The organism is Legionella micdadei (assembly GCF_000953635.1).
Lineage (GTDB): Bacteria > Pseudomonadota > Gammaproteobacteria > Legionellales > Legionellaceae > Tatlockia > Tatlockia micdadei.
In genome coordinates this window covers 1-115,343 of the sequence record NZ_LN614830.1, presented here as the reverse complement: position 1 = coordinate 115,343, position 115,343 = coordinate 1, and the positions used below count along the sequence as shown (strand labels likewise).

The window sequence follows — 115,343 nt, the reverse complement described above, 5'->3', positions numbered from 1 at the left end:
ATCGGTGCAGGAACCATCACTTGTAATTATGACGGGGCAAACAAGCATCAAACAATTATCGAAGACGGTGTTTTTATCGGCTCTGATACGCAATTGGTAGCACCCGTGCGCATCGGTGCCAATGCAACGATTGGTGCAGGAAGCACTATCCGCAAAGATGTTCCGGAAGGGGAACTCACTTTGACGGTGAGTAAGCAAAAAACAATTCTTGGCTGGAAAAGACCCGTCAAAAAATAAAATTCAAATCCTTGCGGAAAAGGAATGTTATCAAGATGATTAGCAGCAACTTCTTGAGCCACTCGGGACAGTTGCTAGCTTACTTATGAGTCGAATAGACTGCTATTTTTAGCTATTGTTGCCGAATGCAAAGCCGTTTGGGTTTGTTTGCAGCATCGATTACACAGCCATACCACGAAAGGTAAACTCACTAAAGTCGCTATTATTTTGTAAGCCCAAGAGCTTACGGCCAAACTAAAAATTTGATCGTAGGAGTAAACCCCACCATACAAGAGGCTATAATTGACCAAGCAAAGCAAGGAAGAGGAAATCACGTTAGCAATTAAAATCCGCATGCTTCGGCTAAGGTTAAGGCCAGCATACTTCAAGTTTTCAAGCAACATGGCATTGCCAACAAAAGTAACGAATAAGGCTAAAGTCCCAGCCGGGATTCGGCGCGGAAGTATATAAGAATAAAAAGGGTTCAAATTAAAAAATTCCGGCGCAGGTAAGGCCACAGCACCCATCAATAATAAATCAAACGTTAATTCAACTAAAATAAGCACGACAGCTAACCGTAAATTAGCCCTATAGCCAAACAATTCACCAATGAGATTGCTTACTACAATGGTTAGGGGGAACAACAGGCCGCTTGCCCCTAAAGTAAATCCTTCAGGCAATGAAACTAAGCGATACTCGCAAGCCAAGCAAATCAATAAAATAGTCACTGAAAAGCTGACGAGGTAATGATACAAAGGCATAGATAAATATGCAGGCAAAGTGTTTCTTTCCAGAGCGGTCTTAACTGGCTTCAGCATAAAAAGAGAAGTTGAGTGAACAACACCAACCAATAACAAGATCCCTCCGCTCACAATCAAAGAATCAGTATAAATTTGCTGGAAATTTTGGATCAGAGGATGGGAGAATAACAACAGAAAATTGAAACTAAAAAAAGCGTATCCTCCTAGTAAAGCGAGCAGAAGACGCCCTTTTGGGGAAATCAATATAACTGTTTTTCGTGCACAACAAAATAAATGGGGTAAATAAAAACTAATAGCGAAGGCAATCGTCGATGCAAAGAATTTTTTAGGGATAGCTTCGAAAACAATCTGATAAGTAGGGTTATCATGCATGTTTTCAGCGGCCGGTAAATTTACCAACAGATAAATGCCTATTGAAAATAAGTATAAAGCAAGTAAGCATTGGTTAAGAATATGCCTCTGCTGCACGATGCTGCATTCTCGTAAAACAATTAAATAGATAATGGCAACTAAAGGGCAGAGGACACTACTTGCTGTAAAAATTAGTCCGTGCAGCTCAATAATTTTAAAGGAGACATTAATCAATAAGATAAGGCATGTCATCATACTCACTGTAAGCGACATGTAGCTTCGTTTCGATAATCCAATTGAGAAGGCAGCCATTTTAAGTTGTTCTCGTCTTGCAACCCAAAGATTAACCCCTTGGCAAAATTGAAAATGACCAGGAATATAGCATTTTTATTTTTAATTTGGCAAATTTTCATCACCATATTGGAGGATTGCTAGCTTATTTAATGATCTAGGGATTATAATTGTATAAAAATAATACGTAACCGAGCTCAAGGACTGGCTATGGCTCACTACAAAAGAAAATCCTCGGCCAAGGCAGGAATGTTGCCTGGGACTGCCGTTTATGTTGGCAAAAATCCTCCTGCAACAACCCACGTTTCAGTTCATATCTATGATGTCAAAAGTTATAAGAAACTGAAAACCTTTCAACCCGAGCTCATTCGTCAAGCATTAGCGAAAAAACAGCACGTCTGGGTCGACGTTTGCGGGCTTGCTGATGCACAGCAAATTACCCGCATCTGTGCCGAATTTTCCGTCCACCCCTTAATCATTGAAGACATCTTAAATACTGATCAACGATCTAAATTAGACGATCTTGAAGATTGCCTCTTTATTATTTTTAAACTACTTGATACCCCCACCCACAATCTCGTCTATAACGTCGAACAGCTTAGTATGGTCTTAAAAGAAACTCTTTTACTCAGCTTTCGCGAAACAGATAGATACGATTTCGCACCTATTGATAGGAGGCTAAAAGCCAAGGAACCCATCATCAGAGAACAAGACAGCGAGTACCTCTGTTACATGATTATGGATTGCATCATTGACGATTATTTTAATTTTGTCGAAGAGTGTGAGCAGATTCTTGAAAAAATGGAAAATTTGTTAATAAAAAACCCTTCGGCTATTAATCTGTCAGAATTGTACGCAATAAAAAGACGGACAATGACCTTACGAAAAATCATCGCCCCCCTACACGATATTATTCATATCCTTGTCATTGATCAAAAGCATTTACTTAATGGAAAATACCTTCTCTATTATCGCGACTTATTTGACCATACCGCCCGTCTACTTGAATCCATTGATTTGCAGCGGGAAACAATCAACGGCATTTTAGAAATGTATCTATCCACACTGAACACCCGTATGAATGAAACAATGAAAATTCTAACTGTCTTTGCCAGCCTTTTTATCCCCTTAACGTTCATTGCCGGGATTTATGGGATGAATTTTGTCTACATGCCAGAATTAAAATGGCACTATGCTTATCCGGCTGTGCTACTCATTATGTTAATCTTGGCTATTCTTATGTTTTGTTACTTTAAGCGTAAGCGATTGCTTTAATTAACAAAAAAACATAAAAGCAATTCGTTGGGCCTTGGCCCACCTGATTAAACACTAACAGAAGTATTGCGTTTGGGGAGTATGCGTGTCTTCCAATTTTACAAACCCATAGTCATCCTCTTTAGCCTCCTCTTGGTTTTCAACTCGATGAGTGGTAGTGCTAACAACACTGCTGGACCTTTTTACCTCCTCAAAAAAAGAAGGACGACTCATCATTTTCGCTTGTATTTTGTTCTCCTCTACGGGCCTCATCCCGAGCAATTTGCGCTCTACTTTTCTCTCAGTAGGTATTTTGGGTTGGGATGGTTTAGCGGTGGGCAACCCTTGTTGTTCCGTTTCGTCTGGTTTAAGCGCTTCACCCGTTTCCATCACTTGCGGATGGGGAATGATTTTAGGCACATCCACTTGCCCCCGCATGGGAGGGACAGTCGGGTCGACTTGTGCTCGCGGCTTAGGCCCACTATGAATGCCTTGTAACAGGCGGCGCTTATCTGCCAGAAAGTCCATTAATGCTTCGTTCCTCAATAAATGCAACACGATTTCAGTCAGAATTTTAGGCGTACCCATAACCATTTCAACTGCCTCAGCTGTGGTTTCCGGTGAAGTGGATGCAACACGTATAGCATACTTCCGGCTAACTTCTTCCATATCTATAATGGCATCAACCGTTTTGTCACGTAACTCCCGCCAGTGATAACTCACCAATGGATCATTTACGAATTGTTCTTGTCCCTGTAAAAGAGGGGGTAAAACGCAATATTTGACCATCTTTGTCGCCGGGTGACACCATGCATCCTCTGCCAGTTTCGCCATTTTAGCCCAAGGAATACTTGGAGCTTGGGGTAATGAATTCAACAGTGGCCTAACTATCGGCTTTACCCGGGGCAGAATGACGACTTTTGTCCCTGCCAAGATAACATCGACACTAAGCTTCACTGACTGCTCATAAAGACCTACAGGATCAATAATGAGGCGATCGGAGTGTTTAACCGGCTCAGGTAAATTATTATGGCCCGCAACAAGCACTTGCCCTACTAAGGACAATTGCTCGATTGTCGATTGATAATAGGTTCTTGGAATACCTGTTCCATATTCAATCAAGTAGGCAACTGAAGCAGATACCCCTGCATGGGTTAATCCTTGTGCTAAAACAAATTCGGGATGTTCTTTTAAATTTTCATCTAAATGGCGGCCGCAAAAAGGAGACCAGACCAAAGTAACAATATAACGGCCATTATGATAGATAGACAGCAACGTAGCGATATTCTCTCCCCCCGAGTACCGAACTATTTCGATGAGTAATTCGGTAGACCAATAAGTAATAAGATCTCGGAAAGAACCTTTCAGGAAACGCAATGTGGTGCAATCCTGGCAAATTTTCACATCGGGCAATTGATCGGCTACCGCGTTAGACGATTCTAGGGTGAGTATCGCTGTTTGCCCTATTGTTTGTAATTTCTGGCGTTTTGCAAAAACCCACACAGCAGAATTCAATACCACTAAACTGGATAGAACGAGTGTATTGGTGCTTATCCATGCCTCATCAGGCTCATCATCCAGATACTCTCTACCACGACGCTGTATTTCATCATTAACATAAATCAGGACAATAGGGGCTAAACTACGGGTCCCTACTTGCAGCATGTGTTTTCCCAACGTACGAACGCGAGGATGATGCATGAGGGAAGCCCCTGCTCTCCAGGCTGCTTGAGGCTGCCCCAGAACAAATTTTATGGTTTTAAAGGAATATTTACCTACTCCTTTGACTGCGTTGGCAAGCGTCGCATTTTGCCAAACTCTATCTCCCCAGTCCTTTATTGATTCCCATGTATCCCTCCACCCCATTGCGCACTCCCTGCAAATATTGTAAAAATTTATTCTAAGGTTATTACTAAAAAATTACCAGATTAGGCTGTTAATGGTGAATTGGTAAAAAGAAAAACCAGTATCCCTAGAGGAACCGATCGAGTATGATGATTAGTCAACGTTACTAACGCTTCAAATAAAAATGACAAAAAATTACTTTGAAAATCCTTTTAAAGGGATTCCTTTAGATAAACAGGTTACCAACCCCAATATCATTGTTGGCCGGTACAGCTATTATTCAGGCTATTATCATGGACACAGTTTTGATGATTGCGCCCGCTATTTGCTCAATGATCAAAGTAATGTTGACAAATTAATCATCGGCAGTTTTTGCTCTATTGGAACTGGAGTTTGTTTCATGATGGCGGGAAACCAAGGGCACCGGATGGATTGGATTAGTACTTTCCCTTTTTTTTACACGGGTGACCCTGAGTTTTCCTCTGCTCTTGATGGTTATCAACCATCAGGAGACACAGTGATCGGGCATGATGTATGGATTGGTTCTGAAGCCATGATAATGTCCGGTGTAAAAATTGGTTCTGGCGCAATTATCGGCAGCCGTGCTGTCATTACTAAAGATGTAGAACCTTATGCAATCATGGGGGGTGTACCTGCTAAAATGATTCGTAAACGTTTTGAGGCACCAGCAATTGATCAACTGTTGGAAATGGCTTGGTGGGATTGGCCAATCGAACGTTTGTCTGCTGCCATGCCAATTTTGTGTTCTAACGATATTCAAGCACTCTACGATTATTGGTTATCTTGGAAATAAAGGGCACAGGGTAATTGCCCTGTAAATAAGGCGCTCTTTCTCGGTATGAACTTGCTAATTGCCCAACAGGCTTTTTCATGACAGAATGCGCCCTATTTGCAATTTAGATTACCGATATGATAAAAAAAATAGCGTATGCCGCTTTAATCTCCCTTTACTCGACTAGTTGGGCAGCAACCTATATGAATTTGCACCATGCTCCCTTTAGCAAACTCAAGCAGTTCTCATTTTTACACCAGACTCGAATGCCTACTTCTTCCGCCGCGAATGCTAACGAGCTAAAACCAGTGAGCCAGACACAGCAAGATAAGCTTGTGATTACCCGCTACCAGCAACTTTATAAAGGAATTCCAATTATCGGGGCTCAGGTTACCGTGAGCCAAAATCCAAATCACCGCGGACTAGCTGACAACCAAGTTAATGGCCATTTATTTGATGACATCCAGCTCAATACAAATCCGGCGTTTAGCCCGCAGCGAGCCATTCAATTAGCGAAAAACCATTATTTCAATCAAGCAACGCTATCCGATTCACCCGAGGAAAAAAGTGAATTGCAAATTAGGGCAACCAAAGAAAATCAAAATCAATTGCAGTTGACTTACTTTGTTTCCTTTAAAAGTATGGCAAAGGATAAACCCGAATGGCCTTCCTTTATCATTGATGCACAAACGGGCGCAATCATTAATCAATGGAATAACCTTCAGTATTACACCGATAGCGGCCCTGGGGGTAATGAAAAAGTGCATGAGTACTGGTACGGACAAGATGACTTACCAGGGCTAGAAGTCTCTCAGGAAGATCAAACCTGTGTGCTCGATGATGACAAGGTTACTTTAGTGAATCTCAAATTTGAATGGGATTGGCCAGGGTTTATCCGCACCCCTTACAGGTATCCTTGCAATAACAATGTAGAAGATTTTGTCAACGGCGCTTACTCCGTTGGAAATGACGCCTATTATTTTGGCCATATCATTGTCGATTTATATAAAAACTGGTACGGACTCAATGCGTTACAAGATGATAAGGGCAATCCCCAAAAACTCATTATGCGTGTGCATTTTGGTTCATCCTTTGACAATGCATTCTGGGATGGTGAAACCATGTCTTTTGGTGATGGCTCATTCTTTTATCCCCTGGTATCCTTGGATGTTGCTGGCCATGAAGTAGCACATGGATTTACTCAACAACACGCTAACCTTGAATATCACGATGAATCGGGCGCACTGAATGAGTCATTTTCCGACATGGCAGGTCAAGCTGCCCGTGCTTATCTCTTGGAAACAGTGCCTAAATTATATAACAAAGTTCATTTAACTCCGAATGAGGTCACTTGGACTATTGGAGAAACCTTAATACCTCCCTCGTTACCCATCACGGCCGTCAGATTTTTAGATTTGCCTTCCTTGGATGGTGATTCTGCAGATTGTGTGGATAAAAAGATGGCCAGAACCCAGAAAAGCATTTGCGCGATTAGTTATCCTGAGCTTTTAGCCTATGCCGAATCAAAATTTTCAGATAGCGAACTAGACAAACAAAGTTTTTTGGTACACACCGCCAGTGGTGTATTTAACAGAGCTTTTTACTTAATGGCAAAACAATTGGGTATTAAAAAGGCTTTCCACGCGATGGTTGTTGCTAATACTAAATATTGGACACCTACCACAGATTTTAGTGAAGGTGCTTGCGGTGTCACCTATGCAGCGAAAGATTTAAATTTAAATCCTGATGTCATCGAAACTGCTTTTAGAAAAGTTGGCATCGATACAACCCACTGTATTTAATAACGGGATAAATTTTCATGAAAAAACATTTAATTTTACTTCACGTAGGGCTAGTTCTGGCTTCATCGGGTTTTGCTTCAGTCCCTTTATTCCCTAAATTGATTGAAGGTAAGCACCAGTCCAAAGCGAATAGCCAACAAAAAAAATCGCATGAAGGGTATGCCGATTTTTCGGGGCGCTGGTCTGGCGTTTGTGATAATGATCCTGAAGAGAAAACTTCGTTCACTATTGAGCAAAGTCCCGATTTTTCATCCATTACAATTGATAATGCACAAATGCCAATTGATGCGATTTCGACCTATGGCGCCAATGGAAATTTTGAAGCGGAAAAGAATATTGTCCATCTTCATTGGAGCAATGACGGCCAACAACTATTGGGTTCTCAACTTGCCTACTATAAAGCGGGCAATTTGTCTCAAGGCGGTGTCGAAATCGGAGTGGGCAAATTCAGCTGGTCAATCGAGAATGAACGCCTGCATTACAACCTAGAACTTGCTTCATATCACGATGGCGCTTTAGTCAGTAACACCTCTATCCATTGTGTTTACGATAAAGAATAGTAACCCTGGGTATATACGGCGTTATTGCATAAAGCCTCACTTTCCCCCACACGAAAGGCAATCCGAGCCGCGACCGTGAGGAAGCGGCAGATAAGAAACGCTTTTATACCCGCTTGTATACCCGCTTGCCCACGCTCGCGGTGCGGATTATCGAATTAAATGACTGGTATCGAAGCTCCATACACCTAGACTTATCCCGGTGTTTTATCGGGATATTCACACAAATCACGAATTAAACACTCAGGGCAGCGGGGTTTACGTGCGATGCACACATAACGGCCGTGCAAAATTAACCAGTGATGGGCATCCTGTATAAATTCGTTATCGATGTTTTTAAGCAGTGCCTTTTCCACAGCTAAAGGTGTCTTCCCTTTAGCAATACCCGTACGATTAGCAACTCTGAAAATGTGGGTATCGACTGCAATGGTAGGCTCGCCAAAAGCAGTATTGAGTACCACATTGGCCGTTTTACGTCCAACACCCGGCAAAGCTTCCAGAGCTTCACGATTATCGGGAACTTGCCCACCATACTTTGTAACCAAAATTTGGCAAGTTTTGATCACATTTTGCGCTTTGCCGTTGAAAAGGCCTATCGTTTTAATGTATTCCTTAAGCTGCCCTTCGCCTAAATCGAGTACGGCTTGCGGTGTATTAGCCACGGGAAACAGTTTAGCGGTCGCTTTATTGACGCTGATATCGGTAGCCTGGGCAGATAGCATCACCGCAATCAATAATTCAAACGGTGTGCTGTATTTCAATTCCGTTGTGGGTTTGGGATTATGTTCCCTGAAACGCTCAAAAATGGCACGACACTTTTGGTTATTCATTTGGATTGGTCTTTTTTTGCCTGAACCCGTGCGAGCGCTTGCAAAATGTAATCCTGCTTGGCTTTGGCATCCAAAAGCTCATCAGCAGTTTTTGCCGCCAACCGCCGCTTCTCTCGATAGGCGTGTTGCTTGTCTTGCTCTTCACGCAATAATCGGGATTGCCTAGCATTGAAGCGTTGCCTGGCTAGGTCTTTATCATAACGAAATTCAGGAATAGGGATTAATTCGATACAATCGACAGGACAAGGTTCGACACAGAGCCCACAACCGGTGCACTCGGTGGTAATCACCGCATGCATTAGCTTTCCGCTGCCCACAATAGCATCGACTGGGCATGCTTGGATGCATTTCGTGCAGCCTACACACTCTGCTTCACGGATACGTGCCAGCCTAGGTGCGCGTGTATTCGCTTGCGCTGCGGGTAGATAAGGCTCAGCATCAATCCCTAACAACTCAGCAAGCGCTTTCACCGTTGCCACGCCTCCTGGAGGACAACGATCAATAGGCGCCTTACCTTGTGCAATAGCCTCGGCATAAGGTAAACATCCCGAATAGCCGCACTCGGTGCATTGAGTCTGCGGGAGCAGCGCATCGATTGCTTTAACGGATACCATTACTTCACCTTCATCCCCGGTTGTGCGCCGCTATCGGGTTGCAAAAGGAAAATGCCCTTGCCGTCGCCCGCAGCTAAGACCATGCCTTCTGACACCCCAAAACGCATGGTTCTTGGTGCTAAATTAGCCACCATCACGGTTAAACGGCCAATCAGTTGAGCCGGTTCGTAAGCAGATTTAATGCCCGCAAAAACTTGTTTTTGCGTTTCCCCTAAATCAAGCTGTAAGCGTAATAATTTATCGGCACCTTCGACAGCTTCTACAGCAACGATGCGTGCGACACGTAAATCAACTTTGCTAAACTCCTCAATGCTGATGGTGTTTTCAGCAGCAGCTGGTTTTTTATCCTCAGTGGTATTCATCGATGATTCCTTAGTTTGCAAAAGCATTGCGTCAATTTTTTCTCTTTCAATTCGTGTCATTAAAGGGGTGAACGGATTAATGCAATGGTTAAGCAGAGGCTTATCGATACTCTGCCAAGTTAACGGGGCACAATTTAAAAATTGCTCTGCGGAAGCAGCCATGTTAGGGACGACCGGCTTTAAATAGGTTATTAATACACGGAATAAATTTAAACCCATGGTGCAAATCGCCTGCACTTCTGCCAATTGCGCGTCGTCCTTTGCCAAAACCCACGGCTTATTGGCGTCGATGTATTGATTGACCCGATCCGCACAGTCCATGATTAGACGGATGGCGCGGGCATAATCCCGCTGGACAAAAGCGTCGATAATTTCACTGCGTTCAGCGACTAATTCTTGATATAACTGAGGTTCTGCCAAGGCATCACTCAACTGGTTGCCAAAACGCTTATTAATAAATCCAGCACAACGACTGGCAATATTCACTACTTTACCCACCAAATCAGCGTTCACGCGATTAATAAAGTCATCGAAATTTAAATCCAGATCATCCACTCGACCATTTAATTTCGCCGCAAAATAGTAACGCAGGTATTCTGGATCTAAATGCTTCAGATAAGTGCGCGCCTCGATAAACGTACCGCGTGATTTTGACATTTTCTGCCCATCAATGGTGAGAAACCCGTGGGTGAACACAGCGGTGGGCAACCGATGGCCGCTACCCGCTAAAATAGCCGGCCAAAATAACGCGTGGAAATAAACGATGTCCTTGCCAACAAAATGATAAAGCTCAGTTGTTGAATCTTTATCCCAAAATTCATCGAATGATATTCCTTGTTCATCACAATATTTTTTAAAGCTCGCCATATAACCAATGGGTGCATCGAGCCAAACATAGAAGTATTTATCTTCGGTACCTGGTATTTTAAAACCAAAATAGGGCGCATCGCGCGAAATGTCCCATTGCTTCAATCCGGAAGCGAACCATTCATCCAACTTGTTCGCCACTTCGGTTTGCAGGTGGCCTTTACGCGTCCATTCTTTTAATAATGACTCATAACGCGGTAAATCAAAAAAATAATGCTCTGAATCCTTTTCAATCGGTTTCGCCCCAGAAATTGCGGATACCGCATCAATTAGATCTGTCGGTGAATAAGTTGCCCCGCACGATTCACAATTATCGCCATACTGATCAAGCGCACCACATTTTGGACAAGTGCCTTTGACATAGCGATCAGGCAAAAACATTTCTTTAACCGGATCATAAGCTTGGCGAATCGTTTTTTTAATGATCGCCCCAGCGCATTGCAGGCGTTCATAAATAGAGGTAGCCAAGCTTTGATTTTCCGGCGAATGCGTGGTGTGGTAGGAATCATAATGAATGGCGAACGCGTTAAAATCGTGTTCATGACTTTCCTGCATCTGTTTGGTCAATGCCTCCGGGCTCAAGCCTAATTGCTCTGCTTTCAGCATAATGGGTGTGCCGTGCGCATCATCCCCACAAACACTGATGCACTGATGCCCTAATAGTTTATGGGTACGCACCCAAATGTCCGTTTGCACATGTTCCACCAAATGCCCCAAATGCAAATGGCCATTGGCATACGGGAGTGCGCTGGTTACCAGCATTTTACGTACTTTTGTCATACCGTTTTGCTCATCGCAATAAAAGGGGGGATTATAACGCATAGAAAGCAGGAATGCTTCTTTTGACAACTAGAAAAATAAAGCCCTGGTTTTCAAATGGGCATAAAAAACGCGGCAGAAGCCGCGTTTTAGAAGGAGGAAGAATTAATGATGTGATGGTGTTGTTGCACTAGGATCTAAGTCGAGTAGGCTTGCATCTTCAGGTCTACGCTCAGTAGACTGTGGCGTTGTAAATGTGCCCATTCCTGAGGTAGCAAAACTTACATGCTGATCACGTCGCTCTTCCCCTCTGCGCTCTTCACGTGGGAAAGGCATCATTGTAGGCACACCGAAAGTTGGCACAGGTTGCAAAGTTCGGATTATGATTCCTGCAGCATTCTCAACACGTTGACCAAGTCTCGCTTCTTCTTCTCTTATGTGTTGGTGAACACCATTAAGTTGCTTCCCAACTTGCTTTTTAACTTGCGCTTTAACGACATCTTTAATTTCATTGTCAATCATGTCTTTAAGCTCAGCTTTAGTAGCAGGCTCGGCAGATGGGGTAGAGCTACGGAAGAAGTTAGCCGTGTGCTTTAAGAAGTTCCAAGTACCTTTTAAGAAGTTACCTACTCCGTAAAGGGTAGCCCCTGCAACCATACCTCCAACAACACCAAAAGCACCGAGTACAGCAGCAGCGCCAGGAAGGCTTAAAGAAGCAAGCCATGCTAGAGGAGCAACAGTACCGATAGTAGGCAGAGCTACAGTGAATGCAGCAGCAGCAGCGACGACACCAGGCCAGAAGAAAATGATAGCCGCTGTGAGGGCAGCACCGCCAAGTATAGAAAGGGCAACTACGCCGATAGCGTATTTGTGGTCTTTAATAAAGTTGCCGATTGCTTTGAAACCATCACCAATTTTTCCAGCAACATTAGTGATTCCGCCCCAAACGTTAGCACCGAACTGAGCGATAGCTCCCCTTGCGCTCACTTTTGGAGTTCTACCTCTTTTTGTTGAAGTGGAAGATGGATCGAATGAAACTCCACTGTCTTCACGAGCTGATCGACGTGAATCTGATGACTCACTACTCAAAAGATCAAATTCTTCTGTTGTAGATCTATCATATTTTTTCATGTTTACTCCTAAGGTTAAAAATCGAGGCGGATCATAGCAAGCCTTTTACAAAAAGTGAATCAAAAATGTTCAATATGTTGTAACATAATTGTAAAGTGCATGTTTTTAAACAATAAATTTTATGCACAAATAGTAAAAAAAATATTCACATTAGACATAAAATGTTGGATCTGGCAGCTGTGCAGCCTCAAAACCCTGTTTGCGAAAGCGACAACTGTCACATCGACCACAGGCTTTACCGCTTTCCGTGGCTTGGTAACAAGACACCGTTAAGGCGTAATCCACCCCTAACTTGCTGCCAACCAGAATGGTTTCTGCCTTCGATAAGTGTTGAAGGGGCGCATGAAGACTGAACGAATCCCCTTCCACCCCGGCCTTGGTTGCTAAATTAGCCAGTGTTTGAAATGCTGCAATATATTCAGGACGGCAATCCGGATAATGGGAATAATCGACCGAACTCACGCCAATAAAAATGTCCCTAGCGCCTATTACTTCCGCGAACCCTAACGCATAGGATAAAAAAACAGTGTTGCGTGCAGGCACATAAGTCACTGGGATTTCTGGGCTCCCTGAGTAATCTGGGACCTGGATGGATTTATCAGTCAAGGCTGAACCACCCAATTGACCGATATCCAGATCAATAATACGATGCTCAGCAACCGAAAAATGCTTAGCCACTCGATACGCTGCAGCCAATTCGGCGGAATGCCGTTGTCCGTAAGCAAAACTGAGTGCATAACAAGCAAACCCCTTTTCTTGGGCTATTGCTAAACAAGTTGTGGAATCTAACCCACCTGATAATAATACTACGGCTTTTTTCATCTCAATTTACAATCTATATCGATTAACCCTGTAACCCCTGGAATCTAAAGATTAAAGGGCCCAAGCCTTTTTGGGCTCAAAAGCGTAGAAGTCCCGGGGGGCGTAAATGCGGCATTGTACCTTTTTTGCCTTGAACCACAAACTCGCGCAGAGGGAATAAAATTTTGTTAATTTTCAATTTTAACGTTCTTCTTTGATTTTTAACTATAATTTTACGTAAATAAGTTAACAATTTCGTAAATTCTTAGGCCACCAACTTGTCCTGGCAAGCACTGATATGGTATAAAAGAGAATATATTGAACTATGTGTTCATATTTTCTTCAGATTTAGCAGCAAGCATCTTGGGGTCTATCATGATCGGTGGTATCAACATAGCAATCAAAACCTCCTATGAAGCACATAGTCAAGCAGAACAAGACGCTATTCATTTGCTTTACGCGGAAGCCAAAGACGCTAAAACCTCATTACTGCTGTTGGATACAGAAAAACTTGCAAAACAGCGCGCTGCATTGCCTACTCTGCATGCTTATTATAAAGCTGAACTCGAGAGGACTAATCCCGCGATTTTTGATTTTTTACACCCTGAGCAAAAAATAAGACTGAGAAATAAACTTATCTTTAGTTATTACCTACTCTATGCTCAATATCAGCTCGATTCCGCTGAGGGAAGGCGGTATACCTTAAAAGATCATCGAACCGCGTTAACTCTTTGCGCGCAACGTATTAAAGAGTTAGATACCGCTGGCGTGTCAGGCCAGAGAAGTTCCTTTGAAGACGATCTGGAAGCAAACATTAGCCTAGCGACCAAATGCTTGCAGTTTATTGGGTTGACACAAATTGCTCGCTGGTTTGTTGAAAAATTCCAGCAATTTATGGATAACCATTCTGGCACCCTTGTGGAATGGATGAGCGAAATAAATGGCAGACGCTTATATTGGGTTTGGGGCGGCGGAATGCTCGCTACCCTTTTTGAGATGCTGCCTGACAATTTCTTCAACAAATTAGAAGCGCAAGCAAATTTGACAGCACCATCTCCCGTTACCGGTTATATGAGCTTTGTGCTTTATTACACTCGTTTTGGAATCAACGTTCTACTATTGCTTAAACATACCTTTTTCCCTACAAAAGAAGAATGCCATATTCCACGTTGGGACCGATTCATAACCCAATTGAAACAAAGAAAATTCGCCTTGCTCAATGACTCCATTTGGGGTATCGCCAACATGATTTGTTATTTCTGGCTTACCGGCAGCGGGATGCTAGGTTATGCCGGCAACATTGTAACAGTCGCTTTATTATTAATGGATTTAGCGTTAACGACATGGCGTTTTTGTGAGGAAACCACAAAACATAATGCGGATATGGAAGCACTTAGGAAAGATCGGAAGAAATTAAAATCGGAGATTTCATCGCTTAATTCAGCAATTGTAAGCGAGCTTAATCCGTTTATAAAGGAAGAGCTCGAAGCAAAACTGAAGCAATTGGAAGACGAGCTACGAAATCTCGACAAGATGGAAGTCAAAGCAAATCTCGACTGGAAATATAAAAAATATGGCTTAGTCAATGATTGGGTTTATGCTTTATCCCTTGTGATCGCTTTCAGCATCATGTGCTGTCTCTTCTTCCCGCCTACTGCAGTTGTACCGGCCACTGCACTGATTGTTGGCATGGTGGGGGCTGCCCTTTGCTTTGTTCTCACGGCTGCAACCGCGGCTGTCGCAGGCGCACTTGAAGTGGCTAAATCAAAAGAAATAAGCAGGCTGGAACGAAATAACTGCACAACGCTTTTAGACGCTTTTGAAAAAGAGAATGACCCTAACCGCAAAAAGCAACTCTATTTGGAAATGAAATTGGCACTGGCTGAATCTGATTATCACCAAAGGGTAGCTCGGTTTCAAATGGTGAAACTTATTCGAGCTACTTTAATTGATGCATTAATTCCGCCACTCGTGTTTGTGTCGCTCATGTTCATGCCCATAGGAGTAGGATTAGCTGTCCTGGCCGCAGGATTTGCTTTAGCTATCATTTCAAACGCAATAATTAATCGTTTTGAACCTGAGCATGAAAAAATGCCTGATTTTAACGATGAGGAATATCGAGATTTTGTCGAGAATCCTGACCTTAAGGAGCTTGCAAACACCACGAGGGAAACGAAGGATGGACTTAAATTATACGGCTTGATGAAACCAACCCCAGATTATGTCCAATTGGCAAAGGAATCACCTAATACCGATCTGGAAACGCCCAACACATTTTTGCTTAGCTAGCCTGCACCTAGGATGAAGATCTTTAGTGTCGCGTATGTTGCTAAAAAAGTGTATAATTGCTCGTTTTATTGCCTAATACATTTTCTTCATGAATCTTGAAAAACACTACGACGTCATCGTTGTCGGTGGCGGACATGCAGGTACAGAAGCAGCCCTTGCTGCTGCTCGATTAGGAGTCCAAACCCTACTGCTTACCCATAACATGGATATGCTCGGCCAAATGTCATGCAATCCAGCTATCGGGGGCATAGGGAAAGGCCATCTCGTAAAAGAAATTGACGCATTGGATGGCGCTATGGCCTTAGCAGCAGATCAAGCAGGCATTCAATTTCGTATTCTAAATGCATCCAAAGGGCCTGCTGTACGCGCCACCCGTGCACAAGCCGATCGTGTGCTTTACCGTCAAGCCATTCGTCAAATTTTGCAAAAACAACCTAATCTCACTCTATTTCAACAAGCTGTTGATGATTTGCTTGTTGAAGGGGAACGTGTGGTTGGGGTAGTGACGCAAATGGGTTTAACACTGCGCGCACGCGCTGTAGTTTTGACCGTAGGGACTTTCCTAGGTGGAAAAATACACGTAGGGATGAGTCAATATGCTGGCGGCCGTGCGGGTGATCCCCCGGCTATTGCTCTTGCAAAACGCCTACGTGAACTCGAACTTCCTGTAGGCCGATTGAAAACAGGCACGCCGCCACGGATCGATGGCCGTACACTCGATTATAGCCAAATGACGGTGCAACCTGGAGACACGCCTGTTCCTGTGTTTTCGTATTTGGGTAAAGTGGAAGACCATCCGCAACAACTGCCCTGCCATATTACCCATACGACAGAAAAAACCCATGAAATTATTCAAGCCAATTTGCATCAATCCCCTATGTATGCGGGGGTTATTGAAGGGGTAGGACCACGATATTGTCCTTCTATTGAAGACAAGATCGTTAGATTTGCTGACAAATTATCCCATCAGATTTTTGTTGAGCCCGAAGGCTTAACCACTGATGAAATTTATCCTAACGGCATTTCAACCAGTTTACCCTTCGATGTTCAAGTACAATTTGTCCGCACAATCCGCGGCTTTGAGAACGCCCATATCACACGGCCTGGCTACGCCATTGAATACGATTATTTCGATCCACGCGGCCTAACGCCTTTTTTACAAACTAAACCGTTAACTAATCTCTTTTTTGCTGGCCAGATCAACGGTACTACAGGTTACGAAGAAGCCGCCGCTCAAGGGTTGATTGCCGGAATGAATGCCGCCTTGCAAGTACGGGAGCAACCGCTTTGGAGCCCACGCCGTGATGAAGCCTACATGGGGGTCTTGATCGATGACCTTATCACTTGTGGAACCCAAGAACCGTATCGCATGTTCACTTCACGTGCCGAGTATCGTCTGTTATTGCGGGAAGATAATGCTGATCTACGCTTGACTGAAAAGGGAAGAGCATTAGGCTTGGTGGGTGACCAACGCTGGCAAGTTTTCTGTGAAAAGCGGGAAGCGATCGAACGCGCCCAAGCGAACTTAAAAAGCACTATTGTACGGGTTGCCCATAATGAAGCGTTAGGCTCTTTACTTGAAAATCCTTTGCAACATGATTGCCGCGCCTCAGATTTATTAAAACGTCCTGAGATTGGGTACCTCAGTCTACAGGCAATTACCGACCTCGGATTGCCAGAGTTGGCTAATGAGGTTGCTGAGCAAGTGGAAATTCAATGTAAGTACGCCGGATACATAGAACGTCAATTGCTTGAAATTGAACGCTTGCGTAAACATGAAAATACGCGTTTACCTGCAACTTTAGACTATAATACTGTTGCTGGCTTATCGACTGAAGTTATTCAAAAGTTAAATCGCATCAAACCAGCTACATTAGCTCAAGCGGGGCGTATTTCAGGCGTCACTCCGGCAGCCTTATCCTTGCTTTTAGTTCATTTGAAAAAACATCGGGAACCTGCATGACCTTGCCTGAGACTAGCCTTCAAACTTTAGTAAGCGGTATAGACGAATTGGGCCTATCTGTAGCTGCAAACCCGCTTATGCAGTACTTGCTTTTATTGCGGAAATGGAATCAAACCTACAACTTAACTGCGGTGAGAGATTTAGAGACTATGGTTAGCCGCCACGTATTAGATAGTCTAGCGATAATACCCTGGATTAGAAGTAATCGGGTACTCGATGTCGGCACTGGCGCAGGCTTACCTGGTATACCGCTCGCACTCGCCATTCCTGATCTACAAATCACCCTTTTAGACAGTAGCGGTAAAAAAATTCGTTTCCTGCAGGAAGTGAAGCGCCATTTGCAATTGAACAATATCGAAGTCGTACAAAGTCGGGTGGAAAACTACCACCCTTCCTTTGATTTTGGTACAGTAACCAGTCGAGCCTTTAGTGATTTAGCACAAATGATCGAGTGGACGCAGCATCTTGTTGGCATCAACGGTATCTGGCTTGCCATGAAAGGCCGCTACCCAGAAACTGAATTAGCTGGCATCCATCTGCCCTATCAGGTTCATTCTTATAAAGTACCTGGTATGGATGTAGAACGTTGCTGCGTGATTATCGAAAAAGCAACCAAGGAATAACCATGGCGAAAGTCATCGCAATTGCCAATCAAAAAGGAGGCGTGGGTAAAACCACAACCGCGATTAATTTAGCAGCGTCAATTGCTGCTAATCGCCAATCTGTTTTACTCGTCGACCTTGATCCCCAAGGTAATGCAACAATGGGCTCAGGTATCGATAAAAATAATTTAGTCCACACGGCAAATGATGTTTTGCTCAGAGATTGCTTAGCTAAGCAAGCTTCTCTGGCAACAACCTGCGGATTTGATTTAATACCCGCTAATGGTGATTTAACTGTTGCCGAAGTAAGCCTGATGGAAAGGGACCATCGTGAAACATTTCTTTTTAAAGCCCTGCAACCCATTCAAGCGGCTTATGACTTTATTTTGATTGATTGCCCTCCCGCTTTAAACACACTCACCATTAATGCCCTGGTTGCGGCTGATTCAGTATTAATCCCTATGCAATGTGAATATTATGCGCTTGAAGGATTAGCTGCTTTAATGTCAACTATTGAACAAATAAAGGCCTCTGTGAACCCTCGTCTACAAATTGAAGGCGTATTGCGAACAATGTACGATGCTCGCAACCGTCTTTGTGCCGAAGTTTCCAAGCAGCTTCTCGAGCATTTCCATTCAAAAGTCTACAGAACTGTAGTACCCCGTAATGTGCGATTGGCCGAGGCACCAAGTCATGGTATGCCAGCTTTACAATATGACAAATCATCTCCGGGCGCTGCCGCATACATGGTTTTGGCCGCTGAGGTCATGAGCAAACAGACAGTAACCGCTTAATTGAGGTAGATATGACAGTAAAACGCAGCGGTTTAGGACGAAATTTATCCGCACTATTAAGTAACTCAACCACTCCTTTACTGAGCGAAAAACAACCTCAGGATTATTTTAAATTATCCATTGATTGTTTGCAGCCCGGAAAATACCAACCACGGGCTGAAATCGAAGAAGCCCCTCTTTCAGAGTTAGCTGCATCCATTAAGCAGCAAGGTCTGCTGCAACCTTTAGTTGTTCGTGAAATTGCAAAGGGACAATACGAAATTATTGCTGGAGAGCGCCGTTGGCGCGCCTGCCAGTTGGCAGGATTAACCGAAGTCCCTGTTGTGCTGCGCCAAGTCGATGATGAAACCGCTATGGCTATGGCCTTAATCGAAAATTTACAACGAGAAGATCTCAATGCTATGGATCAGGCAAGAGCAATGCATCGGCTGACCACTGAATTTAGCCTTACCCATCAGCAAGTTGCAGATTTATTGAGTAAATCACGGGCAGCGGTAAGCAACTATTTACGCTTGCTTAGCTTAAATCATGAAGTGAAACAGCTTTTGGAGCATGGCGATTTAGACATGGGCCATGCTCGAGCTTTGCTTATTCTTGAGGAGGAACAACAAGCCCAGGTCGCCCGTCTGATCGTTGCTAAAAATTTATCTGTACGGGAAACAGAGAAATTAGTTGCACGGGTTAAGAGAGGCAGAAAGGAACAGGTTAGCGTGCCTGAGGTTTGTCCAATCGTAAAAGCAAAAATAGACACATTGGCTGAACAGTTAAATACGAAGATTAGAATTAAACCGGAAAAATCAGGTAAAGGCACTCTAATTATTCATTATGAGACAATGCAGAGCTTGCAAAGCGTCATCGATCTCATTTCATCCCAAACTTAGCTTAACACCGCCAAAAAACCCAATTAATGGACTAATAATCTGAACTTCTTATCCCGGCAAGCGATTGCAAAAACGCTGGCTTCTTTTCCTACAGTTCAGACCTAAATTATCTCAGCCTTAAGTTTCCTGATCCTCTGCCGATAAGATAAGTATGAGCGGAGGAGCAATGCAAATCCAACCTATGCAACCGGTAGCGATAAAGCTAAAATGCGGCCAGATCCAAACATCCGGCTTTTTAGTGCAATTAACAGATTCCGAAATGCAATTGACATGTACCGATTATATGGAAAAAGACAGCTCGGTCGCCTTTACATCAAAATTTTTTAGTGGGGAAGCGAAGATCATTGAGCTCAACTTCGCTCATTCTCACTTCTTATATACCTTGAGCATCAATTTTATTCGTTATCAACCAGGTTTAGTTGTGAACAAAACATTATGAGTTCCTCGTAACTCCCTGGCACTTCAATCTTGAGCACTAGGTATGGCATTCTGAACACCCCACAGATATGTCATCCCGAACGGCAGATTTGTCATCCTGAGCGCATTTTTGCGCGAAGGATCTCCTGGCAGTGGTACTGCCTCCAACGTTCGATGGGTACAGATCTTTCCATTAACAATTAAATGCATTAATGAGAGATTCCTCTTCTTTCACAACACAGAACTGCCAGATAATTTTGTTTCACTCTATCATCTGTAAATCAGCCCAACATCGTTGCCCGTGAATATATCCTTTGAGTTTTACCGCCGACGCGAAAGTCTATGCAGTCCAGGGTTTTAACTGATGCTGTTTTCACCAATACCATTATCGATACTTCGGTTGTAACATGCTAGTGATGTTAGTGTTTGATCATGGCCATATATTTGTTCAAGTGGTTATTCGATTATTTAAATTGTGCCACTGCCAGGAGATCCTTCGCGCAAAAATGCGCTCAGGATGACAAACCTAGGAAGCGCTCAGGATGACATACTTGGGAAGCGCTCAGGATGACATACTTGGGAATGCGCTCAGGATGACATACTTGGGAAGCGCTCAGAATGACAAACCTGGGAATGCGCTCAGAATGACAAACCTGGGAATGCGCTCAGGATGACAAACCTGGGAATGCGCTCAGGATGACAAACCTGGGAATGCGCTCAGGATGACAAACCTGGGAATGCGCTCTCAGGATGACAAGCCTGGGAATGCGCTCTCAGGATGACAAGCCTGGGGAGCGCTCAGAATGACATACCTGGCCTGGGGATGGGCTCGGATGGTGTGGGGTTGCTATAACCAGTAAACAAAGACGAACAAAAACAACCAAACAACGTCGACGAAGTGCCAATACCATGCCACACCCTCAAAGGCAAAATGCCGTTCAGGCGTGAAGTGTCCTTTAATGCAACGAATAAGGATTACAATAAGCATGATTGTCCCTATCGTCACATGTAAGCCATGGAATCCTGTTAACATGAAGAAAGTAGTACCGTAAATACCGGCATCAAGAGTAAGCCCCATCTTTGTGTAAGCTTCATGGTATTCATAAGATTGCAAGGTCAAGAACAGCATACCGAGGGCAATTGTACAAATCATACCCACGATTAACTGTCGGCGATTATTTAATTTTAAAGCCCAATGAGCCCAAGTGATTGTTACACCTGAAGTTAATAAGATGAGCGTGTTTATTGCGGCTAATCCCCAGGCTTCCATGGCTTCCTGGGCACCAAAGAATATTTGATTATTTGGATTTTTGAGCAATGGCCAGGATGCGGTAAAGTTTGGCCAAAGTGTAATATGGGTAATCGGATTAAGCTGGCCACCTAATTCAGGGACAGAGGATAGGCGGGCATAAAACAGCGCACCGAAAAAAGCGCCAAAAAAGCAAACTTCTGAAAAAATAAACCAGCACATCCCCCAACGAAATGAGCGGTCGACCTGTAAATCAAATACTCCTTTCTGATTCTCGTAGATAACTTGGCCAAACCAACCAAACATCATGAAAATCAAAATACCTAGGCCAAGGGCGAAAATATACGGACCATACCAATCAGAGTGCAGCCAGGAGCCCGCGCCAACCAACGTTGTGGTTAAACCTATTGAGCCGACTAGTGGCCAATGACTGGGTTTAGGGATGTAATAAGTACCATGCGCTCCCATTATATGTTTTTCTCCTGTTATTGAGTTGCTACTTCTCATGTAGTCGATCAGTCCAATTGGAAAAGGCCATAATTGGCTCATCAGGCAAGAGGACCTTATCTCTCACTTACTCATTTACCTACAGCAACACTTTGGTTTGAAATTACTTTACCAGTAACGTCAAACAGTGTGTACGACAATGTTATCGTCTTTACATTTGCCGGTAAGTCTGTATCTAAATGAAACAATAAAGGCATGTTCATTGCCTCATGTCCATTAAGTGTTTGTTGGGTAAAACAAAAGCATTCTGTCTTTTTCAAATATTTAGCTGCAATACCTGGTGTCACGCTTGGAATAGCCTGCACAGTCATGGGGTGATCTGTTTTATTCTCAGCATAAAAAGCCAGCTTGGCAATCTCTCCTGGATGCACTTTAATCTTTTGAACTTTTGGATAAAATGCCCACGGTACACCACCATTATTTGTTGCTACAAACTCTACTGTTATCTCCCGATTCCAGCTAATTTTTGCCGATTTCGCATCATAAGCTATCGGCTTATCATTTACTTTACCATTGATGCCAAGAGTCTTACACAATGTATTGTATATCGGCACCAAAGCAAAACCGAAACCAAACATAGCGAGCACAGCCGCGGCTAAAACAATAACTAATTTTGTGTGACTCTTTGCAGCCATTGCACCTCGCATAACTTGAAGCTCGGCTATCATGCCGAGCTCACAGGTTCATTTTTTACATCAACTATAACTCAGTAATGGAACAGATGCTCCGATTCAACGTGAGGTGGGGTGACAAAACTATGGTAAGGTGGTGGTGAAGGCAGAGTCCACTCTAAACCATGTGCACCTTCCCAAACTCGAGCCTCAACTTTCGGACCATGTTTACGTACCGTTCTCACTACATTGAATAAGAAGAGTAATTGTGAGAACCCGAAAATAAAGGCACCAATAGTCGATATCATATTAAAATTGGCAAATTGCAATGCATAATCAGGGATTCGTCGCGGCATACCGGCTAGTCCTAAGAAATGCATTGGGAAAAACGCAATATTCACTGAAATGACCGACAACCAGAAGTGCCATTTCCCCAGGCGCTCATTGTACATGTGGCCTGTCCACTTTGGCAGCCAATAATAGGTTGCACCTAGAAGGGCAAAAATAACACCTGGAACCAGCACATAGTGGAAGTGGCCAACTACGAAATACGTGTCTTGATATTGGTAGTCGGCAGGCACCAATGCTAGCATCAGTCCAGTGAATCCCCCGATTGTGAATAAAAACACAAAGGCCACAGCAAAAAGCATCGGTGTTTCAAAAGTCATTGCCCCTTTAAACATCGTACTGACCCAGTTAAAGACTTTAACCCCAGTAGGGACAGCAATCAGCATGGTGGTATACATGAAGAACAACTCACTGGCCAATGGAATACCCGTGGTGAACATATGATGTGCCCATACGATGAATGACAAAAGAGCAATACTAACTGTCGCATAGACCATGAAATGATAACCAAATAAAGGTTTACGGCTAAACGTTGGGATAATCTCTGAGACAACACCGAAAGCCGGCAACACTAATACGTAAACTTCGGGATGGCCAAAAAACCAAAATACATGCTGGAATAAAATGGGGTCACCACCTCCAGCAGCCTCAAAAAAACTGGTGCCGAAATGTCGGTCAGCGAGCATCATCGTGACAGCGCCCGCGAGTACCGGCATGATAGCGATGAGTAGAAAGGCAGTGATAAGCCAGGTCCAAACGAACATAGGCATTTTCATCAATGTCATACCTGGCGCACGCATATTGAGAATGGTTGCGATGATATTAATCGAGCCCATAATGGAAGAAAGTCCCATCATATGCACAGAAAAAATCATAAAGTCGGTGCTAGGGGGAGCGAATTTTGTTGACAATGGTGCATACATTGTCCAACCAAAATTTGGCCCTCCACCATTATGGAACATAGTTGAACCAAGCAAAGCAAACGCAAAAGGCAGAATCCAGAAGCTCCAGTTGTTTAATCGTGGCAAAGCCATGTCTGGAGCGCCAATCATCATTGGAATTTGCCAGTTAGCCATTCCTGTAAATGCTGGCATCACAACCCCAAAGAGCATAATCAAGCCATGAAGGGTAGTCATTTGGTTAAAAAAGTTTGGATCAACGAAGCGATGACCAGGTTGAAAAAGTTCAGCTCTAATGATTAGAGCCATGGCACCCGCCACAAAGAAGCTGATCATTGCTAACCACAAGTACAGTGTACCGATATCTTTATGGTTCGTGGTAAATAGCCATCGCTTTACAAAACCAAAGAATCCCTTCCCTTGCTCTGGACCATGTTCTTCATGTTCTGCATCATGTGCTAGCACTTGACTCATCGTAAACCTCCGACCTTCGCTTTTTCCACCATTTTAGGTTGTTTCATCTCGTCTTGACGTACTTTCGCAACGTCAGCAGGTTGAACCACATCGCCTGTATTATTCTCCCAAGCATTGCGCTCGTAGGTAATAATCGCTGCAATATCTTTATCACTCAATTGATCCCGGTAAGGTTGCATAGCAGAACCTGGAATACCATTTAGGACTAGCGAAATGTGTCGGGAAATGGGTTTACCTACTGCCACCGAACTTCCTTTAAGCGCAGGGTACATGGGTGGCAAGCCCTTACCGTCTGCCTGATGGCACGCAGCACAGTTTTGATCGTACATTTGCTTACCTAAACTCATAAGCTCATCGCGGGGCACACTCGCTTGGGTTGTAGGCTGATTAACCTCTTCAGCATACTGATCCTTGACTTTTACTTGACTCGCAACCCATTGGTTAAATTCCTCTTCATTCACCGCTTGGACTACGATAGGCATAAAGCCATGGTTAATACCGCATAATTCGGCACATTGACCACGGTATGTGCCCGGCTTTTCAATTCTCGCCCATGCCTCATGCATAAATCCGGGAATCGCATCACGCTTAACCCCTAATTCTGGCACCCACCACGAATGCACTACATCGTTGGAAGTCACGAGAAAACGGATTTTTTTATTGACAGGCACAACTAAAGGCTTATCGACTTCCAATAAGTACCATTCCCCTTTTGCTTGCTGATTATTGATTTGCGAAAAGGGGGTCGATAAATTAGAGAAAAAGCTAATGCCTTGATCGAGGTATTGGTATTGCCACTTCCATTGATAACCAACTACTTTAATAGTCACATCAGAATCGCTGCTGTCATCTTGACGGATCAACACTTTTGTTGCCGGAACAGCAAGACCTAGCAAAATTAAAAACGGGATAATCGACCATACAATTTCTAAGCGGAAATTATCGTGAAACGTTGCGGGGGTGTGGCCTTTGGATTTGCGGTGGTGAATTAAAGAATAAATCATCACGCCAAATACGACTATGCCGATGATTGCGCAAATCACCATAGCAATCATATGTAAGTCATACACATCATGACTAATCGGGGTAACCCCTTTGTACATGTTTAATTGCCACTTATCCGCCTCGGCCATGGCTTGCTGGCCAACTACTAACCCAATCAAGGCGGTAAGCCCCTTGCTTACCTTAGACCTATTTTGCATCCCCGTTTTCACCCCTTCAATTTGCTAAAATTTTTAGAGCACTGCCTATAAGCACTCTCGCTTATAGGCACATTTTTACTCAACTATCCTAGCTGATGATTAAATTTATTAGAATTTGAGCCGAAAGCCATAACCTACCATAGTGAATAATTACCTTCCGTTTTAGATTGGCTCACTATATATTTGATCGCCTCAATCACCTCTCCGGTGGTGCAGTGCTTGCAGCCGCCATTTTTTGGATGATCATCGCCTTTCATCGTTTTTTCGATCAACACATCCATATTTTGCGCGATTAAAGGCTGCCATGCATTTTTATCACCTATCCTAGGCGCGCCTTGCAATCCTTGATTGTGGCACACTCCACAGTTTTCATCATAGATTTCCTTACCACTTGATGGGTATTTTGCTGCACCGCCAGTGGTTAAATCGCTCCATTGTGAACGCGTTAACGATTCATTGAGGATGTAGTCGACTGCTGCAATAACATCGTTATCGGAGCAGGTTACACAAGCGCCTTTAACTGGCATGCTGTTATAACCATCGATTGCATGGCGGTATAGACCAGTTAACCCACTGTTCTTTAAGCGGGAATACCAATTGGAAGAATTACCTATCACAGGGGCACTCATTTCTCCGTTTTGGTGGCAAATAATACACGCATTAACGTAGACTTGTTTTCCACGTTTTAGGGTAGGCTGACTCTCTGAACCAGAGACGCCTAAAGGCTCTTCGCTAACGACTGTCTTCAGGTAGGTAGCCATTGCTAGCCGATCTTCTTCAGTTAAATGGGTTAAGCTGTTGTGCACCACTTCAGCCATTGGACCCGCTACTGGACCTGCCCGGTTTATCAATTCGCCTTTTGAAAACACATCGGAAACTTCGGCATGAGAGGCGGAAGCCAAACCATATTTCGTAATGTTAGGCGCCCAATAACCATCTATGAAAGCCCCTGTCAAATAGAAGCGATTTTTTGGTGCACCAAAAATGTTTAAAGGTGTGTGGCACATACTGCAGTGGCCTAAGCCGTCGACAATGTATCTTCCACGATTCCACGCTGGGGATTTTGTTGAATCATATTTAATCGGCTCGTCTTCTGGAAAGAAGAATAATAAATTCCAACCCCACAGTGAGAACCTTGCTCCAGGGACGTTAAATGGAAACGGCAAATCTTTATTCTTAAGCTTGACCGGGGGTATGCTCATAAAATAAGCATAAAGCGCACGTGCATCGTCATCCGTAACCTTGGAAAAATAAATATAAGGGAAAACAGGAAAGTAGTTTCTTCCTTGTGGATCACGGCCTTGCTTCATTGCACGGATAAAATCTTGTTCAGTCCAATTACCAATACCCGTCTCTTTGTCAGGGGTAATGTTTGGACTATAAAATCTGCCAAATGGCGTATCGATCGGCAAACCACCTGCAAAAGCAGGCGTTTTTCCTTTGACATTAGTATGGCAAGCAATGCAATCACCCATTCTCGCTAAATATTCGCCACGCTTGATTAATTCAGCCTGCTCCCCTGTTGCTGGTGCTGTTGGGGGGTATTCCGGGTAATAGCCATTAACTAAAGGTTCGGCTGGCCCATTCTTTTGTGCTGGCAGAGGGCTACTCGCTGGTGGTGGAGGTGGATTACCTTGGGTGTTAACAGGCACATTGCTATTCGCATTTTGAGTCGCATGCAAAATGCCTGGCATAAATAGAAGCATCGCTAAAAAAGATACAGCTTTTTTGTTTTTTTTCAACAAAGAGCCCACGCCCCCTCCTTAATTTGTGTACCTTCGGGTAAACACCAGCAGGAAAATTAATCTCGGCATTTTATACTCGTAGGCAAGCAACTTCAATGTTTATTAGACGGTAATGTAGAGGTCATCTCGAGCTGAACGAAAGATCACTGAATCTAGCTCACAGCCTAGAGTCAGGACATCTCTCATTTTGCCCGGGATGACACGTTCGATAGGCTGGATCACGACCTAACCTTTAGCACTTAAAACAATGTTAGATCAAGCGGCCTAATCCACGTTGGACGTAACAAAGGACGTTTAAGAATGTTATTTTCTTTTTAAGCTGCACTTTGCTCAAGTTGCCCTATTACTGTCTGAATAACCGCACCTGAAAAACTACGGCCTGTTAAAAACCGTTGGAGAAGACTCATCGCTTTTTCAGAACTATCCCATTGACCGCCGAGTTTTTTACGTGCTTCATCTAAGGCTCGAACATTTTCATTCTCAAGAGACGATAACACTTTTGTGATTATCTCCTCTGATATTCCTTTCTGCTCTAGCATTTGTGAAATAAAGCGATTCCCTTTATGCGCGTAATGTTGCGCTAAATTCGAGGCTAATCGGAGATCATTAATCAATTGCAGTTCTTTTAGTCTTTTAAAAGCTGCATCAATTTGGGATCTTGGATTTGACAAATTGGAAAATTCCTTTTCTAAGAACAGGCGCAATTCGTATTCGCTGCAACTGCTATCCGACAAACGCTTAATAGCTACATCAATAATACTACTCATATCAAATTCCCTCTCTTCATGGTAGACAACTGACTCCTTTTAGTTAATCAGTATGTGTTATTGACAATTAAAAACTTAAAACCCTATAAAGCTAATCCTTTAGCCGCTTTCTCAGAATCTTTAAGATTCAAATTAAGCCGGTTTTAAAAGCAAAAAACATGCCTATTAATTGTTTACGCTTTAACGCATCGATATTTATAGCTATCTTTAATGTATATATCAACTGTTTTATGGATAGTTGACAAGAAATTAAACAGAATCGTTTTTTTATTCGTTTGATAGAAGCTAAACACGCGGCAAATTCTTGCAATTGGCAATACCCTCTAAGTTTTGTTTTTTTCTTTTATGCTTTATGGTAGTCAAAACGTTACTAATATTAATCGTATTCCATTCACCATCAATTAGGGGTAGTTTAATTGCAAAAAACCAACGTTTTATTTTTATTCTTTATAGTTGTTATCTTTCCCTTTACTGTTTTTGCTATGGATAAAACGACTAGCCGTTGCCAATTTTTATTGGCACAGCTAAATCTGCCTAAACGAACTTCACAAGTCATTGTTGTAAGCTCTTTATCAGGATACAAAGCTAAGATCATGGCTTGCCAGCGGCAAGGAAAACGTTGGCAACGAATCCGACCTCCTTTTAACGCAGTGATTGGTAAATCGGGCATCGCTAGAATTGGCAAGAAAAAAGAAGGTGATTTAAAAACACCAGCTGGATTATATAGGTTAGGCGAAGCTTTTGGTTCCCAGCCTCTGGCACTTAAGATGGATTACAAATACATTACTAAAGACGACAAGTTTATCGATGATGTGAATTCTAAAGATTATAACCAGTGGATTAATGGTAAAACAAAGGCTAAAAGTTATGAGCCGATGCTCGTTAAATCTTACAAAATGGGCGTTATAGTTAATTATAATACGGATCCTGTCGTCCCAGGGGCTGGAAGTGCCATTTTTATGCATCTATGGACATCTGCCAACTCCCCCACGGCAGGTTGTATTGCTATGGATGAGCCCCATCTCTTGGCAATTCTACGTTGGTTGGATAAAAACCAACACCCTTATATCCTTATTCGTAAAGATTAAAACCCTGCAGACCATATGCCGGTTTTCATCCAAAATGCAGCCCTACCCTATCAAAATATTTTTTCAGGGTAAGATAGGTCATTTCTTCTTTAAAAAGCCCAATATAATGATCGGGCCTGACTAAACACATGCTTGGTTTGGTTACATTGTACCGCCGATGTATAGCCAACCCCACGTCATTAATAATATTGGGCAACTCAATTTTGTCATTACTCACCACATAAACTTTAATTAGATTATCGGTATTTTGCGTTACCCATTGATAAGTTGCAGCGATATTTTTTTGTGTCTCAGGGCTAGGGGAGGGGCCAGAAAATAATAATAAATTATGTTGTGTATTATTAAGAAAATCGAATAAATGCTTTTTGTCTTCTAGTGCTACATCAACGATAAGATCCCCAGGTTGTAACATGAAATGCCGTGTGAGTGTTTCTTTGTCTACAATCGGGCTTTTTCGATAATTCCATCCGAGTTGGGCGATGTATTTTACCATTATTTTCTTAATCGATTCAGATCGCCCAGTTATGTTTCTGATGAAAAAATTGCGTATTGCTATCAAAATAGGATTTGTTGTTAGCGCCAGCCGAGACATTCTATAAGTCGCATTGACAATAGTGTGAATAATTGGGTAGCGCTCTTGCTGATAGCTTTCAAGAAAGTTTGAGTTAGCCTTTTTGTTGATAACTAGGGCCAATTTCCAGGCTAAGTTATACACATCCTGAATTCCAGTATTCATCCCTTGTGCCCCAGCAGGTGAATGCACATGGGCTGCATCACCCGCAATGAAAATACGTTCTTTGCGCAGCGACGATGCCATCTTACTGTGAATCCAAAAATGTGAAGACCATATAATCTCAGATACCTCACATTGCCCGTCTGTATGGTCATGAATAATGCTTCTTATTTCTTCCTCGGTAAACGTTTTTTTTGCCTCGATTGATTTCATATTGGCAACAACACGGAATTTATCGTTTTTGCCAGTTTCGTCCGGTAAGGGGAACAACGCGACAACAGTTCCTTTGCTAAAAAATGCTTCGATAACATTAGAAGATGATTTTGTTTTAACTCGGGCATCAGTTACAAAGAACGCTTCACGAATATCAGAACCGTGCATTTCAATCTGCGACTTCTCCCTCACAGTACTGTGGTAACCATCACATCCAATAACCCACTCGGTTTCTATGGTTTCAAGATGGCCATCCGGATGCTTCACAGTGGAGATCACTTTATCGTCTTCTAGTTTGAGCTCAGTTAATTCCACCATTCTTTCTACTTGATGATTGAGTTCTTGCAGATGCTCATTCAATATTTTTTCGGTTACCGACTGGGGTAATAACAAAACAAATTTAAAATGGGAATCGACTGTATTTAGCGGTACTCGCACCAAGATTGTATTTTTTGAATTAACCTCAAGGCAATCAGCAACATTGCCTGCAGCAAGAAATTGCTGCACAATTCCGATGTGTTCAAATATCTCTAATGTCCGGGCATGGATACCTGCAGCATTAGTTGTCGCTGTCGGTTCTGCTTTTTTATCAATAATCCGGAAAGAAATTCCATACCGAGCCAACTCACACGCCATCATTAGGCCAGTGGGTCCGGCGCCGACAATCAGAACGCTATGCATATGATATTGCCTCCTTTCAACAATGTTTTTTTAAGTTAGCTTTCCTTATCCATTTTTTGCATGCGATTGAAATAACATGCGATGAATTTGTTCTGGAATTGGCATCACATGTTTTTCAAACAAGGGGGCCAAATAGATCATGATCAGGGTTGAAAATAAAGCCACCGCCATACTGCCCAAGATATCAAACGGATAGTGCAAGCCGACATAAATGCGTGCCCATGCCGTACAAAGCGCCACCACTAATAATAGGAGGGTAATTGCACTCCGCACTTTTTCCCGCCATAAAAAAACAAAGCTAATGGCACAAAGACCTGTTGTATGATCGCTAGGGAATGAACTATCGGGCGCATGATGAAGATAGGTATGTCCAACACCCAGCACGAAAGGGCGGGGATGATACCAAATCAGCCCGATAATCCAATTGATAAATAACGCAATTAAGCAACCACCAAACGCTAATAGCAACGTATTACGATGCTTTGGCTCTCCTCGTAACCAAAGTATCGCCAAACCTAAAACTACGAAATACACAAGGTATTTAGCGGCAAAAACTGCTAACCCTAATGCAAAGCCGTGTAAATTGGCACCTGCATTGATCGCTGTAAACCAGCTTAGATTGATCTGTTCCATAAATTTTCACTACTATTTGATTGGTTTATCCTAGTGGTTAGCGGGTTGATGGTCAATGGTTTTATAGCATCACTCCGTCATCATTAACTTTTCGCTAAAATCCTTGCGCAGGATCCTTTGCAAAATGCCAACAGCGATTTCTCCTTTTTCACGCGTAGCAAGCGTCGGATTCCCCCAGGCTCCTGTTATTGAAACCGTCTTATGTTCCGCGCTGATATCTCGCGTCAAAGGGCCTGGCATGGCCTGGTTTTCTTCAGGCCTTGCCTTAGCTAAATCAACTACTTCTGGTTTGATGTAAAGCATAATCGAAGTTTCTATCTCATCCGCATGAGTACCGACTTTTTGTTGGGTTATCTTTTTCATCTCAGGGTGATTATGGAGTAGCGAGAAATCACAATAGTCTAACCTTATTCCTTTGGATTTAAGTTTCTCTTGGGCTTGTTTTAAAACCTGATTCGTACTTACACCTGTGTTCAACACATAGAATTGATTAGCACCCTGTTGATGCCAGGATACACATAAATCCACAAAAAAATGAACAGAAACCTCATAAGAAAGTGTGGCTGAGCCAGGGTATTCAATAAAAGCGGGGAAAAAATTATAGGGCACTGGAGGAGCGATTAACACGGCATAATTTTGAATGACCCAATTCGCCAAATACTCGACAAGGATCAAATCCGTGTTCATAGGTAAATGCAAGCCATGTTCTTTACAACCTGCACCCAGCGGTATAATTAAAGGCAAATTGGCTTTAAAGGCCCGTTCGATAACAGGCCATGAAACCTCAGCCATTTTAATTCCCTTCATTGCTCTTCATTTCCTAAATAGATAGTTTGATTATTGCCCAGTTAAACAAGGAAGCGTTTCGCTTCTGTAACTATTTTTTCAATAAACCGTTGGTATTGGCGCGCCGGCAATTGCCAATAATGCCAATAAAGCGGCATTAACCACGGTTTATCAGGACAAATATCCACTAAATCCCCTTTTGCTAATTCCTCTAAAATATCTAAACGTGGAATCAATCCATAACCATAGCCATGTAAAGCAAATTGCTTGTAACCTTGGACGGAAGGTACCTTGTGATGGCGACCTAAAGGGAGTGATTTACCAAAAAAATGCTTGAAATACTGTTCAGGTAATCGATCACGATCATCAAAAATAATAACAGGTGCTGCAATCAAGTTCTCTTCTAATGTTTTTTTAGGCTTAAAATGGCGATTGATGAAATCTTGTGATGCCACAAGCAAATAATCCATATGCCCTAACAAGACGCACTCACAACCAGGTAATGCTTTATTAAAACTAGTAATACAAGAAGAAACAGACCCTTGACGAAAATAATCAATCGTGAGTTCTTGGTCATCCGTGATGATGTCGATATTGATTTTTTCAAGTAGGCTTAATTCGTCCAACAAACGAATAAACCAAGTTTCTAAGCTATCCCTGTTCAATGCTATCGAAAGCCTCGCTGGAGTATCGCGCTTAATTTCTTGCAATAAATGGTCTTCAAGTAATCGTGTGCGCTGAAGCAAGCTTAGCAATTTTTCCCCCAAAGCGGTTGCTTTGTAAGGAAGTGTCCTTATCAACAAGGGCTGGCCAAACTGCGCTTCTAGCTGTTTGATGCGTAAACTCACCGCGGGTTGAGTAATGAATAATCGTTTAGCCGCTTCAGCAAAACTTTGCGTCTGAATTACTGCATCGAGTGCTTGTAGCCCGCGTTGTTCAATTCTCATAAGTATTATTTATCGATAATTATAATTATTAATTTCAATTATAGGACTAAATGATGGATAATTACTAGCCTAATGGTCTAAATGGGGGGCATCATGCTGGTCTATCTCAATGGATTGATGTTGGGGTTATCGCTTATCATGGCTTTAGGGCCACAAAATGTTTTCCTGATTCGTCAAGGGGCATTACGTCAGCATGCTGTACTCTCTGCATTAATTTGTTTTTGTTGCGATATCATTTTAGTCTGCGCAAGTGTTGCTGGCTTGCACGAAGTATTGAGATTACACCCTGTCTTACAAATCTGGGTTACTTGGTTTGGCGTAGCCTTTCTTCTTTGGTATGGTGCGAAAGCATTGAAGCGAGCTTTTGGCAAACAGTCCGCACAATCAACCCGGGATCAAGATAAGATCAATCGATTACAAATTGTCATGCTCGCGCTAGGATTTAGCCTTCTTAATCCTCATGCAATCATTGATAGCCTAGTGATCATTGGCAGCGGCAGTACTCAATTTCCAGATCACCCACAAGCGTTTTTATTGGGTGTGATTTCAGCAAGCTTTTTATGGTTTTCATCCCTAACTTTTACTACACATTATTTTTCTGATGTCTTATCACGCGTCACCGTTTGGCGACGCATTGAATTTTTAAGTGGATTGTTAATGCTCGGTTTAAGCTTGAAGTTAGCCAGCAGCCAATTTTAAGCTTAATTAGCCGCTATGGGGTTTGGGAGAGGGCGCAGCCATGAATGTTCCTACTAGTTTTGTAGCCATTGCTTTCAGGCTTAAACCAAGTGATTTTGCTTGCTCCCAATGCCCCTCGGCGATGACGGAAAAATCGCCCATATTATTCTCACCGTAGTAACGATATTGCCAGTTCGCCGCTTGAATGCTTCCTGAAGCAAGTGCGGATAATTTACCTTTAAAATCCTCAGAGAGCTCCTTAGCTTGTCTTAGGGGAAGGCGCTCTTTCACATACTCAGGAATCAATCCTGATTTCAAGTCTTTTTCTTTCCAAGTACAAATTACTTCCTTTGGCACCCAAGGGCCTAGGGTAAGGATCATCTCTTGAACTGCTTTTTCCCGTATCGCATACCAATACTCATTGTCGCTACGTCTCGTACCCATTGACCATTCATAAACTTCCTTTAAGTCAATGAAAGCTTTTTGGTATTTTTCGTAGGCTTTTGAGCGACAACCAAGACTATATGCGAGAATGAAAGTACCAGCCATACCAATAGTTAATGAGAGGGGAATATAAGGTAGGTAAGGAATGCTATTCACCCCGTATACCACTGAGCTCATTGTAAAACCCAGCGCAATTCCTTTATCGACGGTGCTTATTGCTTCAAGTGCCTCTTTAAATCGGGCTACTCTCGCATTAATAATTTCCTGATGTTTTTCATTCCCCGAATCAAATGCTTCAACTTTGGAATTCGAATCAATCGGCAATGCCACACGAGGTACTGATAATTTTTGTTTAAAGAACCCAACCATAGCAATTTACTCCGTCCATTGGATATTACCGTGTAGAAATATTTTTATCGCATTGGAAAAAAAATAGCAACTTTTGTTGAATACTGTACGAATAGGTGAGAGAAATAGAAAGGGTCAATCAGTGTGTCGCCAATTGACCCAGTGGAATGACACATAGCAAGTCCAACCTCGCAACAGAGAATATCTCATAACTTGAGCAGGGTTGTCAACAATTGCTCCGTGGCTGTATAGCGCTGCCCCATTAAAAATAACCTGTCGTTCCGAGCGTAGCGAGGAATCTCCTGATATTGGCACGGTGTATTTTGAAGTTCATGGGGTAATAAATCATCTGCTTTTTTAAGGTCTAGGACTGCCCCATTAAAAATAACCTGTCGTTCCGAGCGTAGCGAGGAATCTCCTGACATTGGCACGGTGTATTTTGAAGTTCATGGGGTAATAAATCATCTACTTTTTTAAGGTCTAGGACTGCCCCATTAAAAATAACCTGTCGTTCAGAGCGTAGCGAGGAATCTCCTGATATTGGCACGGTGTATTTTTAATGGGGCAGCCCTGCGTGGCTGCAACTAGAATGCGAGTAAGTTCATTTCCCCGAAGACGTTTTTTCGATATCCGGGAATAACTTCGATTAAATTCAATTTAATTTTCGTATCAATAAAGACTGAGTTAAACTTATATCAATGCCTCAATATATTCGGGTTAGCTATGTTTTATGGTGATAAAGTCCAAGATACACGACAACTGTTTTTCTCTAGCTGGAAAAAATACCGGCAAAAGCAACCTCTTCAACCGTTAGAGCAACAGCTTGTTGCTGTTATCATTGATCATCCTGAATATCAATCGTTATTTGAAACCCCAGCAGAGCAATATGACCATGTCTATTTTCCTGAACTCGGGAAGACAAATCCTTTTTTACATATGGGGTTACATCTTGCAATCCGCGATCAAGTGAGTACCGACCGACCACACGGTATCCTTCAAATTTATAAAGCCCTGTTAAATAAACATACTGATCACTTAACAGTTGAACATCTTATAATGGACTCTTTAGCTGAATGCTTATGGGAAGCGCAACGTAGTCAGAATCCTCCTGACGAACAAAAATACCTTGAGAGACTTAATCGCCTACTCGGTTAAGTTTAAAAATGCACTTAAATTGCAAATGGATAGCAAAATTTTATCACTTTTATGAAATTTTTCTTTAAATTGTTAATTTTAAAAAAATTTAGCTATATTCTTAAGTAACTCTCGTAATCCAAATGATGATTTTTTAAACTATTTAAAAAGTAATCATTTGGATTACGAGAGGATGTTTTTGACTAACTCGAGGAGAGATTCGATGAAAAAAGTAGTAGCTTTACTTGCTTTACTATTTGGTGCTTCTGTTTCTGTATTAGCTCATGCTGATGTGAATCAAATGGCTTCTGATAATACTCAACAATCAACCACCACACCTCAGTCTGGTGATCAAAGTAACACCGGTAGTTCAACAGACAGTGGTTCCACCACTAACTCTGGTAGCGATTCAAACAGCTCAACAAGCCCGAGCTCTTCTGATTCCGATGATGATACTGCTTCTTAATCGGGTTAAGCTGGGCCGGTTAAACCGGCTCGGCCTTTCCTCTTGCCTTATTTTGTAACCATACTCGAATGATTCCCATAATGCTGATTGCGCTCCATGCCATCTCGATCAAAAAAGACGATAAATTCCAATGAAAAACCAAGGAGACTGTTATCAACGAAGAGCCTAGTAGATTGCTACCTAAATAATTTAAAGAATCAACAGCGACTTTCCCCGCTTGCGATAAAAAAAATGCGACTAAAACAAGAATAACGCCTAAGATACCTATAAAATTAGATAACATCTCAATACTGTACACCATGCTTTAAAGACTCCAGAGGGATTTTTCTAACAAAAGATTTAGCCAATCATCATCGATATTCACACCAGCTGCAACCCGTCTACATCAATAAAGCTAACCTTCTTTTTCGTGAATCCAATTAATTTTTCCTTCTGAAAAATGGCCATTAATCGACTAATTGTCTCAGGAGTTGTTCCTAAAAAATTAGCAATGTCCTGCTGTTTCATAGGTAAATCAAAAGGATATGGGATGTTAGATTGGTTTAACCGATTGGCTAAGTGAATAAAAAAAGTAGCGAGCCGCTGTGCCGTGGAAACCGCAGCGGAATAGTGATAATCGAATTCTAGGCTAGGAAAATTTTTAGCCACCTGAAAAAGCAAAAGTTGCAGGTGGGGATCATAGCTAATCTGACTGAGCAGATGTTGAAAAGAAATTTCGCAAACTGTGGTATCAATTAAGGCGCTCACCGTGTGTGGATGCAATCTGTCAGAAATTGCGTTAAACCCTATGGGTTCACCGGGCAAGTAAAAATTGATAATTTGCTCTTTGCCTGTGGCCAAGAATTGATGCGATTTTGCTGCACCCTGTTTAATAATGATGATGTTACTCAAAACTGAGTTGGCTTTGATCAGTATTTCACCAGTTCGAAACCGTTTTTCTTTTGTTTGATTTCGGCAAAAAGAGCCTAAAGCACAGGCCGAGCATGCTTTACGCACATCTACGAGAGGCAATTTTATTTCAGTAGACAAGGGCCTTTACCTGGAAAATTACATAGCCAACATAAAACTTGATCTGGATCAAGTTATTTTAAATAAAAATAGGATAATCTTCAATCAACTGATCATTAAGTAACAATTATGAAGCCGATAGTTCGTGATATCCAGATAACTTTATTCGTCAAATTGTTATTCTTATTAGTCCTTTGGTGGGTCTGCTTTAAAGATGAATCAAAAACATCGATGATTCCGCAAAACTGGTTAACAGCAAGCAGCATTCATTCTCAATCAACTCCGAGTACAAGGTGACACCATGATTCCTGGTAGTGAAGTAGTCGATCTTTCTCGACTCCAGTTTGCATTGACAGCTCTTTATCATTTTCTTTTTGTACCATTAACGTTAGGCCTCTCTCTCATTCTCGCCATTATGGAAACCGTTTATGTCATGACCGGCAGAGACATCTGGCGTCAGCTTGTTAAATATTGGGGGCTATTATTTGGAATCAACTTCGTCATGGGGGTAGCCACGGGTTTAACCATGGAGTTTCAGTTTGGTACAAATTGGGCATACTATTCTCATTACGTGGGTGATGTTTTTGGCGCCCCCTTAGCAATCGAAGGGTTGATGGCGTTTTTTTTGGAAGCCACTTTTGTCGGTTTATTTTTTTTCGGCTGGGAACGATTATCAAAGTTTCAACATATGGTCTGCACTTGGCTGTTGGCTCTCGGCACCAATTTATCCGCTTTATGGATCTTAATTGCGAACGGCTGGATGCAAAACCCGGTTGGCGCGAAATTCAATTTTCAAACTATGCGTATGGAAGTCGCTGATTTCTTTGAAATCTTTTTTAACCCAGTCGCTCAAGCCAAATTTGTTCATACAATTAGTGCTGGCTACGTCACAGGGTCAGTTTTTGTCTTGGCTATCAGTGCTTATTTTCTATTGCGTGGACGGAATATTCAATTTGCGAAACGCTCGATGACCGTTGCTGTCTCATTTGGGCTTGCCTCAGCGCTTTCGGTAGTGGTATTGGGTGATGAAAGCGGCTATCTTGCCAATGCTAACCAAAAAATGAAAATGGCGACAATGGAAGCCATGTGGCATACCGAAGAAGCGCCGGCAGGCTTGACGCTATTTGGGATACCCGATGAGGAAAACAAACGCACGAATTATTCAATGAGTGTTCCTTACGTTTTGGGGTTAATCGCTACCCGCTCCATTAACGAACCTTTAGATGGTATCGTTGAACTCATTGAACAAGGAAAGCAACGAATTCGTGAAGGAATACGTGCCTACAGCGCTTTGACCCAGCTCCAAGCAAACCCTAATGACGAACAAGCAAAAACTGATTTTGCAGCTTATGGAAACTCCCTTGGCTATGGTCTGTTGTTAAAGAAATACACAGAAAAAGTCGTCGATGCAAGCGAAGAGCAAATTAATCAGGCTGCTAATGATCTAAAACCACGCGTTACCCCTATGTTCTTTTCATTTAGAATCATGGTTGCTTGTGGGTTTTTCTTTATCTTCTTATTTGCGACAGGGTTTTATTTATCGATTAAAAGAAAATTACACACGACTCGTTGGTATTTATTCATTGCCTTACTCGCACTTCCTCTGCCATGGGTTGCTGCAGAGCTGGGTTGGGTGGTAGCAGAGTATGGGCGTCAACCTTGGGTGGTGCAAGGCATTCTCCCTACAGCGATTGCCACCTCCTCTGTGAGTACGGCGCAACTGATGACCTCGTTGTTCTTTTTCATCGCGTTCTACAGCACTCTTGCTGTCATTGAAATTTATTTGATGGTGAAATACATCCGGCTTGGTCCTGAACAAGCAAGCGATTAGGAGAATTAAATGCCTATAGATTATGAAACTTTGCGGTTGATATGGTGGATTCTGCTTGGTTTGTTGCTGATCGGATTTGCCATTATGGATGGTTTTGACTTAGGAATCGCCATGTGGTTGCCTTTGATTACCAAAAATGATGTGGAAAAACGAATCCTCATCAACAGTATTGGCCCCACTTGGGAAGGGAACCAAGTATGGTTTATTTTAGGCGGTGGAGCAATTTTTGCAGCATGGCCGATGCTGTACGCACTTTCCTTTTCTGGATTCTATTTGGCAATGTTGGTGGTTCTGTTGGCATTAATTTTACGTCCAGTCGGTTTTAAATATCGTTCAAAATTGAATAATCCAAAATGGCGAAACTCTTGGGATTATGCACTTTTTATTGGCGGTTTTGTTCCTTCTTTGATTTTTGGTGTGGCAATTGGCAATGTCCTGCAAGGGGTGCCTTTTTATTTCGACACCAGCTTAAGGCCTTTTTACACTGGTTCATTTCTTGCCTTGCTCAATCCCTTTGCACTTTTATGCGGTTGCCTTTCGGTAACCATGTTGGCTATGCATGGTGCTTATTTCATCAACATTAAAACTGAAGGAAGCCTTCAACTTAGGGCGATCAAAGCATCCCGCATCACGGGCTTTCTGACTATTGTTCTGTTTATTTTGGGAGGCCTTTGGATTTATACAGGAGTTAATGGCTATAGTTTACTCGGTGCCCCTGTTTACGATGGTCCCTCTAATCCTTTATTCAAACAAGTGGCAATGGAGTCAGGGGCTTGGTTATCGAATTACCAAAAAATGCCCCTTACTTTACTCGCCCCTGTACTCGGCGTTGTTTTTTCCTTCTTAGCCATGCTGTTGGTTAAGCGGCCATTACTTGCATTCATCTCGAGCGCCCTAAGCCTCTTTGGCATCATTGCTACGGTAGGCATTAGCATGTTTCCTTTTATTTTGCCTTCGTCTACAAACCCCAACCAGAGTTTAACTGTATGGGACAGTTCTTCGAGCCAATTAACCTTGTTCATTATGTTGGGTGCGACCGTTATCTTCTTACCACTTGTTATCGTTTACACATCATGGGTATACCATGTGTTACGAGGTAAGATAACCATTAATGCGATTCGTGATAATGATAAAACATTCTATTAGGAGATGAATTGATGTGGTATTTTTCTTGGATTTTGGGCACTGGTTTGGCATGCGCTTTTGCCATACTCAATGCCCTGTGGCTTGAGTTAAGAGTGAATGAAAAGCCATTAGAGGAAAACAAAGAAAAAAGGGTATAGCCTATACCGTGGCCTCATCGCTTACCCCGCAACAATGATGCAAATGGAGAATCAATCCTTGCATTCATCCGCTTTTCCATCTTTATCAACCAATTTGTTGGGTATCCTCACAAAAATCAGTTAAAATAAGCAATTTTGCTGCCTTGAGACGTAATGACCGATCAAAGAAAAAAAACGCATTTTGGCTTTGAATCCGTAGCCTGGGATGAAAAGGAAAAAAAAGTTGGCGCCGTTTTTCAATCGGTCGCTAAAAATTATGACCTGATGAATGATCTCATGTCCATGGGTATTCATCGTTTATGGAAGCGCTTTACCATCGAGCTTAGCCAAATAAGAGCAGGCAATACAGTACTCGATCTGGCTGGCGGCAGCGGTGATTTAACCCGCTTGCTCTCTAAAAAAGTAGGGCCAGCTGGGATGGTCATTTTAGCTGATATTAATAACGCCATGTTGACTGTTGGCCGCGAAAGACTATTCGATGAAGGGCTTTATCAAAATATTAATTTCGTACAAGCCAATGCCCAAACCCTGCCTTTCACAGACAATAGCTTTCATTGTATCACTATCGGTTTCGGGTTGCGCAATGTCACTGATAAAGACGAAGCATTACGTTCAATGTATCGAGTATGCAAACCAGGAGGTAAATTAATGGTTCTGGAATTCTCCACACCAACCCTTCCCGGTTTAAAAACAATTTATGATTGGTATTCATTTAATATATTGCCAAAAATTGGCCAACTCGTTGCCAATGACGCAACCAGCTATCAATACCTCGCGGAATCGATTCGGATGCATCCTTGTCAAGAAGACTTAAAAGCAATGATCGAAAAAGCGGGGTTTGAAGATTGCCATTATCACAATTTAACTGGTGGAATTGTTGCTTTGCACATCGCATACAAATATTGAGAGTCTTATGATTAAAAAATATTCCCTAAAAGCCTTGCAGAAAGCGATTAATCATGCGCTGGCTCTTGATGAATCCATGCCGGCTAAAATTGCTGCTTTGCATGGTAAAGTACTGGAAATCATTGTGGCACCACTCGGGGTAAATTTTTACCTCCGCTTTCAGGGAGAGGAGTTGCAACTTTTAGATGATTATGACAGCCAACCAGATACGATCATTCATAGCAGTCCACTCGGTTTAATTCGTCTAAGTTTCTTACCAGCGTCAAAAGCGCGATCCCTCTTTAACGATAAAATTCGCTTATCAGGAGATATCGAGCTAGGACAACAAGTCAAAAAACTCTTTGACGAATTAGATATTGATTGGGAAGGGCATTTAGCTCATTTTACCGGTGATGTCGTCGCCCACCAGCTTGGCTCCCTTTTTCGTCAAGGGTTAGCTTTTAAAAAACATTTCACTCACTCAATACGCCATAACCTTACCGATTACTTACAAGAAGAATTGCGAATTTTCCCCCCTCGTGAGGAAATGGAAGATTTCTTCAATGATATTGATCAATTATCTTTGGACGTTGAGCGTTTACAGGCGCATGTTAACCAATTAATGACTGAACATGAAATCGATTAAACAGCTACTAAGACTCTTACATATCAACACCATTTTGGCCCGTAATGGGTTAGATCAAGTCATTGTCTCTATACGTCTTTTTTCCCCTTTCCGTTTTATTGTTTATTTAAATCCCTGGAATTGGCTGCGTAAACAGAAGCTAACTCGTGGCGAAGCATTGCGCAAAACACTGGAAGAGTTAGGTCCTATCTTTATTAAGTTTGGCCAGGCCTTATCCACCCGCCCAGATATTTTGCCTCCTGATATTGCTGCTGAGTTATGTAAACTACAAGATAAAGTCCCCCCCTTTTCCAGCGAAATCGCCCTAAAGATCATTGAAACCGCTTTTGGCCGCTCTGCTTTTCAGGTTTTTGCCCACTTTGATCCGCAACCCCTTGCGTCTGCATCCGTGGCTCAAGTTCATGCGGCGACTTTGCGTAGCGGTGAAGAGGTGGTGGTAAAGATACTGCGGCCGAATATACGTAAAACGATTGAAAACGATTTAAGCATCATGTACACCATGGCGAATTTTGCTGATCGCTATTGGTCTGAAAGCAAGCGTCTAAAGCCTAAAGAAATTGTTCAGGAATTTGAGCATAATCTTCTTGACGAACTGGATTTACAACGCGAAGCAGCAAACGCAGGACAGTTAAGACGTAATTTTAGCCGCTCGCCTCTTCTTTATATTCCAGAAGTATTTTGGGACTATACCCGCGAAAACGTGATGGTCATGGAAAGGATTTATGGGATTCCTGTCTCTGATCTTGCTACCTTACAAGCCAATCGCATTAATATTAAAAAACTAGCTGAACGAGGCGTTGAGATCTTCTTTACCCAAGTTTTTCGCGATTGCTTTTTCCATGCGGACATGCATCCTGGAAATATTTTCGTCTCCCCACAACGCCCAGAAGATCCTCAGTACATCTGTATTGATTTTGGCATTATCGGTACACTAAATGATAGCGATAAACGTTATCTGGCAGAAAATCTATATGCTTTTTTTAATCGCGATTATCGTCGGGTGGCTCAGCTCCATGTGGAATCTGGCTGGGTCGCTCGAGATACTCGTGTGGAGGAATTTGAAAGCGCCATCCGCACGGTTTGCGAACCTATTTTTGAAAAACCATTGAAGGATATTTCCTTCGCTCAGGTTGTTTTGCGACTCTTCCAAGTCGCACGCCGCTTCCAAATGGAAGTTCAGCCGCAATTAGTATTATTACAAAAAACGTTGCTTGCCATCGAAGGATTAGGCCGGCAACTCTATCCTGAGCTTGATCTTTGGGCAACAGCAAAACCATTCTTGGAAAAATGGCTTAAAGAACAAATGGGGCCTAAGGCTTTCGTCAAGCAATTGCGCGAAAATCTTCCATTTCTTACGGAACAATTGCCCCATATGCCGCGTTTATTGCATGAGGTATTAGAACTCACCAAGGAACAAAAAATTCGCGCCCTTGAGCAGCGTAAAGCAAAAAAACAAGCAACTGATTTTAAGAAAAATTGGTATAAAGGCCTTGGAGTTGGAATTTTTGCCGCGATGATAGCCGTAAGTGGACTTAGTTATCTGAATATATTGAATTATGATAAATTGGCTCCTATAGCCCTTATAGCCGCTATCACGGGCGGATTTATCAGTCTCATTAATCGAACAAAATAGGAGTTAACATGGGATTAGGCGGTATCAAACCCTTATCATTGCTGTTAATTTTATTGATCATCATCGCCTTGTTTGGTACTGATAAATTAAAAAACATTGGCACCGACTTAGGCAACGCCATAAAAAATTTTCGTCGTGCATTAAACGAAGATGAAGATAAAAAATCATGAGCAGTGGCGAACTTTTTCTTACCTTCTTTGTCGCACTTCTTGTCTTTGGTCCAAACAAGTTACCGATGTTAGCCGAACACCTCGGTAAATTGCTTCGCCTCCTTAACCAACTTAAACAACAGGCGACTCTGTTCTGGGAAACTCAGCTGCACGAATACCAATTAAGAGAGAATACACGTAAAGCTGAGCAAGTTGACGCGATATATCAAGAAAGCGAACAAATGGGCAATCAAGAGAAAATTACATAAGACTGCATCCAAATTTAGCATCTTCATCCAACCTTATTTCCCTTTTTTCTGCTCTGGAAGTGAACACTGGGGATGAAGAAATTAACATTGTAATTAGCCTCCTAGTAGCTAATTCCCGTTCCATTTGCTCTTGTTTTTGTTTACTAAGCGCCTCTTCTACATCTTTCTTATGTTCTTTTTGTTCGTCTTCAGTCAGCACAGTTCCGCTTACATACTCACGCTCCATTGCACTGCCTTTATATGCTTGATAGTAAACAGCAAAAGCTTTTGTTATTGCTAGAACTTCATTCGAATCTTGAAAAAATTGGTATTCTTCTCCATGGCTTTCTTGCTGCTCATAAAATAGGTGTAAATAAGAGGAGAATAATTCCGGTGTCACTTCAACTTTATAAGGAGTATGAGAATGGTATATCGTCCTTTCCCATTCATTTGTGTGTTCTTTTTTTAAATGATAAACCCCTGAAGTGAGGGAAACCGCTTCCTCTGACCCTAGTTCTTGAATACTATCTACAAAGTGTCCTTCCAAATGTGTCCAATTCTGTCTTGCAGCCAATGCTGCTTGTGCTTCACCATTAAAATAAATGTTGATTACTTTTCCAACCACTTGAAGTTTAATAGAAATATTATCTTTCTGACTTAAAAGTTCAATGTTAAATGGCATCATTTTCTCCTTAAATTGCTATAGCGCTACAAAAATACCCTTCTAACATTAAGGGAATATTAAGAATTAAACACTTTTGTTAATTTTAAGTTTGTCAGATCGATTTGTGATAAAGCTCCTTATCTGCTCAAAGAATTAGAGATTTACTTGAAAATCCCCTCACTCTTGGCTTAACTAATAAAAGAGGTAATGGCTAAGGAGAGCATCATGCTGGGATGGGCACTGTTTTTTCTTATTGTCGCGATTATTGCTGCCGCCTTTGGTTTTACAGGCATTGCAGTCGCCGCTGCAGGCATCGCGAAAATCTTATTTTTCTTATTCTTAGTTATTTTTGTTGTCTTGCTTGTTATGGGTTTGCTAGGAAGACGAGGTCCACCTCCCGCAGTATGATCTTCTGACACTGAAAGGGGCGTTGGATAATCCTGAGTATTGCCTAACGTTAACCAAAACGAGGCTCAGGCCTGTGGCAATAGGGTAGCTTATTGTGCTTGCTATAATAATTTTGGTGATAACCTTCAGCAGGCCAGAATGGTTGTACTTCAAGAAGACGAGTCGCAACATCATAACCACGGTTGCGCAGGGCTTGAATTAACCCTTCTGCCTCAGCCAATTGTTCATTGTTGTAGTAAAATACTGCACTTTTATATTGCTGACCAATATCAGGACCCTGCCCGGTTCGTTGGGTCGGATCATGGATTTCAAAAAAACGTTTTAATACGGTGTGGTAATCGGTTTTAGCCAGATCATAAACCACGCGTGCCGCTTCGTAGTGGCCAGTATCACCACGGCAAACTTGCTCATAAGTTGGATTAAGCGTGACGCCGCCGGTATAACCGACCTCCACCTTGAGCACCCCAGGCAAAAGGCTAAGGTAATGTTCAACACCCCAAAAACAACCACCTGCCACAATCGCTTCCTCGGTATCCAATACATTACTATCCGGGACAAAATCAATCGAGGCAGAATTCACACAATGGCGAAGGTTTTTATGGGTCAAAAATTCACCCACAAAAACATGCCCTAAATGCGCGTCACATCGGCCGCAAAGAATTTCAGTGCGCTGGCCATCTCGATCAGGAACTTGTTTAACAGCTTGAACGATATCATCATCAAAGCTAGGCCAGCCACAACCAGAATGAAACTGGCTAGCGGCCCGAAATAAAGCTAAACCGCAACGGCGACAAAGGTATGAACCCCTCTTAACAACCGTATTATATTCCCCCGTATGGGGATATTCAGTGGCTTTATCGCAAATAATGCGTCTGGCAGCAGGGGTCAAACTTGCTGTTTTATCGAGATAGTTTTCCATAAAAACACCTCCTGCTACCTAAATCATTAATTGGCGCGATTACAAATTCTGTCTGCCATATACCCAATGGCACCTGCATAGTATATAGAATTATTGTAGCGTAAAATCATCTTATAGTTAGGATAAGCTAAGAAAGTGGGGCCCCCAAAAGGTTGCACAATGCTCGCTTGCAACTCTGGGTGAGGTAAAGGTTGCCCTTCTTCGGTACGCACACCCATTGCATTCCATTCACTTACTGGTTTTACAGTTGATTTACCTTCTAAACTCATATCAAATTTTGGCGGCAACTTCACTTGAATAGCCCAAGGTTCACCTGTTTGCCAGCCATTTTTCTTCATGTAATTGGCAATTGACGCAAAAACATCGGCTTTGCTTTCCCAAATGTCTTTCTTACCGTCTTGATCATAATCAACAGCAAATTGCAGCCAACTTGAGGGTAGAAATTGCGGCTGGCCAGAGGCACCCGCCCACTCCCCTTTAAAATGATCAAGCGTAACATGGCCATCATTAAGAATATGGAGGGCAAGGAACAATTCCTTCCGGAAAAAATCTTGTCGTTTGGAATCATAAGCAAGAGTGGCGAGTGATTTAATGACGGGGAAATTACCCATGTAAGTACCATAGCTACTTTCCATACCCCAAAATGCAACAATAAAACAGGGGTCAACACCAAAATCCCGCCCCACATTTTCTAATAATTCTTTGTTCTTAATATAATTTTTTCGACCCATCATGATGCGGTAGTTATCTGCACGCGAATGCAGGTATTTACTAAACGTCAAGCGGTGTTCAGGTTGGGAACGAGCCAAACCTTTTACCGTCCGGCTAGGTTCATGAATATCTGCAAAAGCTTTATCAAATAAAGCAGGGGAAATACCTTCCGCAATAGCCTGTTCTCTCACCCCAGCAACCCAACTGCCCCAACTTTGCTGATTTGCGAATGCGAATGGTGAAAACACTAGTATCGACCAAGTTACGATTCTTACCCCCAACTTTTTCATGATCCTTCCCCTTGTAGTTATTCTCATCGGTAAGAGATTTGCTGCCATAGCAATTCTTTGTTGTTGCATCGACTAAGCTATGAGATTACTGTTAATTTGGCTTTGCAGTTGAAAAATTATGCAAGCATGAATCATGCCCAGATCATCCCTCGTCCACATAGTACTCTTTGACTCATTGGTTAAGTCTAAAAATTAGACATTGTACACCATCAGCATCTCTACAAGGAAAAAATTATTCTCGATTATTTTGTTGGAGAGTAATTTGCTATAAGGGCACCTTAGCTTTAGAATCGATGATTATTCTCACTAATTTCGTTATAACCTAAGCATAAGGCTAATAATGAATATCAATAAAAAAAAATCCCTTCGACCAAGTATACCGGTTTTTTTATTCGGCTTTTTAGCTTACTTCTTGGGTATCGCCCATGCTTTTGCGCTCCCCCCTTTAAATACCAAATACATTTCCTATTCAGATGTTGGAGAAGGCAAGGTGCTTGTACTCATTCATGCTTTTCCAACGGATAAAGCACTCTGGGCACCTCAACAGCAAGCGTTAAAACAGCATTTCCGCTTAATCACTTTAGACTTATGGGGTTTTGGTCATTCAGAAGGGACATCTGGTCAAACAGTCACCATGACGGAATATGCTGATCAAGTCGCCCAATTGCTTGATCAACTCTACATTAAGAAAGCAATTATTGGCGGCGAATCAATGGGCGGCTATGTTGCGCTCGCATTTTTACAGAAATATCCAGAAAAAGTAGACGGCCTAATTCTCTCCAACACACAAACCGTTGCTGATGAGCCGAGTTTAAAAAAACAACGGGAAGCAACAGCAAGAAAGATACTTGCCCAAGGTACCGAACAGTTAATCAATGACTTCATCGTCAAAGCATTATCACATGAAGCCTCTGAGCAAACACGGTTATTTTTGCAAAACATCATCATGGTACAAACACCCTCAGCGGTTGCTTCTGCCCTGCGAGGGATAGCTAGCCGAAAAGATACTGCAAATGCACTGGCCGAAACCAAGATACCCATATTAATCATTACAGGGGATCGGGATATTGTTGTCCCCCCTCAACACAGTGCTAACATGCATGTTTTAGCAAAAAATAGCAAATTGGTCGTGCTAACCGACGCAGGACATTTATCTAATTTAGAGCAACCTGAACAATGGAATAAAGCAGTCATTGAGATGTTTAATAAAGCAAAATAGGAGAGGGTAGCTAGCCTTAATCTGCTGGCTGCCCTGTTTCACTTCTCTAGTGGAATCAGGTATCAATTACCAATGAATCAATTTGTAAGTTCTAATATCGTTTTCTTACGCAAGATTAACTGAAGAATAATTCCATACAAGGGTATAAAAGTAAGTAAGCTGATGGTGAGTTTAAATACCAAATCCACCGTCGCAATTTCTACCCAATGCGCACTTAAAAAAAGATTAGTACTGTGGTAGAAGGCAATAAAAAAGAAACAGAAAGTATCTAACAAATTACCAAACACATTGGAAACACTGGGAGCGATCCACCATTTTGGATAAAGTCTCAGTTTTTGGAAAATGACAATATCAAGTAATTGGCCTAGCACGTAAGCAGCGAGGCTTGCTAAGGCAATGCGTAATGCGAGTGTATTATGGGCAAATAAATCACCCTGGCTGTAATAATTCGAAATAAGAAAAGAACAGAGAAGGCCGGGCAACATAGCCAGCATAACAACCCTTCGTGCTTCACTCTGCCCAAGCAAGCGAGTACTTAAATCAGTTAAGATAAAAATGATGGGGTAAGTAAATGCACCGCAAGTCGTGCGGAATCCTAAAAAAACAAAAGGGAATTGCACGAGCGTGTTGCTTAAGCAGATAATGCTCACATGCGCCAATACCAACCATTTTATTTTGGAGTTTTGAGCACTCATCGAGTCATGTATAAAATTGAATCATTATGACATGACCTAACCCCACGGTTCAAGCCCAGACTAAGGCAACTATTATTGATTAAGCAAAATAAGCTCTATACAGCAAATACAAACCAACAATAATGTAAACGAGGGCTGCTACAATAAAATACCTTGGATTTTTAAGCCATCCTTTCGCCATTCTAATACCTAATTCTGGAGCAAAAAGACGTAAAAGCCCGCCGATTAACACCAACCAAGCAATAACTGTAATGATTACGGGCCACCCAATAACCCAGACATTATGTGCAATGACCAAAATCAAGCCTAAAATGAGGGTTATTGCCCCAACAACCACCATCAATGCGCTGTCAGAAACAAGCTCATTGATTGCCGTCTTTAACGTTTGTTGGCGTGCGATTAAAAACAGCCCCATGATCACAAAATACCAGCCAATTACTTTTGCTAAAAACATCGTGAATTCCATGACAATTCCCCAATAATCTGAATAAGTTATCCCATACTATAAGTATAGTTGACCACCCATTCCATTAAGCTTATTTACAGATGTTTTTTTGAAGGCAATTTTTATTCTCTTTAGATAACAAAGATTGACTCACTCCTTGGAATTTGTCTTAATCCCTTGTCAATAATTGAGTGAGACTTCGTATGCCTTGTTCCAATTTATTTAATTTTTTTACGTCACGCGCACCCTCTTCCTCGGCAGCACATCGGAATACCCAACGTACCAATGCCGGAACTCAGATACTTGGTGAAATTATGAGTAGTACGACAGACCCATCAGATCCAAATCCTTTGACCATCCTTCCTACCGCATGCGCACAAACGGTTGCGTCGTTCTATTCTATTTTGCGCCACGATACTCATACTTACGAAAAAGGCATCCATTTATTACAAACAATTTTGGCAGGGGCTAGAACGGGGATATCGATTTACTTACTTTACAATCCTCATACCTGCAATGACGAATTTAAAGCCTTCATTTGCACCACACTTGCTTTATGCGGAACGCTTTACGGTGCTACCCTTTTAGTAACTTGGGTTCCGAGCGAAGTATCAAAAGATCCTTTTGTTACTGCAGGCAATCCCACCACTGCTCCCACTGATGGAACAGTAGAATCTCAGGAAGAAGATGGGGCAGGTGACGCCCCTGAACCACAAGGGATGACACTCTAGACAAATTCAGGGATGAAAGGCGGGGAATCATCTGTCCCCGCCGAATTGGTATTGAATTGTGCTGACGCGGTTCACGAAAGTCATGATTTAAGTAAGGCCATATCTCGATGAATACGCCACATAAAGAAAATCATTAATAAAGGAATCATCAGCAAATAGACTGCTATAATCAGCAGGATGATATTGATCATAGAGGGGCTTAATTTCAATTTGTTTAGTAAACCACTTAGTTCCTGAATTTGTTCGGCATTTTTCTTAATCATTAACGAACTTTGCTGGATAGCAGCAATATTTTCCTGAATTGCTTGTGTACTGCGGTTAACAATTTTTTCATTATTTTCTATGGCTAGGCTGGCCTTTTGAATCGCATCACGATTTTCTAAAATCGTTTTGATGCTCATCTCAACGACTTTTTTATTCTCAGCGATAATGCGGCTGCTTTCTTCTACAGCCAATTTGTTCATTTCTATAGCGCTTGTACTCGCTTGTACTGCCAATTTGTTTGTCTCTATTGCATTTGTACTCGCTTGTACAGCCAATTTATTTGTTTCTATCGCGCTAGTACTGGCTTGCACTGCCAATTTGTTTGTTTCTATGGCTTCCGTCGCCGACTCCACTGCTTTTTTATTTTCACCAATCGCATTGGTGCTTTCTTCGACTTGATCTATCAGTTTGCAACCACTAATCATGACGATGATGAAAAGCAGCATTAAACAAGACAAACTTTTCAGGGATGATGCTTTTTTTAGATTTCCTATCATTTGTCACATCCTTTGTTATCTTGATGATGGGGATCGAAAGTCCTTTCCCTGTCCGATATTCTTTAATTTACAAATCTACGAACGAACATAGGGCTAAGAGCCTTACCCGTGAAGAAAATCTCTATATTACTTTCTGTAAGCAGCTTATATCACTATTCAATGATAATTTTGAAAGAATTTCAAGCGATTACTGCTTGCCTCAATAGCTGCCTCACTTTAAGGCCTGATAAGCAGTAATCGATTAATTTTCTTCAATATAGTTATACCCTACTCATTTCAATTGAATTGCGTTCCTCATCATCCTGCGCATGCCCCTCCTCCTCACCATGCTCCTGTGGTTCAGTCGCCGCTCTGACTGTTCTATTTCCAGTAGAGGGAGTCGGATTTTGAGCCAAAACCATACCTACAGAACCTGTAACAACCAACGTTGCACCATATAACGTTTGGAATAAAGCGAGGGCGGTACAGATATCACTTGTTAACTCGCTATTACAGGTTTCATGCTGAAACAGTAGGGCTATTGCCAAACCTGTTTCTGCACTTGAAAGTAAGGTTTGCAAAATTTGCACCAATTTTTCATGCAAATGGGTATCAGAACGAAAAATGGAATACCCTGATATGAGTGTTTGAGCAAATGCGGTAGGTATCACAGCCCAGGGATTTAATGATCCCGCAACACCTTGGGCAACCTGCCCCGTTACTTGTATCGCACCGTTAGTGATTTGAGTATTAAGTTGTGCTTGAGATGAAGTTGGCGCCTTTGTTGAGAACCAATTAAAAAATCCTGACATTTTAAAATCCTTTTATAAAACGCTAGCAGAATATTAAATTAATACGAATTTCGACCAAAAAGTCAATGTTATTTACTAACGGATAACTGATAGTCCAATTACACTGGTAACCCAAAGGGATTTTTTCCTACGAGTTATTGCTGCCTGCAAGATTAGTGTCTTCACACTTACTGCATATGAATTGTGGTACAATGAATTTTACACCCAAAAAGAGATTTACCTTGAACACATTACCTCAATGCCCGAAATGCAATTCAGAATACACCTACGAAGATGGCTCGCTTCTCATTTGCCCAGAATGTATGCATGAATGGGTAAAAGAGGCTTCAAATAAAAGTGAAGAAAATGAGCGGATTGTGAAAGATGCTAATGGGAACAGACTTCAAGATGGTGATACGGTTACGGTAATAAAGGATTTAAAGGTCAAAGGCTCCTCATTAGTTATCAAAGTAGGTACCAAAGTTAAGAATATTAAATTAGTCCAAGGTGATCACGATATTGATTGTAAAATCGAGGGCGTGGGGGCAATGAAATTGAAATCTGAATTTGTTAGAAAAACCAACTAATTCATTTATAGTTAAAACCCACTCTAATAGTTATTTTACATGGTAATAAGTCCACGCTTTTATAAACTTTGTAACTCAAAATTTGCTGCTGTTTTTTGCATTGCCAATCGATAAAAAGCAATAGATAAAAATAGCAACTCTCCCCGTCTACCTTCCGGAATGTTGATTCCGTGGATAAACCCCAGATCATTGCTTTGGGAGGCAACATGCGGTTGTCCCATAAGTATCCCACCTTCCCTCTCCCCCGCATGAAGTGTGGGGGAGAAGCAATCAGGTATGAACCGAGAGAAAATTGTTATTTTTGTCTGCCTTATTGCCTTATTTTATTGCCCTGAGCAGGGAAAATTTGACTTAATTTTGCCCCATCCCTTAAGACTCCCTTAAGCTTTACTATTTATAATTTATTCTTTTATAAGTTCTTCCTGGGTCTAGCTAAATGTTCGAATATGAGAAGCAAAAATTAATAAAATTCAAAGACAAAACAGCAGGTAAAAATAGGAATCCTCTGGATGGTTTTTACGAAACTGAGGGAGAGCCTAAGAAGAAATATTTTATTAAAAAGCCAGCTGATCAAAGGGAATTATTTATCGAAGGATTAATCGGGCGACTTTATAAGGGACTCAAAGACAGAAATCTTATAGATGAAAGATATCATCGCTCTTTAATTTGTGCCGACTTCATCCAATGCGAAGATGGCAGCTATGCGCTTATCCAACCTTGTGAAGAATTTGATGAGCTCTTTAAGTTAATTGGCACAGGATATAAAGATGGTTCCGATCGCGATCCACTCTATGAAATGATCTATGGCCCTTCTCTCTATCCAAACCTGACTAAACAAAAGCTCTATTTTGGCTTGTCAGTAGTCCTGATGCTTGCCATCTTAGTCGGAAATTTCAGCGTACACAGTGGTAATATCGTCGTTTTCAAAAATAGCCGACAATCGGAAGATGCCCCGGAAATCAAGCAATTTGGTGGTATCGATAACGGTGCTGCAAATCGTGACTTCGCCAGGCCAGAAAATAACGAAGATATTCTTGTCCCCTATGAATATAAAAAGGGAGGCCTGAGAAATCATGCGTGGTTTACAAAAGGTTATATAGCGAATTATCGAAATATTAAAGGATTGCTTCCTCATATCGCTTCCCATGCGAGAGAACTGTCTGAGAGGATAGGCGGTGATTTTACAGAAATTATTACCAAAGTATTTAAAGAGCTCCCCCCAGATCTATTGCAGAATAATCAAGAAGTATTGGCCGAATTAGCGGAATACACAGCCATCCCTGGATTCAGAACTGCCACGTTTGGGCCTGAAGGTAATTGCCAAAGTGTAATTGGCAAATATGCTGAAACTTTAAACTTACGGTTAGATAAACTAGGCAAATTACAAGAAGCCCCTCATCTTGCAAAAGCATCTGTATCGGTATACGAAAGTTATATTGCTCCAAAGACTTCAAGTCCTTCCTCATCTGTAATAGAAGGAACCCAAGATGAACAAGCGGATGGAGAAGGGGAAGAATTGCCACTAGAAACAGCCTTAAGGATGGAAGAGCCAATTGCCTTCCCAGCCCGCCTGGAAGCTTGGTTGAAGCATTTCGCAGACCCCAGAACACCAATTGATTTTAGCCAAATAGATTACGATTTGTTAATAAAGGATTATAATCACTATGTCGCTGTTCTGGGAAGACAAGGTGATCTATATAATATATGGCATCATGACTTCCAGTCTTCATCCGGCAATCTATTAGCCTTGTCAAGTAAAGCTTCTTTCGATAGCACGGTACAAACAGGTTATGCTTATGTCCCTCAATATCGTGAGGGTGCCCTATTACGCCATTTATATGCCTTTGCAGCACCAGGCCGCCACGCATCCGAACGTTTCTCCCATTATGATAAACTCGATGCCGATTATTGCAGAGAGGAAAATGAATACTGCACTACACACAAGGAAGCTCAGCCCTCAGCTTGGTTAAAAGTAGTCACTGCATTGCAAAGAGCGCATGGGATTATGACGCTCATCAAAGAATTGCAACGTACTAAAGGCAAGGAAAAAGAGTTTGCAGAATACATTCCGATATGGAAAGAAGACCTTCTAAGCCAATTACACGAATTTAAAAAAGCCTCCGATATAATTACCGACTTGTTTGAGAAAAACACGACACTTAGCACTACTGTAACCGCTTCAGATGAAGAAAAAGACACTCTTAATCCTCGTTATAATGGCTTATTTTTTTACCCCATTACCTATGACGAGCTTAAAGAGATGAGTGGAGCTCAACTGCTTACCATTTGCTTGGAGGAATTATACTCTACCCAGGTAGAAGATATCGAATTAAGCCCATTATTGACACAAATCGTCAGCAATGACCTTTTTTGGAATCAGGCAGAAAGCGCCTACTCTGAAAGCACCTTCAGAAACCGTACTGATAACCCCCATGAAAAAATGGTGCTCTTAACTACCTGGCGCAGCAACCTACTGGAATATCGAAAAATAGTACTTCAATTTCATCAAGAGGACTCGCTATCAAAAAGGGAAGAACTGTTGAGCATGGCATGGGACAAACTTGAAGCACTACCTTTATCTCTTAAAGCTGAGCTCAGAAAAGATTTCGAAGCCGCTTCTTCAATTTTAAATCAATGGAAATTAAGTCATGACACTTATCAGGAGAAAGAGCATACCTATCTTGAAGCATCTGGCCAAAGAAAAATTAGTGCCTTCAAAGAGTTAGATGAAGCTTTCAGGGAATTGCCCCCCAGCTTAAAGCAACCCTATCAAACGGCGAAAGAAGGTTATGATAAAGAAATCCTTTTTTTAAATTCTTACGAAGAATTTAAAAAGGTGCAAATTTTAGAGGAAAAAATAGCCGCTTTTGAGCCCCTGAAAGGGTTGTATTTACAACTGCCTCCCGGAATACAACGCAATTATCAACCGCTGTTGGCTCAATTACAAAAGGAGCATGAACTTTATCAAAAAGTTAAAAACAATCAGATAGTAAATCCAGGTTATACGGTAGAAAAAATTGAGAGAGTCTTTAACCTCATACGGTCTAATCAAGAGTTGGCTGAAAGGTTGATGGAAGGGGCAATATCCGATAGCTCTCTCTGGCATGCCATTGAAGCCACAGAAAAAACGGTTTTCACAAAAGAAATTGCCCAAGATTTACTGACGATAAAACAATTTCATGATCACAAAACTGCTGATAATCCACACGATCAACAGTTTATTGAAGAAATTAATAAATTTTATGATAAAGCGTTAGGTATCCGTTTATCTCAGAAGACCATCAAGAAACAAGCAACCGAAATCCTAAAGACAGCTGAAAATGAGTTTACTCATCGTGACAAAAAGATACGCTTTGTAGCTGATGTAATCATGCTAGTTAGCATTTTGTTCGCTGGATTAGGATTATTCATTATGGGCGGGCGATATCTTGCTGGTAAGCATCCGCTCTTTAGCTGCTCCGCAACCGCTAGGCAGGAAGAGTTAGCTGAAAAATGGATGTCAAAAACCGATCAATTAACTGATGAAACTGTCGAGGCCTGTCTTTTCACCGAACCTCCAGCTATTCCGGTTAATTAGGGCGACCGGGCTTCACACTTAGGCCAATGACCCGAACTTCGGGTCATAAAAGCAGATAGCTGAGGCTAGCTAATCAAGAATTACTTTAGCCAGCAAAGATAATTTTGCCATCAAAATGATTAATATTTTATTGATTTATTTATAAATTTTACTATTTGACAAATAGTCTACTGTTTTTGTAACATTCGGTAGGCCAGATGTTCGTCATATCGTATATCTATTTTTCAATTATATAATCAGGAAATCACGCTCATGTACCCTCTTCCAATACTCGATATTTGGGATTTTGATCAAACAATTACTATCGCGCATACTGCTGGAATCCAAGAAGCCTTTGGGCCTGGAAACAACACTAAATCTAATTTGGATGAAAAAATTGCCCATGACGACAAGCGATTTTGTGCAGTGGCTACCTTCCATCAAGATCCTGAATATGTATTATCGTATTTCCTGCCGCTCTTAAAATTAACTGAAACAGACGTCGAAACAGAGAAAACGGAAACGCTAGCATTCAAGCATCATCGATTAACTAAATTTTACCTAAAAGGCCGCCCGCAACCTTTTATTATTGCAACCCCCTTGCTCGAGAATTATGAGAATAACGTAAAAACGATCTACATTCAGGGCAAAAATATCATGCTTGAGTCCATCAGTACTGCCCTGCCTCCATGCTCCGAATATCACTATTACGATGATTCGGAGAGATGTTACACAAAAGCAAGGGAAAAAGGCATTTTCCATTGTTATTACGTAGACAAAGATGCTTCTCGTTTATCTTTCAAAAAGGAATATCATCTTACCGCAGCAGCAGAGCTGAGCGTTCTACTTAATGCTTACAAACGATTACAAGAAGGCTTAGAAATTCCTTCTCCGAATTCCGAAACGCCTTTAGTTGCCCTGTCATTTTATTCAAATAAAACCGTTTCAGATAAGGGGAAAGATCTAGAGTTAGAACAAAAAGCGGATCGAGGACAACTTCAAGCGGTGAATAGCCTATTCGCTTTTATAAACTCCTCTTCAACAGCAGAAATCGAAGGCTTAGAATTATTGGCTGAAGATGAACTTGGTCTTCTAATTAAAGATTGGGAAACCAAAAACAAGGTTACCTTGGATCAATTTGTTTCTCGATTGCGTGAGGACAGGCTTGCGGTTGAAGAATATGTATCCGACGACGAACATTATGAGAACGTTGAGTTTCTTAAGTTAGGTTAAATTTATCTAATCCAGTCGCAACCGCAGGGAGCGGATAGAAACATAACCTCTCCTACAGCCGCGACTCGGATCTTAACTTAATGGCGATGAGTTAACGCCTTAACCCGACTACCAAAACTGAGAGATAACACCATATCACTCAGATTTTTCTTGAGCCGAAGCCAATTCAAGCATGTTGTATGTACCTAAATCGGTGATTAAAGTGCCCAATTCTGGACTTCCCAATCCGGTAACATAATCGTAACCATCTTGCGCGGCACAAAAATACTCACAATCCCCATTTTCACCTGAACTCACATCGTTGAAATTATAGATGTAACTGCCAGTGCTTGGGTTTGCTATTGTGTACAGCAGGTTACTGAATTTTCCACCTAAATTAGTTCCCAATGCGGAATTTGCAACAGCGGCGATAGCTGCCCACTGAGGCGCGCCGGCGCTTGTTCCGCCCACAACTTGCCAACCCACGCCTTCATCACTGGGCACGGAATTGTAGACCGCAAACCCGGTTTCTGGATCAGCATTATAGGCAACATCAGGAACACCACGCATATTATTCGATTGCGGTATAGGTAAACTGCTTTGTCCTGCAGGCCAACTTTCTACCGAGCTGACTCCACCGCCACTTCCAGACCAAGCTGTTTCGCCATGGTAATTGCCATGATTATCTATTCTTAAAGTCGTACCACCAACACCGACGACATAAGGTGAAGAAGCAGGATACATTGTACCTGCACCATTATCACCAGAAGAAGCGAAGAAAGTGACTTTTGGATTGTTGAAAACATCATCTAACGTGGTTTGTTGTGCAAACTCACTGCCTCCCCAACTCATTGAAACGACAGTAGCACCATTATCAACAGCAACTTGAATCGCTTTGAATAAGTCTTGCAAGCTATCACTTGCAGCTTCAACTAGCATGATTTTCGCTTCTGGCGCCATTGCATAAGCCCACTGGACATCCAGGGCAATTTCACCAGCCCAACCCGCATCCGTTCTCGGTCTCTTGCCGTTCGCATAGATTTTTTTGAAACAGCCATTTTTAGTGGTGCAAGCAGGTAGGCCGAAATGCTTAGTGAACACACCTAAATCCGCTTCAATCCGTGGGTTATCATAAGCATCAACAATGGCGATAACTTGTCCCTTCCCTTTGGCTGAAATAGTATTAAAACCATAAGCATTACGCACCTGGTTTGGTGTTAATCCTGAGGGTCTTAAATGGTTGGTGTGAGGTTTATAGTGAATTGGATGATGAACTTTACCCGGTGCATCAGGTAAAGCATGGGCTTGGGTACTGAGGATTCCAAGCAACACTGGGGCGACAAGCAATTTAAGCTGGAGTTTATCCAATCTAAGCTTCATTACATCTCCTTATAAATTAATCCGTACAAAATTGGTAACTATTCCGCTTACTGTTTCCATAGAGAGGAGTAAGCAAAAATAGTCGAGGTTATCCTGTCATATGGAATTTAGTTTGTCTAGCTGAATCCCAACTAACCCAATGGATCTACTCGCAAATTGTTTCAATTTGTTCAACTTCTTTTTTACTCAGCTCAAAATCAAGCAAGTCTAAATCCTCTTGCATGTGCTGACGCTGAGTGGTGCCTGTCAAAGGGAGTATCCCTACTTGTAAAGCGAAGCGAAATAGGATTTGCGCAATGGTTCGATTATATTTTGTTGTAAGTTCGCGGATTAAAGGAGAGAAAAGGTATTCTTGATTCGCTGTCAATAGTGAAAAGCCTTGATAAATAATGCCTTGTTTGGCACAAAATTCCCTTATTGCTTTATCCCATTTTTTTATAGCAAAACAACGATTTTGCACAAAACTTGGCTTAATCGATGCATTTTGGCATAGCACTTCCAGCTGATTTAAGCTGACATTTGAAACGCCTAAAAATTTAACCTGCCCGTCTCGACATAAAGCTTCCATCGCGTACCAAGCTTGCAAATCTGCTTCGGTAATCCCTTGAATATAAAGAGGACCATGGAGAACATAAGAATCAATATAGTCGGTGTGCAGATGTTTGAGCGAGCTTGCAAATGATTGGTTGACTTGCTCACGAATAGGGGCCGACTCATCATAAGGCTTACGGTGATCTTGGCCACTGGCAAAAGTAAATTTTGTTTGCAGAAATAAATCTGCCCGTGTTTTGCCGCTTGTCGCCAGGAATTGTTGGATGCCTAATCCGACACCCTCCTCAAAATAATGTCTACGTTGGTTAGCCGTATCAATGCCTTCAAACCCTGCATTCAAAGCCGTGAAGGTCAGTTCCTGGGTACGTTCTTCTTTCCAGGCCGTGCCGTATAAAAAAGCAGGGATTTTTTGTTGTTGTAAGTCGCGTTTAAACCTATCCAGCACCATTTCTCAATCTCCTTGTCATTTATTCGCTGCGTAAAGAGACCATAGGCTCCAATTTTGCCGCCCGCCTTGCAGGATAAAAGCCGAAAAAAATCCCGGTTGCTACAGACACAGCAAATCCCGCTAAAGGGGGCATAAAATAGACAGTAAACGACCAACCACTAAAATAGGCGACAACACGAGTAAAGATCAACCCTAAAATGACCCCCAAAAAGCCGCCTAAAAGCGAGAGCATAACCGACTCAACCAGAAAAAGGGTTTGGATCTCTTTGTTTTTTGCCCCTACCGCTTTGCGTATGCCAATCTCTTTTTTACGCTCACTGACTGAAACTAACATGACATTCATGACGCCAATTCCCCCTACTAACAGGGAAATACTGCCAATGACCGCCAGCAACAGGGTAAAGATATGACCTTGGTTTTCCATGCTGGCAATAATTTGCTTAGCACTTCGTGGAAAAAAACTCAATTTCGGAGCTTGCGCAATTAAAATTTGCCTCACCTGGGCAATGACATCATCGATTGGACTATCCGGTTTTAACAATAAAACGGCATTATTTATTTTGTTTTCTTTGCTCACCAATGCCATCCCTGCTATCGGAATAATAACGGATTGATTGATATCCTCGTTAAAGAAACCATTTTCTTTCCAGGGGTTGGCTATCCCTATAATCGTATAAAGCGCTTGGCCGATACGGATTTGTTTACCTATCGGATCCTCAAAACTGACTTCTTTTATTTGTCGTGCCAAGGTGTCGCCAATCACACAGAAATGCTCAAATGATTCAACAAATGAAACAAAATGGCCACGAGCCAGCTTAACATGAATGATATTGGCTAAAGACTCATCGGCGCCAATGATTGCCCCTTGCAGCATTTTTCCTTCAAAACTGATGGGTTGATAGCCTGTTCCATAAGGTGCGATGCGTAAGACTTGCGGTATTCGCTCCGGAATTTGCCGCCAAACACGTAAGGGGATTTGATTTTCCCCGTTATTCGATTTACTCGGCGTTTTTTCATACACCGAGATCGCAAGTAAATCGGTGCCTAGTGCTTTAAACTGGGCTAACGCTTTCTCAGTTGCCAATTGCCCGCAGCTAATTAAGGCAACCACGGCGGCTGTGCCCACTAAAATACCCAGTACGGCAAGAAAGGATCGCAATTTTGCAGCGGCCAAATTCACTAATGCTTGTTGGAAATGGTTAAGCAATGTCATCGCCTGCTCTCTGCAATGATTCGCCCATCTGCCAAGGTTATGCGCCTTGCGCATTGGGCGGCAACTTGCTCATCATGGGTTACCAAAATAATGGTTCGTCCCTCATTATGAAGAGCTAAAAATAGATTCATCACCTCACTCCCTGTGCGAGAATCTAAAGCCCCTGTGGGCTCATCCGCTAAAATCACTTTCGGCTCCCCCACCAGCGCGCGCGCAATCGCAATGCGCTGTTGCTGTCCACCTGATAATTGCGTGGGGCGATGTTCAGCGAATGATTGCATTCCCACACGAGCAAGGGCATAAGCCACACGCTCATCGATTTCAGCTTGTGCAACGCTTCGGTAGGTTAAAGGCAAGGCAATATTTTGTTTGGCATTAAACCGTGGCAACAAATTAAATTGCTGAAATACAAATCCAATACTTTGATTGCGTAAAATAGCTAAGGCATCTTCACTTAAGCCCGCGACATTGTTGCCACGAAGCAAGTAATTGCCGCCATCCGCCTTATCCAGTAAACCGATAATGTTCATTAAGGTGGATTTACCCGAACCTGAGGCACCCACGATGGCAAGCAATTCCCCTTCATCCACAGTCAGGGAGACTTCCTTAAGCACTTTGGCGCTCACGCCGCCAATTGTATAGGTTTTAACGATGTTGTTTAGGGCAATCAACGCGTCACTAGTCATAGGCCACCACGTCACCCGATTTAAGGCCGGAGGCAACAACTACCTTATCGGCAAGCGCTGCACCCGTTGTTACGACACGTGTTTCTGGTGAACCGTTTTTTGTGATTATTTTGACGATGGATCTGCCTTTCTCCTGCCTCACCGCCGTGATGGGCACAAGGAGTTGTTCATTGCTGTCAACAGCGATTTCAATTTCGGCACTCATGCCTACTTTAATCCAGGGACGCTGTAATTCATTAAGCGCTTTCACTTCAACCACTGCACTGAATGAGGGCAGGGCGCCTCCGGGAGTGGTTGTTGCTTGCGCATTCACGGCAACCAACTCGCCTTTTAAGACATGGTTGCCTAAAGCAACACCTGTCACCTTGGCGCGCATGCCTGGGCGGATTTTATCGATATCAATTTCTGGTATGTCGATTTCGACGCTAACCCCTGTTAAATCACCGATCAGTGCAAGCACTTGTCCTGCTTTCACAGTTGATCCCACACTTAATTTCCCTGAGTTCTCTTCCCCTGATTTGGGAGGATAAAGCAAGACGCCATCGGCTGGGGCTTTTAGGTGAATTAAATTGTGTTGACCTGCCAAAGCCTGCCTTACTTTCTCGAACTCAGCAATATTCAATTCCGATAAATGTTGGGCATTCCCGTCATCCATTTTTTCCAGCATTTCAGTTAGCCGTCGGGTGGCTTGAATCAAACTGACTTTAGCTGTTGCTAAGCTTGATTTTTCACTTAAGAAGTTATTTTTTGATATCAACCCGGCATTCCAAAGCTCTTGGGTGCCATTAAATTTTGACTGTGCAACAGTAAAATTATCCTTCGCTTTGAGGTACTCAGTCAGCGTATCGTTATATTGTTTTTGTAATTCGTTGGAATTTAACGTGACAACGACATCTCCTTTTTTAACATGCTGCCCATAATGGTAATGCAGGGTTTCAACCACAGCATCCATCGGGCTTGTTAGCGCGCTTTCATGTAAAGGCTGAATTGTGCCAGTGAAATAAAGTGATTTATGCACGGGTTCCGGTTTAACCACATAAGTCTGAGCAGCATTTTTCTTTTGCTCAGCATGATTTCCACAGCCTACCAGTAAACTGAGTAAAGCAAAAATGAATATTAGCCTGTTTCTCATGCACCGTACCTAAGTTTAATTTGCCAATGATCGAGGGTTTTACCCAAAATGCGATCAAGGGTGGATAATTGATTAAGGTAGGCTATTTTAGCACCAATTAGACCCATTTGTGCCTGAATCAATTGGTTCTGCGTATTATTCACATCCAAAGCACTGGCAATGCCGGCTTGTTGTTTCTTCTTTTCCAGTTCATAGGATTTTTCAGCCAAAGCAACTTGCTTTTCCGCAAGTTGGTACCGTTTTGCCAAGCTTTCAATGCTATTGATGGTATTGGTGATAGTCGTCTCTAAGCTTCGCTTCAGCGCTATCAGATTCAAGCGATCTTTTTCCAACCTCACTTTAGCGGAAATGAGTTGGCTGCGGCGACTCAGATCGTGCAAGGGAATCGTTAAGGTGACCCTGGCAGTTTGGTTGATGTTTTGTCCATTGTAGATGGAAGGAAAACCTCTTTGGCCATCGACCTCGTTGATTCTGCCGCTTTGCACATTAGCGCCCACATCCAGCTGCCAGAGCTGTTGGTTTTTAGCCACCTTATACGCTCTTTCATCGGCACGCAAGACCATTTTTTGCGCTAAATATTGCGTGTTATGTTGCAGTGCCCACTCAATGGACTCTTTTAAATCCGGTACAATGATTTTTTTAACGACGACATTGCTCGGTACCGATAGGCGCATTTTAGGATCCAAGCCTATCGTTTGCAGCAAATCTTGGGCAGCAATTTTAAAATCGTTTTCAGCCTGTTCGACCATTAAACTCAATGACTCAATTTGATAGGATTGCTGAATATTGCCTGTAGGCTCTAATTGGCCTGCGGCTATCTTTTTCTCATTGATTTCATAAGTTTTTCGTGCCTCCTGCAATTGCAGTTTTTGGTTTTGCAAATTATTACCGCTTAAAATCAATGCCCGGTAAGCAGTGATGACCTGGGTGATTTGATCAATAACCGACTGTTGTAAATTTAATTTATTTAACCATTCATTGTCGATTGCATCCAATAATCCCGCTTCATTGGCTGCTTTACCAAATCCTCGTAATAAAGGCTGGTTGATGGAAAAATTTAACACGGGTGAGTAACTATTGTAATTCGCTACATTATTATCGATGTTTAACCCTATTTGCGTACCTAGTTTAGTTTTCAAATTCACTTCAGGCGAAGCAATAAAGCTTTTATTCGTCGTATTACCCACACCACTGTAACGGCTTTTCTCCACAGAAGCAGCGCCAGCCAAAGCATATTGCAACTCAAACTCATTATGCGCCAATCGCAACTCATACCGCTGGATGATACGATCCAATTCCGCATTTTGAATATTTGGGTTATAACGCAGAGCAAGCAAAATCGCTTCGCGCAAACTTAAGCGCTGCGCTTTTTTATGACGGACCTCAGGTGAAGTGGGCAGATCCACCCAATGATCAAGCATGAATTCAGGGCTACTAATCGCCTTTTGCAAGCGCTCATTCGCCTCAGAAACGCGAGCAGCCTCAGCGGCCGGCTTATCTACCCAGCGGTACAAAGTTGTTGGCTCAGGCTGAGGTAATAACTCACGCTCACTTTTTACTTCTATGTTCCGTGTAGAGGAAGGGGGAGAGCTATTACCAGTGGGGATAACAGGTGCAGGAGGGGCGGCAAGCAAAGAATTACTCGCTACAAGGCAACTGCCCAGCAGCAACAGCTGCCAATTGATTAAAAGCGCCACTCATAAACCCTGAAAATCTTCATGTTTAAAATTAAACCATATTTTCCTTGAATACAGAAGTATTTTGTATTACGGGTATCCTGCAACATAAGCGCATCTCACCAACAAGGCTAAACCTTTTGTATCAGGGTATGGATTTGTCGTGGGATTTGCAGTATTAGTGAGATTTACAGCATATGCTTCAGTAAAATTAACCTCTGTGGAACTCCAATAGGGTAAGCCTCCGAAATTGCCTAAACCGAGGTAAGCCAAGTTAGCATACATTTCAGCTAATTGCCCTGACGCTGGAAGAAATTTTTGTTGAGGGGATGTTTGAGCATAGCAATCCTCAGCAGCAGGTGCATTCCCTGTACCCGAGTTTTGTATTATTGCTTGAGTATTAGCTAATCCGTTGGTCGTACTAATCGCCATTGTGGAAGCATTGGTTACTTGCCATGATAGAGTTTGACTAGCATCGCCCTGATCAGCAACCGTTACCACCCCACCAGTAATATCAAAAACAAAACCACCATCCTGGATAAAACCGACAGCCAAATTGTTTGAAACACCTCCTGTTGAAGCTAGAGCATGTATATTATCGGCAATGTATGCCGTATCTGAGACAAGGCCAATGGTGCAAGTCTGTCCAGGAAAGATACCCGTACAAAAGTTATCGACTTCTGTTACTCTTGTCCAGCCAGAGGGCAGCACAAGCGATATATCAATGGCGGGTCCAGATGTGTTGTTGTAAGTTACCGAATAAATCGTCTGTGTGCTAGCAGTGGGCGATACGGTAATGTATGGATTTCCCGATATTGTGGGGACGAGAGTTAAATTCGTGTTTTGGGTAATAATTGTTAACTGTACAGTATTGGTATTATCACCGCTGATATTGACAAGATCAGTGGCAGAGGTAGTGTTACCATGGAATGTCATTGTACAGGTACCTGATGGAGCGAGAGAAGGCCCGCAGGTAGTGCTGTCAAACAGGGTCGTCGGATTTGCCGCCAAATTCAGTGCGGCGGTTGTTGCTGAGGTATTGGTTATTGTGACTACCCCCGTGGAACCAGGGGAACCAGCGTCAAGGGTCAACTTGGTAGGAGAAATCGAAATAACCACCGGATTCACTGTAACCGTGAGCACAGTAGCGTTAGTTGCATTAGGCGTTACACTTTGAATGGTAAATTGGCTATCTGAGGAGCTGCTTGGCGCCTGGAATGTTATTGTGCAGGATGTAAATGGCAGAAAGGGGGAAGATGGCGAAAAGTTACAGGTATTGGCCGTAACTTCCACACCTTGTGGACTTGTTGTTCCTACTGCAGGCAAAATATTGCTTGTAACTGCTACCGTAGAGAGGTTCGTCACTGTAACGCTGTTAGTAGCCCCACCTTCTTCCAAAGCAAGCGGATTGGGTATCACCTCAAGGGTAGCCTGTATAATGGTAATCTTTACAGCGGTTTGATTGGTATTCGATCCTTGAATAAGAATATTGACTCCGCTTGGTTGCAGGAATGAACCAGAAACTCGAATCGTGCAAGAGCCCCCAGGCCCCACAGTAGCACAAGCTGGACTGGTTGTTGCTGTTATTCCCGAACCTGAAGGGATTGTAGGTTGAACATTATATACCGTGTCCGTTGATGACAGATTAGTCACCGTAATTGTCCCTAGCTGATTGATGCCTAAAGTAAGATTTGGACTCGCAGAAATCCGGACCGCTTTAGCAGAGACCGCCAAATTTACTGGATTCGTGTTCGTTCCTTGGATTGGCACAGTGATAGTTGATTGTACCCCTGATGCAGAAAAGGTAATTGTACAAGAATTGCCAGGGGACAAAGATGAGGGGCAGGTATTAGAGCTTACTTGAATATTTGCACCAGCAGGAACCCTTGCACTAATATTCTGGGCAAAATCCGTTGTACTTGTATTGGTCACAGTTACTGAGCCAGAATTCCCTACCCCTAAGACCAAAGGATTAGGTGAAACGCTGAGATTAATATTGGAGGCGGTTATAGGGATAAGCAGTTGGTTGGTATTTGTTCCCATAACCGACAGGGTTGTCGTTGCCGGCGAACCTGAAGCAAATTTGAGAACACAGGACGCCCCTGGAGCCAAATGAGATGGGCAGGTGCTACTGGTCAATGATATAGCGGTATTAACAATAAAGTGAACATCCAAGTGTTGCACGAAACCAATCGAGCTTGTGTTTGTGATAGTGAGTGTTCCACTATTTCCGACACCAAAGGCTAAAGAAGAAGGCGTTGCTGAGAGGCTCGCAAGCAAAGCAGGACTCAGATTAACCTGCATAATATCCGTTGGATAAGGTTGTGAACAAAGAAAGGCATCCGGCCGATTATCACCTGGTCCCATCGTCTTACATACAACGGGTCCAGAATGCACGCCGCCAACCATTTCATGCGCAATTAATTCCAAAATCAGAAGACAGGATTGGCCATGCGCCAAAACAAACGGTGATCGGCATGTACCCGGTGCATTGGTGACAACGTGGTGGACGCCAGGAATGGGTACTGTTGTTAATTCGCGGGCAACCCCTGTGTTATTTGTGATCATGTATTGCGCATACGCAAAGCCGTTCGCCGGCATCACATAAGGCGCCCTTACCACAGGGAGAATATTAAATTTGACTTCAGCTGCTTGAGCTACAAACGCAGTAATCAAGAGAAAAACCGTAGCAGCCCATTGCCGCAATGAAGTCTTCTTCATAAAATCAATCCTTGAAGAGATAGCTAAACACTTAGTTAAGACACGTAACTCACACTAATTTGTAATTCGTGGGTACGCAAACTATTAATATGAGGACCTGTGCCAAGGGTTTGGCCAATTGCCGGGCCTAAATTACTCCTTCCCCAATCAGCAAACTCGTAACCAAGACCAACATGCCAGTTATCGTCCAACACAGTTTCCAATCCTGCACCTAGCGTATAACTGAAAGCAGACTTACTTTCATCGCTAAATGAGGGGGGAGGAATCTCCTGGAACAAACGTGTATTGAGGGTAAACCCCGAGGAATGGTTATAACCTATACCAGCACTGCCACTGATGTAGGGAAGCAAATCGTAATAGTTGGGGTCATATAAAAATTTTGCTTTAAGCGCCCCGCGCACATTTCTTATTCCATAGGAGTAAGTGAAATTACCAAACTCAATATTAGAGTCCTCAAAAACATTCCCTTTTACTCTTACCTGTGAAGAGGCGCCAAAAGCTACCCCTATCTGGGAAGTCACAACTGAGTTAATTTGGCCAACCAAACCGAGAAAAATCTCACCGGTGAATAAGGTATTGGTTCCCCTTGCGGTGGTAACCAGTTTAATTGTGCGGCTCGCAGGCAGCGGAATATAGGCGGTATTGATATTCGGTTGTACCGTAAGGACCTGCGATTCCCCTGGCCTGGCCCAAGCAGGACCGACACTTAAGGTTGCAACGAAAGGCCATCCACTTCTGTCATCATAAGCTGAACGCGAATACATCTCCCCTGCAAGTACATCCGTTGCTAATGCACAGCCTAGTAGTACCATCGGCAATTTTTTAATGGTCATTCTACGTCCCGGTATCGATTACTTAAACAGAATGATTTATACCTTATTCAGAAATTTTTTTCTACGAATGAGCGCAACTCCAATATAACAAAAATGGGTACTTAAGGAGGGTAATGTTAAAAGGTTAGGACAGAACCATTATAAATTGATAAGGGTTACATACCTGCGAACCATTTCAGGTGAATTTTTTCCCTGCTGCCTGCTCAATAAATAGTCTTTTCATTGGCGTTAATTCATTACATATCCGCAAACCTAAACCTCGCAGCGCGACCACCGGGGGTAAGGAATTCGTGAAGAGTGATTTGAAGCCATCCATCATGGCGATGATTTGCCAAACTTCATATTTACGCTGGCGTTGATAAGCCCCTAAAATTTTTGGCGCTGTTAAGCGATTATTTGAACGCTTAAGGCAAGAAAGCCAGGCAGCCACATCAGCCAAGCCCACATTTAAACCAAGGCCGGCAAGTGGATGAATGGTGTGTGCGGCATCGCCCAACAAGAGCCAGCGTTTTCCGCTGTATTGTTTGGCATGGCGCATTGTAAGAGGGAATTGATAACGCCTGCTCGCTAATTTAACTTCACCTAATTTATGGGCAAATGCGTTAGTCAGATCGCCATTGAATTCCTCTTCAGGAAGCTCCATTAATTTTTTAGCATGCGCAGGTGTTGTGGACCAAACGATCGAACACAAGTTTTCATCATTAAGTGGAAGAAAAGCAAGCGGTCCATCCTCATTGAAAACTTGATAAGCAGTCTGTTGATGCGGCTTTTCCGTGTTGACCAAAGCAACCAAGGCATTCTGGTGGTAAGGCCATGTTGTTAAGGGCACTTTAAGCAATTGGCGACAAGGCGAGTTCCCCCCATCAGCAACCATCAGCAACTGGGCTTTCCAGCCCATTTCGCCTACCGAGACTGAAATCCAATCTTCATCAATCTCGATTTTACTTACCATATGGTAAGACAAAAAAGTTAATTTTGCTTTCTGCAAGTCCAATGCATGCAAGATAGCTTGTTTGAGCACGGACTCCTCAATAATAGAGCCTAAATGATCACTTGCAATCGTTCGCGCATCAAACTCGATATGGGCACCACTTGCTGCATCCCAGACATACATCTCCCGATAAGGTGATACTCGGGTTTTATCCAAATGCTCCCAGACCTTAAGTTCTTGCAATAAATCCTGGGACGCTTGATTGATTGCATAAACGCGTGGATCGATATCAGTTGCATTAACGGTCATGCTTCCCGCATCAATCACTGCGACAGAAAAACCGCGCGAAACCATGGCCAGTGCAGCAGTTAAACCAACAACGCCACCCCCAATCACAATCACATCAAATGGTTGGTTCATTAAGCCCCCTTCTTCTCAAGAGCGATACCGCAAACCAAATCCGGCGTAACCCCTGCAAAGCCGGAGGTGTAATGGGTTAAACATTGTTTTAGAATTTTTAGATTATCGACAGCAATTAATCCCAAATTTCGCGCCAATGCCATACCTGGCAATTGACTTGTGAACACGTCAATCAAACCATCGGTAAACCGGGTAATAGCCATTTCATCATGTTGGCGCATGTATTGATAATTTTGCAACATGGCTGCATTTAATCCCTGTTGAGTAATGCATTGGGCAAGTGTGGCGACATCACGCAAGCCTAAATTAAACCCCTGTCCGGCTACCGGATGAAGTGTGTGTGCCGCATTGCCCACAAAAACGAGCGGCCAATCCACTTTTTTCGCCATCGTGACCTGCCTCAGAGGAAAAATAACGCGTTTGCCAACCCGCACAAATCGACCCAAGCGATAGCCAAATGCTTTCTGTAAAGCTTGTATAAATGCCGCCTCGTCTAAAGCAGATAATCGTGCGGCTTCCGCGGGTGGCAAAGCCCAAACCAAAGAAACACGATTTTCGGCCATAGGGAGTAGCGCCAATGGCCCGGACGCAGTAAATCGCTCATAAGCCCGATTCCCATGGGCTCTTGCTAAACCAACATTCGCCACTATAGCCTGTTGTTGATAATCTTTGATTTTTACCGGCAAGGCACTTAATTGCCGCACTGATGAGTCTGTGCCGTCTGCTGCAACAATGAGTTTTGCCTTAATTGAATAATTTTCGTTTTCAGTGCCTACTGTAACCAACCCTTGGTCTTTATCCAGTGCGATAAGCTTTGCGGGTGCCAAGACATGCTGTTCATCAAGCAGTTGGTATAAGGCGTGGTTAATGTGCTGCATTTCAACCACATAGCCTAAAGGCTTATTTGCTTCATTGGCTAAAGTAGTACTGCCAAAACGGCGTTGCTCCGAAACATGAATGGTTTCAATAGGTGTCCCTTTATTTTGCAAGAGGGGCCAGATATCCAGCATTTGTAGAATACGTATACTTGCAGGTGACAGCGCAAGTGTGCGGGCATCAAAATGAGCATCGACTTTTGCACTAAGCGGATGGGTATCAATCAATAGGATATTGTAGCCTTTGTTCGCTAGGGCCAGCATTAAAATGGCGCCAGTTAATCCGCCGCCAACAATAAGGATGTCAACTTGCCTTTCAACCACGGAGTATAGCCTCAATTTCATCCACTTCCACGGGTAAATCGCCGGTTAAATTCTCATAACCGTCTTTCGTCACTAAGATGTCATCCTCGATGCGTATACCAATATTCCACCAACGCGGATCAACGCCGTTCATGCCAGCACTGATATACAAACCAGGCTCCACAGTGAGTACCATACCAGCCTCTAATTGACGCCATTCCCCCTCAATTTTATAACGGCCCGCATCATGGACATCCAAACCGAGCCAGTGCCCGGAATTATGCATGTAAAACGGCTTATAAGCCTCGGTGGCAATCAATTTATCAACTTCCCCTTTCAACAGGCCTAATTCACATAAACCCGAAGTCAAAATATGAATAATGGTTTGTTGTATTTCATACCATCCTAAACCTGGTTTAATGCTCGCAATCCCTGCTTTTTGTGCTTTAAGCACCAGCTCGTAAATAGCCCGTTGCTCCTTACTGAAACGGCCATTGATGGGAAAAGTACGGGTAATATCTGCTGCATAATTTTCAAACTCCCCCCCAGCATCAATCAACAGCAGATCACCGGCACGTAGCGGTTGGTTGTTATCTGTATAATGCAAGATACAAGCGTTACCACCACTTGCAACAATTGGATCGTAAGCCACAGCCCGGCAACCATTGTGGCTAAAGGCATAAAGCAGCTCTGCTTCCAATTGGTATTCATTCTCCGCCTTACCGCAAGCACGCATAGCACGTTTGTGTGCATCCACTGAAATTGCAGAGCCCTGACGCATCAGATTAAGCTCAGCCTCTGATTTGAATAATCGCATTTCACTTAATAGAGGCTCAAGATCACATAACGATTCGGGAACCTTTATTCCTCTTCTAACCAGGCCTTTAACATGCTTCAAAGCCTTAAAAAGCATCTTTTCGAGGGAAGGGTAACGGCCCATGGCAAAATAAACAGCTGTTTTTCCGGTCAATAACTCAGGAAGGTGGGTAGCCAGGCTTTCAAGAGAGTAGGCTTCATCGACTTTGAGCGCTTCGCGAGCCCCTTCTTGCCCCAGACGCTTCCCAGTCCATTGCTCTTCTGCGGGATTTCGCGGGCGGTTGAATAAGTAAGTTTTCCCAGGACTACCTGCTATGATCATAAGCAGGGCATCAGGCTCATTAAAGCCGGTTAAGTAATAGAAATCACTGTCTTGGCGAAAACGATAATGTGCATCGCCATTGCGTAACACTTCATGCGCAGCAGGAATAATTGCAATTGCCCCCGGAGCTAATTTTGCTGCCAATGCCTGTCGTCTTGCTTGATACTCTTGCTGGGTAATCATTTTTAACATCCTTTAAGGTCTAATGTCATTTTTAATGCGTCGTTTTCGTCGAACCATGGTCACTATTGCTTGATTTTAAATCACCATATAAACGCAACACAGCCATTCGGGCATACTCGCTTACTTCCATTAAGGCCTTTTCATCCTCTTCATTCACTTCGAGGGATTCGTAATCCAATTGCGCAAACTCTTGCAGGTGCTGTAAAGCTTCTTGGGATTCTTCTTCCTGGAATTGCTCAGCATTAATGCCAGAGATCGCCATGCTTTGCGTAAAACCCTCGCACCATTCACTAAATGCTTGGGCACGATCCATTAAGGATTCCTCTTCGCTAGGCAATAAGAGTTCAAACCCAAAATCAAAATTCCCTAATTGTTGCTGGCTTATGGTGTAGACTTCGAAAATAGCAAGTGCCGCTGCACGGGTTGACTTATCTTTTTTGCTTGAGGTTAGCGCCCTTAAATACGCTTCACCCTCTGAGGCTGCCCCTGCACATAAGTAACCGCACATCATTCCATGCAGCTCACTGCCGGAAAAAGGCAAATCTAAAATCGAAATAACATTGTTAAAATTCTGGTAGTCTGGCAGATGCGTTGGGGTATTTTCAGGCGACATAATAAACTCGTTAAACAAATTGCATAATAATAACTGATTTGCTCCACCATTCCAAAGTTGCTACTATTTGAATAATACGTCACATTGTATAGGCCATGTAAAATGTCAACAGCAAAAACTTGTTCTATTAAATTGCTAAATAAAACGTATGAAATTAAGTGCCCTGAAAATGAACAAATTAACCTTGAGCAGGCCGCTGAAAAGTTGAATGAACAATTGAAACAGAGCAAAAAGTTCAAACAACTCGATGAGTTCCAAGCCTTGCTCCTGGCGGCACTTAACATAAGCCACCAATTAATCACGTGTCAAAAACAACAAGAGCAGCAGCGCATCCAGATTAGCAAATTCATCAGCTCCCTGGAAAACAAAATCCACCAAGCGGTGCATGGTAATTTGGATCAGGATCCGCAAACAGACTAACGGAAAAATATAAAGTTCACCATTCCTAGCCGAAAGGAATTCTCAAGACTTGCTCGCGCGAACCACAAAAATGCAGCTTTCCACCCTGAACAACGAAGTACTGCGCACAAGCCGCAGTACCTCGTTTTTTCAACTGAGGAAAATTAAATACCATAGTACCGTAACTACTAGTTTAACTTGGATACACTAAGGTGGTATACTGTTCTTAACCCGACAGCGAGTAATTTGTGAACCAATACTCACATTCAGGGGAGCGTTCTGTAGCCGGCGTTGTGCAAGCCCACCGACGAGTGGGAAGCCTGAACCGATACCCTGCCCCCCACCTGAACCCCAGGGTTCAAAATCGAGACTGTCGGGCTTCCTTTGTATTCTCTGGCTGTTCAAAAACATCGTTTAGCCTTTTCAACCCTCCTTGACGTAAGGCAACATACTCAAAAAATCCCAATTTTCCAGCCTTAATACCCAATATTTCGCACCTTTTTTTATGGGCTGCATTGCACTTGGTTTTTTTTGAAAGGGACAAATCAGAATACCTTTCCCGCTCATCCTCAAGCCGTTCCTGAGTGTATTTTTTTAAACAAAAACTATGGAAAGCAGAATTCACTATTTTTGCCTCTTCTGGAGTTAACAAACTCCGTTGTTTTTTAATGTTGGCCTGATATTTTTGCGCGATTAACTGCGATTTATCTTCTTGTGTACCAAATTGAATATCGCAAAGCCGGGCAGCATAGTGCAATAGCTCATTAGGCTCACTCGGCGTTCGGTGACGACTCTGTTGCAGAAAAGCATGCATCCATTGTGCTTCTGGAGAATCAAAAAAAGTGAGTCTTTGATGAAACTCAGGTGTGCCTGTTGTTTTATCGCGCTCGATTTGTTTTGGATCAGGCGATGGCGCTTCTGAAAGCTCAACTTTACTTTGCCTGATATACCTGTCCAAACAGAAAAGATGAATCGCCGATCCTACAATTTGCTTCTCTTGCTCGGTGATGTGAAAGCATTGTGCGTTAACTTCTTCTGCAAAATTTAAGGCGGAGGGATACGATTGATCGCTTCGGGTAAAAAAATCCGCCTCTAATAATTCAACAGTTGCCCCAAGGCTATCTTCGGGTAACGTCGGTGAGTTTTGATGTTGGTGGATAAAAGCATAAAGCCATCGTTTCTCATTGATTGCCCTAAGCAACGCTCCGCGTGATTTGGGAAGCAGATCCTGCACAGCTTGCACGCACTCAAGGTCCCTCATTGCCTTAGCATCAAAATGGTCTTCCTGCTTTTTAAAAAAGGCCTGGCTTTCAACGATGCGCGTCGATAAAAAACTCAGAATAGCCTGCTCTGAGCACCTTTCTTCATCGGTTGTGTTCAAACGAAAGTAGATGAGAAACGGGAGTATTTTTAGTTGATCAACAGTACAGTGATGAAAAATTAAATAAAAAATTGAACTCAATAAAATTACAATTTCTCTGAAGTTAAAAATTTGCTGAGGCAAAGGTTTTTCTGGCAAATGGCTTATTGGGTAATCAAATTCATCTTTTTTGGCATAACCTATCTTTCGCCCGCAAACGATGAGCAAAGGCATAAGCCTATCGAGGCTCAATACATCCGCTCCCAAACTTTCATATTCTTCCTTTAAAGCCTGATATAAAATTGGATGATGATAATCTGCCGTTAACAAACGGGTTTTAATTAATTCACCAAACTTTACCAACTTTTCCTTTTGAAGCTTCTGGACCCGCAAGATTTCCTGTTGCAAAACATCAATTTTTTCAGATTCCGTTGCCAATTGCTCGAGCGCCAATTCGGCTGTGTCCAACCGCGGGACAGTTACCTTCTTGTCACTCCCTAACTCTCTCTTTTGCTCAGGGCTCCTCTCTTTGAACTTCTCCAGACGGAGTTGTAAATCGCCCAAGAGCATATCATCCGCTGAAATTGAATTTTCAATCAATTCCGCCTCTTTTATTGCTTTTTTATCGGGAATCTTCGCTAACTGCCGTTGGAAGCCAAGCCAGGGATCAATTTCACTGCATCCTTGCCATTGTTCATAGGGCAAATTATGAATGACCCAATCCCAAAATTGGTTAAGAACAGCAGTAATTGGGATCCTTAATTCAGCATCTATTTCATCCTCATCATTCAAATCACGAAATAGGGATTCTAAATCCTCTGTTAACTTAAGGACATCAGGAAAATCAGTTGTTGCTTTAACATGTCTTCCCAGCTCTGCTGCCATGGCTTTTAATTCGCTATTTTTCATCTTCCTTTCCCTGTTTGAATGATTAGGAAGAATTAAATTAGCACGGTAAATCATTGGGCTCAAATTTTATCCATAAGAACTTATGAAATAACGTTTTGTTTTAGATTTATACCGTTTAACAGATTAGGAGACTTGATTCAACTTCAGTTGCTCTTTGAGCATCAAGTATTCATCCCGCACCTTTGCAGCTTGTTCAAACTCCATGTTTTTTGCGTGCTCATGCATTTGCTTTTCGAGGATTTTGATTTGTTTAAGCAATTGATCGGGTGGAATTGTTTCATAGATTGCTTGTCGTTGTGCTACTTGAGTTTTATTGCGGCGCGTACTGTAAGCGCCTTCCATAATGTCCGTGATGGATTTTTTAATACCTTTGGGCGTAATTCCATGTTTTTTATTAAATTCCATTTGCTTATGGCGGCGGCGCTCCGTCTCCCCGATAGCACGTTGCATCGAGCCAGTGATGCGGTCGGCATAGAGAATTGCCCGTCCATTCACGTTACGTGCAGCCCGTCCTATTGTTTGGATTAATGATCGGTCTGAACGTAGGAAACCCTCTTTGTCGGCATCAAGGATAGCGACTAATGCAACTTCTGGCATATCCAAACCTTCACGTAATAAATTAATCCCGACAAGGACGTCAAATTCGCCCAACCGCAGATCCCGGATGATTTCAACGCGCTCAACGGTATCTATATCGGCATGCAAATAACGTACTCTTATGCCGTGCTCGCGCAAATAATCCGTTAAATCTTCGGCCATTCGTTTAGTCAAAGTCGTAATCAAAACCCGCTCACCTTGAGTCACGACCTGGCGAATTTCAGACATTAGATCGTCCACCTGATTTTTAACCGGCCTTATGATCACTTGTGGGTCGACTAATCCGGTGGGGCGCACAACCTGTTCGGCCGTGTTATCACTGTGCTCTAATTCATAAGAACCTGGGGTTGCAGACACGTAAATTGTTTGTGGTGAACGCCCATCGAATTCTTCGAACCGAAGAGGGCGGTTATCCAGCGCTGAAGGAAGGCGGAAGCCATAATTCACCAGCGTTTCTTTCCTGGCCCTATCACCGCGATACATGCCTCCAATTTGTGGCACAGTCACGTGGGACTCATCGATAATCAGCAATGCATCGGGAGGTAAATAATCAAATAAGGTGGGTGGCGGCTCACCACTTTGTCGGCCTGATAAATAGCGTGAATAATTTTCAATTCCCGAGCAATAACCTAGTTCCAACATCATTTCGATATCAAAACAGGTGCGTTGTTGCAATCGTTGAGCCTCCAGCAATTTGTTTTGTTCAGTCAATTCAGCAAGCCTTTCGCGCAACTCTTCTTTGACTTGGTCGACTGTCTGTAAAATCCGTTCACGCGGGGTAACATAGTGTGTTTTTGGGAAAACAGTCACTCGAGGTAACCGTTGAAGTACCTCCCCGGTTAATGGATCGAATCGTGAAATGTTCTCGACCTCGTCATCAAAAAGCTCAATACGTATCGCTTCCTTTTCCGAATCCGCAGGGAAGATATCAATCACATCACCATGTACGCGAAATTGTCCTCTTTCCAGTGATTGTTGACTGCGGATGTATTGCATTTCAGCAAGCCGCCTTAAAATTTTGCGTTGATCGCATTGTTCTCCTCGGGAAAGATGTAATAACATACGGAGGTAAGAATCGGGATCACCCAGACCATAGATGGCTGAGACGGTCGCTACGATGATAGCGTCCCGCCGTTCAATCAGTGCCTTAGTCGCTGATAAGCGCATTTGCTCAATATGCTCATTGATGGATGCGTCTTTTTCAATGAAAGTATCCGAAGCAGGAACATAGGCCTCGGGTTGGTAATAGTCATAGTAAGAGACGAAATATTCTACGGCATTGTCCGGAAAATAGGTCTTGAATTCGCCATACAGTTGTGCCGCCAGCGTTTTATTCGGCGCCATAATTAATGTCGGCCTTTTCATCGCCTGAATCACATGAGCAATGGTGTAAGTTTTACCCGAACCGGTAACGCCCAAAAGGATTTGACGCGCCAACCCGGACGTCAAGCCGTCGATTAGCGAGCTAATTGCAGTTGGTTGATCTCCAGCGGGTTGATAACTTGCGTAAATTTTAAATACATTTTTCATAATATAAACTATAACCGATCAAAGAGGGGTTAGGATAGCTTTCTCAGCATGAATTGGTCGAAACATAGCACAGGAGCTTAAAAATGGATATCGCACTGGCAGAGCGAATACATCAAGTTAAACCGTCACCTACGCTTGCTGTAGCTGCAAAAGCAGCAAAAATGCGTGCAGAAGGTTTAGACATTATTGGGTTGGGTACAGGCGAGCCTGATTTTGATACCCCTCTGCATATCAAACAAGCAGCTATTGCGGCTATCGAAGCTGGCTTCACTAAGTACACCGCTGTTGACGGCATTGCTGAACTGAAACAAGCGATTAAAGATAAATTTAAGCGAGATAATGGGCTTGATTACCAACTCAATCAAATTCTAGTCTCCGTAGGCGGAAAACAAAGCTTCTATAACCTCTGCCAAGCATTGATTAATGACGGGGATGAAGTGTTAATTCCTGCCCCCTACTGGGTCTCCTATCCTGATATGGTTTTGTTAGCTGGCGGCAACCCGGTTATTATTCCCTCAACCCCCGCTACTCGTTACAAAATTTCTCCGGCGCAGCTTGCTAAAGCAATTACCCCTAAAACCAAATTAGTCGTACTAAATAGTCCGTCAAATCCTTCTGGAGTTGCCTACACGCTTGAAGAATTACAAGGCCTTGCTGAAGTGCTTAAACAGCACCCCCATGTGTTAATTGCCACCGATGATATGTACGAGCACATTCTTTGGACAATGCCCTTTTCCAATATTCTCAATGCATGCCCCGATTTATACCCTCGTACTATTGTGCTCAATGGGGTTTCCAAAGCATATGCCATGACTGGCTGGCGTATCGGCTATGCAGCAGGCCCTGCTGATTTAATCGAAGCCATGAAAACAGTGCAATCCCAATCCACATCTAACCCCTGCTCAATCGCACAAAAAGCATCGGTTGCGGCATTAAATGGCGGTGATGAAGCGGTAAAAATGATGGTTGATGCTTTCCATAAGCGCCATGATTATATCGTTGAACGTTTATTCGAAATTCCTGGCATTGAAGTCATCCCTGCCGACGGTACTTTCTACCTCTTCCCCAATGTACAACCTATCATTGAGAAGCGTGGCTTTGCCAATGATGTAGAGTTTGCTGAACGTCTTTTACAAGAAGTAGGTGTCGCCTTAGTACCAGGCTCTGCTTTTGGAAATGAAGGCTGCATACGCCTCTCATTCGCCACAAGTATGGAAATTCTGCAAGACGCATTAGCTCGTTTGCAGCATTTTTGTAAATAGTTATCCTCTCAGGGGGAGGAAAGAAAAATTTCGTTAATCCCCTTGACCCACTAGCGGAATCCATTTAAGATTCCGCCTCATTCCCCGGTAGCTCAGTCGGTAGAGCGGATGACTGTTAATCATTAGGTCACAGGTTCGAGTCCTGTCCGGGGAGCCAATCCCAATCAGGGTTTTGGCGGATTCCAAGTTTTATTTTTTACTTTGGTTTAAAACTATTTTCTAACTCAAGATCAGCGGGTCTTTCCCAATTACGGGGGCACTAATCGTTAGCAACAGAGCACCCTAACACGCGTTCTATAATTTTCAAAGTTTTTAAACCCATAAGCTCTACGCTGAATGAGTTTCATTTTTCGATGAAAGCCGGGTCTTTCCCAATTACGGGGGCACTAATCGTTAGCAACAGAGCACCCTAACACGCGTTCTATAATTTTCAAAGTTTTTAAACCCATAAGCTCTACGCTGAATGAGTTTCATTTTTCGATGAAAGCCTTCGGTTATCCCGTTGTTCTTAGTGAATCGGAGCATTCTTGCGACTTCATCTTTCCATCTAAATAAGGTATTTCCTAAGGTTTTCAAAGGTTGAAAAGGACTGTGTCTAAGTTCGTTTATCATTTCTAAGAAACGGGGTAATAAGCGTTTGCACTCTTTAGCGGTGCAATGCTTTTTAGTGAGTAATTGATGTAGTTCTTGCTTAAAATCATAAATGGCAGCAATGGCCGGCTGTTGTTCAAGATAGTGATTACGAAGAGAGAGCCTCTTAGTTGTTAAGTTTTCCGGGTTGGTTTTAAGCGCTGCTAATAAACCTCGCTGATACTTGATGGTTGGGTCAATTTGATGAAAGGTTTGTAAGGTGAGCTGATTAATAAGTCTTATAACATGGAATCTGTCAGCCACGATTTGCGCGTTAGGAAAGTGCTGTTTCACCAGTGCTCGGTAACTCGTGCTTAAATCAATACAAACGACTTTCACCCGCTCTTTACCCTCCAAGTTTTTAAAATAGTCTTTTAAATCAGCTGAAGAACGACCTTTAACAATATCAAATACTTTATGTTTTCTAAGGTCGCAAAGTGTAGTTGCATATCGTTGTTTACGGCTAAAGGAATGTTCATCTATTCCAAGAACAGCTGGACAAGGTGCATTCTTTAGTTCTCGTTCTTGTTCTCGATAGTGCTGCTGATACCAGCGCTCAATGGTTGCTTTGCCTTTGCTATATTGCTTAGCAAGGTCTTTTTGCGATATGCCACGGGTATGGTCATGGAAAACAGCTGCCTGCAAACGCCAAGTTGAACGTTGATACTTATTAATCCCAGGAAACTGTTGATTCCCATAACGCTTACAGCTATTGCAATACAGCTTATAAGCCTTAAAGTGTAACTCGCTTCGTCGGTGGCCAATTAATTCATGCGCCACCCGTCGCATATACGACGCTTTTTTACGAACCTCTTTGCTAGCGCAATGGCCACAACGCGCTTTGCGATTATAAGATAACTCCAAAATTAAGGGTTGATAACCACTTACTTTTTTGATGGTAAATCCAGGTAAATTTAGGATAAGATCATTCTTCGGCACTTTAATCTCCTTTTGACCGTCAAATCAAAGGGTTAGTCTATACTAACTCGATTAAAGTGCCCCCGTTTTTGAGAAAGAGCCATAAATGTTACCTTAGCGTCATTATCAGCCTGAAGCTCTCTTGTTTTCTTTAATGCTTCTTCTGATGAAAGTTTTGACACATTTGGCGCAGGGAACTCGGGAAATAAATTTGGAGCAAAAATTATGGCCAAATTAGCTGTAGGCATTTTTGTTGTCGCCTCATATTTTTTAAGACTCTTCAATAATTCAAATAAGTAAAAAGTAATTTTTTGGTCAGCGACTTTCTTTTGTTCCAATAAACCATTAACTGCAACTGGCATTTCAACATCAGTTAATTGTTTAAATTGCTCTTGGGTAAATAAAGGTCCTTGCTCACTTCGTAATTCCCGCAATACAGCTTTAAGCAGTGCAGCTCGCTCAATCTGGGATAACGTATCAAAATTAAATTTACCTTTTTCGATTTCAGACATTTTCGCGTCCATCAAATGTTTATCTGCAGAAAGTCTAAAAAGACCTTCAGGTGCATCTGTCTCTAATGCGCTATTAATTTTGCTCATTAACTGGAGCGCTGCATTCTGTAACCGTTCAATCTTCAATTGTTTTGTCATAATCTTAACCTCTATAACTATTTAGGTGGTTAAATTATAGACAATAATGATTAAGATAATATTATCCCCCTCAAGCAACACCAATTTTCGAATTGCCTCAAATTTTCTGTTCCTCTCGTTCGGCAACAGCAATTTTGAGGCAACGATTCATTAGACCATGTTCCAAACTCGCTGAGGCAAGAAGTGTTAGGGGATGCTGAGAGGAAAAATGGAATGCAAACACTAATAGTATAATTAAGAATTTATTTGCCTTGTTTTGAGTTTAGCTATTTTTAATTAGCCTTATTTTTCTTAGCCTGAGCAATTGCAATGGCAATCGCACGGCCTTCATTATAGCCTTCTTTGAGCAATTTATTAGCAATTTCAATGGCTTTAGTTCGGGTTGAGTTATCCAGATTTTTCATGGAATTCGGATAATCTGATTTGGTCCATGGCATGATGTTCTCCTTTTCTTGATCGCCTTGCTTCACTATTTAGTTTATATCATTAATGATATCATCACCGGGGTCCAATATCGGGTCATATCGATTTAGCTAGTGCGGACAAAATTGTGCAATGGCCTATCCCGGACTTATCTATTGATTATGGAGACCATGATGGCAAAAAATAAGATTGCAAAGAAAGAACAACTAGCCCTGGATGATGATTTCGAATTTATGTTTAATGATGATCTATCTTCTTTTGGTGAAGAAGATATGACCAGTGCAATAAATGGATTAATTAATGCCAGTAATCAACAAATGAAAATCGCTTTCGAGCTGACTAAATTAATTGCTGGCAGTAATAATACAGAAGATCAGGTTTTTTCTGTGTATCAAAAAGCATTAAAAATAGTCTGCGAAAACTATTCATTAAAAACCATGTTAAAAGAATTTGAAGCTTCTTAGATAAGGAACATCGTGATGACACAAGCAATACCCGAGGGATTTCATACTGTTACTCCAGCCCTGACATTTAAAGACAGCAAACAAGCCATTGAATTCTATCAAAAAGCATTTAACGCAAAACCAATTAATGTTTTTCCCTACCCAAGTGGTAATGGAATCATGCATGCTACTTTGAAAATCGGTAGTTCAATCATAATGATGGGCGATGAAATGCATGGAGGCGAAAATTGTTCTAAAAGTGCAGAAACCCTTGGCAACTCTCCGATTGGCTTTTTTCTGTATGTTTCTGATGTCGATGCCGCTTTCGCACAAGCAGTAAAAGCAGGCAGTCAAGCCACCATGCCAGTGACAGAGATGTTTTGGGGTGATCGTGTAGGCCAAATAAAAGACCCCTTTGGCTATTCTTGGATGATTGCAACACACACGCAAGATTTAACACAAGATGAAATAACCAAACGTGCTGATGCTTTTTTTAGAGCTCATGCCAAAAAATAATTGTTAATTTAGATCGAGGGTAAAAATAATTTTTCCCCTTATCACTAGGCTACTTAACCCATTGAATAATGGTATGGAAAGAATCATGCGAGGGAATAGGATTTTTTTGCACAACTCATCAAATGGTATTCGGATAATTTTGCTTTCGTTTGCCTTCGCCATCCTTCCTCTTCTTTCATATGCCGCACAAGACATGGGTATGAGGGAGGGACGGTACTGTGAAGTTATTATTAGGAAAACACTTACCACCTTCGCTGTTTATAATACATGGGGGCTTAATCATTGCCCTGAAAATTTGTGGAAAGGAATAACTGTTACGCAAATAAAAAAAGAAACGGGCTCCTCTTTTGTCCATTTAAATGGCCCTCGTTATTGGGTCATTGATGGGTTTATAAACACGAATTTAATTAATCCGGCTATAAAAACCTTCAATGGGATTGCTATGCGGGAGGCAGGCGTGCTTCATCTTGGTTTATCCGAGTTATTCTCCGCTGGACGCCCTTATCAAAAGCATCAAGTTCAACGGAAAACAACATGGATTTACCAATCCGGTAAACCCGTTTATGAACTCATCGACCCGCAAGGCAATGTGTTCGTCATGCAATCTTACAGCGTGCAGAAAGTTGCCCAAAAAGAAAACTCACTCTCTCAATTAGGGACAAAATTAAAATTGCCCAAGGGGTGGCAATTTAAGACTGGAATTCTTAAAAACACAGAAACAATTAAAGCCATTAACCAATCTGCGATCGTCGTCCAGGATGATTTATTAAACACTTACCAGCAATCAGCTCACGATGTCCTTCAGTAAGTTACAATTTAGAGACAATTAGGCAGCGCGAGCTTGGTTGGACCGACCAAAAGCATTATTCCTTAAGTGAATGAGAACCCGGTTCAGCAATAGGTTCGTTTTCGCTCATCACTTCATTTTCCACACCAACAACAAAAAATCCCCCACGAGATAAGCTCGTACCCGTAATCAGCGCTTGTAATTTACGGTATAGTTCAGACCAAAAATCATTATAACGATGCAGCCTTAAGGTTCCCTTTATTTCATCCAGCTGATTCTGCAGATCAGTAATAACTTGGCTGGGCTCTTTATTAGCCATGAGGGTAGCATTAAAGTCGGCAATTTTCTGTCTTTTATTCGCTAACAGAGGGTCTTTTTTTTCCAACGGCTTTGTTTCGTCTTTTATTACTTCAAGTGCCAAGTGACGATCATACTCGTGTAGCAGCTTATTGACGGATAATAACTGATTCGTTTGCTTAATCCATTTATGTTGGTCATTTGCACATAAATTTTCCGGCATCTTCTCTAAAGTCATCTTCACAATGGAGCAGATCGCTTGGCATTCTTCTTCTGTAACAGCCTGATTTAAAAATCTACTCTGTAGATCCATTAAGTTTAACAAGCTGTTATGGTTATCTGCGAGTTGCATCAAACCTTCTGTCGTTTTAAATGCCTCACCCGCAAAGCCAGAAAACCAAGGTTGAGGCGAATAAAATAGCTGTTCGCTAAAAAGTTGACGGGACCTTTCCGTGGCCTGCTTGTCAAACTCTTCTAAATACTGCAATCTGTGGGCATGGAGTTGCAGGTATTTTTGTAATAAGCCCTCAGGTGATAGATAGCGCTGATAAACATTAAGCAGGTAATCTTGGTGCTCTGAAGAATCTATAAAATTATCACTTAGCAAATAAGCGGCTAACTGAGGCGCTACACCGGCTAATGAGCATGCTATCGTTTCACGAACCCGATCAAATTTTTCACGCTCATCGATAGTGATAGTATGGCTGCCAATCACATTATGATCACGGCTGCTATTAGGCTCCGGTTCAATGGAAATTTGAGATTGCTGTACCAAGGGCAAATCTGCCGATTCTAACTGGTTTTTACCAACAGCAGTAACATCAGTATAAGCCACGATATCGAGCATACCGCCCTTCACGCGATTTTTTCTGTGTCGATCAGGCTTTACAAGGATGTCAGGATTATCGCTATGATAAGTGGAGGGGCGAGACTCACGGACATTACCTAAGGGGGCAACAACTAAACTTTGCATGTCGTGATCATAGGGAACGTCCCACGCACATCGATTAACGGTTGTATCCCCATCTAAATAGAGTTTATTACGCGTATTCGCATCGTACCCACTGCAGGTGAGATGCGGCAATGCTGCGCATAATTCGTCCCAATTGTCTACTTTATGTTTTTGCAGTCGATGCACATTTGCCCAATCTTTGGCTCTTTTCGCATCAGAAAAGGCATCCAAATGCGCATTGAAGCTATCAATAGAAAATTGGGATTCTTTTCCTGCAATTGTTTTAGATACGTTTATCCGGCTAAGCACACCACCTTTATTAAAACCAGCGAAATCAAAGCCGCTACCCATGCGCGTAAGCTCCCTTCTTGCCGGAACACTATTGACTACCTGTACCTTAACATCGGGCTTATGCAGAATGAGCGTCATCATCCCTGTTTTATTGTGGAATTGTGTACCAAATTTGGTATGGGTAACCATTTGGGGGCTGGCTGTAACCTTGAAACCTTTCTTACTTGCGACTTTCCCCAGCTCTTGCATGGCCAAATCAAAATGAACTTCTTGGCAATTGAGGATAAAAAGATCCTCTTTGGAAGCTGAAAGTTGATCAACTAGCTGCTTAGAAGCCTCATTACCAAGAGAGCCATTCCCGCAATTCAAAGTAAAAACGCGCATTTTCAAAGGCATAAGCAATCTCGCTGAAAAACTGATACCGACTATTATAAACGGATTCCATTTTTGTGGTCAAAACTTGACCATTAAAAAATCATTTCCTTCCTATGGCGAACAATTTTATTGTAATCAGCGCGTTTTCTAATAAAATGGTTAAATAGCAAAGCTAAATAAATCAGCTAACCTTATATTAACCATCCTAAGCATGAGATCGCTATGCGCAGTTTAACTCTGTTTGAAAATATCATTTGCGAAATTGATGCTGCTTTACGTACCTTAGCCCCTCCTGCGCATCGAGCCACCCAACGAAATTCACCCGCAGAAAAAATACCTGAAACTTCTTTAAACTCCCAGGAAAGACGTCATGTTGCCGGATTAATGCGCGTAAACCATGCAGGCGAAGTCTGCGCTCAAGCGTTATATCAAGGGCAGGCGCTAACAGCACAACTTGCCCATGTGAAAACACAAATGGACAAAGCTGCAGCAGAAGAAGTGGACCACTTAGCCTGGTGTGAGCAACGCCTGCTCGAATTAGGCAGTCAACCTAGTTTATTAAATCCAATTTGGTATCTCGGTTCTTTTTTTATTGGCTCGCTGGCAGGCATAGCGGGCGATCGTTGGAGCCTAGGTTTTGTAGCCGAGACCGAAAAACAAGTCACTGAGCACTTGCAAAAACATTTACAAAAACTGCCTGCGCAAGATGAAAAATCAAAAGCGATTCTCGAGCAAATGCATGAAGACGAAGCCCACCATGCTGACGTAGCGAAAGAAGCTGGTGCAGCCGAGCTTCCTTTGCCAATAAAGAAACTAATGACTAAGGTGTCTAAACTAATGACACACTCCAGTTATCATTTATGAATAATTTCTTTCTCATCCTGGCAGCTATTCTTTTGGTTTTGCTTAACGCTTTTTTCGTGGCTGCCGAATTCGGCATGGTGAAATTGCGTCATACCCGTGTTGCTACGATTAAAGGGAAATACCGTTGGCGTGGGAACATCTTGGCCAAAATACATCACAACCTTGATGCCTATTTATCAGCTTGCCAACTTGGTATAACCCTGGCTTCTTTAGGTCTAGGATGGGTTGGCGAACCCGCCTTTGCCCGCTTGCTCAACCCTATTTTCTCATGGCTAGGGCTAACCAAACCAGGGCTCATTGAGTTCACCAGTGTTGTCGTTGCGTTTTCGTTTATATCCTTCTTGCATATTGTTGTGGGTGAATTAATGCCCAAATCATTGGCCATTCGTCAAAGTGAGCAAATCTCCCTGTGGACTGCAATCCCATTGTATTTATTCTATTGGCTCATGTACCCTGTTATCTGGTTTCTTAACTCCTGTTCGAACCTTTTACTTAAGACTTTAGGATTGGATGTAATCCATCGTGGAGAACAATACCACTCGAGCGAAGAAATTAAGCTTATTTTACGGTCCAGCCAACTACATGGGGAGTTAACCCAACAAGAAGGCAGTATCCTTGCCCATGCTCTTGAGCTAACTGATCTTAATGTGAGCGATATTATGCGTTCTTATGATGATATGGTCATGCTCAATAATCGTATTTCGAGTAAGGCATTAATGGAAATCTTGAACCGCTATCATTACAGTCGCTATCCTGTATACGATAAAACCAAAAAACACATTATTGGTATTTTGCACGTCAAAGATCTTCAACCCCTCTTGCTTGAAACTGAAGAAAATGATGAGCTTACACTCGAAGGAATATTAAGGCCTGTGCCCAAAATCTCTTACAGGCTACCTGTGTTAACTTTGTTACGCCAATTTCAAGAAGGGATGCCTCATTTTGCTTTGGTTTATGGGCGACAAAATGCTATTGTTGGCTTTGTAACCTTAGATAACTTATTACATTTAGTGATTGGAGTCATTAAAGATGAGTTTCATAAGACCCAAGATGCCTGGGTTGCAAATGAAGATGGCAGTTTAACTGTTAAGGGTGATTGCCCCTTATATGCCCTTGAACGTGCCTTACAACGTGAGTTGACTTTATCCGTGGATGAGGAAGAAGAAGCAACCACCATTGCTGGTTTGATATTGCATAAACTTGGTTCTGTACCCAAGGAAGGAGAAACAGTTAGCTTTCCTGATTTTTCTGCTACTATTGAACATATCCAAGGAGCCCGAATCAGGCAAGTAAAGATTATACCCCAAAAAAACCAAAATGCTAAAAACTAGCATGTAGGCGGGCTTTTTACAGCGAAAAATTGCCGCTAGTTGACGAATTGACGTGAGGTAAATTTTAAGCTTTGTAAGGACACAAACATGACAAGCACTTCCTTTGTTGTTTTCGTCATCTTTATTGCCTTCTTTTTTGATTTTATCAATGGCTTTCATGATGCCGCAAATTCCATTGCGACAATCGTTACTACCCGCGTCTTAACTCCACGTCAGGCGGTATTATGGGCAGCCTTTTTTAATTTAATTGCCTTTATGTTTTTTAATTTAATGGTCGCTAAAACAATCGGCAATGGGTTGATTGATACGACCATTACCGATGCACAGCTTATTCTTGCAGCCTTAATTGGCGCGATTTTTTGGAATCTGGTTACCTGGTACTATGGATTACCTTCCAGTTCATCACATGCTTTAATTGGCGGGCTTGCAGGCGCTGCAATAGCAAAGGGCGGGATAACCGCCCTTAAACCCGCTGGCTTTATTAAGGTAGCCATAGGTATTTTTGTTTCTCCTGCAGTCGGTTTAATCTTTGGATTTCTACTGACTTTTCTGACCGCCCTTCTTTTAAAAAAATATTCTGAACAAGCCGTTGATAAAGTATTTAGGTGGTTCCAACTTGCTTCTTCCGCTTTATTAAGCCTCACCCATGGAGGAAATGATGCACAGAAAACTATGGGAATCATTGCTGTTTTACTGTTTTCATCCTCTTTCCTGGGAGATACTTTTTATGTGCCTTGTTGGGTTATTATCTCTTGCCAGATTGTAATTAGCCTAGGCACGCTAGCCGGGGGATGGCGAATTGTACATACCATGGGCAATAAAATTACAGAATTAAACCCCATGCGTGGCTGTGCAGCTGAGACTGGAGCGGCTATCATGATTTTTGCTGCGACTGAATGCGGAATACCCGTGTCAACTACCCATACTGTCACTGGGTCAATTGCAGGCGTTGGCTTGCAAAACGGAGTTAATGGCGCTCATTGGCCAATTTTGCGGCGAATATTTCTTTCCTGGTTACTTACCGTGCCTGCTGCAGGCATCATCGCTGCGGCAATCATGATGACTTTTTTCTAAATAAATTAGGTCGCAAACAATCGAAACAGTTCGCGAGTCAAACTCGTTAAAAATAGAGCATAGATGAATGATCCAATGTAAGCCAAAACTAACACGACGCCATCGTTCTCAGAAATTCCTAGGCCAAATAAAATAATCAGAGTAGCAAAAATAAAATTGCTGAAGGGGATAGGGAGCAGCAGTAAGAAGCTTAGTCCTAATAAAACGATTCCATGTAGACGCTCCATTGTAGGCGAAGTAAAAAAAGACCAACGCGGTTTTAACAAGTGTTCTATTGATGATAAGTAAGGTAAAGTTTTGTTGATTACCTTTTTGAGCTGGTTTGTCTCAACAGTACGATTTGCAAGTGCTGTGGGCAACCACAAGCTAGGTTTTGCAGCGATGATGTGAAGCGCAATAAAGACAATGGGTAAACCAAAAATAAAAGAAAAGCCAGGCACCACCGAGATAGGTAAGGCACTGGGTAAAGCAAAGAGGATAATAATAAGACCGTAGGCCTGAACCCCGATTGATTTTACTAATTCACCATAAGTTACTGAGGTTTCTTCCTCATGTGTTTTAATGAGTTGCCTAAGCAACTCCACAATTCCAGTCTGTTTATGCACCTTTTTGATCTTTTTTATTCAATTTACTATTAAAGCGGCCATAGAACCAATAGATGAGCAAGCCTGCTACCATCCAAATGACAAAGCGTAACATCGTAACCCATGGTAGATGAAAAATTAAATAGGCACAACTTAAGATACCCAAAATGGGTATCACTGGCATTAACGGTGTTTTAAAAGGCCGCGGCAATTCGGGATGAGTATAACGTAGGATGATTACACCAGTACAAACAGTGATAAAAGCAAAAAGAGTCCCAATATTCACCAGCTCAGCTAAATCATGCATTGGGATTAACGCCGATAATAATGCCATGACCAACCCGCTGATCACTATGATTCGAATGGGTGTTTTTGTATGGGGATTAACAACGGAGAAAAACTCAGGCAGCAAACCGTCGCGAGCCATGGCTAAAAAAATCCGGCTTAATCCATAAAACAAGACGAGCATTACAGTCGTTAACCCAGCTATTGCCCCTACACCAACTAAGGCAGCAGCTATTTTATAACCCAACGTGAGTAGAACATGAGAAATCGGGGAGGATTGGTTTAATGTGTAATAAGGGACTACTCCTGTAAGTAGTCCAGAGACGACGATGTATAACAGGGTACAAATAACCAAGGAGCCAATAATACCGATCGGCACATCGCGTTGTGGCTTGATTGCTTCTTCGGCAGCAGTCGAGACTGCATCAAATCCAATGTAAGCAAAAAAGATTAACGACGCTCCTTCTATCACCCCCTTCCAGCCAAAAGGCATAAAAGGAGACCAATATTGTTCTTTGACTTGTGTCACAGCAATACCAATAAAGATAAAAATAACGATCAATTTTATGAGCACGATGAAATTATTAAAGCGTGAGCTCGATTTAACACCATAAATAAGCAGCATCGCTAAAAAGATAATGATGAAAAAAGCAGAGAAATTAAAAACACCGCCATCACCCAGCCCATGAATCAAATCCGGATGTAAGTTTACCAGCCTTGTTGCATGTAAAAAATCATTGAAGTAACCGCTCCAACCCACTGAAACTGCGGAAACTGAGATCGAGTATTCAAGCAATAAATCCCAGCCTACTATCCAAGCTATCAATTCACCAAAACCAGTATACGCATAACCATAGGCGCTGCCGCAACCACCGACACTTGCAGCCAATTCTGCATAGGATAAAGCAGCAAAAGCACAAGCAAACCCTGCAATAACATAGGATATAATAATCGCAGGACCTGCTTGCGTTGCGGCTACAATTCCTGTTAATACGAAAATACCGGCACCAATAATTGCACCAACTCCTAGAAAAACCAAGTCGAATGCAGATAAACAATGCGCTAAACCAGTTTCAGTATCGAGGGAATCATTAACTGCTTTTTTGCGAAACAAGTCCATGCTAGTATCCCCAGAATGAATATTAAATTTAATATATGCCTTGCAAAATAAAAGCCAAATTTTGCAATGAAGTATCTAAACTAAGCATGAAAATCGAATAGAAACCCAGCTATCCCAGGGATCGAATGAAAAAAGCGCTAGGCTTTCTACTAATAATTTTGTTAGACACTGCTATCGCTCAAGACCCAAAAGTCTGCTCCGATTGGCCAGCTTGGATGCAACCAGCTTGTCGCCGCTTAAACCAAATTTGGACAGAAGGGAGTAATGAGCTTTATCTCAGCGGTTACGCTTGGCATAACCGCTTCATCTATCCGAAAACACGAATAAGGAAATACAATGAGCAAGCCTGGGGTGGAGGTTTAGGTAAAGGGTTGTATGACGAGCGTGGTAATTGGCACGGGCTTTTTGCTATCGCTTTTTTAGATTCTCATAAAAATATTGAGCCTGCAGCAGGCTATGCGTTTCTCAAAGTAGTGCACCTAAGCACACAGGCTAATTTTGGAGTAGGTTATGCCGTTTTAGTAACTGCTCGCCCAGATATATTTCATGGACGCCCATTTCCGGGTGCTGTTCCTTGGGTATCCTTGAATATAAACAAAGTATCCATCGCAGCCACCTACATTCCTGGCAACTCCCGCTCGGGGAATGTGCTTTATGTAGCCGGTAAATTGCGTTTCGATTTTTTCTAGGCCAACCTCTTGCACAAAATAATCGGCGTTGCTAGTCTGGCGAGAATTTTATTCAATCAAAGGAGCGATTTACATGACATTAACGTCCAGATTATTCACCCTGATAGGTGCTTTAACCCTTGCTTGTTCTTCTTTTGCAGGACCTGAAACTTGTCCAAGTGTTAGCGCAATTAAAGCAGAGGGCTTGTCAACGGCAATGGAGCTGTTTCCCAAAGTTTATTACGCTTATAATGTGAGCGAATATGGGTCTGATTATTCATGGTTCTTTGCTGTAGGTCTTTTCGCATCCAATACTAAGACTGAGGCGGTTGCTGAAGGTAATAAGTATCTCCCTACCTTAACAGGTAATCCCATTCCTCTCCATGTCGAAGACTATTGGTTTTGTGACTATGAGATTGATGGGGGACTTGCCGCTGTCGCAGTCTACACCGATGTAGGAAGTGCTCCGCTTAAGATTAAACGATTCTTCCATCAAATACATTAATTCACTGATCTGATCTGTCGAAAGACAGATCCTTAGCTGAGGAATTTAATTTTTATGCAACGATGTGCGTGGTGTACTAAAGATCCTCTTTATACCGCCTATCATGATGAAGAGTGGGGAGTTCCTGTTAGAAGCCCTCACAAATTATTTGAAATGGTTGTGTTAGAAAGCATGCAAGCCGGCTTAAGTTGGCTGACTGTTCTTAGAAAACGAGAAGCGATGCGCCACGCTTTTTTGAATTTTTCCCCAGAAAAATTAGCTCGATTAACCGATGAAGAGATTCAAATTTTATTAAGCAATGACTCGATCATCCGCAACCGTCTAAAAATAAAATCAGTCAAAACGAATGCACAAAGCTTTTTACGTATCGCTGAGCAAGAAGACATCGTGGATTACTTTTGGCAATTCACCGGGGGAGAGGTTCTCCAAAACCAGCGCAAAACGCTAAGTGAAATTCCTGCGATTACAACCGAATCCACTGCCATGGCTAAACAATTAAAAAAAGATGGTTTTATTTTTATGGGGCCAACCACTTGTTACGCATTCATGCAGTCAGTGGGCATGGTTAATGACCACCTTGTCTCTTGTTTTCGCCATAATCAACTCGAATGTGCTACAGCAGTTGGTTGAGTGTCTATAATTTTAGAAACAAAGGCGATTGGAGCGTGCAATGAAAGGAATTGTAGGTAAACTAATCCTGCTTGTTTTAATGACAGTAAGCCTTACAAGCTTTGCGGATAAGATTATTCTTACCGGAAGGCCCGTCATTTTAATGCCCGAGGCAGATTATTACACTTTCCCGAGTACTTATGTACCAAGCCATAATTATCACTTTGTTGACATTAGTGGTGATAATAGGGTTTGTTTTCTCAGTCAACAACCACAACTTAAGCCTCTCGATTTATTGCGGATCAACATCGTGCAAAACAACAAAACATTTCTATGGTACTGTTATCGCTATGATCCGCGCTATTTTGAAGTTGATTACTAGCACAATTATAGAGTTTAAAAAATTTCCGTAAGAAATAGGCCCTTTTCCAAAGTCTAGGGGATCTGCTGTCGAATTGTTGTTTTAAGCTGGTTCTTTTTGATTTTTTTTGCTCCAAAATTTAACTTAATGCTCGCCTTTTTGATCAATTTATGATAAAAACGCGCTTTAAATTCCTTCTAACAACTCGCTCTACTCATATTAATTTTAATCAAAGGAAAAATCTTATGTTCTCTTATAATCGTTTTTGGCATTTTTGGTACACGTTAAATAACCGGAATTATTCGCGCATGTTTGGCGGGGCATTGATTTTCGGCCTACTCCTCCTAGTTGCTTTTAGTTTCGCCTTCCCTATGATATCACTTCCGGTTTGGGGAATGGCAGGATTGATTATAGCCCCTGCTCTTGTAGTTGCCTCGGTGACTTACCTATTTACAAAATTATCTGACTTTTTCTATAACAGGCAAAACCAAAAATTAGAAGCCTTAAAAAGGGAACCGATTTCAGAAGAAAATCAATTATTCAACGACCAAGTTGATCTTTATTTAAATAGACGTGTTGTATGCCCTCCTCAATTATTAGCAGGAGAATTACTCACATTTCCGCAGGTTAAAAACCCACTTAAAAACGCAAAACAAGTGGAACGTCCTTTTACTGTGGATACCGATGAAGAACTGACAGTAACCCCAAATGAAAAAACAGGTCATAATCGTAACCCCTCTTACAAGGTACGCGGTGGGACAGGAGAGATATTCCTAAAGGAAACCGCTGCCATAGATGCGCTTTCTGAAGTTTCAGCACGGGAAATGGCTGAACTGATGGGCTTTAGAGACTTGATTCCTGCTAACACGGTTACAAGAAAGCCTGAGGAGCTCGAATTGCAAGGACAGGTACCAAGTGAAACCCTTATGACATCAAAACAGTCTGTTGCACACTTTATAGATGAAGAAAACAGAGCCAGGACGGAGGAAAATGAAGCTCATACCCCAATAAAAAATACACCTGGGGTTCAAAATGCAGTCGCAAAATTTATCCTTAATATGAAAATGGCTGCCTACAAAAGAATACAAGCTAAAGAAGGAAGAGAACTCAAGCTTCTTTATATGCAGGAAAAAGTTCCAGAGGCAACAGATGGCCTTAAAGTCTATGAAGATTTATTCAGTGCAGGTGGTCCTGCTCAGCCTGCGTTACTCTCATTTCTTGGAGGAGAATCAGGGCGTGTACGCTTTGAGAGAGCCAGACAGACTATAGAACAGATTGATTTGGATTCATTCCAAGACAATTTCTTGTTGCAAATTATTCTCGGTTCTCAAGACTGTAACCCTGGAAATACCCTTTTTACAACAGTAGAGGGTCCTCGCGGAACAACAAAACAAAAAATACACAGTATTGACCATGAGCGCATCATGCCGGAAGATAACTACAATATCACCAAGTCTATCCCAATGATGAACGGCAGTAAATTTACAGGAAATCCTGAGAGACCGATTGAAAATGTATTCCCAATTCGCTTATGGCTAGCAGGGTTACCGCAAGCAGAAGTCCCCTTTTCAAAAGAAATGATTTATAAAACGCTTGCTAACTTAGACCCTGACCGTTTACTCGAGTACCATCGACAAAAGAAACTCTTTTCACCTGCAGCGGTGGGGGCGCAATTAGAACGGGTTAATTTGATCAGAAGCCTCTTTGAAGAGGAAATGAAGAAAGATAAACCCACTTTAACACCAAGGGAATTATTTTTACGATTAGTGAACAATCATCCTTCTTATTGTTTCTTAAAACAACAACAAAAATTAAGTGATTTCACAACATTTATGTTACTCGGATTTGTTCCAGAAAATGCTGATTGGAGCTTGGTAAGACATCCTTTGCAGACATGGGGAATATGGGCAAGAGCCATAGAGGTGCAGCAAAGGGTAAGGCAAATGCAGGAAGAGACAGCATTGGCCCAGTTTAATAATCTATTAAATACTGATGCTGGCCACCAACCTAACATTGATGACAGGCTTTTTTCCGATGAATCTTTTGCCACTTCATCTGCACCAAGATTCTTCTTTTTTGCTGCGGCTACGGGTCAAAAAGAAAATGAGAAAGTCAACAAACGTGCCCTCGACGCGCTAGATGAAATTGCTGAAACGTGCAGAAGCAGAGCATGTGGTAGCTAACTCTCCCGATAATACCGCGCATTTAGCGCGGTATTATCTATTCTTCCATCAAAAACTGGATTGTTGTTTCCCGCGCAGGCTTTATCTCTACTGGGCTGATGACCGCAAGGAGCTCTTAAACGCTTTAATATGCTGATAAGCATCATCGATTCGACTTGGACTGATTTCCCCCTTTTTTACTTTGGCTTCAATAATATCAATCAGTTCTTTAGGGTGCTGAGGCTTCTCAGATAATTGGTTACCGAAAATGAACATATCAGCACCCGCATTTACTGCTAAAGTCAGCGCCTGTTCTAAACCGTAATGGTCACTGATTGCCTTCATTTGCATGTCATCAGTAATGATCACACCGTCAAATTTCAATTGCTGCCGCAAAAGCCCTGTTAATATTTTATGGGACAAGGTAGCAGGCAAACCTGACTCATCGAGGCGGTGGTTGACAATATGAGCTGTCATTATCATTTTGCAGCTATCCTTTGCTCCCAAAAGTAATTGGTATGGATCTAATTCATATTCCTGCCAGCTATTAGTCACATCCACAAAATCGCGGTGTGAATCAGCATTCGAGCTGCCATGGCCAGGGAAATGTTTAAAAGCACATTGTGTTTTATGTTGGAGAAAATTTCGCGAATAAATGCTAGAAAAACTCGCTACTTCATGCGGATCAGCGGAAAAACTACGATCGAGTTTTCCGATTATTGGATTTTCTGGATTAACATTGACATCAAGATCAGGCGCAAAATTTAAATTAAACCCAGCGTCTTCCAGGGTTTTACCCATTCTATCGGCTAATCGCTCAGCTTCATCGACGCCCAACTTACTAATTTGTGCCGCAGAATAGGTTTCAGGGAAACCATACTCAGTTTTTAAACGGTTAACCGCGCCACCCTCATAGTCAACGGAGATTAGAAGGGGTAGCTGCGGACGATGGTGGAGCCGGTTTGCAAGCCTATTCGCTTCTTGTAAATCGTGGTTTAATTTTCTTACTTGCTCAGGGCTTTCGATATTCTTATCAAAATGTTGTGTGCGGTAGTTATAATCAAATAAAATGACACCACCAATGTTATCTTCATTCACTGCTTTAATAATGGGTGAGTTATTGTCTATTTGCTTCCCTTCAAATCCAATAATTAACATTTGACCAATTTTTTCTCTCAAACTTAGATTCTCGGCTGCTAGAATCGGATTGATTAAAAAAAAGGCTATTCCGAAAAACAAAAATTTGAAGTAATCCATCGGTTGGTCCTAAAAATTAAAGGCACGGAATGATAACAATTTATACAATAAGAATCAAGACTGAGCTTTGTGCACCATGAATTATCAATTTGTAATGGGGAGAATTAGAAGATCGATATTGTTTATTGGTTCAATAAGTTATAACTTCTATACTCAAGATATTGCAAACGCTAGGCTTTAGCCATTTGGGGTCATCATGTGGAAATCTCTCCTTGCTATCGCGCTAGGCGCTGCTTTGGGGGCTATACTTCGCTGGTTTCTAGGATTAAAACTGAATAGTTTATTCCCGGCAATCCCCCTAGGAACCCTGGCTGCAAACCTGCTGGGCGGATATATTATTGGTTTAGCAATCGCCTTTTTTACATTCCTGCCTAGCCTAAATTCTGAATGGCGCTTATTCATCATTACTGGTTTTTGCGGCGGATTGACAACATTCTCCACCTTTTCTGCAGAGATTGTAGCTTTATTACAGGAAGCACGTTATGGCATGTTTGTTGCGGAAATTGCGCTTCATCTTACTGGCTCAGTGCTCATGACCCTAGCAGGAATGGCTACTTGGTTTGGATTAGAACGCCTAATTAAATGAATAACGCGACTGCTTTTTAATTTAATAAAATGTATGCTACTTTTTAAATGAACCTTTTTAGGATGACTAAAATGAACTCTTTTATCGAGCAAGCAAGGCTTTATGGAACATACCATCAAAATTCAATTACACGTTACACCCATTTTATTGGTGTGCCTTTGATCATTTTTTCTTTAATGGTTCTTTTGGGTTTTCTACATTTGGTTATTCCAGGGGTATTGGATGTCACTATAGCCGGTATTGCAACCCTAGTATTACTCGTCTATTACTATTATCTTAATTGGCGTTTAGCCTTAGTGCTTACCGGTGTATTCATTATCCTGCTTTGGGTGGCAAATCTTGTTAGCTATTCTGGGCCCACGAGTTCAGCACTATGGATTTTTATTGTGACTTTTATATTGGGCTGGGCGTTGCAATTAATAGGGCATTTCATTGAAGGCAATCGTCCAGCGTTGATGGACAATATCTGGCAAGCGCTGATTGCACCCATGTTTTTAACAGCAGAACTCTTTTTCCTAAGTGGCCGTATGCAAGATTTAAAAGTACAAATCCATGGTGCGCCTGGGCAACTAGAAACAAGCGAATCTCTAAAGTCAGAAGGAACAGAAACAGAGGATAAGCTTTAATAGACGAAGCCACAGCAAACTTAAGATCGTGAGCGGACAAAGCAACAAGTGCTTTGATATCCGCTCCCTCACTGCTATCTATAATAGATAGCCCATGTTGGTTTTGGTGCAACGGTCACGCTGTTATCATAAAGCAATGATGGATTCGCTTGCTTCTTTTAAAATCCGAGTCAATTGTTTCAGCAGTGATATCCCTTACTTTGTATTTTTCGTTGACCAGTGGTGATAGTTTAAACTGTCTCAAATTAGTCGAGAAATATAAAATGCCTTCTGGATTTAATATCCGCATCGCTAAATCAATTAAAGAGATATGATCACGCTGCACATCCAAAGTTTGGGTCATCCGTTTTGAATTTGAAAAGGTCGGAGGATCTAAGAAAATGACATCGAACCGGTCTCTCGTTATTTTTAGCCACTCCACACAATCAAAATGAATAAATTGATGCCGAGATACGTCAAGATGATTAAGCTTGAAATTCTCTTCTGCCCAACTTAAATAAGTTTTTGATAAATCCACATTGGTAGTGATTGCTCCAGCCAAGGCGGCATGAACACTGGCTGTAGCCGTATAACAAAAGCAATTAAGAAAACGAGTGCCGGGCGTTAGCTGGGAAAAGCGCATCCGCATTAGCCTGTGATCCAAAAATAAGCCTGTGTCCAAATAATCATACAAATTCACTTTTAATTTTGCCCGGCTTTCAACGACTGTCATGGTGTGTTGAGTGTGCTTCATTTTTTGATATTGGTTGCTGCCTTTTTGCTGTTTTCGTTGCTTAACCACCAGTTTATCAGGCGAAATTCCTAAGGCATCGGGTACAGCTTGAATCACATCTAAACTTCGTTTTTCAGCTTTATGGGATGGAATATTCGCCGGTGGCGCATATTCTTGTAAAACCGCATAATCGTTATAAATATCAATCGCAAACGCATATTCAGGAAGATCCGCATCATAAACTCGGTAACAGCTAATTTGATTTTTCTTCACCCATTTTTGTAAGTGATTCGCGTTTTTTCGCAGACGATTAGCCAGCATTTGCGCACCGGGAGATAACGACCCTGCTTCTTTACCTTTTAATTGATTCTCAGCACTGAGATCAAGGCAATATAACTTACACTCCAGTGCACCGTTAAATAAGGTATATTGTTTGCCTGCACGTAGACCGAGCGCTTTAGCAAGCATGGTATTAGAAGTTAAGACAGCTGCTTGCCAGCCTTGATAGTGTGAATGCAGCGTACTTCCTAGTTGCTGATAAATTGGTACGAGTTGAGTCGCATCACCTAAACGCTCTCCATAAGGCGGATTGCAAATAACGAGCCCCTTATTGTGGGTTGGCCGGCAATCTTTAACGGATAAAGCTGAAAATTCGACTAAAGGCAATACACCAGCGCGTTCGGCATTTGCTTGTGCAATTTTAATCAGCTGTGGATTATTGTCTGTTCCGCGCAATTTCACTGGGGTCGGTTTTACCTGTTCTAGGGCGTGAGCCCTGATCTTTTCCCATAGAGAGGATTGATGTTGCGCCCAGTGAACAAGGGCTTGGTCATGGCGCAATAATCCTGGGGCAATGTGAGCTGCCATCATTGCCGCTTCAATCACTAATGTTCCAGCACCACAGAAAGGATCATGCAAAGCATAGCCTGCTGCTGAAAGCTGTGGCCACTTTGCACGCAATAACATGGCTGCTGCGATATTTTCCTTTAATGGTGCCTCCCCAGCCTGGGTACGATAGCCGCGTTGATGCAGGCTATAACCCGTCAAATCTAAACTCACTGTCAGAGAGTCATCTTTTAAATAGGCATGTAACCGAATTTCTGGCTTTCCCCGATCAACCGTTGGCCGAGTACCTTTAAATTGACGGAAATGATCCACAATGCCATCTTTTACCACCTGGGCACCAAACATCGAATTACGAATATGAGTCGATGATCCATGAAATTCTATGGCTAAGGTTTTGTCAGCAGTAAAGACTGTCTGCCAAGGAAATTGATTACATAATTTATAAAGCGTTTGCTCATTGTGAGCCTCCCCGCTAAACAAAATGAGTTGAATACGGTTTGCCAATCGTGTCCATAAGCAAAGATGATAGATAATTGCCAGCTCTGCCTCGCCATAAACACCTTGTGGGCTAACACGAGTCACATGCAGCCCTAATGTCCTCATTTCTTCTTCTAAAAGATATTCCAGTCCCTTAGGGCAACTGATAAAAAGAGAGTGTTTCATGATAAACAAGCCCTCACATAGCGAAACAGCGCTTTAGCTGCCCCTGTGTGTTTGCCGCTGCTTTGTTCGTCCACTGCCTTTTTTATAAGTTGGCGAAGCTGCTGGATGTCATTTGGTTGATATTCGGCAATAAATTCTGTGAGAGCTTCTTTTCCTCCGTTAATGAGTTTGTCGCGCCACTGTTCTACCTCATGAAAAACAACGGTTTGCGCACGATCCTCAGCTAAAATAGCCTCATATGCCTCTAAAATCGCTTCACTATCCGCAGCGCGCATTAATTTACCTATAAGCTGAGCCTGTCGTCTTATTGCCCCATGACTTTTAATGGATTTTGCCTCAATAATTGCTTGCCGCAAATTGGGCGATAAAGGCAAGGTATCCAGTTTTGCCAAACTTAACTCAATCAGCTTAACACCTACTTTTTGTAGAGCATCTGCATCACGTTTTTTTTGTGATTTACTTTTTAACTCTTCCATTTATTAGCCTTAAAAAATTGCCTACATTAGCTCAACTTAGGCAAAAAAATACAGTATTTTTTTATTTTAGCATTTTGCCGAGATGGCAGGTGAGAAAATATAAAAAACTGGCGGGCTAATCAGCAGTGGCGAGCGATGGAATAGGCGCTTGTCCATAACCCTTTGATCGGTTACGCAAATAAGTCCGGCTGATAGCGAAGAGATTGTAAACCAAAATACAAAGTAATAAAGAATGCAACCAAGTCACAGTGATGTGTATAAAAAGAGGCAAGGTTATGAAAACACCGATGCAACCAGCGATGCTCAAAATTAGGGTTTTTTTCAGTGGGATTTTATTTTGTTGCACAAAAACCAAAGTAGTCAGAGGCTGCTGCATAGCGCCAGCAGTGGTCATAATAGGAAAAGCAACCACAGGTGATACGTTCATGAGGAATAGGACAGCTTGCACCATCACGAACAAACCGATTCCCACAGAAGTTAAGGCACCACATACGATCATTGCCAAAAAGCCGACGACAAGTTTCCAAGAATGCAATTCCACCAAGTCACCGCCAACAGGCATCAAGCGCAACTGATGACAAACCAACAACACGATAATCACAGCGAAACAACACATCATTGCCAACCGAATCGCTTGTTTACTTAAACGACTAACAACAGTCCCGCCGATTAAACCGCCTAAGCAGGTTCCCGCCACCAGGGTAATTAAAGTAACTAAATCCACATCGATTAATTGCATGAAAAAAAAAGACTCAAAAGCACCTGGAATAACCTGCGCTCCATTATTGACAGCCGGTAGCTCATCATCAGGAAAAGTATTAAGTAGTTTTGCTAAGGCAATATTTACTGCAAAACTTCCTATCCCTAAGGTATCTGCTATAAAAGCCAGAATTCCACTTAAACCAAGTTTGACGTAATCTAAAAAAGATAAATGCACAGATGGCTGTTGTCGAAGACGATAAAACATAGCCACAACACAGATTAAACTTAGGATCACTATTCCATAAATTAAGAAAGTAATTGCCATCGCGTCGATCTACTCCAACTTTAACTTACATCGATCTCATCGTATCCTTAAGTACGAGCAATTCTAATCAAGTGCTTAATTATTGAATACTTAGATATAAGGGGAAAAAATTTAATTATACATGATTTAAAGTATCAAGCAAACAACAAAATGTTTACAAAAAATACAAAAAGATTATTTTTTGCCTACATTATCCCCTTATCCAAGGCATGTCTTTTTGTGTGCAGGAAGTCCTGGACAAGAAGCATAAAGAAACGCTGAAATCGCTAACCACGACAGCTGCGATTTCAATGCGTAAGAAGCCAGACTACCCAAACAGACGCTTTGCTAGTTCTGCCACATGCTTACCTTGGTAACGCGCAATTTGCCGTTCAAGATCACTTGGCATGCGGCTACCATCTGGACCAGCAACGGTACCAGCCCCGTAAGGTGAACCACCGTGCAATTCGGTGACATTGGTTAATCCTTTCTCAGCGTATGGAACTCCAATTAGAATCATTCCATGATGAATTAACGTATTCCAAAAGGAAAGGATTGTCGACTCGTTGCCTCCTCCAGTTCCCGTGGAGCAAAAAACACTACCTATTTTGCCAATTAATTCACCGTTAACCCACATCCCTCCTGTTTGATCAAGAAAATTCCGCATCTGCGCTGCCATATTACCAAACCGGGTTGGGGTTCCGAAAATAATCGCATCATAATCAGCAAGCTCTTTAGGCAGTGCAATTTCTGCCTTTTGGTTGAGTTTAACTCCTGCCTTTTTAGCAATATCTTCAGGCATGGTTTCCGGTACGCGTTTTAGCGTAGCCATCACGCCATCTACTTCAGAAGCGCCTCTGGCCACCTCTTCGGCCATTGCCTCTACATGGCCGTAACTCGAATAATACAAAACTAATACTTTAGCCATCGAATTCCTCCTTGATTAAAAACGGTTATTGCGAAAATCGTCTAAGGCTTGCATTATCTCTTCCTCAGTATTCATAACAAAAGGACCAAGCCGAGCAATTGGCTCCTTTAATTTCTTAGCAGCAATGAGCAAGCACTGTGAATCACTGGTAAGACCTTGCAAAATTAGCACATCTCCTGAGCCTAAAATAGCCAAGTGCCGTGATTTAACAACCTCCCCCTGAATCTTAATTTCCCCTGATAAAACGAAAATCATCGCTTGGTGGCCGCTAGGAATTTGTTGCTCGAAGGTTTGGTGCTTGGGTAAATGGATATCGAAAAAAAGCGGATCGGTGGCAATACCAATGATTGGAGATTGAGTTCCCTTATCCGTTTTACCTGCAATTATTTTGACGTTAACTCCTGAATCATGATGTTCCACAGGCAATTGAGATGCGGTAAATTCTTGATAACGCGGATTTGTCCATTTACTAGCAGCAGGTAGATTTAGCCATAATTGAAGCCCAGTAATGCCATCTTTATTTTTCTGTGGCATTTCTGAATGGATAATTCCCCGCCCTGCGGTCATCCACTGTACATCACCCGGACCAATTACACCTTGATGTCCTTGATTATCCTGATGGGCTATTTGGCCTGTCAAAAGATAAGTAATAGTCTCAAAACCACGATGGGGATGGTTAGGAAAACCCGCAACGTAATCCATTTCATTATTACTATCAAAAAAATCAAACAAGAGAATTGGCTCAAACGGATTTTTCCTGTCTGCGCCGATATAGCGCATCAGCTTTACCCCTGCGCCTTCTCGAATTAATGTTCCAATTAATTGCTGTTCAACATGAATAGCTTTCATCGCTGGCACCCATTAGAAAGATTCAATTTAGGATAGATTAAATGCAGGTATCTTGCCTAGCACAATACTAATAAACAATGACTGATCTAAATCAAAATGACTATGCTAAAATGGTTCCAATTGGCTTCATAGGAGTTTTTGAATGCGGTGCATCAATTTAATTCTTTCATTTTTTGTTTTTCTGCTTACAGCAACCTCTGGATACAGCTCAAATGTGATCTTACGAGATATCAGTGGCCATACTATTCCTTTTGATAGTCTAAAAGGCAAGTGGGTTCTAATTAATTATTGGGCTAGCTGGTGCCAACCCTGTATTGATGAAATTACTGAATTAAATCGTTTTTATAAGAAAAGCAATGATAAAGTTGCTCTATTTGCCGTGAATTATGATGCGCTTCCATTATCCCATCAACTCGCCTTAATTAGAAAATACAAAATAAGCTACCCAAGCTTACGGCATGACCCAGCTCGAGATCTCGAATTAGGTGACATACGCGGTGTACCTGCGACCTTTGTTTTCAACCCTGAAGGTAAATTGCAAGGGGCCTTATATGGCAGCCAAACCCTAAAAAGTTTGAATCAGGCAATTTCTGATCATCGCGAAAATGGCTAGAGCATTAAATCAAGTCAACAGAATCCTCTAATTTTTCTAAGGAAACCAGAGTCCTTAAGTAGGAAAAATTTATTGCAAATTGCAGCAAAATCAATTCCATAAATATAAAAAAAGTTTAAAATGCTATTTTCCAATTTAAATTGGCTTCATTATGTATTTGCGAGTTTTCTTCTTATTACTCTTTACTAATGTTGCAATGGCAGGGCCATGGTGGACAGGACCGTTACTTGCTCCAGCTGGTAAAACCATTCCAGCAGGTCATTTTAATTTTGAACCCTACGGCTTCTATACAACTTATCCCGCACATTTTAAGAATATTGAAATCGTTCCTATCCTAACAGCTGGCCTCACCGATTTCTTAGATTTACAAACCGCGCTTCCCTATGACTACAGCTGGGTTGATCATCAACACGCAAGTGAAATTGCCGATTACAGTTTGGCATTGGGGATTCAACTATTAAGGCAGAAAGAGAAAAGTTGGGTACCTGATCTACGAGTTACTATTCAAGAGATTTTTCCTACAGGAAGATTTGAGAATCTCGATCCGAGAAAACTCGGGACAGAGCAAACAGGGATAGGTTCTTATATCACTTCTTTTGGTTTTAATTTCCAGAAGTTATGGGAACTTCGTAATCAACATTATTTACGTGGCCGTTTAAGCCTGGTAGCAGCATTTCCAGGCAGTTCTAGTGTCCATGGGATTAATGCCTTTGGAGGAACTGATCTGACAGAGGGTAGTGTCCATCCTGGAAACATTTATTCTGCTGATTTAGCTTTTGAATACTCGCTTACTCAGCATTGGGCTCCGGTTTTTGAAGTCCTTTATGTTCACAGTTCTAATACTGGTTTTAGCGGTAACCCAGGGTTTACTCCTGGCGGTACCCTCGCAAGTATCGGGGGAGCAGGTGGAGATTCTGTTTCTTTAGCTCCAGCCCTTGAGTTTAACTTCACGTCTTCTTTGGGGATTATTGGTGGAATTTGGTTTTCAGTGACTGGACCCCATGCTTCGAAATTTACAACAGGGGCGATTGCTGTGAACTACTTCTTCTAGATCCACAAACAAGTCCTGGCTCTCGGAATAGGTCAGTCCCTATCTGGAAATGCTACATCTTAAGGCATCACGAAAAATGTCATCAAATCTCTTTGCTTTCTGTTTTTTCTTCAGCAAACAAACGCTTTCGCTGTACCTCTGTCAATTTAATTTTCAAATGCCACCCACCTTCATCAGCAGGCGTTTCCTCAATAACTGCATCTAATTGATAAAGTTTAGCGCGCAATTTTGCTTCCGAAGGTTTAATGAATACTTCTTCTACGTTAATTTTACCTTGCAATTGGGTAACAATAGCTTCACGAAGCAAATCAAGACCAGCATTACTTTTAGCTGAAACCCATACTTTGCAAGTGTCTTCCTGACAGTCAATTTTTGGACACCAACCTTCTTGTAAATCGATTTTATTAAAAACTTGAATGGTGGGCACATCAGTGACACCTATTTCTGTAAGTACGCGTTGTACAGAGAAAGCCATCTCACGCCAATGTGGATCAGCAATGTCAATCACATGCAGGAGTAAATCTGCTTCTTTTGTTTCTTCAAGCGTAGCACGGAATGCTTCAATCAATTGATGAGGGAGATCACGTATAAAGCCCACCGTATCGACCAGAATTGCTGCAGCTGCACCCGGTAGCTCTATCTTACGCATCGTAGGATCTAATGTGGCAAATAATTGGTCGGCCACATAAATTTGTTCCCCTGTTAATGCATTAAATAACGTGGATTTTCCTGCGTTTGTATACCCTACAAGGGATACAGTAGGTAATGCCGCTTTTTGTCTCGCGCGACGGTTCTGATCCCTGCTTCGTCTTACCTTCTCTAACCGCTTGTTAATCGATTTAATACGCTCGCGTACCAGGCGCCGATCTGTTTCAAGCTGGGTTTCGCCAGGCCCCCTCAACCCAATTCCCCCCTTTTGGCGCTCTAAGTGAGTCCAACCACGAATCAATCGGGTGGATATGTGTTGTAATTGAGCCAACTCGACTTGTAATTTTCCTTCAAAAGTCCTGGCTCGTTGCGCAAAAATATCGAGAATCAGGCCACTACGATCCACTACCCGGCATTGAAGTAATTTTTCCAGATTTCGCTCTTGAGAAGGGGATAGTTCATGATTGACTAAAACGAGTTCTGCATTATGTGCTGAAACAAGCTGTTGAATCTCTTCAGCTTTTCCAGAACCTACATAATATTTCGCTTCTGGAGTGGCGCGAGCACCAAGCACACAAGCTACTATCTCCGCTTGTGCAGAAAGAGCCAGTTCCTTAAATTCAGCTAATGCTTTTTCTGCATCAACACCAGGAAGCGCCAATTGTACTAAGATGGCGCGCTCGCCACTTTGTGGACGTTCAAACAAGACGGCATTTTCCATTAACTAGAATGCTGCTAGTCTGCCATATTTCCCTCTTCGTCACCAGTGGGCAACTTAACCATACGTGATGGCACAACGGTTGATATTGCATGTTTATAAACCATTTGCGTCACTGAATTTTTAAGCATCACTACGTATTGATCAAAAGCATCAACCACACCGTGTAATTTAATGCCATTAACCAAAAACACGGATACTGGAACCTTTTCTTTACGTAATTCATTTAGAAAGGGATCTTGTAAGAGATGATTTTTAATCATTGCCTACTCCTTATTATTATTTTTTCAGGCAACTGCTTTCATCTTTATAATCGGCGCCCAAATGAAAAACTTTATGCTTAAATAAAATTTTTTTTGCGAAAAATGCAACCAAAAACCTCTCTGTTTATAATTTTTTGATTATCGTTTCCAATTCCATTTGATTCCCTATAAACTATTATTTTACGAACTGAATGTTTTGGTTTTCAGTTTTTATGGCTAAAAATGCTATAGTTAACACACTAACAGTGGTGTGCCTACCGTTAGGTAGCCATCGCTAGCGCAGTAGCTACAGCTCTGCTAATGGCGGGCCTGGCTTTAGTCTCTCCCATCCTTATTTTTGGTTGCGCTCTGCGTGCCAGCGGGGGGATTACAAATAAGCTTCTTGATTGGCTTTCCCCCTCTTCTGATGAAAATTCCCTAACCTCAAATTTTATAAAACATCTCTTACTCAAAACCCTATTCACTATTCTTTTACTAGCTCCATTAGCTGCTGGCCTAGCAATTATTGGTGCGATCCTGATGCCATCTGTATTTTTAGCCCTAACGTTTGTAATTCCATATAAAGGCATAGAGAAAGTATTTTCATACTTCGAACAACAAGAAGACGAAGAGAGTGCATCTGAAACCGATAGTATTTATGCACATCCCAATTCTCAGGTACATGAAGGTGTAGCAAGAGATAATTATCATTCCCCAGGGCTTAGGTTTTTTAGCAATCCTGGCTTACTTCTAACTAATGGCCCAGAACTATTGGAAGAGGCTAGGGGTCTTTTGGGTTTTGGCCAGAGATAAAAGGTTTCCTGACGGCATAGATATCCCTCCAGACTGAAGAGATTTCATTAGCACTAATTAAGGCTTAATAACTAACTCGAAACCTTAGTCTGACAACGAAGGGCTTGGCTTTCTCTACTTTCTAATCCTTTAAGTTTGCCCAATATCAAGACAATGCCACTATTTCTTTGAGAAATCTCTTACATATTGTACATCTCTTCCTTCAATGACAAATCCCCATGACAATATATATACTTATAAACATGAACGGATGACACGGATTGTCTGACAGGATGTCAAAGAAAGGGACAAGCACAAAGGATGTGCTCCGCTGCAGGGACGCGGCTTTTAACTTAATAGTAAGTTCTTTCTTCCTTCAAAAAACTCCCGTGACTAGGCTTTAATCCTAGTACGGGTTTCTATTTACTGAAAGACTGGGAAATGTTTCTGAAGTTTTTACACTCTACTCAAAAATTCAGGAACACTATCTAAATGCCCTAAACCCATCGATAAATAATCTATTAAACCCAAGTGGTTTCCTTCTTGGGCGTTAATAGGTTACCCAGAACCTATTTATTACACATCTATGTTTTCAGCTTCCAGGGCATTGCTTTCAATAAAATCTCTTCTCGGTTCGACATTATCGCCCATAAGCGTTGTGAATATTTCATCTGCTGCCACAGCATCCTCTATACTCACTTGCAACATGCGTCTTACTTCCGGATCCATTGTTGTTTCCCACAACTGTTCAGGATTCATTTCACCGAGACCTTTATAACGTTGAATTGTTTGACCTCGTTTCGCCTCATCCATGAGCCAATCAAGTGCTTGTTCAAATGACTCAACCACTTGAGTTTTTTCACCGCGCTTAACAATTGCCCCCTCGTCAATGAGGGTGGTCAGCTTCGCTCCTAAATGAACTAGCTCTTTATAATCTTTAGATAAGAAAAACTCTGCATTCAATAAAATGAATTGCTCGGAGCCATGCTGCCTGACCGAGACACGCGGAAGGTAACTATCATTTTCTGTATTGTGAATAATGTCTACTTGATAGTGTTGGTTTTTATTGGTTAACTGCTGAAGACTCAGGTGCAGTTGTCTTGCCCAATTACTCATCAATTCCTGATTTTTAAAGTCTTCGATTTGCAGCTGCTGCAGGTAACCGATCCTGCGAAGAATTTCAGAGTTATAGCGCCTACTATGACGTTTTATTATTTTCTCAACACGACGATATTGCTTAACCAATTCTTCCAGTGCGACAGAGGCGATGGCTGGCGCTCCTTTTGCAGGGAAGAATTCTGCCCCATCAATTGCGTTTTGCGTTAAGTATTCAAAGAGGGCTTCGTCATCTTTTACGTATTGTTCTTGCTTGCCCCGTTTAACTTTATATAGTGGAGGCTGAGCAATATAGATATAACCACGCTCTATAAGTTCTGGCGTTTGCCTATAGAAAAAGGTGAGCAATAACGTGCGAATGTGCGAACCATCGACATCAGCGTCGGTCATAATGATGATACGGTGATAGCGAATCTTATCAGGATCATATTCATCTGGCCCGATGCCGCACCCTAAAGCAGTAATTAGTGTTGCAACTTCTTGAGAAGAAAGCATCTTATCAAAACGTGCTTTTTCGACGTTTAAGATTTTACCCTTCAGTGGCAATATTGCTTGGAATTTTCGATCCCGGCCTTGCTTTGCAGAACCGCCTGCTGAATCACCCTCCACGATGTAGAGTTCAGATAGAGCTGGATCTTTTTCTTGGCAGTCAGCAAGTTTTCCCGGTAAGCCTGCAATATCAAGTGCGCCCTTGCGCCGAGTCATTTCTCTTGCTTTGCGAGCCGCTTCCCTCGCGCGTGCAGCATCGATAATTTTCCCCACAATCGATTTTGCAACGGTAGGGTTTTCTAATAAGAAATCATTCAATTTTTCTGAAACCAGAGACTCGACGACTGCTTTCACTTCTGAAGAGACAAGTTTATCTTTTGTTTGTGATGAGAATTTTGGATCCGGAACTTTTACTGATAATACTGCGGTTAATCCCTCCCTTGCATCATCACCTGTTGTCGTGATTTTTGCTTTTTTCGCATACCCTTCGTTTTCAATATAAGAATTAAGAGTGCGCGTTAATGCCGCCCTAAAACCAGCTAAATGGGTTCCTCCATCGCGTTGGGGAATGTTATTCGTGAAACAAAATATGGTTTCTTGAAATGAATCATTCCATTGCATGGATAATTCCACACTGATATTGTCTCTTTCGCCGCTAAGCGAAAAAACAACGGGCATAATGGGCGTTTTATTGCGGTTTAAATGTTCCACAAACGCTTTAATGCCGCCTTCGTAGCAAAATGTGTCTTGCTTCTGGGTACGCTCATCATATAAATGGATGCGAACGCCTGAATTCAGGAATGAAAGTTCACGTAGGCGTTTAGCAAGGATGTCATAATGAAACTCAATGTTGCTAAAGGTATTTGCGCTGGGTTTAAACCAAACTTGAGTTCCAGTCGTATTTGCCTCACCTGTCATCGCCAATGGTGCATCTGGAACACCGTTGCGATAGTGTTGTTCGTGTACTTTTCCGTTACGACGAATGGTTAAATGCAACTCTTCAGAAAGCGCATTAACAACAGATACACCCACACCGTGCAAACCACCTGATACTTTGTAGGAGTTATCATCAAATTTTCCTCCTGCGTGCAAAATGGTCATGATGACTTCTGCAGCAGATCGGCCTTCTTCTTTATGAATGTCTACAGGTATTCCACGCCCGTCATCTTTGACAGTTATTGATTCATCGGCATGGATGATTACTGAAATTTCATGACAATACCCTGCTAACGCCTCATCAATAGAATTATCCACTACTTCGAAAACCATGTGATGCAAGCCGGTGCCATCATCTGTATCACCAATGTACATACCCGGACGCTTTCTAACAGCGTCTAAGCCCTTTAAGACTTTGATGTTCGACGAATCATAACTAGCGTCAACACTCATGAGGACCCTCTTTGCCTAATGGCTAATCAAATATAATAGTATACCACGAATCAGGGTTCTTTTGTATGATTCCGCTCTTTAAGATCACGGCTGTCCCATTAAAAATGTAACGTCTTCCCGAGCACAGTCAAGAATCTCCTGCAAGGTAGCACGCGCTTATTAAAATGCTGCGATTAAAATCAAATCGAGAGCAAGTCTCCCCAGCCTGCATTTACTGAAATCGCTAATGTCCTACAATCAATAGCTATCCAATTACCCAATGTTGAAATAACTGAACCCAAGAATTAAAACATTTTTTAAACTCCGGGATTTAAAATCGAAAATACATGAGCGTAGGTGTTTTTTGTTGGAATGCCATTATCAAAAGGATAAAACTCGACGTCAATAATCGAGTTTTTCTTAACCAATCGTTACGCCAACTCTGAGTCCCATATAGGTAGCGCAGATAACAACAAACAATATCCCCTTGAGGGATTTTTTCATTCTATCAATCCTTGGATTTTCGAGTGCATCGGAATGGCATAAAAAGCCAGGTGTATTTTCCTCTGACATCATTCAACTCTTTGTAAAAAACAATAGGTTTAAAAGCTTATGTTAGTCAATGCACTAGCCTCTTGGCTTGAGATTCTTCGATACGCTCGCAAAGACATCACATTTTTACTGTGATAACCGTGTCTTTGATAAATGTCTTTCATGAGGCGAGGCCATTTTGATAAAACTTTTATCCTTACAAGCTTTTGTAATTTTTGACGTCCGGCAACTCGATTTTGCGGTTATGAGCCAAAGTATGCATTCACAACTGAATGCGGAGCGCTATCCATTTTTATCTTTCCATGCTCAAGCCATATCGCCCTGTTGCATGTATTCAGTATTAGATCCGGTGAGTGGCTGGCGATAATAAGAATGTTTGTAGCCTGGACAACTTCGGTCATTCTTTTCTCAGCTTTGCGTTTGAAGTTTTCATCCCCTACTGAAAGCCATTCGTCCATGACGAGGATTTCGGGTCGAAGTATTGTTGATACCGCAAATGCTAGGCGCAAATGCATACCAGTTGAATAGGTGCGAACGGGCACATCGATGAAGTTACCCAGCTCAGAAAACTCGATAATATCATCTAAGTGTTTTTTTATCTCTGTCCTTGTTAAACCCAGAAGGCCGCCACGAACATAAATGTTTTCCCTTCCTGTGGCTTCTGAATCGATACCAAGTGAAATATCGATAAGCGAACCAATTTCCCCCTTTATTCTTACTGTTCCGCAAGATGGCTCATAGACACCGCTAAGCAAGCGGAGGAGTGTGCTCTTCCCTGCGCCATTATGACCGATTAGCCCAACTCGATCCCCATCTTTTAATGAGAAAGTTAAATTTTCTAAAGCACGAACCACAACAACACCTTGCCCATTTGCATCCAGCTGTCCGCCGGTAGCAACTTGCATAAGTCGTTTCTTGAGGGATCGGCTATTTGTATTATAAATAGGGAAATCGACACTAACGTTATTAAACTCTATTGAAGCCATAGCTTTTCTTTCTTATAACCAGTAAGCAATTCGCCGCTTGTAGCGGCTATAGATTTTTAAAGTCAAACCCCATCCAAGTAGTGCCAGAATAATTGATACAAACCAACTGGTCGAAGAAGGAGCATAACCTAGCAAAGGTGCACGTACAATTTCGAGCAAATGATAAACAGGATTATATTGTAAAAAATAGTAACTTCTTCCGGCTGGTAAAAGACTTGGCATCCACATGATAGGCGTTAAATAAAATACCACTTGTAACAGGCTAGTGACCATCTGGGCAAAATCACGATATCTTGTGCAAATGGTAGCTAGTAGTAAAGCTACCCAGGTTAAATTAACCAGTGCTACTAAAAACCCAGGAATACTTAACAGTGCTACCCAGTACATCGGTTTCCCCACCGCCAACAACACCAGAGGAAAAATGAGAATATTATGTCCTAAGATTAATATATTCCGCCAAATCATTCTTAAAATATGAATAAACAGCGGTAAGGGAAGTTGTTTAATTATTCCTTCTGCAACTATAAACCCGGTACATCCTTCAGTTACGATAGACGAAAAAAAACCCCACAGGATAATTCCAATCGATAAAAATGGTAAGAACTCTCTTAATGAGGAGTTAAAAATTTGCCCAAATACAATACCAATAGTTGCAATCATTACTCCCATACTGATAGTTAACCAGAAGGGGCCTAAAGCCGAGCGCCTGTAACGCTGACGAATATCTTGCGATCCTAATATCCTTAAAAGAGAATAGTGTTTAACTGCAGCAGTAAGATCTGATAAGGCAATATTTATAGAGCCATTTCCCATTGAAACACCGTGCTTTGACAAAAATCAGGCCATTCTAATCTGTGTTACTGAGACCTGTCAAATAAAGCATTGTTTCTAGCAGATAACGTTGTCTGGTCGATTTGTTCGCTCGTTTCCTGACTTTTCTTGTGTCATCCCAATCAATTCAAACAACCTGCAACATTGTCATTAAATTCTCCATTCAATTAGCCGAACTGTATCTGATTAATTAGAACGATGTTTCACGTGAAACATTTCTCATAAATTGATCATTGAAAAGAATTCAGAGTTTTGAGGTAAAGGTAAAGAGTTTTTATCAGTTGCGGTAACGAAAAACTGGCCATTGAAAGTGTGAATCAAATTAAAAAGTGAAGTTAAATGTAAATCGTCAAGCTCAGTTGAGAGATCATCGCATAGAAAAATACAAGGAGTGGTCATTAAAAGAGTCTGAGCGAGCTTAAGGGTAATCAATACGATTTTTTGTTGGCCTCGAGATAGGTATTGTTTAGCTTTATACATTTCTGATTCAATCAACAAATCAGCATGATGAGCACCGTATTGAGTAAATTGGCGAATGATATCTAATTCGTAAGAGTCAGCTAAAACGGCCGATAAAGATTTATTAGCACCCTTTTTATCCCAACCTTTATAATATTGCAAATGGCATTCAACTTGAGTTAATTTCTTTAAAAGAGTTTGAAACACATTATTTAGTTTAACAAAGTAGTCCGATCTGAAAGCATCCAGCTTATTCGCTAATTGCTCTATTGTGAGATTCCAAGGTTCCAGATCCGCTCTGCGGGCCTTCTGGCGTAATAAACTGTTCCTTTGTTTTATGGCACGCCGATACTGTTTCCACAATAAATGATAAGAATGTTCCACGTGAAACAATCCCCAATCAAGTAAACTACGGCGAACTGATGGCCCTGCGTCGATAATTTGAAAAAGATCCTGATAGAGAACCTGACATGGAAGGAAATGAGCAAGCTCACTACTGCTTTGGCAAGGATAATTATTTAATCGAACCTGAGTGGGTAAAGAAGTCGATTTCTGAATACTGATTGATTGTTCATCATGGGTCCGAGCAAAGACGGTCAAACAATCTGTGCCATGGCGGACAAGCGGGGTAATTTCACGTGTGCGGAAAGAGTGGCCACTCCCTAAAAGGTAAATGGATTCGAGAAAAGAAGTTTTCCCAGAACCATTAGGGCCGACAATGATATTTAAATGGGGATGAAGATTGAAACGTAAGGAATGGATATTGCGCAGATTTTGAATTTGCAATTGGGCAAGAATCATAATTTCATAGGCATAATGATGTATTGATAGCACTCGTCCTGTAAAGACTCGACTAAAATACTGCTGTCTGTCGTCGACATTGATAGACGTATAAGACCTTCGTTAACAAAATTTAAAACATCAAGCAAGTAACTGGCATTAATCCCAATCTTGATCTCGTTACCCTCAGTATGAGCTTCAAGTGTTTCCATAGCCTCCTCTTGCTCTTGATTATTAGCAATAAGAGTTAAGGCGCCACACTGCATCTGTAACATTACCGCCTTGGATTTTTCATGCGCAAGAATGGCGATTCGTGAAAGAGCACGTTTCAACATATCCCTATCAATTAGAATAAACTTATCCTGGTTTCGTGGAATAGCCTTAGCATAAGGTGGAAAACGTGCATCAATTAATCTGGACTGAAAGGTATATTCGTTCGTCGATAATTTAAAATGTGTTCGGCCGGCTGCAATACTGACCTGTTCATCATTAACATTCTGCAGCAAGCGCAACATTTCTTGCACACCTCGTTTAGGCAACAAAAAACGTTGATGCGAAAAAGTAAGATCATAAGGCAACTTGCAAATAGCCATACGATGACCGTCTGTCGCAACAGAAGTAATGGTCTGGGCATCAAGTTCAATTAACAAACCATTTAAAAATACACGGACGTCATGCTGTGACATTGCAAAATGGGTGGATTGCAAAAGATGTGTAAGCGATGCTTTTGAAATTAAAAACTCAACTTCATTTGATTCAGTTTCAGAAGATGGAAAGTCATCGGCTGGTAAGGTTGCAAGTTTAAATTGACTCCGTCCCGACTTAATGATGACGGTTCCTGATTTTAAACTTATATTGGGGCAAGAGTCATCGTCGAGTGAGCGAATAATATCAACAAATTTCTTTGCAGGAACCGTGATCTGACAAGGTGCTTGGTCAGCATCACAGTTAACACGAGCGGTAATTTCCATTTCCAAATCAGTAGCTGTTAGCGATAATTGATTATTGGAGAATCGAAGTAAAATATTAGATAAAATAGCCAAAGATTGCTTTTTATCTACTGCTCCTGCAACAGTGAGTAAAGGACTAAGTATTTGCTCTTTTGTGAGTGTCAAATCAAACATGATTTATCCTAGAATCAAGAAGATAAGGTTCGCATGAGGTTTTTATAATCCTCTGCAAAATCATTATCGTCTTGAATTAATTCTTTTACTTTACGACATGCATGAAGGACTGTCGTGTGATCTCGGCCGCCAAAATGATCACCAATCTCAGGCAAGCTATGGTTAGTTAACTCTTTTGCTAAAGCCATCGCCATCTGCCGCGGCCTAGCTATAGAACGACTACGCCGCTTAGAAAGGAGATCGGCCACTTTCACTTTATAATACTCAGCAACTGTTTTTTGGATATTTTCAATTGTAACTAGCTTATCCTGCAAGGCAAGTAAATCACGCAAAGCCTCTTGCACAAAATCAATTGTAATGGGCTTGCCGGTAAAATGGGCATTCGCAATCACTCGCCGCAAAGCGCCCTCAAGTTCACGAACATTAGAGCGTATGCGTTTGGCAATAAAAAAAGCAACCTCATAAGGAAGTTCAATATTCGATTGCTCAGCCTTGCTAATCAATATCGCAACACGTGTTTCAAGCTCAGGCGGCTCGACAGCAACAGTTAACCCCCATCCAAAGCGGGACTTAAGCCGCTCTTCCATGCCTTCGATTTCCTTTGGATAGCGATCACTGGTCAGGATAATTTGCTGCTGTCCTTCAAGTAACGCATTGAAAGTATGGAAAAATTCTTCTTGAGATCGATCTTTACCTGCAAAAAACTGGATGTCATCAATCAGCAGCACATTGAGTGATCGATAAAATCGCTTAAACTCATTAATGGAATTAGTTTGTAGCGCTTTAACCATATCGGCCACAAAACGCTCAGAATGAAGATAAAGTACTTTAGCTTCAGGATCATTCTTCAAGATAGCATTACCAATGGCGTGCATTAAATGGGTTTTGCCTAAACCGACACCACCGTATATAAATAAGGGGTTATACGCATCACCAGGGCGCTCGGCAACTTGCCATGACGCAGCTCGTGCTAATTGGTTTGAATTTCCTTCGACAAAACTTTCAAAAACAAATTTTTTGTTGAGATAACTGTTTTTATAGTCAGCTGTTTTTTTAGGCGTTGGTTTTGGAACATTGATTGGGGCTATAATGGATTGGCTATCAGTAGAAACAGGCTCAGCCGTTTTTGTTCCGATACTAATACTTAATAACGAAAAGGCATCCCCGCCAATTTGGCTGATCAATTCTTTTAAACGAGTATAAAAATTTCTCTTAACCCAATCCACAACAAAACGGTTAGGTGCTAATAAAACAAGACCGTTATCGTGAACTTCAGCCTGTAAAGGACGTAACCACGTATTGAATTGTTGCGGCGGGTACTCCTCCTCAAGAAGCTCCCGACATTTCTTCCAAACATCTTCAGACACAAAAACTCCTTAAACAAGGCAAAAATAAAAGGTGCACCAGGCCAAAAAAGCTAAGTTATATTACTACTGAATATTCTTCAAAAGAATATTTCGGTAATGAATGACTTGTTTAAACTTTAAACAATATAGAGCACGTGAGGCTATCATTTATACTACACGGGGGATTAATTATACCGTGCCATCGACAAAAAAACAGAGTTATCCACAGTCGGAATAAAATTTTTATATAAAAGTAATCAAGAGAAAGCGAAACGTCATAGGTTAAATTGAAGTTGAAGACTTAGAAATCTGTGAATAGAGTAAGGTAAAAGCTCAACAAATCTGGTGGATAGAATAGTGCGTTTCGGATGCTTCGATCTTATCCGAGGGGTTATCCATAACTAAAGACAGTGATTTTTAACAGAATAAAAAAAATGTAATTAATTGATATATTTGAATTTTTTAAATATATCAACAGATAAATTTAAC

The 115,343-nt window shown here is 42.0% G+C and carries 109 protein-coding genes, 1 tRNA gene, 1 other RNA gene and 1 pseudogene (1 of these 112 running past the window's edge); 50 read left to right on the top strand and 62 right to left on the bottom strand.

Going from position 1 to position 115,343, the window contains the following annotated elements:
• Window positions 1-237 carry the end of a bifunctional UDP-N-acetylglucosamine diphosphorylase/glucosamine-1-phosphate N-acetyltransferase GlmU gene (glmU, locus tag LMI_RS00545; protein WP_045098066.1) on the top strand. The gene continues 1,140 nt to the left of window position 1, outside the view, so only the last 237 of its 1,377 coding nucleotides appear in the window; its start codon lies off the left edge, out of view; it ends in the stop codon at window positions 235-237.
• 83 nt (window positions 238-320) lie between these two features.
• Here the strand turns inward: glmU and LMI_RS00540 are convergent, their stop codons facing one another.
• Complete coding sequence (locus tag LMI_RS00540; protein WP_045098065.1) at window positions 321-1,640, bottom strand: VUT family protein; 1,320 nt, start codon at window positions 1,638-1,640, stop codon at window positions 321-323.
• 189 nt (window positions 1,641-1,829) lie between these two features.
• On the opposite strand from LMI_RS00540, the gene corA reads away from it, so the two are divergent.
• On the top strand, window positions 1,830-2,894 hold the full coding sequence (gene corA / locus LMI_RS00535; protein WP_045098064.1) for a magnesium/cobalt transporter CorA: 1,065 nt from the start codon (window positions 1,830-1,832) through the stop codon (window positions 2,892-2,894).
• A 54-nt stretch (window positions 2,895-2,948) separates the two neighbouring features.
• Here corA and LMI_RS00530 read toward each other — a convergent pair whose 3' ends face one another.
• Window positions 2,949-4,739: a hypothetical protein gene (locus LMI_RS00530; RefSeq protein ID WP_045098063.1), complete on the bottom strand. Its 1,791-nt coding sequence runs from the start codon at window positions 4,737-4,739 to the stop codon at window positions 2,949-2,951.
• Between the two features lie 163 nt (window positions 4,740-4,902).
• Here LMI_RS00530 and catB point away from each other — a divergent pair, with 163 nt between their 5' ends.
• The 3 genes from catB (at window position 4,903) to LMI_RS00515 (ending at window position 7,873) form a co-directional block, all read left to right on the top strand.
• A complete protein-coding gene (catB, locus tag LMI_RS00525; RefSeq protein WP_045098062.1) occupies window positions 4,903-5,532 on the top strand; it encodes a type B chloramphenicol O-acetyltransferase in 630 nt (209 codons plus the stop codon).
• 116 nt (window positions 5,533-5,648) lie between these two features.
• A complete protein-coding gene (locus LMI_RS00520; protein WP_045098061.1) occupies window positions 5,649-7,313 on the top strand; it encodes a M4 family metallopeptidase in 1,665 nt (554 codons plus the stop codon).
• Between the two features lie 17 nt (window positions 7,314-7,330).
• Window positions 7,331-7,873, top strand: coding sequence for a hypothetical protein (locus LMI_RS00515; RefSeq protein ID WP_045098060.1), 543 nt, complete (start codon window positions 7,331-7,333; stop codon window positions 7,871-7,873).
• Between the two features lie 191 nt (window positions 7,874-8,064).
• Here the strand turns inward: LMI_RS00515 and nth are convergent, their stop codons facing one another.
• The 5 genes from nth to queC form a co-directional block, all read right to left on the bottom strand.
• Window positions 8,065-8,700, bottom strand: a complete 636-nt coding sequence (gene nth / locus LMI_RS00510) for an endonuclease III (protein ID WP_045098059.1) — start codon at window positions 8,698-8,700, stop codon at window positions 8,065-8,067.
• Window positions 8,697-9,314 (bottom strand): RnfABCDGE type electron transport complex subunit B, encoded by a 618-nt coding sequence (locus LMI_RS00505; RefSeq protein WP_045098058.1) that lies wholly within the window; start codon window positions 9,312-9,314, stop codon window positions 8,697-8,699. The genes nth and LMI_RS00505 overlap by 4 nt, the downstream gene beginning before the upstream one ends.
• Window positions 9,314-11,323: a methionine--tRNA ligase gene (gene metG, locus LMI_RS00500; RefSeq protein ID WP_045100471.1), complete on the bottom strand. Its 2,010-nt coding sequence runs from the start codon at window positions 11,321-11,323 to the stop codon at window positions 9,314-9,316. The genes LMI_RS00505 and metG overlap by 1 nt, the downstream gene beginning before the upstream one ends.
• A 144-nt stretch (window positions 11,324-11,467) precedes the next feature.
• Window positions 11,468-12,433: a phage tail tape measure protein gene (locus tag LMI_RS00495; RefSeq protein ID WP_045098057.1), complete on the bottom strand. Its 966-nt coding sequence runs from the start codon at window positions 12,431-12,433 to the stop codon at window positions 11,468-11,470.
• 150 nt (window positions 12,434-12,583) lie between these two features.
• A complete protein-coding gene (gene queC / locus LMI_RS00490) occupies window positions 12,584-13,255 on the bottom strand; it encodes a 7-cyano-7-deazaguanine synthase QueC (protein ID WP_045098056.1) in 672 nt (223 codons plus the stop codon).
• A 354-nt stretch (window positions 13,256-13,609) separates the two neighbouring features.
• On the opposite strand from queC, the gene LMI_RS00485 reads away from it, so the two are divergent.
• From LMI_RS00485 to LMI_RS00460, 6 genes are all read left to right on the top strand, one after another.
• Window positions 13,610-15,523, top strand: coding sequence for a hypothetical protein (locus LMI_RS00485; protein ID WP_045098055.1), 1,914 nt, complete (start codon window positions 13,610-13,612; stop codon window positions 15,521-15,523).
• Between the two features lie 88 nt (window positions 15,524-15,611).
• Window positions 15,612-17,486, top strand: a complete 1,875-nt coding sequence (mnmG, locus tag LMI_RS00480) for a tRNA uridine-5-carboxymethylaminomethyl(34) synthesis enzyme MnmG (RefSeq protein ID WP_045098054.1) — start codon at window positions 15,612-15,614, stop codon at window positions 17,484-17,486.
• Entirely contained in the window at window positions 17,483-18,109 is a 627-nt protein-coding gene (gene rsmG / locus LMI_RS00475; protein WP_045098053.1) for a 16S rRNA (guanine(527)-N(7))-methyltransferase RsmG, read from the top strand. The genes mnmG and rsmG overlap by 4 nt, the downstream gene beginning before the upstream one ends.
• A 2-nt stretch (window positions 18,110-18,111) precedes the next feature.
• Window positions 18,112-18,882 carry a ParA family protein gene (locus tag LMI_RS00470; RefSeq protein ID WP_045098052.1) on the top strand — a complete coding sequence of 257 codons (771 nt, stop codon included), beginning with the start codon at window positions 18,112-18,114 and terminating at the stop codon, window positions 18,880-18,882.
• A gap of 11 nt (window positions 18,883-18,893) precedes the next feature.
• Window positions 18,894-19,763 carry a ParB/RepB/Spo0J family partition protein gene (locus LMI_RS00465; RefSeq protein WP_045098051.1) on the top strand — a complete coding sequence of 290 codons (870 nt, stop codon included), beginning with the start codon at window positions 18,894-18,896 and terminating at the stop codon, window positions 19,761-19,763.
• Window positions 19,764-19,929: 166 nt separating this feature from the next.
• The gene (locus tag LMI_RS00460; RefSeq protein WP_045100470.1) at window positions 19,930-20,202 is read left to right on the top strand and encodes a hypothetical protein; all 273 of its coding nucleotides are present in this window, start codon (window positions 19,930-19,932) and stop codon (window positions 20,200-20,202) included.
• An 825-nt stretch (window positions 20,203-21,027) separates the two neighbouring features.
• On the opposite strand, the gene LMI_RS00455 is transcribed toward LMI_RS00460, so the two are convergent.
• The 6 genes from LMI_RS00455 to LMI_RS00430 all read right to left on the bottom strand — a co-directional run bounded on the left by LMI_RS00455 (window position 21,028) and on the right by LMI_RS00430 (window position 27,982).
• Window positions 21,028-21,897: a cytochrome c oxidase subunit 3 gene (locus tag LMI_RS00455; protein ID WP_045098050.1), complete on the bottom strand. Its 870-nt coding sequence runs from the start codon at window positions 21,895-21,897 to the stop codon at window positions 21,028-21,030.
• A 110-nt stretch (window positions 21,898-22,007) separates the two neighbouring features.
• Window positions 22,008-22,571, bottom strand: a complete 564-nt coding sequence (locus LMI_RS00450; protein WP_074454208.1) for a cytochrome c oxidase assembly protein — start codon at window positions 22,569-22,571, stop codon at window positions 22,008-22,010.
• A gap of 71 nt (window positions 22,572-22,642) precedes the next feature.
• Window positions 22,643-24,268 carry a cytochrome c oxidase subunit I gene (gene ctaD, locus LMI_RS00445; protein ID WP_045098049.1) on the bottom strand — a complete coding sequence of 542 codons (1,626 nt, stop codon included), beginning with the start codon at window positions 24,266-24,268 and terminating at the stop codon, window positions 22,643-22,645.
• Entirely contained in the window at window positions 24,265-25,470 is a 1,206-nt protein-coding gene (coxB, locus tag LMI_RS00440) for a cytochrome c oxidase subunit II (protein WP_045098048.1), read from the bottom strand. The genes ctaD and coxB overlap by 4 nt, the downstream gene beginning before the upstream one ends.
• A gap of 134 nt (window positions 25,471-25,604) precedes the next feature.
• On the bottom strand, window positions 25,605-27,224 hold the full coding sequence (locus LMI_RS00435) for a c-type cytochrome (RefSeq protein ID WP_231852192.1): 1,620 nt from the start codon (window positions 27,222-27,224) through the stop codon (window positions 25,605-25,607).
• Between the two features lie 305 nt (window positions 27,225-27,529).
• Window positions 27,530-27,982 carry a regulatory protein RecX gene (locus LMI_RS00430; protein ID WP_045098047.1) on the bottom strand — a complete coding sequence of 151 codons (453 nt, stop codon included), beginning with the start codon at window positions 27,980-27,982 and terminating at the stop codon, window positions 27,530-27,532.
• A gap of 416 nt (window positions 27,983-28,398) precedes the next feature.
• On the opposite strand from LMI_RS00430, the gene LMI_RS00425 reads away from it, so the two are divergent.
• Complete coding sequence (locus tag LMI_RS00425) at window positions 28,399-29,070, top strand: L,D-transpeptidase family protein (RefSeq protein ID WP_052679399.1); 672 nt, start codon at window positions 28,399-28,401, stop codon at window positions 29,068-29,070.
• Between the two features lie 25 nt (window positions 29,071-29,095).
• Here LMI_RS00425 and LMI_RS00420 read toward each other — a convergent pair whose 3' ends face one another.
• From LMI_RS00420 to LMI_RS00405, 4 genes are all read right to left on the bottom strand, one after another.
• Window positions 29,096-30,697 (bottom strand): FAD-dependent monooxygenase, encoded by a 1,602-nt coding sequence (locus LMI_RS00420; RefSeq protein WP_052679398.1) that lies wholly within the window; start codon window positions 30,695-30,697, stop codon window positions 29,096-29,098.
• Window positions 30,698-30,742: 45 nt separating this feature from the next.
• Window positions 30,743-31,330 carry an undecaprenyl-diphosphatase gene (locus LMI_RS00415; protein WP_045098046.1) on the bottom strand — a complete coding sequence of 196 codons (588 nt, stop codon included), beginning with the start codon at window positions 31,328-31,330 and terminating at the stop codon, window positions 30,743-30,745.
• Window positions 31,331-31,399: 69 nt separating this feature from the next.
• Window positions 31,400-32,122 (bottom strand): creatininase family protein, encoded by a 723-nt coding sequence (locus LMI_RS00410; RefSeq protein WP_161939844.1) that lies wholly within the window; start codon window positions 32,120-32,122, stop codon window positions 31,400-31,402.
• Between the two features lie 56 nt (window positions 32,123-32,178).
• Window positions 32,179-33,063, bottom strand: a complete 885-nt coding sequence (locus LMI_RS00405; protein ID WP_045098044.1) for a LysR family transcriptional regulator ArgP — start codon at window positions 33,061-33,063, stop codon at window positions 32,179-32,181.
• 93 nt (window positions 33,064-33,156) lie between these two features.
• Between LMI_RS00405 and LMI_RS00400 the strand changes: the two genes are divergently transcribed.
• Complete coding sequence (locus LMI_RS00400) at window positions 33,157-33,762, top strand: LysE/ArgO family amino acid transporter (RefSeq protein WP_045098043.1); 606 nt, start codon at window positions 33,157-33,159, stop codon at window positions 33,760-33,762.
• A gap of 6 nt (window positions 33,763-33,768) precedes the next feature.
• On the opposite strand, the gene LMI_RS00395 is transcribed toward LMI_RS00400, so the two are convergent.
• Window positions 33,769-34,554: a hypothetical protein gene (locus tag LMI_RS00395; protein ID WP_045098042.1), complete on the bottom strand. Its 786-nt coding sequence runs from the start codon at window positions 34,552-34,554 to the stop codon at window positions 33,769-33,771.
• Window positions 34,555-35,256: 702 nt separating this feature from the next.
• Between LMI_RS00395 and LMI_RS00385 the strand changes: the two genes are divergently transcribed.
• Window positions 35,257-35,688 (top strand): DUF1841 family protein, encoded by a 432-nt coding sequence (locus LMI_RS00385; RefSeq protein WP_045098040.1) that lies wholly within the window; start codon window positions 35,257-35,259, stop codon window positions 35,686-35,688.
• 202 nt (window positions 35,689-35,890) lie between these two features.
• Window positions 35,891-36,133: a hypothetical protein gene (locus tag LMI_RS00380; RefSeq protein ID WP_045098039.1), complete on the top strand. Its 243-nt coding sequence runs from the start codon at window positions 35,891-35,893 to the stop codon at window positions 36,131-36,133.
• A gap of 19 nt (window positions 36,134-36,152) precedes the next feature.
• Here LMI_RS00380 and LMI_RS00375 read toward each other — a convergent pair whose 3' ends face one another.
• A complete protein-coding gene (locus LMI_RS00375) occupies window positions 36,153-36,434 on the bottom strand; it encodes a CBU_0592 family membrane protein (protein WP_045098038.1) in 282 nt (93 codons plus the stop codon).
• A 59-nt stretch (window positions 36,435-36,493) separates the two neighbouring features.
• Window positions 36,494-37,162: a Crp/Fnr family transcriptional regulator gene (locus tag LMI_RS00370; RefSeq protein WP_052679397.1), complete on the bottom strand. Its 669-nt coding sequence runs from the start codon at window positions 37,160-37,162 to the stop codon at window positions 36,494-36,496.
• A 108-nt stretch (window positions 37,163-37,270) separates the two neighbouring features.
• On the opposite strand from LMI_RS00370, the gene cydP reads away from it, so the two are divergent.
• The 9 genes from cydP (at window position 37,271) to LMI_RS00330 (ending at window position 43,837) form a co-directional block, all read left to right on the top strand.
• Window positions 37,271-37,438, top strand: coding sequence for a cytochrome oxidase putative small subunit CydP (gene cydP, locus LMI_RS15740; protein ID WP_173891919.1), 168 nt, complete (start codon window positions 37,271-37,273; stop codon window positions 37,436-37,438).
• 4 nt (window positions 37,439-37,442) lie between these two features.
• Window positions 37,443-38,972: a cytochrome ubiquinol oxidase subunit I gene (locus LMI_RS00365; protein ID WP_045098037.1), complete on the top strand. Its 1,530-nt coding sequence runs from the start codon at window positions 37,443-37,445 to the stop codon at window positions 38,970-38,972.
• Between the two features lie 9 nt (window positions 38,973-38,981).
• Complete coding sequence (gene cydB / locus LMI_RS00360; RefSeq protein WP_045098036.1) at window positions 38,982-40,118, top strand: cytochrome d ubiquinol oxidase subunit II; 1,137 nt, start codon at window positions 38,982-38,984, stop codon at window positions 40,116-40,118.
• A gap of 8 nt (window positions 40,119-40,126) precedes the next feature.
• A complete protein-coding gene (gene cydX / locus LMI_RS15010; protein WP_197540468.1) occupies window positions 40,127-40,255 on the top strand; it encodes a cytochrome bd-I oxidase subunit CydX in 129 nt (42 codons plus the stop codon).
• 153 nt (window positions 40,256-40,408) lie between these two features.
• Complete coding sequence (ubiE, locus tag LMI_RS00350) at window positions 40,409-41,161, top strand: bifunctional demethylmenaquinone methyltransferase/2-methoxy-6-polyprenyl-1,4-benzoquinol methylase UbiE (RefSeq protein WP_045098034.1); 753 nt, start codon at window positions 40,409-40,411, stop codon at window positions 41,159-41,161.
• Window positions 41,162-41,168: 7 nt separating this feature from the next.
• Window positions 41,169-41,786, top strand: a complete 618-nt coding sequence (locus tag LMI_RS00345) for a ubiquinone biosynthesis accessory factor UbiJ (RefSeq protein WP_045098033.1) — start codon at window positions 41,169-41,171, stop codon at window positions 41,784-41,786.
• Complete coding sequence (gene ubiB / locus LMI_RS00340; RefSeq protein ID WP_045098032.1) at window positions 41,773-43,419, top strand: ubiquinone biosynthesis regulatory protein kinase UbiB; 1,647 nt, start codon at window positions 41,773-41,775, stop codon at window positions 43,417-43,419. The genes LMI_RS00345 and ubiB overlap by 14 nt, the downstream gene beginning before the upstream one ends.
• An 8-nt stretch (window positions 43,420-43,427) precedes the next feature.
• Window positions 43,428-43,589 carry a twin-arginine translocase TatA/TatE family subunit gene (tatA, locus tag LMI_RS00335; RefSeq protein WP_045098031.1) on the top strand — a complete coding sequence of 54 codons (162 nt, stop codon included), beginning with the start codon at window positions 43,428-43,430 and terminating at the stop codon, window positions 43,587-43,589.
• Window positions 43,586-43,837 carry a Sec-independent protein translocase subunit TatA/TatB gene (locus tag LMI_RS00330; RefSeq protein WP_045098030.1) on the top strand — a complete coding sequence of 84 codons (252 nt, stop codon included), beginning with the start codon at window positions 43,586-43,588 and terminating at the stop codon, window positions 43,835-43,837. Before tatA ends, LMI_RS00330 begins: the two co-directional genes overlap by 4 nt.
• Here LMI_RS00330 and LMI_RS00325 read toward each other — a convergent pair.
• Window positions 43,830-44,501: a hypothetical protein gene (locus LMI_RS00325; protein ID WP_143000975.1), complete on the bottom strand. Its 672-nt coding sequence runs from the start codon at window positions 44,499-44,501 to the stop codon at window positions 43,830-43,832. The two genes, LMI_RS00330 and LMI_RS00325, sit on opposite strands and share 8 nt — an antisense overlap.
• A 204-nt stretch (window positions 44,502-44,705) precedes the next feature.
• Between LMI_RS00325 and LMI_RS00320 the strand changes: the two genes are divergently transcribed.
• Window positions 44,706-44,888, top strand: coding sequence for a DUF1328 domain-containing protein (locus LMI_RS00320; protein WP_045098028.1), 183 nt, complete (start codon window positions 44,706-44,708; stop codon window positions 44,886-44,888).
• A gap of 49 nt (window positions 44,889-44,937) precedes the next feature.
• Here LMI_RS00320 and LMI_RS00315 read toward each other — a convergent pair whose 3' ends face one another.
• Both LMI_RS00315 and LMI_RS00310 read right to left on the bottom strand, forming a co-directional pair.
• Window positions 44,938-45,807 (bottom strand): bifunctional methionine sulfoxide reductase B/A protein, encoded by an 870-nt coding sequence (locus LMI_RS00315; protein WP_045098027.1) that lies wholly within the window; start codon window positions 45,805-45,807, stop codon window positions 44,938-44,940.
• Window positions 45,808-45,833: 26 nt separating this feature from the next.
• On the bottom strand, window positions 45,834-46,808 hold the full coding sequence (locus LMI_RS00310) for a lytic murein transglycosylase (RefSeq protein ID WP_045098026.1): 975 nt from the start codon (window positions 46,806-46,808) through the stop codon (window positions 45,834-45,836).
• A 340-nt stretch (window positions 46,809-47,148) separates the two neighbouring features.
• On the opposite strand from LMI_RS00310, the gene LMI_RS00305 reads away from it, so the two are divergent.
• The gene (locus tag LMI_RS00305; protein WP_052679396.1) at window positions 47,149-48,027 is read left to right on the top strand and encodes an alpha/beta fold hydrolase; all 879 of its coding nucleotides are present in this window, start codon (window positions 47,149-47,151) and stop codon (window positions 48,025-48,027) included.
• Between the two features lie 77 nt (window positions 48,028-48,104).
• On the opposite strand, the gene LMI_RS00300 is transcribed toward LMI_RS00305, so the two are convergent.
• Window positions 48,105-48,722: a 7-cyano-7-deazaguanine/7-aminomethyl-7-deazaguanine transporter gene (locus LMI_RS00300; protein WP_045098025.1), complete on the bottom strand. Its 618-nt coding sequence runs from the start codon at window positions 48,720-48,722 to the stop codon at window positions 48,105-48,107.
• A 79-nt stretch (window positions 48,723-48,801) separates the two neighbouring features.
• A complete protein-coding gene (locus tag LMI_RS00295) occupies window positions 48,802-49,188 on the bottom strand; it encodes a hypothetical protein (RefSeq protein ID WP_045098024.1) in 387 nt (128 codons plus the stop codon).
• Window positions 49,189-49,481: 293 nt separating this feature from the next.
• Here LMI_RS00295 and LMI_RS00290 point away from each other — a divergent pair, with 293 nt between their 5' ends.
• The gene (locus LMI_RS00290) at window positions 49,482-49,898 is read left to right on the top strand and encodes a hypothetical protein (RefSeq protein ID WP_175576392.1); all 417 of its coding nucleotides are present in this window, start codon (window positions 49,482-49,484) and stop codon (window positions 49,896-49,898) included.
• A gap of 80 nt (window positions 49,899-49,978) precedes the next feature.
• On the opposite strand, the gene LMI_RS00285 is transcribed toward LMI_RS00290, so the two are convergent.
• Both LMI_RS00285 and LMI_RS00280 read right to left on the bottom strand, forming a co-directional pair.
• Window positions 49,979-50,659: a hypothetical protein gene (locus LMI_RS00285; protein WP_045098023.1), complete on the bottom strand. Its 681-nt coding sequence runs from the start codon at window positions 50,657-50,659 to the stop codon at window positions 49,979-49,981.
• Between the two features lie 260 nt (window positions 50,660-50,919).
• On the bottom strand, window positions 50,920-51,450 hold the full coding sequence (locus LMI_RS00280; RefSeq protein WP_045098022.1) for a hypothetical protein: 531 nt from the start codon (window positions 51,448-51,450) through the stop codon (window positions 50,920-50,922).
• Window positions 51,451-51,671: 221 nt separating this feature from the next.
• On the opposite strand from LMI_RS00280, the gene LMI_RS00275 reads away from it, so the two are divergent.
• Window positions 51,672-52,016: a zinc ribbon domain-containing protein YjdM gene (locus LMI_RS00275; RefSeq protein WP_045100462.1), complete on the top strand. Its 345-nt coding sequence runs from the start codon at window positions 51,672-51,674 to the stop codon at window positions 52,014-52,016.
• A gap of 59 nt (window positions 52,017-52,075) precedes the next feature.
• On the opposite strand, the gene LMI_RS15290 is transcribed toward LMI_RS00275, so the two are convergent.
• Entirely contained in the window at window positions 52,076-52,237 is a 162-nt protein-coding gene (locus tag LMI_RS15290) for a hypothetical protein (protein WP_153280295.1), read from the bottom strand.
• 215 nt (window positions 52,238-52,452) lie between these two features.
• Between LMI_RS15290 and LMI_RS14725 the strand changes: the two genes are divergently transcribed.
• Window positions 52,453-55,593: a LepB GTPase-activating domain-containing protein gene (locus LMI_RS14725; RefSeq protein WP_052679394.1), complete on the top strand. Its 3,141-nt coding sequence runs from the start codon at window positions 52,453-52,455 to the stop codon at window positions 55,591-55,593.
• Between the two features lie 252 nt (window positions 55,594-55,845).
• Window positions 55,846-56,805: a hypothetical protein gene (locus LMI_RS00265; RefSeq protein WP_045098021.1), complete on the top strand. Its 960-nt coding sequence runs from the start codon at window positions 55,846-55,848 to the stop codon at window positions 56,803-56,805.
• Window positions 56,806-56,940: 135 nt separating this feature from the next.
• Here the strand turns inward: LMI_RS00265 and LMI_RS00260 are convergent, their stop codons facing one another.
• The 12 genes from LMI_RS00260 to LMI_RS00205 form a co-directional block, all read right to left on the bottom strand.
• Complete coding sequence (locus LMI_RS00260) at window positions 56,941-58,164, bottom strand: S53 family peptidase (RefSeq protein ID WP_045098020.1); 1,224 nt, start codon at window positions 58,162-58,164, stop codon at window positions 56,941-56,943.
• Between the two features lie 145 nt (window positions 58,165-58,309).
• On the bottom strand, window positions 58,310-59,164 hold the full coding sequence (locus LMI_RS00255; RefSeq protein ID WP_045098019.1) for an aldo/keto reductase family protein: 855 nt from the start codon (window positions 59,162-59,164) through the stop codon (window positions 58,310-58,312).
• A 19-nt stretch (window positions 59,165-59,183) separates the two neighbouring features.
• A complete protein-coding gene (locus LMI_RS00250) occupies window positions 59,184-60,377 on the bottom strand; it encodes an ABC transporter permease (protein WP_045098018.1) in 1,194 nt (397 codons plus the stop codon).
• Window positions 60,374-61,063: an ABC transporter ATP-binding protein gene (locus LMI_RS00245; RefSeq protein WP_045098017.1), complete on the bottom strand. Its 690-nt coding sequence runs from the start codon at window positions 61,061-61,063 to the stop codon at window positions 60,374-60,376. The genes LMI_RS00250 and LMI_RS00245 overlap by 4 nt, the downstream gene beginning before the upstream one ends.
• Window positions 61,056-62,195 carry an efflux RND transporter periplasmic adaptor subunit gene (locus LMI_RS00240; RefSeq protein WP_045098016.1) on the bottom strand — a complete coding sequence of 380 codons (1,140 nt, stop codon included), beginning with the start codon at window positions 62,193-62,195 and terminating at the stop codon, window positions 61,056-61,058. Before LMI_RS00240 ends, LMI_RS00245 begins: the two co-directional genes overlap by 8 nt.
• The gene (locus tag LMI_RS00235; RefSeq protein WP_231852267.1) at window positions 62,192-63,709 is read right to left on the bottom strand and encodes a TolC family protein; all 1,518 of its coding nucleotides are present in this window, start codon (window positions 63,707-63,709) and stop codon (window positions 62,192-62,194) included. The genes LMI_RS00240 and LMI_RS00235 overlap by 4 nt, the downstream gene beginning before the upstream one ends.
• A gap of 252 nt (window positions 63,710-63,961) precedes the next feature.
• Window positions 63,962-66,592: a hypothetical protein gene (locus tag LMI_RS00230; RefSeq protein WP_045098015.1), complete on the bottom strand. Its 2,631-nt coding sequence runs from the start codon at window positions 66,590-66,592 to the stop codon at window positions 63,962-63,964.
• Window positions 66,593-66,627: 35 nt separating this feature from the next.
• Complete coding sequence (locus LMI_RS00225) at window positions 66,628-67,425, bottom strand: outer membrane protein (RefSeq protein WP_052679393.1); 798 nt, start codon at window positions 67,423-67,425, stop codon at window positions 66,628-66,630.
• A 175-nt stretch (window positions 67,426-67,600) separates the two neighbouring features.
• Entirely contained in the window at window positions 67,601-68,776 is a 1,176-nt protein-coding gene (locus LMI_RS00220) for an FAD-dependent oxidoreductase (protein ID WP_045098014.1), read from the bottom strand.
• Window positions 68,776-69,975: a 2-octaprenyl-6-methoxyphenyl hydroxylase gene (ubiH, locus tag LMI_RS00215; protein ID WP_045098013.1), complete on the bottom strand. Its 1,200-nt coding sequence runs from the start codon at window positions 69,973-69,975 to the stop codon at window positions 68,776-68,778. Before ubiH ends, LMI_RS00220 begins: the two co-directional genes overlap by 1 nt.
• Entirely contained in the window at window positions 69,968-71,275 is a 1,308-nt protein-coding gene (gene pepP, locus LMI_RS00210; RefSeq protein WP_045098012.1) for a Xaa-Pro aminopeptidase, read from the bottom strand. The genes ubiH and pepP overlap by 8 nt, the downstream gene beginning before the upstream one ends.
• Window positions 71,276-71,306: 31 nt before the next feature.
• Entirely contained in the window at window positions 71,307-71,888 is a 582-nt protein-coding gene (locus tag LMI_RS00205) for a UPF0149 family protein (protein WP_045098011.1), read from the bottom strand.
• A gap of 102 nt (window positions 71,889-71,990) precedes the next feature.
• Here LMI_RS00205 and LMI_RS00200 point away from each other — a divergent pair, with 102 nt between their 5' ends.
• Together LMI_RS00200 and ssrS are read left to right on the top strand one after the other, a co-directional pair.
• Complete coding sequence (locus LMI_RS00200) at window positions 71,991-72,308, top strand: cell division protein ZapA (RefSeq protein ID WP_045098010.1); 318 nt, start codon at window positions 71,991-71,993, stop codon at window positions 72,306-72,308.
• Between the two features lie 204 nt (window positions 72,309-72,512).
• Window positions 72,513-72,671: non-coding RNA, 6S RNA (gene ssrS / locus LMI_RS15005), on the top strand.
• A gap of 2,008 nt (window positions 72,672-74,679) precedes the next feature.
• Here ssrS and uvrB read toward each other — a convergent pair.
• Window positions 74,680-76,683: an excinuclease ABC subunit UvrB gene (uvrB, locus tag LMI_RS00190; protein WP_045098009.1), complete on the bottom strand. Its 2,004-nt coding sequence runs from the start codon at window positions 76,681-76,683 to the stop codon at window positions 74,680-74,682.
• 83 nt (window positions 76,684-76,766) lie between these two features.
• On the opposite strand from uvrB, the gene LMI_RS00185 reads away from it, so the two are divergent.
• Together LMI_RS00185 and LMI_RS00180 are read left to right on the top strand one after the other, a co-directional pair.
• A complete protein-coding gene (locus tag LMI_RS00185) occupies window positions 76,767-77,945 on the top strand; it encodes a pyridoxal phosphate-dependent aminotransferase (protein WP_045098008.1) in 1,179 nt (392 codons plus the stop codon).
• 81 nt (window positions 77,946-78,026) lie between these two features.
• Window positions 78,027-78,102, top strand: a tRNA-Asn gene (locus LMI_RS00180).
• A gap of 109 nt (window positions 78,103-78,211) precedes the next feature.
• Here LMI_RS00180 and LMI_RS15775 read toward each other — a convergent pair.
• The 4 genes and pseudogenes from LMI_RS15775 to LMI_RS15245 all read right to left on the bottom strand — a co-directional run.
• A pseudogene (locus LMI_RS15775) lies at window positions 78,212-78,307 on the bottom strand (transposase); the annotation flags it as partial.
• A gap of 31 nt (window positions 78,308-78,338) precedes the next feature.
• Window positions 78,339-79,514 carry an ISL3 family transposase gene (locus LMI_RS00175; protein WP_045098007.1) on the bottom strand — a complete coding sequence of 392 codons (1,176 nt, stop codon included), beginning with the start codon at window positions 79,512-79,514 and terminating at the stop codon, window positions 78,339-78,341.
• A 32-nt stretch (window positions 79,515-79,546) separates the two neighbouring features.
• Window positions 79,547-80,092, bottom strand: coding sequence for a RhoGAP domain-containing protein (locus LMI_RS00170; protein ID WP_162182786.1), 546 nt, complete (start codon window positions 80,090-80,092; stop codon window positions 79,547-79,549).
• 323 nt (window positions 80,093-80,415) lie between these two features.
• Entirely contained in the window at window positions 80,416-80,580 is a 165-nt protein-coding gene (locus LMI_RS15245) for a DUF2188 domain-containing protein (RefSeq protein WP_143000978.1), read from the bottom strand.
• A gap of 156 nt (window positions 80,581-80,736) precedes the next feature.
• Here LMI_RS15245 and LMI_RS00165 point away from each other — a divergent pair, with 156 nt between their 5' ends.
• The 3 genes from LMI_RS00165 (at window position 80,737) to LMI_RS00155 (ending at window position 82,333) form a co-directional block, all read left to right on the top strand.
• Window positions 80,737-81,030: a hypothetical protein gene (locus LMI_RS00165; RefSeq protein ID WP_143000979.1), complete on the top strand. Its 294-nt coding sequence runs from the start codon at window positions 80,737-80,739 to the stop codon at window positions 81,028-81,030.
• 15 nt (window positions 81,031-81,045) lie between these two features.
• The gene (locus LMI_RS00160) at window positions 81,046-81,525 is read left to right on the top strand and encodes a VOC family protein (RefSeq protein WP_045098004.1); all 480 of its coding nucleotides are present in this window, start codon (window positions 81,046-81,048) and stop codon (window positions 81,523-81,525) included.
• Between the two features lie 85 nt (window positions 81,526-81,610).
• Window positions 81,611-82,333 carry a hypothetical protein gene (locus tag LMI_RS00155; protein WP_045098003.1) on the top strand — a complete coding sequence of 241 codons (723 nt, stop codon included), beginning with the start codon at window positions 81,611-81,613 and terminating at the stop codon, window positions 82,331-82,333.
• A gap of 55 nt (window positions 82,334-82,388) precedes the next feature.
• Here the strand turns inward: LMI_RS00155 and LMI_RS00150 are convergent, their stop codons facing one another.
• The gene (locus tag LMI_RS00150) at window positions 82,389-84,248 is read right to left on the bottom strand and encodes a hypothetical protein (RefSeq protein ID WP_045098002.1); all 1,860 of its coding nucleotides are present in this window, start codon (window positions 84,246-84,248) and stop codon (window positions 82,389-82,391) included.
• Window positions 84,249-84,449: 201 nt separating this feature from the next.
• Between LMI_RS00150 and coq7 the strand changes: the two genes are divergently transcribed.
• The 3 genes from coq7 to LMI_RS00135 all read left to right on the top strand — a co-directional run bounded on the left by coq7 (window position 84,450) and on the right by LMI_RS00135 (window position 87,496).
• The gene (coq7, locus tag LMI_RS00145) at window positions 84,450-85,091 is read left to right on the top strand and encodes a 2-polyprenyl-3-methyl-6-methoxy-1,4-benzoquinone monooxygenase (RefSeq protein ID WP_045098001.1); all 642 of its coding nucleotides are present in this window, start codon (window positions 84,450-84,452) and stop codon (window positions 85,089-85,091) included.
• A complete protein-coding gene (locus tag LMI_RS00140; RefSeq protein ID WP_045098000.1) occupies window positions 85,088-86,422 on the top strand; it encodes a hemolysin family protein in 1,335 nt (444 codons plus the stop codon). Before coq7 ends, LMI_RS00140 begins: the two co-directional genes overlap by 4 nt.
• Window positions 86,423-86,509: 87 nt before the next feature.
• Window positions 86,510-87,496, top strand: coding sequence for an inorganic phosphate transporter (locus LMI_RS00135; protein WP_045097999.1), 987 nt, complete (start codon window positions 86,510-86,512; stop codon window positions 87,494-87,496).
• A 5-nt stretch (window positions 87,497-87,501) separates the two neighbouring features.
• On the opposite strand, the gene LMI_RS00130 is transcribed toward LMI_RS00135, so the two are convergent.
• Together LMI_RS00130 and LMI_RS00125 are read right to left on the bottom strand one after the other, a co-directional pair.
• Entirely contained in the window at window positions 87,502-88,101 is a 600-nt protein-coding gene (locus LMI_RS00130) for an exopolysaccharide biosynthesis protein (protein WP_052679391.1), read from the bottom strand.
• A complete protein-coding gene (locus tag LMI_RS00125) occupies window positions 88,094-89,485 on the bottom strand; it encodes an amino acid permease (RefSeq protein ID WP_045097997.1) in 1,392 nt (463 codons plus the stop codon). Before LMI_RS00125 ends, LMI_RS00130 begins: the two co-directional genes overlap by 8 nt.
• 125 nt (window positions 89,486-89,610) lie before the next feature.
• Between LMI_RS00125 and pagP the strand changes: the two genes are divergently transcribed.
• From pagP to LMI_RS00100, 5 genes are all read left to right on the top strand, one after another.
• Window positions 89,611-90,174: a lipid IV(A) palmitoyltransferase PagP gene (gene pagP, locus LMI_RS00120; RefSeq protein ID WP_045097996.1), complete on the top strand. Its 564-nt coding sequence runs from the start codon at window positions 89,611-89,613 to the stop codon at window positions 90,172-90,174.
• A gap of 73 nt (window positions 90,175-90,247) precedes the next feature.
• Complete coding sequence (locus LMI_RS00115) at window positions 90,248-90,658, top strand: DUF4949 domain-containing protein (protein ID WP_045097995.1); 411 nt, start codon at window positions 90,248-90,250, stop codon at window positions 90,656-90,658.
• 54 nt (window positions 90,659-90,712) lie between these two features.
• Window positions 90,713-91,288, top strand: coding sequence for a DNA-3-methyladenine glycosylase I (locus LMI_RS00110; RefSeq protein WP_045097994.1), 576 nt, complete (start codon window positions 90,713-90,715; stop codon window positions 91,286-91,288).
• 40 nt (window positions 91,289-91,328) lie between these two features.
• Window positions 91,329-91,649: a hypothetical protein gene (locus LMI_RS00105; protein WP_045097993.1), complete on the top strand. Its 321-nt coding sequence runs from the start codon at window positions 91,329-91,331 to the stop codon at window positions 91,647-91,649.
• 224 nt (window positions 91,650-91,873) lie between these two features.
• On the top strand, window positions 91,874-93,811 hold the full coding sequence (locus LMI_RS00100; RefSeq protein WP_045097992.1) for a hypothetical protein: 1,938 nt from the start codon (window positions 91,874-91,876) through the stop codon (window positions 93,809-93,811).
• 87 nt (window positions 93,812-93,898) lie between these two features.
• Here LMI_RS00100 and LMI_RS00095 read toward each other — a convergent pair whose 3' ends face one another.
• Window positions 93,899-95,047, bottom strand: a complete 1,149-nt coding sequence (locus LMI_RS00095) for a glycoside hydrolase family 3 protein (RefSeq protein ID WP_052679390.1) — start codon at window positions 95,045-95,047, stop codon at window positions 93,899-93,901.
• Between the two features lie 196 nt (window positions 95,048-95,243).
• On the opposite strand from LMI_RS00095, the gene crcB reads away from it, so the two are divergent.
• Together crcB and LMI_RS00085 are read left to right on the top strand one after the other, a co-directional pair.
• Complete coding sequence (gene crcB, locus LMI_RS00090) at window positions 95,244-95,633, top strand: fluoride efflux transporter CrcB (RefSeq protein ID WP_045097991.1); 390 nt, start codon at window positions 95,244-95,246, stop codon at window positions 95,631-95,633.
• A gap of 71 nt (window positions 95,634-95,704) precedes the next feature.
• On the top strand, window positions 95,705-96,259 hold the full coding sequence (locus LMI_RS00085; RefSeq protein ID WP_045097990.1) for an Mpo1 family 2-hydroxy fatty acid dioxygenase: 555 nt from the start codon (window positions 95,705-95,707) through the stop codon (window positions 96,257-96,259).
• 115 nt (window positions 96,260-96,374) lie between these two features.
• Here the strand turns inward: LMI_RS00085 and rlmKL are convergent, their stop codons facing one another.
• The 5 genes from rlmKL to LMI_RS00060 all read right to left on the bottom strand — a co-directional run bounded on the left by rlmKL (window position 96,375) and on the right by LMI_RS00060 (window position 101,739).
• Window positions 96,375-98,480: a bifunctional 23S rRNA (guanine(2069)-N(7))-methyltransferase RlmK/23S rRNA (guanine(2445)-N(2))-methyltransferase RlmL gene (gene rlmKL, locus LMI_RS00080; protein WP_045097989.1), complete on the bottom strand. Its 2,106-nt coding sequence runs from the start codon at window positions 98,478-98,480 to the stop codon at window positions 96,375-96,377.
• Window positions 98,477-98,956, bottom strand: coding sequence for a ribosome biogenesis factor YjgA (yjgA, locus tag LMI_RS00075; protein WP_045097988.1), 480 nt, complete (start codon window positions 98,954-98,956; stop codon window positions 98,477-98,479). Before yjgA ends, rlmKL begins: the two co-directional genes overlap by 4 nt.
• Window positions 98,957-99,071: 115 nt before the next feature.
• Window positions 99,072-99,983, bottom strand: coding sequence for a sulfite exporter TauE/SafE family protein (locus LMI_RS00070; RefSeq protein ID WP_045097987.1), 912 nt, complete (start codon window positions 99,981-99,983; stop codon window positions 99,072-99,074).
• A gap of 307 nt (window positions 99,984-100,290) precedes the next feature.
• On the bottom strand, window positions 100,291-100,890 hold the full coding sequence (gene wrbA, locus LMI_RS00065; RefSeq protein WP_045097986.1) for an NAD(P)H:quinone oxidoreductase: 600 nt from the start codon (window positions 100,888-100,890) through the stop codon (window positions 100,291-100,293).
• Window positions 100,891-100,905: 15 nt separating this feature from the next.
• The gene (locus LMI_RS00060) at window positions 100,906-101,739 is read right to left on the bottom strand and encodes a pirin family protein (protein ID WP_045097985.1); all 834 of its coding nucleotides are present in this window, start codon (window positions 101,737-101,739) and stop codon (window positions 100,906-100,908) included.
• A gap of 142 nt (window positions 101,740-101,881) precedes the next feature.
• Between LMI_RS00060 and LMI_RS00055 the strand changes: the two genes are divergently transcribed.
• Both LMI_RS00055 and LMI_RS00050 read left to right on the top strand, forming a co-directional pair.
• Window positions 101,882-102,352 carry a TlpA family protein disulfide reductase gene (locus tag LMI_RS00055; protein WP_045097984.1) on the top strand — a complete coding sequence of 157 codons (471 nt, stop codon included), beginning with the start codon at window positions 101,882-101,884 and terminating at the stop codon, window positions 102,350-102,352.
• Between the two features lie 151 nt (window positions 102,353-102,503).
• Entirely contained in the window at window positions 102,504-103,403 is a 900-nt protein-coding gene (locus LMI_RS00050; RefSeq protein WP_045097983.1) for a hypothetical protein, read from the top strand.
• A gap of 82 nt (window positions 103,404-103,485) precedes the next feature.
• On the opposite strand, the gene hflX is transcribed toward LMI_RS00050, so the two are convergent.
• Both hflX and hfq read right to left on the bottom strand, forming a co-directional pair.
• The gene (hflX, locus tag LMI_RS00045; RefSeq protein ID WP_045100456.1) at window positions 103,486-104,757 is read right to left on the bottom strand and encodes a ribosome rescue GTPase HflX; all 1,272 of its coding nucleotides are present in this window, start codon (window positions 104,755-104,757) and stop codon (window positions 103,486-103,488) included.
• Window positions 104,758-104,786: 29 nt separating this feature from the next.
• The gene (gene hfq, locus LMI_RS00040) at window positions 104,787-105,032 is read right to left on the bottom strand and encodes an RNA chaperone Hfq (protein WP_045097982.1); all 246 of its coding nucleotides are present in this window, start codon (window positions 105,030-105,032) and stop codon (window positions 104,787-104,789) included.
• 300 nt (window positions 105,033-105,332) lie between these two features.
• Between hfq and LMI_RS00035 the strand changes: the two genes are divergently transcribed.
• Window positions 105,333-105,824, top strand: coding sequence for a hypothetical protein (locus LMI_RS00035; RefSeq protein ID WP_045097981.1), 492 nt, complete (start codon window positions 105,333-105,335; stop codon window positions 105,822-105,824).
• 555 nt (window positions 105,825-106,379) lie between these two features.
• On the opposite strand, the gene gyrB is transcribed toward LMI_RS00035, so the two are convergent.
• The 6 genes from gyrB to dnaA all read right to left on the bottom strand — a co-directional run bounded on the left by gyrB (window position 106,380) and on the right by dnaA (window position 114,875).
• Window positions 106,380-108,797: a DNA topoisomerase (ATP-hydrolyzing) subunit B gene (gene gyrB, locus LMI_RS00030; protein WP_045097980.1), complete on the bottom strand. Its 2,418-nt coding sequence runs from the start codon at window positions 108,795-108,797 to the stop codon at window positions 106,380-106,382.
• Window positions 108,798-109,570: 773 nt separating this feature from the next.
• Complete coding sequence (locus LMI_RS00025; protein ID WP_045097979.1) at window positions 109,571-110,314, bottom strand: ABC transporter ATP-binding protein; 744 nt, start codon at window positions 110,312-110,314, stop codon at window positions 109,571-109,573.
• A gap of 12 nt (window positions 110,315-110,326) precedes the next feature.
• Entirely contained in the window at window positions 110,327-111,127 is an 801-nt protein-coding gene (locus LMI_RS00020) for an ABC transporter permease (protein WP_045097978.1), read from the bottom strand.
• Between the two features lie 237 nt (window positions 111,128-111,364).
• Window positions 111,365-112,438, bottom strand: a complete 1,074-nt coding sequence (recF, locus tag LMI_RS00015) for a DNA replication/repair protein RecF (protein ID WP_231852189.1) — start codon at window positions 112,436-112,438, stop codon at window positions 111,365-111,367.
• A complete protein-coding gene (gene dnaN / locus LMI_RS00010; protein WP_045097976.1) occupies window positions 112,402-113,508 on the bottom strand; it encodes a DNA polymerase III subunit beta in 1,107 nt (368 codons plus the stop codon). Before dnaN ends, recF begins: the two co-directional genes overlap by 37 nt.
• Before the next feature lie 14 nt (window positions 113,509-113,522).
• Window positions 113,523-114,875, bottom strand: a complete 1,353-nt coding sequence (gene dnaA / locus LMI_RS00005) for a chromosomal replication initiator protein DnaA (protein WP_045097975.1) — start codon at window positions 114,873-114,875, stop codon at window positions 113,523-113,525.
• Between the last annotated feature and the right edge of the window lie 468 nt (window positions 114,876-115,343).

Excerpts from the sequence above, each read along its gene's own strand:
- LMI_RS00540 (WP_045098065.1), bottom strand. The coding sequence starts at position 1,640 with ATGGCTGCCTTCTCAATTGGATTATCGAAACGAAGCTACATGTCGCTT.
- corA (WP_045098064.1), top strand. The coding sequence starts at position 1,830 with ATGGCTCACTACAAAAGAAAATCCTCGGCCAAGGCAGGAATGTTGCCT.
- LMI_RS00530 (WP_045098063.1), bottom strand. The coding sequence starts at position 4,739 with ATGGGGTGGAGGGATACATGGGAATCAATAAAGGACTGGGGAGATAGA.
- catB (WP_045098062.1), top strand. The coding sequence starts at position 4,903 with ATGACAAAAAATTACTTTGAAAATCCTTTTAAAGGGATTCCTTTAGAT.
- LMI_RS00520 (WP_045098061.1), top strand. The coding sequence starts at position 5,649 with ATGATAAAAAAAATAGCGTATGCCGCTTTAATCTCCCTTTACTCGACT.
- LMI_RS00515 (WP_045098060.1), top strand. The coding sequence starts at position 7,331 with ATGAAAAAACATTTAATTTTACTTCACGTAGGGCTAGTTCTGGCTTCA.
- nth (WP_045098059.1), bottom strand. The coding sequence starts at position 8,700 with ATGAATAACCAAAAGTGTCGTGCCATTTTTGAGCGTTTCAGGGAACAT.
- LMI_RS00505 (WP_045098058.1), bottom strand. The coding sequence starts at position 9,314 with ATGGTATCCGTTAAAGCAATCGATGCGCTGCTCCCGCAGACTCAATGC.
- metG (WP_045100471.1), bottom strand. The coding sequence starts at position 11,323 with ATGACAAAAGTACGTAAAATGCTGGTAACCAGCGCACTCCCGTATGCC.
- LMI_RS00495 (WP_045098057.1), bottom strand. The coding sequence starts at position 12,433 with ATGAAAAAATATGATAGATCTACAACAGAAGAATTTGATCTTTTGAGT.
- queC (WP_045098056.1), bottom strand. The coding sequence starts at position 13,255 with ATGAAAAAAGCCGTAGTATTATTATCAGGTGGGTTAGATTCCACAACT.
- LMI_RS00485 (WP_045098055.1), top strand. The coding sequence starts at position 13,610 with ATGATCGGTGGTATCAACATAGCAATCAAAACCTCCTATGAAGCACAT.
- mnmG (WP_045098054.1), top strand. The coding sequence starts at position 15,612 with ATGAATCTTGAAAAACACTACGACGTCATCGTTGTCGGTGGCGGACAT.
- rsmG (WP_045098053.1), top strand. The coding sequence starts at position 17,483 with ATGACCTTGCCTGAGACTAGCCTTCAAACTTTAGTAAGCGGTATAGAC.
- LMI_RS00470 (WP_045098052.1), top strand. The coding sequence starts at position 18,112 with ATGGCGAAAGTCATCGCAATTGCCAATCAAAAAGGAGGCGTGGGTAAA.
- LMI_RS00465 (WP_045098051.1), top strand. The coding sequence starts at position 18,894 with ATGACAGTAAAACGCAGCGGTTTAGGACGAAATTTATCCGCACTATTA.
- LMI_RS00460 (WP_045100470.1), top strand. The coding sequence starts at position 19,930 with ATGCAAATCCAACCTATGCAACCGGTAGCGATAAAGCTAAAATGCGGC.
- LMI_RS00455 (WP_045098050.1), bottom strand. The coding sequence starts at position 21,897 with ATGGGAGCGCATGGTACTTATTACATCCCTAAACCCAGTCATTGGCCA.
- LMI_RS00450 (WP_074454208.1), bottom strand. The coding sequence starts at position 22,571 with ATGGCTGCAAAGAGTCACACAAAATTAGTTATTGTTTTAGCCGCGGCT.
- ctaD (WP_045098049.1), bottom strand. The coding sequence starts at position 24,268 with ATGAGTCAAGTGCTAGCACATGATGCAGAACATGAAGAACATGGTCCA.
- coxB (WP_045098048.1), bottom strand. The coding sequence starts at position 25,470 with ATGCAAAATAGGTCTAAGGTAAGCAAGGGGCTTACCGCCTTGATTGGG.
- LMI_RS00430 (WP_045098047.1), bottom strand. The coding sequence starts at position 27,982 with ATGAGTAGTATTATTGATGTAGCTATTAAGCGTTTGTCGGATAGCAGT.
- LMI_RS00420 (WP_052679398.1), bottom strand. The coding sequence starts at position 30,697 with ATGCATAGCGTTCTGATTGTCGGCGCCGGACCCACTGGCCTAATGATG.
- LMI_RS00415 (WP_045098046.1), bottom strand. The coding sequence starts at position 31,330 with ATGGAACAGATCAATCTAAGCTGGTTTACAGCGATCAATGCAGGTGCC.
- LMI_RS00410 (WP_161939844.1), bottom strand. The coding sequence starts at position 32,122 with ATGGCTGAGGTTTCATGGCCTGTTATCGAACGGGCCTTTAAAGCCAAT.
- LMI_RS00405 (WP_045098044.1), bottom strand. The coding sequence starts at position 33,063 with ATGAGAATTGAACAACGCGGGCTACAAGCACTCGATGCAGTAATTCAG.
- LMI_RS00400 (WP_045098043.1), top strand. The coding sequence starts at position 33,157 with ATGCTGGTCTATCTCAATGGATTGATGTTGGGGTTATCGCTTATCATG.
- LMI_RS00395 (WP_045098042.1), bottom strand. The coding sequence starts at position 34,554 with ATGGTTGGGTTCTTTAAACAAAAATTATCAGTACCTCGTGTGGCATTG.
- LMI_RS00385 (WP_045098040.1), top strand. The coding sequence starts at position 35,257 with ATGTTTTATGGTGATAAAGTCCAAGATACACGACAACTGTTTTTCTCT.
- LMI_RS00380 (WP_045098039.1), top strand. The coding sequence starts at position 35,891 with ATGAAAAAAGTAGTAGCTTTACTTGCTTTACTATTTGGTGCTTCTGTT.
- LMI_RS00375 (WP_045098038.1), bottom strand. The coding sequence starts at position 36,434 with ATGGTGTACAGTATTGAGATGTTATCTAATTTTATAGGTATCTTAGGC.
- cydP (WP_173891919.1), top strand. The coding sequence starts at position 37,271 with ATGAAGCCGATAGTTCGTGATATCCAGATAACTTTATTCGTCAAATTG.
- LMI_RS00365 (WP_045098037.1), top strand. The coding sequence starts at position 37,443 with ATGATTCCTGGTAGTGAAGTAGTCGATCTTTCTCGACTCCAGTTTGCA.
- cydB (WP_045098036.1), top strand. The coding sequence starts at position 38,982 with ATGCCTATAGATTATGAAACTTTGCGGTTGATATGGTGGATTCTGCTT.
- ubiE (WP_045098034.1), top strand. The coding sequence starts at position 40,409 with ATGACCGATCAAAGAAAAAAAACGCATTTTGGCTTTGAATCCGTAGCC.
- LMI_RS00345 (WP_045098033.1), top strand. The coding sequence starts at position 41,169 with ATGATTAAAAAATATTCCCTAAAAGCCTTGCAGAAAGCGATTAATCAT.
- ubiB (WP_045098032.1), top strand. The coding sequence starts at position 41,773 with ATGAAATCGATTAAACAGCTACTAAGACTCTTACATATCAACACCATT.
- tatA (WP_045098031.1), top strand. The coding sequence starts at position 43,428 with ATGGGATTAGGCGGTATCAAACCCTTATCATTGCTGTTAATTTTATTG.
- LMI_RS00330 (WP_045098030.1), top strand. The coding sequence starts at position 43,586 with ATGAGCAGTGGCGAACTTTTTCTTACCTTCTTTGTCGCACTTCTTGTC.
- LMI_RS00325 (WP_143000975.1), bottom strand. The coding sequence starts at position 44,501 with ATGATGCCATTTAACATTGAACTTTTAAGTCAGAAAGATAATATTTCT.
- LMI_RS00320 (WP_045098028.1), top strand. The coding sequence starts at position 44,706 with ATGCTGGGATGGGCACTGTTTTTTCTTATTGTCGCGATTATTGCTGCC.
- LMI_RS00315 (WP_045098027.1), bottom strand. The coding sequence starts at position 45,807 with ATGGAAAACTATCTCGATAAAACAGCAAGTTTGACCCCTGCTGCCAGA.
- LMI_RS00310 (WP_045098026.1), bottom strand. The coding sequence starts at position 46,808 with ATGAAAAAGTTGGGGGTAAGAATCGTAACTTGGTCGATACTAGTGTTT.
- LMI_RS00305 (WP_052679396.1), top strand. The coding sequence starts at position 47,149 with ATGAATATCAATAAAAAAAAATCCCTTCGACCAAGTATACCGGTTTTT.
- LMI_RS00300 (WP_045098025.1), bottom strand. The coding sequence starts at position 48,722 with ATGAGTGCTCAAAACTCCAAAATAAAATGGTTGGTATTGGCGCATGTG.
- LMI_RS00295 (WP_045098024.1), bottom strand. The coding sequence starts at position 49,188 with ATGGAATTCACGATGTTTTTAGCAAAAGTAATTGGCTGGTATTTTGTG.
- LMI_RS00290 (WP_175576392.1), top strand. The coding sequence starts at position 49,482 with ATGAGTAGTACGACAGACCCATCAGATCCAAATCCTTTGACCATCCTT.
- LMI_RS00285 (WP_045098023.1), bottom strand. The coding sequence starts at position 50,659 with ATGATAGGAAATCTAAAAAAAGCATCATCCCTGAAAAGTTTGTCTTGT.
- LMI_RS00280 (WP_045098022.1), bottom strand. The coding sequence starts at position 51,450 with ATGTCAGGATTTTTTAATTGGTTCTCAACAAAGGCGCCAACTTCATCT.
- LMI_RS15290 (WP_153280295.1), bottom strand. The coding sequence starts at position 52,237 with ATGGGACAACCGCATGTTGCCTCCCAAAGCAATGATCTGGGGTTTATC.
- LMI_RS14725 (WP_052679394.1), top strand. The coding sequence starts at position 52,453 with ATGTTCGAATATGAGAAGCAAAAATTAATAAAATTCAAAGACAAAACA.
- LMI_RS00265 (WP_045098021.1), top strand. The coding sequence starts at position 55,846 with ATGTACCCTCTTCCAATACTCGATATTTGGGATTTTGATCAAACAATT.
- LMI_RS00260 (WP_045098020.1), bottom strand. The coding sequence starts at position 58,164 with ATGAAGCTTAGATTGGATAAACTCCAGCTTAAATTGCTTGTCGCCCCA.
- LMI_RS00255 (WP_045098019.1), bottom strand. The coding sequence starts at position 59,164 with ATGGTGCTGGATAGGTTTAAACGCGACTTACAACAACAAAAAATCCCT.
- LMI_RS00250 (WP_045098018.1), bottom strand. The coding sequence starts at position 60,377 with ATGACATTGCTTAACCATTTCCAACAAGCATTAGTGAATTTGGCCGCT.
- LMI_RS00245 (WP_045098017.1), bottom strand. The coding sequence starts at position 61,063 with ATGACTAGTGACGCGTTGATTGCCCTAAACAACATCGTTAAAACCTAT.
- LMI_RS00240 (WP_045098016.1), bottom strand. The coding sequence starts at position 62,195 with ATGAGAAACAGGCTAATATTCATTTTTGCTTTACTCAGTTTACTGGTA.
- LMI_RS00230 (WP_045098015.1), bottom strand. The coding sequence starts at position 66,592 with ATGAAGAAGACTTCATTGCGGCAATGGGCTGCTACGGTTTTTCTCTTG.
- LMI_RS00225 (WP_052679393.1), bottom strand. The coding sequence starts at position 67,425 with ATGACCATTAAAAAATTGCCGATGGTACTACTAGGCTGTGCATTAGCA.
- LMI_RS00220 (WP_045098014.1), bottom strand. The coding sequence starts at position 68,776 with ATGAACCAACCATTTGATGTGATTGTGATTGGGGGTGGCGTTGTTGGT.
- pepP (WP_045098012.1), bottom strand. The coding sequence starts at position 71,275 with ATGATTACCCAGCAAGAGTATCAAGCAAGACGACAGGCATTGGCAGCA.
- LMI_RS00205 (WP_045098011.1), bottom strand. The coding sequence starts at position 71,888 with ATGTCGCCTGAAAATACCCCAACGCATCTGCCAGACTACCAGAATTTT.
- LMI_RS00200 (WP_045098010.1), top strand. The coding sequence starts at position 71,991 with ATGTCAACAGCAAAAACTTGTTCTATTAAATTGCTAAATAAAACGTAT.
- uvrB (WP_045098009.1), bottom strand. The coding sequence starts at position 76,683 with ATGAAAAATGTATTTAAAATTTACGCAAGTTATCAACCCGCTGGAGAT.
- LMI_RS00185 (WP_045098008.1), top strand. The coding sequence starts at position 76,767 with ATGGATATCGCACTGGCAGAGCGAATACATCAAGTTAAACCGTCACCT.
- LMI_RS00170 (WP_162182786.1), bottom strand. The coding sequence starts at position 80,092 with ATGAGCAAAATTAATAGCGCATTAGAGACAGATGCACCTGAAGGTCTT.
- LMI_RS15245 (WP_143000978.1), bottom strand. The coding sequence starts at position 80,580 with ATGCCATGGACCAAATCAGATTATCCGAATTCCATGAAAAATCTGGAT.
- LMI_RS00165 (WP_143000979.1), top strand. The coding sequence starts at position 80,737 with ATGATGGCAAAAAATAAGATTGCAAAGAAAGAACAACTAGCCCTGGAT.
- LMI_RS00160 (WP_045098004.1), top strand. The coding sequence starts at position 81,046 with ATGACACAAGCAATACCCGAGGGATTTCATACTGTTACTCCAGCCCTG.
- LMI_RS00155 (WP_045098003.1), top strand. The coding sequence starts at position 81,611 with ATGCGAGGGAATAGGATTTTTTTGCACAACTCATCAAATGGTATTCGG.
- LMI_RS00150 (WP_045098002.1), bottom strand. The coding sequence starts at position 84,248 with ATGCCTTTGAAAATGCGCGTTTTTACTTTGAATTGCGGGAATGGCTCT.
- coq7 (WP_045098001.1), top strand. The coding sequence starts at position 84,450 with ATGCGCAGTTTAACTCTGTTTGAAAATATCATTTGCGAAATTGATGCT.
- LMI_RS00140 (WP_045098000.1), top strand. The coding sequence starts at position 85,088 with ATGAATAATTTCTTTCTCATCCTGGCAGCTATTCTTTTGGTTTTGCTT.
- LMI_RS00135 (WP_045097999.1), top strand. The coding sequence starts at position 86,510 with ATGACAAGCACTTCCTTTGTTGTTTTCGTCATCTTTATTGCCTTCTTT.
- LMI_RS00125 (WP_045097997.1), bottom strand. The coding sequence starts at position 89,485 with ATGGACTTGTTTCGCAAAAAAGCAGTTAATGATTCCCTCGATACTGAA.
- pagP (WP_045097996.1), top strand. The coding sequence starts at position 89,611 with ATGAAAAAAGCGCTAGGCTTTCTACTAATAATTTTGTTAGACACTGCT.
- LMI_RS00115 (WP_045097995.1), top strand. The coding sequence starts at position 90,248 with ATGACATTAACGTCCAGATTATTCACCCTGATAGGTGCTTTAACCCTT.
- LMI_RS00110 (WP_045097994.1), top strand. The coding sequence starts at position 90,713 with ATGCAACGATGTGCGTGGTGTACTAAAGATCCTCTTTATACCGCCTAT.
- LMI_RS00105 (WP_045097993.1), top strand. The coding sequence starts at position 91,329 with ATGAAAGGAATTGTAGGTAAACTAATCCTGCTTGTTTTAATGACAGTA.
- LMI_RS00100 (WP_045097992.1), top strand. The coding sequence starts at position 91,874 with ATGTTCTCTTATAATCGTTTTTGGCATTTTTGGTACACGTTAAATAAC.
- LMI_RS00095 (WP_052679390.1), bottom strand. The coding sequence starts at position 95,047 with ATGGATTACTTCAAATTTTTGTTTTTCGGAATAGCCTTTTTTTTAATC.
- crcB (WP_045097991.1), top strand. The coding sequence starts at position 95,244 with ATGTGGAAATCTCTCCTTGCTATCGCGCTAGGCGCTGCTTTGGGGGCT.
- LMI_RS00085 (WP_045097990.1), top strand. The coding sequence starts at position 95,705 with ATGAACTCTTTTATCGAGCAAGCAAGGCTTTATGGAACATACCATCAA.
- rlmKL (WP_045097989.1), bottom strand. The coding sequence starts at position 98,480 with ATGAAACACTCTCTTTTTATCAGTTGCCCTAAGGGACTGGAATATCTT.
- yjgA (WP_045097988.1), bottom strand. The coding sequence starts at position 98,956 with ATGGAAGAGTTAAAAAGTAAATCACAAAAAAAACGTGATGCAGATGCT.
- LMI_RS00070 (WP_045097987.1), bottom strand. The coding sequence starts at position 99,983 with ATGGCAATTACTTTCTTAATTTATGGAATAGTGATCCTAAGTTTAATC.
- wrbA (WP_045097986.1), bottom strand. The coding sequence starts at position 100,890 with ATGGCTAAAGTATTAGTTTTGTATTATTCGAGTTACGGCCATGTAGAG.
- LMI_RS00060 (WP_045097985.1), bottom strand. The coding sequence starts at position 101,739 with ATGAAAGCTATTCATGTTGAACAGCAATTAATTGGAACATTAATTCGA.
- LMI_RS00055 (WP_045097984.1), top strand. The coding sequence starts at position 101,882 with ATGCGGTGCATCAATTTAATTCTTTCATTTTTTGTTTTTCTGCTTACA.
- LMI_RS00050 (WP_045097983.1), top strand. The coding sequence starts at position 102,504 with ATGTATTTGCGAGTTTTCTTCTTATTACTCTTTACTAATGTTGCAATG.
- hfq (WP_045097982.1), bottom strand. The coding sequence starts at position 105,032 with ATGATTAAAAATCATCTCTTACAAGATCCCTTTCTAAATGAATTACGT.
- LMI_RS00035 (WP_045097981.1), top strand. The coding sequence starts at position 105,333 with ATGGCGGGCCTGGCTTTAGTCTCTCCCATCCTTATTTTTGGTTGCGCT.
- gyrB (WP_045097980.1), bottom strand. The coding sequence starts at position 108,797 with ATGAGTGTTGACGCTAGTTATGATTCGTCGAACATCAAAGTCTTAAAG.
- LMI_RS00025 (WP_045097979.1), bottom strand. The coding sequence starts at position 110,314 with ATGGCTTCAATAGAGTTTAATAACGTTAGTGTCGATTTCCCTATTTAT.
- LMI_RS00020 (WP_045097978.1), bottom strand. The coding sequence starts at position 111,127 with ATGGGAAATGGCTCTATAAATATTGCCTTATCAGATCTTACTGCTGCA.
- dnaN (WP_045097976.1), bottom strand. The coding sequence starts at position 113,508 with ATGTTTGATTTGACACTCACAAAAGAGCAAATACTTAGTCCTTTACTC.